Below are 115,343 nucleotides of genomic sequence, written 5' to 3' on the forward strand. Positions count from 1 at the left end.
GCGATCCTTCCATCGTTTGAGCAGTGTGGGCAACGCGATGGCCGCAAGCATGGAGCCGCCGCCAAAAGCGGCAAACGCCATGGCGGTGTGCTGCTCCGTCAGGCCGAAGCTGCCACGCACAATCACGACAGTGTTCACAATCACCATCGAGCCAGCCATGCTGACCACGACGTTCAATGCCATCAGGCCTCTAAGACGTGGCGTAGCAAAGAAGATGCGGAACCCCCGGCGCGCCCGCTCAAAAACCCCACGACGTTTTTGGGGTGCAGAACCGGATGGCAAAACCACAGACACCACCAGTAATGCAGACGCAATGAAACCCACGACCGTGCCGGAGAGCAGCGCCTGCCAACTGGTCGCCAGCAGGATTAACCCAGCCAAAGCCGGGCTCACCAGATTCTCAAGATCATAGGCGAGACGAGAAAGAGACAAGGCTTTGGTGTAGTCGTCCTCGTTCGGGAGCGTGTCCGGAATGGTGGACTGAAATGTAGGGGTGAACGCGGCAGACGCGGACTGAAGTACCGCAATTAGGACATACACCTCCCAGATTTCCGAAACGAACGGTAACGCCAGGGCGGTAGCCGCTCGCACCAGATCCAGCGACACCAGCATCATCCGGCGGGGCATTCTCTCGGCAAGCGCTGAGGCCAGCGGTGCGATCAGCACATAGGCCACCATTTTTATGGCCATCGCGGTGCCCAACACCTGGCCTGCGTCCTTCCCTGCCAAATCAAACGCCAGCAGGCTCAAGGCCACCGTCGCCAATCCAGTTCCCAGAAGGGCCACCACCTGAGCGAAAAACAGATGGCGATAGATTCGGTGCTGGAGAATCCCTAACATTGGTCAGCCTAGCTCAGAGATAACGTGCAATCGCCTTGAATTCATCAACCCGCCTTTGCTGCTCAGGCTCCAGCGCTCCAATCGCGTCGTCCAGGCAATGCTCGATATGATCCTGTACCAGCACACGTTTGGCCTGCTGGATGGCTCTCTCTACCGCATGAAGCTGTTGCGCAAGCTCCAGGCAGGGCTTTTCCTGTTCGATCATGTTGATCACGCTCTGAAGGTGCCCGTTGGCCCGCTTAAGGCGTTTCACGATCTCTGGATGCGACTGATGTTTGTATTCATTAGCCATTCTTCATTCCTATCCCCCCTAGGGGGATGCTATCCTTAACCAGTCTTCGAATCCAATTGCCAGTGGACATCGCCACACTTATGGTCACAGCGATCCAGGGTAAAAATCTGCTTCAAATGCTCGTCATGCTGTTCGCATTGATAGGCATGTCGTTGTCGGTTATCGGCGAAGCCTCTTCACATGGTGTTGCTGAACTCGCTGCCCCGACCACACTGGATCAAGAAAGCCACCCACACAGCCATGACAGTGGTGGTGAAGACTCTGAGAATCACATTCACCATGACACTGGCAACCATACCCATGAAACCATGGGTCACCTGACCAACCGACTGCTCGCCAGCCAGTCGATGTCACTCCGGCAGATTATTCCATTTGCCGCAGACTCCCCTCGCAGTTTTCGTTACCGGCTCGATCGCCCCCCGAAAGACTCCATGACGTTCTGATATTCGCTGCGAAGCAGCTTTTGTAATCAAATCTATTGGAGTCACTATGTTGTCAAATCTCTTTGACGGCCATTGGCGCGCGCATGTCGGCGCCGGCGGACACCGTCTGTTATGGATGATCCTGACCATTGGCCTGTTGGGCATGAGTACTGACGTGCTCGCCCACGCGGTTGCCCAGGGAGACAAGGGGTACATTCAGGAAATCACCGGTATAAACCTCATTGCGTTCACTTACCTCGGGGCCAAACACATGGTCACCGGTTATGACCACCTGCTGTTCCTGCTAGGCGTCATCTTTTTCCTCTATCGCATGCAGCACATCGCGATCTACGTGAGCCTGTTCGCTCTGGGACATTCCACAACGATGCTGTTAGGTGTCTACTTCAACGTCGGCATCAACAGCTACCTCATTGACGCGATTATTGGCCTGTCCATTGTGTACAAGGCATTGGACAACATTGGCGCCTACCAACGCTGGTTCGGATTCCAGCCCAACACCAAGGCCGCAACTCTGATATTCGGGTTCTTCCACGGCTTTGGGCTCTCCACCAAGATCATTGAATACGACATCTCGCCGGACGGGCTGATACCCAACCTTCTTGCATTCAACGTGGGCGTCGAAATCGGTCAGCTCGTTGCGCTGGCCATGATCCTGATCTTTATGAGCTTCTGGCGCAAAACGGATGGCTTTTTCCGACACGCCTACACCGCCAACGTGGCCATGATGAGCGCGGGCTTCCTGCTCATGGGCTACCAGCTCACCGGTTATTTTGTCGCTTAATTCTGGAGACGATTTATGTACAACACAGATATGCCTTCACGCAGTGATCTGCCCAGCACCGCAAAACTGATTCGTTCCACTATCATGGCCGCGATAGTGGCATTGGTGCTGCTAGTGACCGTGGTTATGCCGGCCGAATATGCGCTGGACCCCACCGGCGCAGGCCGCCTTTTGGGCCTGACGGAAATGGGTGAAATCAAAGGCCAACTCGCGAACGAAGCCGCGGCTGACGAGACAGCGCAAATGGTCGGCGTTCAATCAGCCAGCGCGACAAAAACGCAGGAGCCAGACGCCTCCACTACGGAAGCAACCGCTGCGCCAGAACCAGACGCCGGGCAGACAATCAAGGAAGAGCCTATTCCTGAACCCGCCCAAGAACCGCAATGGCAGGACGAAGTCCGCGTTGTCCTGGCGCCAGGTGAGGGTACCGAGTTCAAACTCACCATGAAAGAAGACGCCGTAGCGCGATTCTCATGGACCTCTGAGGGCGGCCCGATCAACTTCGATACCCACGGTGATGGCAGCGGTCAATCCATTTCCTATGAGAAAGGCCGTGGCGTTCCAGAAGATAAGGGAGAATTGGTGGCGGCATTCACGGGCAACCACGGCTGGTTTTTCCGCAACCGTAACGATAACGACATCACGCTGGTGCTCCGTACCGGGGGTGACTATGGTGAGCTGAAGAAGGCAATGTAAGGGAGTGCCCCTGATCATTCATCGCATGCACCAAGTCTGTCGAAAACAGACAAACTCGGTGCATCGATTACGATCAGCGATGGAAGACCAACTTGCCTCGGCCCATGCTTCGTGGATTGCCACGCCTGTCCGAAAAGTAACGTGTTTTTCAAGCTGAATTCAGGTTCGTCTGTTTTTATAGTGGGCTGCTTGAAATCCACTTTCTGAGCTATTTTGATTTGCGCACGAGATAGGTGGCGACCAAAATCACCCAACATCCACAAACGGCGTTCATAGATGAAAGTTCTAATTGTCGAGGATAACGCGATACTCGCAGAAAAAATTTCTGGCTGGCTTGCGAAGGAACACTTTACTGTTGATGTAGCCAAAAACGGCTCAGAGGCCAATTCGTTCGTAGAAGCAAGCAGTTACCAAGCGATCGTACTCGATATCGGACTGCCCGACCAGAACGGACTTTCCTTGTTGCAGAATTGGAGAAGCAGCGGCAAAGATGAAGCTATTCTTATTTTAACTGCCCGCTCCAACTGGACAGAGAGAGTTGAGGGCTTAAATGCCGGGGCAGACGATTATCTTCCAAAACCCTTCGAATTCGATGAACTAAAAGCTCGACTTAGCGCCATAATAAGAAGAAAAGACGGGCGAGCAACTGATAAGATCATCGTGGATGGCTTTCTACTTAATGCAACCTATAGAACCCTAACAACTCCCGATCACAAAGAGTTCAGACTAACCGCAACGGAGTACCGCCTTTTACAATGCTTTCTTCGCTCTCCTGACAGAGTCTTCTCGCAGGACGAACTTGTTGAAGCACTCTATAATATCGAAAGGTGCCCAACCAGAAATGTCGTTCAAGTCTACATAGCTAGGCTCAGAAAAATACTCGGGAAAAAACGAATAAAAACATTGAGAGGGCAAGGATATTTTTTTGCAAGAGATCCTCTTCAGAAAAATGCTCAAGCTTGACTTCTTTTACTGTGATTTAACTATTCTTCTTCAAGTAACAGGGTTCGCCAGATAAACGCGCTGGCCCATAAACTGGGCCAGCTTTATCAACAATTAATCATTTCGGTGAAAAATACCAAATGGATTAAAAAGATTTCGTCCAGCCGAGCCAAAACTTCGGGTCGTCCGAATTGACCGAACCAAGTGCGTTACTTGAATCGATATCAGCGTATTCCAGATTAACACTGAAAGCTCCAAAGTTCCCCGCATCTTTGGTGACATTAACAGCTGCATGCCCATAACTCGCATCACCAACAGACGCCTTGCTGTCATCAGTGAAATCATAATAACCAATCAAAACACCTGTGCTGAAATCGTCTTCCAGCGGCACATCAACAGATGCGTAATAATAGATATCGCCTTGAACGAACAGCCCCTCGCCGCTTACGTCGCTGTTTGCTGTGTAAGCCACACCAATAGATGCAATGCTGTAACTCAACTCTCCGTATATTTCGCCAAAGTCAATAGATTCAGGAGCGTCAGGGTAAGAGTAATAAATGTATCCAACATCGTAACCGATATCCTCGATTGCACCGGAGAAGCCAGCATAGAGATCAAGCTCGTAGCTCGTCCCATCGCCGAAATCCACATTGGAGCCCCAGCCGCCAACATAAAGCCCCGATGCATGCTCGTAGTCAAACCCACCTTGGGTCGCTGTTGAGCCATCTGTTTGTGTCACACCGCGAAATAAGTAATTGCTTGTTATGCCTAAATTGGCACTAACATCTGCGCTGGCAATTAACGGGACCGCTTGGAGGGTTACGAGCAAACCAACACTTAGCAAACAATCTTTAGTCGAGATACGTCTTTTCATCGTGTTTACCTTCAATTTTGACAGCTTAGTTATTTGCGTAATGAATAACGCACCTAGGAATATGCACCTTTGGTGCCAACTTTTAAATACACTTCACTATGCACGAATATTACTACATGAGGGCCCTGATAAAACAATTTCGTTAATATTTGACTATTTCATACGATAAAATGTAAAAACCCAATTTTTACATTGCACAACGATAGTGCAATTGCAAATAAATGCACCAAGTAGAAGCGAAGCTTTGAAAAAACAGGGATTAAAATAAAATTATTTATAACGTTAACATTGGAGATTAGAGATTGGAGATTGAGTATGATTATCTGAGAATCATATAGAGGATGGTGTTATTTGGTCATAAAAACTACTGTAAAGAAAAACTCTCTTGGTTGTAGTAGAAAATGCTAATCGCTAACTTTTTGCCTTTTGCATTCTGCACTGCTTTTGAGTTTTATTGACTTAAAGCGCCCCTTACTCCGGTTTTGGAGTAAAACGTATTATTAAATGAATACTGGAGCCCCGCAATTTCCAGCTTGGCCCCAGATAAATAATGATAAAAGTTAATGTTTTTTCAAGAGGTCTCCAATCAACTCTTTCATCACTCTATGTTCTTCCTTCAGTTTTTTGACGGTCTCGCTCTCTTCCACACGATACTGGGAGGAACGTTCATCTATGCTCTTATTAGGATAGCTTCTTGCCTCGTTGTATCTGTCCGCTTGCCCTCCTGCGAGGGCTATTGAAGCACCACTTGCCAGGAAAGAAGCTACTAGAATCATGGATACTTTCTTCATAAAACGGCTCCGATAGTTATTTCAATTAGACCAGCGAAATTCAATGGCCTCAGATTCTTATTAGAACATCGAAACTTTAAACACACTTGAAAATCTGTGCTGATGAAACGTTTTTTTCAGCGTTTACCTCTAGCTCAAAAACCATTCAGGTCGGCTTTGATGACACTAAACCGAGTTATTCAAATGCCTAAGAAGATAAGACCAGGCCAGACCTATCTGTAGACCAGAGCCGCCCTCTCTCAGGCTCGCATCCGTTGCGGCACGCTTCGATTCCAATTATGCTTTTGGATAAGGACACCTCTATGTGCCTTCAACTGAAGCCTTCCGCTCAATCGACAAAAGCACTTTCATGACATCGCAGAAAAGTATCCGAAAAACTGCTTTCCAATATGGCATCTTTTTTAGCCTCTTGTATTTTCTACTGATTTTTTTCTCACACACCTATGTGATGGAGCAGCTCTCAAACGAGTCCAGAAAACATCGCCTTGAAAAGGAGGTGGAGAGTTTTCAAACCATCATTGCAAACGAAATGCCGACGGTTGACGAGATCGGCGGCATGGTCGATCGATTCCAATTGCTACTGGAACACGCCCTCATCGTTGAAATGAAAGATGGAAGCGTCATTGCCAGTAACAACGTAAATCAAACGAAGTTGCGTATGGTTTTAGAAAAGCCGGCGGGCTTTGTCGAAATATCCCACGGTGCAGATGGCCTTCTCGGATTAAAACGTGGTGTCGGAATTGACAGTTCGCTTTCGTCAATCACCATCCTGGAAATGGAGAGTGGACTCGCTGAGCGATCCATTGGAGCTCACATGACCTTGCTTGCCGCCTCCGCTTTGTTGCTCGTTGTTCTCTTGGCCCTGGTAGGCATCACTACTTACCTGGCCTTGAAACCGATCGAACACATCAAGGACGACATGAGACGGCTGCAATCTGGCAAACAACCTCGGTTGAATCCTGACGCACCGAAGGAATTCAGTCCGTTGATCAAACAGTTCAATAACCTACTTGAACTAGCAAGTCGCCGCCTTGACCGCCATCGCCGCCTCAATTCTGATCTTTCTCACATGGTCAAGACCTCAATCTCTGCCAATCTCGCAATCCTGTCCGACACTGGTTCGTTACCTCCCTCCCGCGAGGACATAGAGTTCATGACCTCCAACCTAAAGGATCTAAGCCGGTCCTTGAACTACCGCATGAGCAAGGCAGATATATCCGGCAGGCAGATGGGGCAAACATGTTTGCCGGTTGAAATCGCGAAGAACGTCATTTCTGTCATGGAAAAAATCTTTCCCGACAAGAGATTTCGTATCAATACATCCTTGCCGAATAACTTCAGTTGGCCCATGGAGCGTCAGGACCTATCAGAGTTATTCGGTAACCTGCTCGAAAACGGCGGGAAGTGGAGTCAGGCGGAGGTTGACGTTTCAATTAGCCAGACCGATTCCGGGCTAACGATAGAAGTTGCAGACGACGGCCCTGGGATTGATCCAGAAGCGGCCTCAAAAGTGATGGATAGAGGTTCCCGGCTTGACGAAACCGTTTCTGGGTTTGGACTGGGGCTGTCCATCGTGTCCGAAATACTAGAAGACAATTTCGGACAGATGAACATTGGATCCTCAGACACAGGGGGCGCCAGAATCACAGTTATGCTTCCTTTCCCAGAGTAGAGCAACAACCATAAATCCCCCTCCCCGCTACGACGGCGAGAATACCCTTCCCTGCTCGCGACAACAATTTTGTAATTCCAGCTTCCTTCTACCGTTGTATATCCTCGAGTTTAGCCTTTGAGAAGTGCTTGAATAGAGCCGGTAAAACAAAAAGGGTTAGGAAAGTTGCCGTCACGAGACCACCAACAATCACGCTGGCCAGCGGCTTCTGGATTTCCGCCCCCACACCCGTCGACAATAGCATCGGTATCAAACCGAGCGCCGAGGTTATTGCTGTCATCAAAACAGGACGTAAACGGGAGACGGCACCTTCAAACACCGCGGTATCCACATTCAACCCGTCCTGTATTCGCTGATTGATGCTTTCGACCATAACGACCCCGTTAAGCACCGCCACACCAAACAGTGTGATGAATCCAACGGAACTGGGCACTGAAAGATACTGGCCGGAGATCCAGAGTGAAAAGACGCCACCAATAACGGCAAGCGGCACGTTGACCAGAATCAACAGCGCCTGACCAACCGAACTGAAAGCAAAGTAGAGCAACAGCGCAATCAGCCCCAGAGATACAGGTACCACAATGGTCAATCGCTTCTGAGCTCGCTGCTGGTTTTCAAACTGACCACCGATATCCACCGAATAGCCGGGGGGAAGGTTTACTTCTGACGCGATGGTATCCTGAATATCGGCAACCACGCTGCCCATATCACGACCCTGCACATTGGACTGAATGACCACACGGCGCTGGACGTCGTCGCGGCGGACCTGAGGCGGGCCGGACTCAATAGACACATCAGCCACATCACCGAGTCTCACCCAGGCCCCGGACGGCGCCTGTAACCTGAGATCGGCAATGGCATCCCGGTCTTCCCGGAAACGTTTTGCCAGGCGCACATAGATATCGTACCGCTCATTGCCGTTGATGATCTGGCCCGCAGCGGCACCACCCAGCCCATCCCGGACGACACTCATCACATCAGACACGGCAAGTCCGTATCGGGAAAGTGCCTGACGGTTAGGCTGAACCACCAACTGCGCTTCACCGGCAATCTGCTCCATGGCCACGTCCCGTGTTCCCTGAACTGTTCGGACCGCTGCTTCGATCTGTTGGCCTTTCTCCGCCAATACATCGAGATCCGGGCCAAAGAGTTTGATGGCCAACTGCGCACGAACACCTGACAACAATTCATCAACCCGAGTCGCGATAGGCTGAGAAAAGTTAAACAGTAGCCCCGGGTGCTGTTCGAGCTTCTCCTCAAACAGGGCCTGCAATTCATAGCGATTACTGGCGCTGGTCCATTCCGAAGTTGGTTTTAAGCCGATATAGATCTCTATGTTGTTTACGGGCTCCGGATCGCCGCCTATTTCTGCTCGACCAGCCCGGGACAGAGCGTAAGTCACTTCTGGAAATTCCATCAACATGGCTTCCAGTTTTGGCGCAACTTCAATCGCCGTATCAAGGCTTGATGAAGGGGCCAGCGTCACCCGGAGGTTGATCGTCCCTTCTTCCAGTTCAGGGACAAACTCAGTGCCGAGTCGAGGCACGACCAGGGCCGCCAGCACCACAAGAACAGCGGCAGCACCGACAACAGATCGGGTGTGTTTCAGCGACCAGTCAAGGCCCTGGCGATAAAGCTTCTCGAGAGGTTTTAAAACGAAGCTTTCCCGCTCCCGGATACCCTTGCGAAACACAAACGAAGCCAACGCAGGCACAACGATCAGAGCGACGATCACAGCGGAAACGATGGCCAGCATGATGCTGATTGCCATTGGCTGGAAAAGCTTGGCTTCCACACCTTCAAAACTGAACAGAGGCATAAAAACAACCAGGATAATCGCCGTCGCGAAAAAGATGGGCCGGGCCACTTCCCGACCGGCTTCCTGGAGACGAAGCGCAATGCCATGATCATCGTGTGACGCGTCCAATGGATCAGGGTCGTTTTCGACCAACTCGTCCCGTTGGGCGTCATGCTCAGCATCGGGATGGGTCAGATGCTTGAACATGTTCTCAACCATAACAACAGAGCCATCCACCAGCATGCCGATTGCCACAGCAATACCGCCCAGAGACATCAGGTTGGCCGAGAGGCCGAACCAGGCCATGATCATCAGCGCAATACCGATGGAAATCGGTATTGAAAGCAGCACGAGCGTTGTTGCCCGCAAATTCATCAGGAACAGTGCAAGCACGATTGCAATAAACACAAAAGCCAACAGAAGCGCATTGGTCACCGTTTCTACCGCTTTGGTCACCAGATCCGCCTGGTTGTAATAGGGCTCAAAACGAACCCCACTCGGAAGCGCCTGGTTTATGCGATCAATGCGGGCCTCGATGCCGTCGATGGTGGCTTTGGTGTTGGCCCCCATTCGTTTGAGTACAATGCCAGAAACCACTTCACCCAGTTGTTCAACTTGACCGTCTTCGTCCTTCCGGGTCATGGTCACCGCACCCTGGCGAATTTCAGTGCCAAGTCCCACCTGAGCGACATCGCCCACGGTTACTGTGATGCCGTCACTGGTTTTAACGGGCACCTGACGGATCTGCTCCAAACCCTGCTCGCCATTGCCCAGCCAGCCCATACCCCGAATAACCAACTGTTCCTGTCCGCGGCCCATGTACCAACCACCGACATTGGAGTTGTTGTTCTCCAGGGCTTCCATGACGTCGTTCTGTGATAAGTCATAGGACAGCATTCGAGCCGGATTCAGGTTCACCTGGTACTGGCGGACCTCTCCGCCAAACGACAGGATTTCTGTAACCCCTTCTGCCGGTATCAGCAACAGTTTGACCAGCCAGTCGTGCAGGCTGCGCAATTCCATTGCGTCGTACCCCGAATCCGGGTCCGCTATCAGCAAGTACTGGTAGACCTGGCCAAGACCGGACGTATTCGGGCCCATTTCAGGCACCCCGACACCGTCCGGAATCAGCTCCCGCGCGGCCTGCAAACGTTCGAACACCAACTGGCGCGCGAAATAGATATCCGTGCCCTCTTTAAAAACCACCGTGACACCGGACAACCCGGTTTTGGAGATGGACCGAACCTCCTCAACATCCGGCAAAGCATACATCACCGCTTCAATGGGATAGGTGATCAGTTGCTCTACTTCCTCAGCCGCAAGTCCGGGCGCCTCTGTATTAACAGCGACCTGGACGTTTGTAACGTCAGGAAAGGCATCAAGATTCAGTTTTGGGATCTGAAACGCGGCCGTGGCGATAAGCACTGCAAGCGCAATAAGAACCAACAGGCGGTTCTGAACCGCCCAGTCGACAACTCGGTTGAACATAATGGCTCCCGGAATCAGTGGTTGTGTGGGTCAAAGCCGCCTTTGGCAATTTCAGAGGCCACAAAAAATGCGCCCCGAGAAACAATCCGTTGGCCTGCAGTCAGGCCGGAAATTTCACGGAGTCCGCCAATTGAGCGGCCCAGTTCCACTTCCACAGGCTCATACTCCCCTTCAGCCTCTTCCACATAGACCGTCCAGTCGCCATCGGCGCCTCGCATTAACGCACTCTCCGGCACCGCAAGCACCGGCTCCGTGGTTTTAAAAAGGAAATACACATCTGCAAACATTCCGGGATGGAAACGATCTTCAGGATTGTCCAGCTCCAACCGAACAATCCGCGTGCGGGTCACAGCGTCAATGGTATGAGCTTCCTGTGATACCGTTGCCACAGCGACACGGCCTGCAATTCTTACTTCCGCTTCTGCTCCTTGCTTAAGGACAATATCGGAGTTTGCCGGCAGGTGAGCCTCTACCCAAAGTTCGCTTTCATTAGCCAGAGTCACCAGCGGTTGGCCTGCCTCAACTCTTTGTCCTTGCTCAAACTCATCGGTCAGCACTGCACCGTCCACGCGAGCCCTGAGCGTGTATTCACCGAGACTACCCATGCCGCTGGCCTTCAACGCACCAATGTCATCATCGTTTAGCCCATAAGCAAGCAGAGTCGCCCTCGCCGCTTCAATATTGGCTTTCGCGGTATTAAACCGTTGATCACCAACCACGGAACGACCCAGCCCGCTGATTCGCTCCCATTCAGGAAAAGCTTTCCTGTAATCAGCCTGCGCCTGTGCCACCGTCTCACTGAACAGGGTTACCAGCGGCTGGCCTTTGGTTATGTGCTCACCCAGCTCCACGTGACGTCTCAACACCACCGAGGCAACCCGGGGGGACACGTGATAACTGGTATAGCCGTTGGTCAGCAGCTCACCGGGAGCGTAGATTTCATAGTCAACGCGCTTGCTCTTGAGGGTTGCTACTTCAATGCCGGCGAGCTCTTTCTGTTTGGTATTGATGCTTGCGGTGGTTGCTTCTTCATGACCACCATCGCTCTCCTCTTCGTGGCCATGACCTTCTTCCTCTTCATGCTCACGTTCTTCAGCATGCCCGCCCTCATGCTCACCCTCGTCACCGGTGTCTTCTCGATGATCGTCGCCACCGGCGGCATGATCATGGCCCGCCTCCTTATGAGCATCTTCCTCGGCCTGTACCAGTGAAGGGGGGACTATAAACAGCGTCAACACAAATACTGAAATTAGAGCTTTTTTCATGATGAATATCCAGTTTCCAGAATATTATTGGAAGGGGGTGATCAGTTCGCCAGACTGGCTCAAGAGCTCAATCAGGCCCAGCTGTGCCAGCTTTTCCAGTTCAATACCGGTTTTCAGGCTCTCCGCGCGCTGGCCCAGCGCCTGGAGATACTCAGAGGTGGAGAGGTCGCCGACCTGCCACTGCTTCTCAAGCAAATCGGCACTTCGCTGTACACGCCCCTGGGATAGTTCTTTCCATCGACGGAGTTGCTTGTCGTATCGCTTCCAAGAAGCGCGAGCGCCTGCCAGGTCATATTGTTGTTTCCGGTAGAGCGCCTGAAACCGCGCTTCGGCCTGCAGAGCCCGTCGATTCGCAGCCCGGATTTCAGCGCTGTAGTTATTACGGACGTTCAGAGGGATCGAGAATGTCAGGCCAACCACGTTCTCGCCACCGTCACGCCCTCCGCTCAGCCCTACTGTCGGCGATGCTGTAGCTTTGCGTCTGGCAACCTCTGCCTCACTTTTCAGCACCTGCCACTCGGCTCGAGCGGCTGCAACTGACGGGTGTGCCAGCAGTTCAGCATCACCAATCTGGGACTCCAGCGCTGGCCAGATATACTCGGGGATTCCCCCATTCTGAGGACTCCAGTCCGGCAGACGTTCTCTAACCTGAGTTTCTGCACGATCAACTGCGGCCTTTGCCTGGGCGACTTCGCTCAACTGACGGGATAGGTTTAAAAACAGAAGCTCTGCGTCGGCACGCCCCAGATCGCCTGCCTGCTGGCGCTGTTCAACCTGGTCCAGCAAGGCATCCAGGCGCTGCTGTTGAGATTCAGCAATTTCTTCAAACAGCTTAGTGGCGCGCCACTCGACAAGCGCAGACAATGATTTGGACGTTTGTGTCAGAACTGCGTCGCTCAAGCCAGCTTGCGCAGAAAGCCTGATCAGCTTTGCCTTCTCCTTTAATGCACCCTGCTGATCAGACCAGTCGATCGTTTGTGACAGCCCTGCCTCAAAGTTATTCTCACTGCCCGTTCTGTCTGCTCCCACGGACAACTCCGGGTTATACAGCGGTTGTTCGCTTGCCTCAGCGTCCTCTTTCCGCGCTGCCGCCCGCTCCGTCGCAGCCAGCACCTCTGGGTGCTTGCTTATCTGGCCAGTGAGCCAACTCGCCCAACTAACAGTCTCCGCTTGACCTAACAGAGGAATGGCCAATAGTACTGAACACAGCAACGCCCGAGGCGAGTGCTTGCTTGCCTTCATCATCGTTCTCCCGAAGCGATTAGTAGCCAAAAAATCATGGGCGTAAAAAGCCCGTGGCGAGGTAGGAAGTGATCGAAATAGTAAGCGCAAACTTTGAAATGAGTTTGAATTTGCAGCTTATTTTAGAAAAATCGCCTAGGGTCTGCGCGATAGAAGCTTTTGACCTGCCGTGTTTTGAACCGGGGGCCAGCATGGCTTACGGCATCACCCTCAAACCGAGTAATCAGGAAGAGGTTGTTAACCGTTTTCAGCCTGGTGACACCCTCCCGCACCATGAGCATTGACTATTGACTCGATAGTTACAGAGCCGTAAAGTTGCGGCACCTGAATCAGAATGATTTTTATTTACATTAAACCCGCAAAGGATACGGAGAATAACCACATGTTTAAACCTTCCCGACTATCACTGGCCGTGGCAATTAGCCTTGCCCCAGGTCTGAACTGGGCCGCCGGGGATGAGCAGCCCGAGATGCTTGAACCCATGGAAATCATTGGCGATGCTTCTGCCGCCCAGACCTTGCCAGGGTCAGGCTACGTTGTTGGTGAGCAGCAGATGAAAACCGAAGTTGAGACCGACATCAACCAGGTACTGAAAACCGTTCCGGGTGTCTATGTGCGGGAAGAGGAAGGTCTTGGTCTGCGCCCTAACATCGGCATCCGCGGCGCCACGGCCGAGCGCAGCAGCAATGTCACCCTGATGGAAGATGGCATTCTTATCGCACCGGCGCCCTACTCCAATCCGGCCGCCTATTATTTCCCGACGCTGAAGCGGATGTCCTCGCTGGAAGTGCTCAAGGGTGCCCCGCTGCTGCGCTATGGCCCGCAAACCACCGGTGGTGTCGTCAACCTGATTTCCACACCCATTCCCGATCAGCGGCAGGGCTATATTGAGTCCGTCACCAACGACCGCGGCTCCACCGACGTTCATGTAACCTATGGTGACACGGTCGGCGACTGGGGCTACCTGCTTGAGACCGTCCAGCGCTCCGCGAAAGGCTTCAAGGAGATTGACCGCAGTAACCGCGATACCGGCTTTGATATCGAAGACTATGTCGGCAAGCTGCGCTGGCAGGGAGAGCGCCAGAGCGTGACCGCCAAGCTGCAATACTCCGAAGAAACCTCCAACTCCAGTTACCTCGGCCTGACCGATGCGGACTTCAGCCAGGATCCGAACCGGCGTTACGGGTTGTCCAGCATCGACCAGATGAACAATACCCACTCCGGTATCAGCCTGACCCATCAGTTCGACTGGAGTAATACCGTAAGCAGCACGGCCACCCTCTATCGCAACGACTTCAAGCGGAACTGGTTCAAGCTCAGCGGCGGCGGAAGCATCATCGACTCGGCAAACGGCGGCGACGCCAATGCCCAGGGTATTCTGGACGGCACAGTTGACGCCAACGGCCTGGATTACAAAAACAACGCCAGGGACTACCTGTCCGAGGGCGTGCAGGTAAACTTTGATGTCGACATGGGCAGCCACCAGTTTGATTTCGGCGCCCGCTACCACGAAGATGAAATGGATCGTTTCCAGCCGGTCGATGTTTATGACCAGGTCAACGGCTCTCTGGTGTTCCAGAACACTGTCGCCCCCACGGGCAGCAATAATCGCTTTGAGACCGGCGAAGCCCTGAGCTTCTGGGCGCTCGACACCTGGCAGGCGACGGACAAGCTCAGCGTTAACCTCGCCCTGCGCTACGAGGATGTGAAAACCGGTCGCACCCAATACGCGGATCCCGACCGCACAACCGTCGACAGCACCCGCGCCAATGACAGCGCTGAACTCCTGCCCGGCGCTTCCTTTACCTATGACCTGTCCCAAAGCTGGCAGGTTCTAGGGGGTGTGCACCGGGGTTTCTCCCCTCTCGGGGGTGGTGCCACGGCAAACGAAGAGCCGGAAACCAGCAAGAACTGGGAGGCCGGCCTCCGGTACTTTGGCAATGCGTTCTTCGCGGAAATGATCGGCTTCTACAGCGACTTCTCCAACAAGGCCGAAAACTGTTCCGTGGGCTCGCCGTGCAGCAATGGCGCCACCTCCGGCAGTTTCGTAACCGGCGAGGCCGAAATTGCCGGTGTTGAGTTTCAGCTCCAGACCGGCACCCGGGCGGGCGAGTTCTACCTTCCGGTCAGCCTTACCTACACCTTTACCCAGGCGGAAATCAGCAAGGACAATGCCGCCTCGGGCCTGAAAAAAGGTGAGCAGCTCAAGGACGTACCTGAAAACCAGATGAGCTTCCGAACAGGCATGGAACATCCGAGTGGCTGGGACAACTACCTTGTGGCCACCTACACCGATGAGATGTGTGTCAGCGCGGGATGCAACAACACCGCCACGAAACTGGACGAGACCGAGTCCCTGTTCCTGGTCGATTTCATCAGCCGCTACGCACTGACCGCCAGTGCCGATGTCTTCCTGAAAGTGGACAACCTGTTCGATGAGCAGCAAATTGTCTCACGTTTGCCCGATGGCGCCATGGCAAACCTGCCACGTACCGCCTCATTGGGGGTAAGCGTCAATTTCTGACGAATAACCGGATGGCGCCTGATTTCCGGGTAACTTCGCGGTTGCGTCACGACAGTAAAGAGCCCGGGGCTGGGGCTCAGATCGCTGACAAACCCTCGCCATTTCGGCGGGGGTTTGTTGTAATTGGGGCCTCGACTTTTTAGAGACTGACCCATTCTCAAAGCGCCGCTTCCGCAGCAATACGAACATGAGGTGGCCGGCCGGCGCAACTCGCCGTTCAACCCACGGACGATGCTAAAGTTGTTGATTTATGCCTACGCGACCGCTGTCTTCTCATCGCGCAAGATCAAACAAGCAACTTGAGCCCTTTGACTCGTTGCGGGCGACCTAGGCGAGGTCTGAAATCTTTCAGCCGGGAATGGAGCTGTGATGGCGGCTCGCGCGACCAGCACAGCCGCGATGCCACCATCCAGCTTAAAGAGAACTAGTTTGAAGTGGGTTGGAGTGCGCTTTCGTTGGCCGCACCATCCTCGATGCGAACAGCCCGGACCAGGCGGGATACAAGTACCTTGCCATCCCCCGGGTGTCCATCCCGGGTCCTGCTCGTTCGCACAATGATGTCCACAACTTCATCGGCAACAGTTTCGGTCGCTACATCTACTTCCAGCTTGACCATCTTCACTTTCTCCAGAGGCGACTCATCGCCGACCAGATGACCAAATTCGTTGAGAGACACGACGGCAATGCTTGCCACTCCCTTGACTTTGGCCAGAGCATCAACCACATGCTCCGCCATAACCTCTCTGACATAAGCCTTTATTTCATACATAAACCTTCTCCTGACTATCAGACTTCAACGTCACGACGTTCGGATGCAAACCACTGATACACACTGGGCAATACCACCAACGTCAGCAGCGTTGAGGTGATCAGACCGCCAACCACAACCGTTGCCAGTGGCCGCTGGACATTGGAACCAATACCGTCGGCCAGCAACAGGGGAATCAGCCCCAGAATAGCCACCGAGGCTGTCATCAGAACCGGCCGCAAGCGACGTTGGGCACCCAGTTTGACCGCCTCAATGACGTCGTAGCCTTCGTCCCGCAACTGATTGATGTAGCTCACCATCACCACACCATTAAGTACGGCTACGCCAAACACCGCGATGAATCCCACGGCAGCCGGCACTGAGAGGTAAAGCCCCGTCACAAACAGCGCGACAATGCCACCGGTAACCGCAAAGGGCACATTCATGAAGATCAGCGCTGCATAGCGCAGACTGCTGAATGCCGAAAAGAGAAGCAGGAAAATAAGCGCCAGGGTAATAGGCACAACAATCGCCAGCCGAGCCATGGCCCTTTCCTGGTTCTCAAACTGACCGCCAAACTCCACGAAATACCCCGGCGGCATATCTACTTGCTCCTCGATCCGCTTGCGCAAATCCTGAACAACGCCGCCCATATCGCGACCACGTACGTTCATTTGCACATACTGACGGCGACTGGCATTGGAGCGTGAAATTTTCTTGGGACCCGAGTACATATCAACATCGGCCACCCGTGAAAGCGGGATAAGCTCGCCACTGTTGCCCCTGAGGGGAAGCTTCCTGATTTCATCGATGGACCCGCGATAGGACTCTTGCAACCGGGCGAAGATCTCAAATCGCCGGACACCGTCAAAGACAAGTCCAGCCCCTTTACCACCAATACCGGTTTCAACCGTACTCATCAGGTTATCGATGCTGATGCCGAACTGCGCCAGCACTTCACGGTCGGGGCGAATAACGATCTGTTTTTTACCCGCACTCTGCTGAGCGCGCACATCCGTTGCACCAGGCACCTCTTGCGCCAGTGCCGCCACTTCCCTGCCGATCCGGCCCAACTCGTTCAGGTCGTCGCCGAAAATGCTGGCAACCAGTTGTGCCTGAACGCCTGACAGGAGTTCGTCGGTTCGCAGCTGAATCGGTTGGGACAGATTGTTGGCAAGCCCGGGAACCCGCTCATCCAAAGCCTCTGCAATCCTGCTTTGGAGGTCCTCATAGCTCACGTCCTCTCGCCACTGATCCAGGGGCTTCAGATTGACGAGCGTCGCCACAACGTTCACAGGCTCAGGGTCGCCACCCACTTCGGCACGACCGATGCGGGCATAGGCGCCGGTGACCTCCGGAAATTCCTCGACAACGGACTGGACCCGTTTGCCATATTTGATGGCGGATTCCAGGCTGGCCCCCGGCGGCAGTGTTGAGCGAATCTGGAACGTGCCTTCCCGTAGCGTGGGCACGAATTCGCTCCCGAGATAGGGAAACAGCAGGAGACTACCTGCAAAGGCAATGACGGCCACGCCCATCACAATTTTAGGGGCTTTGACGACAGTATTCACCACCGGCTTGTATAGCCGGTTTAGGAACAGAACCAGCTTCGGCTCCTTGTGATGCCCGCCCATTTTGAACGACAGCGAGGCCAGAACCGGCACCAACGTCAGCGCGAGTACCAGCGCACCGATCAACGCAAAGCTGATGGTGTAGGCCATGGGCGAAAACAGCTTGCCCTCAACGCCCTGCAGCGTAAACAGCGGCAGAAAAACGATAATAATGATGCCGATGGCAAACACGATCGGACGGGCCACTTCCCGGGCTGACTCACCTACAAGCCTCAGAACACTGACCTTTTCCTCTGATCGCTCCTCAAGGTGTCGGAAGATGTTCTCTATCATCACGACAGCGCCGTCCACCATCATGCCGATACCGATAGCCAGCCCCCCCAGACTCATCAGGTTGGCCGACAGGCCCGACATGCGCATAGCAATGAACGCAAAGAGTACAGACAACGGCAACGTCGCCACCACGATCAGTGTGGAACGGATATTCCCCAGGAACAGATAGAGGAAAATCAGCACCAGAACCGAGCCTTCAAGCAGCGCTTTCTCGACAGTGCCGATGGCCTTGCCCACCAACTCCGCCTGGGAGTAATACGCTTCGATCTTCAACCCCTCGGGAAGTGACTTGTTCAGGTCGTCGATTTTTGCGTTGACGTCCTCAAGCACCTGACTGGTGTTGGTGCCGATCAATTTCATCACGTAACCGCCCACAGACTCCTCACCCGAGGACACCTCTGCGCCACGGCGAATCGCTGGCCCAAGCCCAACCTCCGCCACATCCTTGACGTAAATAGGGGACTCACCCTCACTCTTGGACACAATGATGTTCTGGATGTCTTCGATGCCTTCGGAACCAGAGTTGACCCAGCCGTAACCGCGAACAATGTATTCTTCACCGCCTCGCGTAATGAAAGAGGCGCCGACGTTACGATTATTCTGGGCGAGGGCGCCGCGAATATCAGACACCGTCAGGTTCCGTGCCTGAAGCTTCTGCGCATCGATATTGACCTGGTACTGTTTTACCTCGCCGCCGATGGACAGCACACCGGTTACGCCCGGCACGGTCCTGAGCTGCGGTTTAACAATCCAGTCCTGAATCGTGCGGATTTCCTGCAGGCTGTATTGCTCTTTATCCTCAGCTTCCAGGGAATACATCAGGATGCGCCCAAGACCGCTCGCTATGGGCCCGAGTTCCGGCTGCCCCATCCCTTCGGGAATCTGGCGCTTGGCCTCCGATAGCCGCTCGTTAACAAGCCGCCTGGCGAAGTAGATATCGGTGCCATCTTCGAAATAGATGGTCACCCGCGAGAGCCCGAAAATCGACGTGCTCTGCACTTTTTCTAACTTGGGAATTCCATACATGCTGATCTCAACGGGATAGGAAATCAGCGTTTCAATATCAACCGGCGACAAACCAGGACTGGTAGTGAACACCTGAACCATGGTCGGTGTCGCGTCCGGAAACGCATCCACCGGCAGTTTTTGAAATGAAAATATGCCGGCAACGATCACGGCGATAGCAAAAACAAGCGTCATCAGACGATTGTTCAGCGCATAATTCACAATTGCGTTGATCATGCTCCCCCCGAGTTTTAGTGTCCGTGAGCGGCGCTGCGGCCACTGGCGGTAATGGCCGACATCAGATCAAAAGCGCCCACTGAAACCACTTCCGTGTTTGCGCTGATGCCGGACTTAATCTCTATCCAGTCGTTTGCCTCCTTGCCAAGTGTGACGGGAACCGCCTTGTAGGCTCCCCCTTCACCACCCGGAACAAATACAACGGTCTCATCGCCGATGGTTTGCACGGCATCGTCTGGAACTAGCGGTAGTGATGCCCCCGATTGAGTCATGACTCTCGCTTTGGCATAGGTATTTGGACGAAGGTCGCCGTTGGGGGATTCGAGCACGACTCGAACGGGAATGGTGCGGGTTTCCTCATCAAGCTCATTTGAGACCCAGGAAACTTCCCCGGTATGAAAGCGGTCCGCGACAGACTTGGAGAAGACCTGAACTTCATCTCCGACGGATACCCTGCCAATATCAGTTTCCGCAACTTGCAACATCACCCACACCACAGAGGTATCGGCCACAGTAAAAGGCGTATCTGAAGCGCTTAAGGTTTGACCCAACCGGGCATCCATGCGTTCAATGCGCCCCTGGATAGGAGAACGGAGCGCGTACTGTGCGAGACTGCTATCTGCGCCTGACGAATCACTGCCAAAAACCTCCAGTTGCTCACGAATCGAATCGTACTCCGCTGTAATCTCAAGATAAGCGGCCTTGGCGTCCAGGAACTCTTCTTCGCTGGTGAAGCTTTCACTCCGCAATTGCTTTTCTCGCTGATACTCCGCAGTCGCGGCTTCTTTCCGAGCTTTCAACGAGTTCAGACGGGAACGAATGCGTGCCAACTCAACGCTGTTCAATGTGGCCAACAACTGGCCTTTTTCAACCTGGTCCCCCAGATCCACAGCCAGTCGCGTAAGCTTTCCCTGCAATAACGGCCCTACCTCAGCGACGCGATCCGGAACATAGTGAACTTCAGCTGGCGCAGTGACGATATTGTCAGCACGGCCTCGGGGCACCGTCACAGTCTGCACGGAGAGTAACTCCCGCTGCTCTGGAGTCAGGTGAACCTCGCGAGCCTCACTGCCTTCAGCCGCGTGCCCAGCCTCATCCTCTTGGTGCTGCCCTCCTTCGGCGTTTTCGGCGCCAGACACCAGTGGCTGATAGACCAGAAAACTGATCGCGACAAACAATATCTGCATATTTCGAATCATCTAAACACCTTCGATGTAAGAGAATGTTCAACCATTAATTTTTTTCATCAGGACCCGGATGACATTGAAAGGGCACCACCGGTGCTCACTTCCAATGCCCGGACGGCGTCGATATAGTCGTGTTGCACTTGGACGTATTCCTGCCTCACCGACAAAAGATTGTCCTGGGCGGCCAGGACATCGGAAGCATCGACTTTTCCCGCCTGAAGGGCTTTCTGCATCAGTTGCAGCGTTTCCTCCGAACGTTCGAGAATCGACTCGTTCATCTGGCGCAATCTGCGTGCGGCGGATTCGTATTGGGCCACAGCGGATACGACCTGGCGCTCAGTAGCCAAACGTAACGCCTCGGCCTCAAGCTCGGAGATTTTCAACTGAGCCGAGGCCTTCCTTTTTTCACCGGAATAATCATGAAACACGGTCAGAGGCATCGACACACCTGCACCAAAAAGGTTGGATCTTTCCTCCCGCTCGTAGAATCCGAATACTTTCAGGTTCGGAATCGTCAGGCTCTTGGCCAGTTCCAGGCTGGACTCATTCGCAGCAATTCTCTCGGCCGCCGCCTTCAGATCCCCTCTCTGGCGCTGAGCCATCGCGACAAGCCGATTAGTTGGTGGCAAGTTGGCACGAACTACATTGAGTTCTCCCGTCACCCCAACCGCATCGGAGGGGGACACTCCAAGAACTTCCGTCAGGTCAATTTTTGACTGCCTAAGCTTTTGCGCCGCTTCAGCCTTTTGATTTTTAGCTCTTGCCAAGCCAATGACGGCGGTATTGAGCTCAATTCGAGTCTGCTTACCCCGCTCAACGGACACCTCAACCAGCTCTTTGGTTCGACGCATCAGCTCAACGGTGCGGGTTGCAGTTTCCAGCTCTTTCTGAGCAAGCAGTATCTTGAAGTAAGCTGACCGCACTCGCGCCTTGGTGGCCACTTTCAGGTATTCGAGTTCCTGCTGTTGAGAAGTGAGAGCGCTCTGAGCACGCGACTGACCGAGATCGCCCCGATTGCCCATCCAGACTTCCTGAGTAACCCGAACCTCGTAGTTCAGTGACTGATCCGCCTGATCTGGATTGTCACGGCCACTCAGCTCAAGCTCTGGGTTGCTTGGCGCCCAGCGGCTGGCATGGTCGAGCTCGGCTTCTTGCATGGACACTGCAGCCCGTCTCAAAGCCAACACCGGGCTATTCTCAAATGCCATTGCCATTGCCTCATTCAAGGAGACAGCCTGGCTGGCCTTGGCTCGCTGGAACTCCTTGAGTGAAATGCTCTCCCCGGCCGTGGCAGCCGCCGAAGGTATGACGTTCAAGACTCCGGGTACTATCAGCACCCACAACAACAGTCGTTTGTTCATTCAATATCATCCTGGCTATTTGACTGAGATACATGAATCAGCGTTTTCGCCGTAACTACCAGGACAACCCTACAGACAGACCTTTAAATCAGTCTGAATTCGGTGTCATCAAACCTAAACTCGTGCGGAGCTCGATGAAACTATGGCGGGGTATATTCAAAAAGTGGTGAAAGAAAGGGACAAAAGAGGAGGGCATCCAGCGCATAGGAGGGAGCGGAGACAAAAAACGACGGGCCTATTTAAGCCCGTCGTTGGGTCCAACTGCGTGAAGCAACACTATGAACGATTAAAAACCGAACTGCGCAGCCAGTTGCAGACGAGTGTTGTCAGCAGACTCACCGTTGGCCAGCTCTTTGTCCGCGAAGGAAAGCTCCAACCCCAGCGTTACCGGGTCAGCAACTTTGTAGAAGTTGCTAAAGTGAACGCTTTGCAGGGTTTCAAAGGAGTTCGGGAACAGATCTGCTGGCTGATCACCCTCTACGCGCCCATAGGACAGACCTGAGGAGAACTTTGGCGTCCACTGCTGAGTGATAGCAACGTTGGCACCGTATGCCTCAATGGTTTCAAGATCGCCGTTGGCATCAATGTATGCCTCGCCAATGCCAGAGCGGCTAGCGCTGCTGTCATTATTGCTGAAGGAACTGTAGATGTAGCGTCCCACGCCGTCACCAAAGATCGCCCCTGCCATGACCGTGGTGGCGTCGGTGAGGTTTAGTCGGCCAGCAACCAAAACGCCATAACCAAAGGCGTTATCATCGCCCGTAGCAGTTGCAGAGTCAGTCTGCAGCGAACGTGCCAGACCGGCAACTTCAATGCCACCAGCACTACCGGCCCACTTGTACTTGGCGGTCAGATCCGGAGCATTATCGCGAGAGTCTTCAAATCCGGTACTTTCCGGATTTTCAGCGGACACTGAGAAGTGGGCGCCACCGCCAAGAGGCATCGTGTAGCGCAGCTGTGCCTGACGAATAAAACCAACACCTACAGGGCCATCAAAATCGACAGTAGACGGGTATGCGGTAAAATGCATGAAGTTACTCCATGTCTGACCCGCAAGCAGACCGTTCAATTCGCCATAGGCGCTGCGTATACGCAGGCCTCTAGAGTTGGAGAAGGTCTCGTTACCGCCACCACCAAAGAAGTCCGCTTCAACGGTGGTCTTTACCTCGCCCGCGTCGGTTGGAGTGGTTGTCTTGATGCGGACACGTGACTGCCGGGCATGGGCGCGAAAAGAAGGATCGCTTTCATCGTTAGCCGTGTCGAGGCCAGCTACGAAAAGACTGTCACCCATGTCCTGATCAAAATCGTAAATCATGTCCAGCTTGACATAACCACCGATTGTTACGGCGGTATTGGTGCCGGGCACCATCCAACCTTCCGAACCCTTGCTTTCCGCCATGCCATCCAGTTGACGCTGCAAATCATTTATTTGTGTCTGAAGTTCAGTTGCAGATTGCGCACTAACAGATGGGGCCAGCAGACCCGTTACCGCAAGCGCCAGTGTCGTTCTCATCGCTAACCTGAGTTTATTAGTTTGCATTGTAATCAGTCTCCATGAGCCTTCGTTGTATTTTATCTGACCGATAATTGGCGTCGAACAAACCGACCGCTAGCGCGGCCCAGTTGAAGGGCCAATTCCGGAAAGTGGGTCATTGTTCTCACAGTTTTCACCAGAACAACAACTTGCCATTGATAGCAGATGAACTTGAAATGAAATTGAAAAAAATGCCCCTTAACACCTTTTTACTAGCGATCCCGTCGCACCCGCTCTTCTAACCGTGTTCTCTTTTCACTATCTAATTTCATTTTTTCAAGCTGAGTTAAAGTTCATCTGTTTCTATAAGGGTGCAGATCATTCAATTTAAAGGTGACTCTATGAGAAAACATCTCTTGCTCGCATCTCTAGCATTAACTGTGGCTGCAGGAAGTCTCCATGCCACTGAGGCCAATAGTGGTAAGCTGGCACAAAACATGCTCTCCGAAAGCGGCGTTCAGGACATGAAGAGGCAGCATAGGGTAATGACACAGGCAGCCGCATCTGAAGTCGGCATGGAGGCTCGCCGAAAATTGATGTTATCGAATAAGGACGATATCTATCACGATATGATTAAATCGGGAGATATCAATTTATCTGAATTGGATCAATTTTCAAAAGATCAGTTTATTCATTAGAACAAGTTTGGCGCTAAAAGCCTGTTGATTTAAGAGGAAATTTTTCCAATAAATAGCGTTTCAAAACCAGCTGCATCGTGAATGGTCTCCACCATTCCGTCTTGCCGCACTACTTTTGTAGTGCGGCTTTTTTAGTCCTAGATTTAATCGATAAAAATTTCTAACTAACTGCTTGGCAGACAACATGCCCAGAAAAAAACGAAGCCCTTCAATAAAACGGAAACTGCTTACTTTTCTGACACTAACGGGTTTCGCGTGTACCGGGCTAATATTCTTCTCACACACCCTTTTAATCGACTATATCCATGACGAGCTTCACAGACAGCAGTTACAGGCTGCAGCTAACCAGCTCTCAAAGATACTAACCAATGATAAAGAAGTAATTACAAAATCCTCTCTCAGAAATTTTTCATTGTCTCAATATTCTGTTCACATCGAAGACAGTCAAGGCCGGAGTTTTACAAGCGAGAACATTAAACCGAAATTACAGGTGGTAGAATCGTTCAGAAAGCCTGGAATTTTTCACATATCGGATGATGATCGATCAATCCTTGGCTACTACAAAATATTTAATAAAAGGCAAGATAAACTAAGCGTTACTATAATTGAAAGAAGCTCCTACTCCCCAAACACACTTGACAAAATCCATGTTATTATATGGATCATATCGTTTACAATTCTCGTTACGATATCAATGATCATATTTATTGGGGTAACTATCGCACTAAAACCTTTAAAAATGATGAGCGCCCAATTAACTTCGCTTAAAAAGGGTGAGCGTAATAGACTGGATGAGAGCGTACCTGAAGAATTCGATGAACTTGTCAAACATCTTAATCGTCTATTAGAGTCGTACGACAAAAAACTTGCCCGTTCACGCCACCTAGCCGCAGATATTTCTCATAGCTTAAAAACCCCCCTTGCCGTCATAAACTCCATGATCAATGACGAAGCCATTCCCACCACAATCGCGAGTCAAATTAAGTCTCAACTGTCTGAAATGCACGAGCTGATCGACACTCAAATGAGAAAAACCGAAATGTCCGGTCAGTACATTGGAAAGGCGACACCAATCATTGAGAGAACTCTGGCACTGGTGGACGTCGTCAGCCGAATCTATCCTTACAAACAGATCCATCTTCAAGAAACATTACCCAGAGAGCTTGTCTGGCCAATTGATGAGCGTGATTTTAATGAGATCTTGGGCAATGTTCTTGATAACGCTAGCAAATGGTGCTCCCAGGAAGCTCATCTACACTTGAAACTTCACGATGACATTTTGACTATTCTTGTTGAAGATGACGGCCCAGGAGTGGCTTCACACCAACTTTCCGATCTTACCAGGCGCCAGAAAAGATTGGATGAAACAACTCCTGGCTATGGTCTTGGACTTTCAATCGTTCAGGAAATCATAAACGACTACGGTGGCGCCATGCACTTTTCAACATCACCTAAAGGCGGTCTTCGGGTTCTAATCGAGCTTCCCAGAAGCATTTGACGACTACAAGGGCAACTTATCCAGCTTTAGTCAGCGACCAGCAGGAATAGCACCCCGATACACCAACGTCTCAACGTCAAAACTGTCGCTTTGAACTGAGTTTTCATCAGGCGACATAAAGAATAACCCTGTATTGCCTGATACGGGGGACACCGGAGCCGGCGTTAGAAGACTTTTTGACTGCGTTTTGGGGGATTGCCCGGATCTCAGTGTCAACCAATCAACTCGCGTCTCATAAACACCTATCCTATCTTCGGCTGCACTGGATTCCTGTGGAATCCCGATATTTACTGCGTCCTCACCGGAGCGTACGAGGAGGTTCGGCAAGAACAGTGTTTGCCTCCGACTAAACACCGCCTCAGGCGACACGTCGTAAGTCATATTCCTGCCCGCAATCCGGTTTCCAATCTTGTAGCCCAGACGGGGTCCCTCTGTGCCAGCAGGGAAAAATGAAACCTCCCCTTGAGAGACGGTCACCATATTCAAAGGTCCCGATTTGCTCTGAACAACGGCATCGATTACCCGAAACACTGGCGTGTATCGGCTTAATTTTTCATGATCGGCCTTATCAAGATCAGGCCCGTTTGGTGAGATTGATATTTGATAAACCTCTGAACCAAACCCCTGATCTGAGTAGAAAGACTGCCCGAGAATAGTTTCCCGGCGGCCGTCAGCATCCAAATCCTGCAATCCCAATATTAAGGGAATGAAACCAATGGCTTCGGCCTTCCCCTCGGCCAACTGGATCAAAGAACTTGAAACGCGACGGCCATTCCACTGATTCAAAATGAGGTTGTATGAGTTTTCTGAAACGTACCAGTCCATTCGGATGACTTTCTCCCGACGGGGCACCTCAATGGACGTCAGGCTCTGAACAGCCCCACCGGAATCAACATGAAAAAAGCTGAGTTTGTTTCCATGCTCCGCCGCAAAATAGTAATCGCTGCCAGAACGAAACGCGGACAACGACTTTGCGTTGATGGGCAGTCTGGCAAATGGAGACGCTAAAGCTTCCTCCTCCTCAACCGAACCTACCCGACCTTCTTCAGCATCGGTCTGTACAATGCCGACCAACCAGGTGTTATTGTAGGTCGCGACGGCTTGACCTCTACCAGTAACCTGAAAACGCACCAATGGCAGATCACTTGACGCCTCTGGCTCCTCCCGCCACAGGAGATCAGGAAACCTGGATTTCAACGCCGGCGTTACCGGCCTGGGATCGCCGGCTCTGTCAGTAAACACCGCCGGAATACCGTAGAAGCGCTTCGATACAGCTCCAACGGAGGGCATCGTTCCAAACAGCACTTTCCCTACCGCCCGATCCTTTCCGATACTCTCGATACCGATGACTGAAAGGTTTTTTTCCGGGATGCCCGCATCGCCAGGTTCCCGCAACACAACAAATAAATCACCCACCTCAACACTGGTATCGCCAACTGTGAGGGAAAGGACTTTTTGATCACGATCTACCTGAGTGACTTCTGCCTTTGCTGGATGCTCGCGCTCAACCGCCTGTACCGCGCCAGCTAGTAGTAGCATCAGGAACACAAATACTGGAGAACGAGTCATCATAGGAAAAAGTCACTCAATGCGGATTCATTTCGTATAACGAAAACGGGGTGGCGCTCCCACCACCCCGTTTTTGTTAGAACTTGTACCTTACCCGACCGGCGACATGAACAATGTCCTGATCACCTTTGCCGTCCTGCAAGGCAGTTTCTTCCAGCGCATCCATGGCATCGCCTGATGCCAGGTATGCAGCTTCTGCCGCGAGCTCCAGCGAAGGGTATGGGAAATAGGAGATCTTGGAACCAAATTCCAGTCCGAGATCTTTTGAGGACGATCCATCTGCAAGTGCAATATTCTCAGCCAAGCGGTTGTAGACCATCATTCCGCTGACCGTAATATTGGCCGCTAGTTTATGATCGAGCTGAAGCTTGTTCATGAAATACCCTTTGTCGAGGATATAGGGCGTTTCGGCGAAGTAGTCATCGCTCGTCATGTTTTCCTGAAAAATCATACTGTCGCTGAAGTCGACATCCGTGGCGATGAAGGCGTCGAAGTCCGCATCTTGCTCATTGCCATCGCCCGATGCGTAGAGCACGGTGTACGTCAGTTGGTTTGGTCCAAATTGCAGCCCGAGCTCGCCGCGTCCCAGAAAGGTGGAAAGGTCGTAGTTCGTATTGGGATTCGTAGCACCATTCAAAGGAACGAAATTGACCCCCTCTATTGTGCCGCTTTGGCCAATCACCGTACCCTTCACGAACATGCGGCCTAGCGACGTCTCCTGATCATAATCCATCTCCACCCCAAAGCTTGAAACGGAATATTTGGAGTTATCAGCGATGCTCTTCAGTTCATATTCCCTGCTATTTACCGTACCTACTCCCTCAGCAATTTGATCATTCATCTGATAGAGGTAGAAAAGGCCTGCGCTCAGGTTCGGTGAGTAACGCTTGTTCAGGTTGATCGCGAAGTTGTCCGCGCCATCCCAGCCTTCGTCCTGTTCTGAGTCGACGCCGCTCTCATTGGAAGAGTCACCCCGCCCCCATAACAACTGATAGTCAAATCCAGAGCCCAGTGAGCCTTTCCAAACAGCGGCTGTGGCAGTTTCATTCCAGACATGTCGGTTTACTGACACTGGCTGCAAGCCTAGCGATACGCGCTGATCTAGCGTGTTGGGCACCAAAAAATCCACATAAGCCCACCGTGTTTCGATGTTGACACCATCACCGGAATAGTCGCCACCCGAGCCCTCACCGTAGCGGATGCCACCAATCTCCGTCGCAAAAACACCGGTAACTTTTTTGTCATCGGAAGTTGCTTTCGCCCAGAAGCGATATTTGACCTCGCCGAAGCTCTCGGTCGGCTCGTCATCTTTCAGCGTACCGCCGCCAGAGTTACCACCAGAAAACCAGTCTCTTTGATTGGTGTAGGCCTGAAAACGGTTATCCATATCACCGTGGAATTCAATCTCCGCTGCCGTCGCGGCCCAACTTCCCGACAATGTTGTCATCCCTGCAATCGCAGTGGCCAGAATGTTGCGTTTCAACGTAATCCCCTCCAGTTTCTTTCTTGATTGTTTGTGATATCCGATTCGTACGGATCGTGGCGTAAATCTTAAAACCGGCTAGAACACCGGACTAAAGGCCAAAAAAAAGGCGGGAATGAAGCATTCCCGCCATTAAATAACCTTAGTTAACTCGCAATTAGGATCTCACACGAACCTTAAATGAACTTGAAATCCGGAAAAGATTTCAGATACGTCGGTCTCCCTGTATTCAGCGACCGCGCTCGACCCTACATGGAAAACTTATGCTCGAAGCCCACACCAAATGTGGAGTCCTCAGAGTCAGCCAAGTCCGCCTCCACCTGAGACACGTAAGCATAAACCTTACTCTTGCTAGCCAGTTTATAATCGAGCCCCAAGGCCAGCAGGGTTAGCTCCTCGTTTGTTGTCTCAGCTTCTGTCAGTCCGTACTGCGCCTTGATCTTCCAACGCTCAAGGTTAACGGCACCGCCAACCAGATAAGACGTATCTTCTCCAGGGCCATCGCTTTCTTCTGCTAACTGGTAAACTGCACCGACCTCAAAGTTACTCAATCGGACCTTCCCTACGGTTCGCAGGATATTGAGACGACTATCGCCACTGGAATCGGCTTCCAGTGAATCTTCGATATCAGAATCGTAGGCAATACTGCCGTAGAAATGTTCGTTCTCAAACGTAAAAGAGCTGGAAACTGCATCCGCAGGTCCGTCGTTCTCTGCCCCAGCTGACTGCTCTTCACCCGGGATGACGGCAACACTAACGCCCACAGCATCAAACAGACGTGGGGAACTGTATTGAACAATGTTGCTGGTCCGATTTTCACCAGCCATGATATTTTTTATATCCGCCTGTAGGTCGTTGAACTGGTCAACCTTGCCCTGCGCTGACTTTAAAGGTGTGTCAAATTTTCCCGCAATCAGTGCACCAAGGTTCGCCTGCTTGAAGCCACCGTAAATATTACGCTGAGAGAAGGTTTGGCCATCTTTATCTCCATCATCAATCGATATTTCAAATTCTGCTTTGTAGATCGCCTCCAAGCCTTCGAGGTCGGTATTGAGCGCCCCTTTTACCCCCAGACGGGACGCATTACTCTGGAGCTTCCAGGTATCGCTATTACCGTCGTCCTGGTTTTCATACGAAACATTGGCTTTGCCGTACAGGACAGGACCGTCCGCCGCGAGTGCATTCATTGAAGTTACTGCAACCCCACCAAACACCAACATTGATAGACACTTATTCATGGACACCTCTTCAGATTAGATAGATTCAAAATGACACTTGAAGTCTTTCAAATGCTGAGTAGATGGTGCCTTGTACCTATTGCAAAACTGTTACATTTAAATATTTTTTCGATTTATTTCAATAACCTAAGTTAAAAACTCTCTATTATATCCTTTGACACTGAATTGAACTTGAATATAAGCGGCCGTCTTCATACATTGCGTCGTGGGCACGGAAGCGCTTTCCGTCTGACTCCAGATTCATCCATCAGATTTTTCTGTTCACTTCCCGTACTACTCACCAAATCGATACCAGAACCCCTCTTCCTGAAGCTTATCGGGAAACCTCTTGTCTTTACTGGCCCACTCACCCAGATATCCATAGCCCGGGCGCATGCCTGCAGCCTCCATAAGAGACGTGCAAAGGATCGCGGCAGGGATTGCGGTTGCGCGATACAGATCAGAATGGCCAATTGATATTCGGCGCGATGCGCCATCAGCTCGGCTCTCTGCGGTCAATACCAGGCCGAAGGGCTTTTTGGTAAAGCGCTGAAGAGCTGAATAGAATGCGCGTTGACGCGATTCGAATGAGAAGCATCCGAGTATGCCGGTTCTCTCGAACGTCATCAGCGCATCGGTTACCGGGTTGAGACCAGCGTGGTAAAAGCTGAAGCGCTCAAGGGAGAGCTCCTGCGGTAAGGCTTGAAGTTCATCCAGAAAAACCGGAACACAGATGCTGCTTCCCAACCCGCCTTCAAACCTTCTATATCGAACGTCCCAAACACGGGAGTGTGTCCATCCACCATTATATTTCCAACCCTGGCTTTCAGCGGCAGTCAGGATGTCGGCAACACCGCCCCAGCCTATGTCGGCGGATCGATAACGCCCATACATCTTAATGTCCGTCACTGTCCCCGTAGAGGCCTGGCAAAGCCATCGAGCCAGCCACCCAGGCAGCCCCGGATCAGCACCTGCATCCAGTACGAATCGGCTGTCGCTCGCCTCAATGCGTGTCCGCATGAGGGTCGGCAACGATTCTGACGAAATCCTCCAAAAAGCGCATTAACCATCTGTTTTACAAGCCTTAAATTAACTATTTCATCACGTGCAGACGATGCGTTACCTGCTGTATTCCCACACCCAGTAGCCAAAAGCCGTGGCACATAAAAGCCATGTGCCAATAACGACTGCGGCCGCAACGTGGCTGATCGGCTTGATTGCCACTTTAGCTGCTTTCGAGCGACTCGCTTCTATCACATTCGATGGCGTCAGCTTGATGACAAGGACGATGCCCAGCGGGACCAAGATAATGTCGTCAAGATAGCCCAGGATCGGCATGAAGTCCGGAATGAGATCAATTGGACTGATGGCGTACGCTGCGATTGCGAGCGCAAGCAGCCGAACGACTGGGGGTATTCGGGTCTCGCGCCACAAAATAAACCGTCAGCGCATCATGCTGAATGCGTTTTGCCGCAGCTCGCAGCCTGCCAAAGATCACGGTAGACATCTAACTACTTCTTGCGCGATTGGCATCACTCGCAACTCTCAGGGATGATCAGGCCGAGACAATAGCGGGCTATTTAGCCAGGCTTGTTTGTAGTTGTTTCAACTGACCCTGGAGGACAGCTTTTTCCTGCAGTAATTCGCGATTCTGATCGTTGAGAAACTGGTTTCGGTCGTCAGCCGCTGCCACGCGCTCTCTGAGGTCGGAGATCCGCTGCTGGCAGGCCGCGAGATGTTTTTCAGAATCCGTTAGGGCCGCACCAAGCTTCTCCCTGTGTTCGGCGTCGCTATCTCGCTCCAGCTGGAGGCGGTCGACTGTCGCTTCCAGCGTTTCTGTTCGCGTTGCCCATTGTGTTATGACGGCCTGGCTCGCGTGCAATTTTTCTTTCAAGTTTTCAGCGTGATCCTGACTGGCCTCATAGCGCTGGTTTATTTGGTCGCGATGTTGTCTCAGCGTGTCGCGGTCCTGTTCGCTGGAACGGAGCTGCTGCGTCAGCTGATCCACCTGACCCTCCAGCCCTGACTGGGTCCTGTGGAACTGGTCCCGTTCATGACGGCGATCCTCGGCAATCTCCTGCTGGTAGTGCTCGAAATGGCTGCGGATATCGCGGTTTTCCTGCTTCATCTCTTGGACGGTTGCAGTGGTCTCACTGAGTTTCTCCTGACTTGCCTCCAGTTTGGACGTGAGTGAGGCCGCCCGGAGCTGTTCCTGTTGAAGAGCGTGGGCCTGGGCATCGCTTTCGTTGCGAAGCGCTTCATTGGCCTTCTCCAGCCCGCAGCGTTGCTCTTCCAGTGACTCGCACCGCTGCCGCACCTCTTCCAGCTCGGTGCGCCATTGCTGTTCCAGCGTCTGGTGCGCTTCGCGCTCCTGCGTAATACGTTCATCGGCCGCGTATTGAGCTCGCTCATGCAGGGCTTTCACGGCGGCCACCAAGTCAGCCGGGAGTCCGTTCAGATCCGCTGCGGCTTCGCTGCCTGATTTCCAACGTTTCAGCATTGGCCCGAGAGTGCTGCGACTGCCGGTACCGAGTTCCGATCGCACCCGGTCGACAGTGGGCTCGTCACCGCGTTGGCGGACGCGTTGCGCAGCGTTGGCGACATCCTGGTAAGTAATTCCGGCGCGGGCCATGACATGCCTCATTTTTATCATATAACGTGATATGTAATATTACATTATTTATTCGATAATTAACAAAATTTATTTAAGATTCCTAACGCACGTTAAAGCGCGTTAACGTGCGTTAGTGTGTGGTCTGTTCTATCCTGCTCCTGTAACGCCGGTACATCAGCGGCTCTTGAAAGCACGCCTCGAATTGGAGCGGTCATGGATCCAAAACCCACCGTCAAGTCCACATTACGTAACGCGGAAAAGACCGTATTAGCCGATACGGCTAATCGGTACATCCACATGGCCACCACCGACAACACGCGGCGGACCTACCGTGCGGCCATTCGCAGCTTTGAGCGCTGGGGTGGACGTCTCCCGACACAGCCGGCGACCCTTGCGGCCTATCTGTCCGATCAGGCAGACGCGCTTAATCCTCGCACGCTGGATGTTTACCTGACGGCCCTGGGGCGCTGGCACCAGACTCAGGGATTGCGTGATCCCGCTCGAGACCCCGGCGTGCGCAAAACGTTGGAAGGGATTCGTCGCGCCCATGGTCGGCCGAAACGGCAAGCCCGGGCGCTGCGCCTCGAACACATTGCGGCCTTCCTGGAAACACTCCAGCAACAGCCTGACTCGCTCAAGAAGCATCGTGACTGGGCCCTGCTGCAGGTCGGTTTTTTTGGGGCGTTTCGCCGCAGTGAATTGGTAGCGATTGAGGTGAAGCACTTGTCGTGGGAGCCGGAAGGGCTGGTGGTGACCCTGCCGCGCTCTAAAACAGACCCTCACGGTGAAGGCCTGAAGCGGGCCCTGCCTCGGGGCAACGAGCTGGTCTGCCCGGTCAGCGCCCTCGAAACCTGGCTAGAGCATGCCGGCATTCACGAAGGCCCCGTCTTCCGCGCCGTCAACCGCTGGGATCGGTTGCAATCCCAGGCCCTTTCAGGCGGGTCGGTGAACCGAATCCTGAAAGCGCTTGGGGAAACCTGCGGCCTGGACTTCGTGCCGACCCTGAGCAGTCACAGCTTCCGGCGCGGTCTATCCACCGCCGCCGCGCGGGAAAAGGTCGACTTTGCGCAGATCAAGCGCCAGGGTGGCTGGAAGCATGACGGGACGGTGCGGGGCTACATCGAGGAAGGACAGCAATTTACGGACAACGCCGCAAACACCTTACTGACCAAAGTCGCCAGGTTGATCCGGGACACCGACTAATGGTGAGTGTGGTCGCGGCTGGCTACGCTGCCCGGAAGCACTCAGAATACGATGAACAGGTATCTGTAGTGGCTCACAAAGCTAATCTGTTGGGCCCGCAATTATCCTGAGCAGTGGGACCACATTGGGTGAGAAAGGGCGCCCGGTTGGGCCCAGATTAGCTACGAACCGACCAACCCCTGACCGTCATACTCGACGGTTCCGCAAGGCAGCTGTTCCCGCACCTGCACCACCTGGTCCGTCGTCCAGTTGAGCGACGCTGCAAGCCGCTTAAGAGTGACAGGACGACCCTGGACCAGCTCACGCAATAGCGCCACATGAAGCGTGGCCTCCGCTTCTCCGGTCAGGCCCAGCCGATTCACGATTTCTCGCATATCATTCACGGGGCCTTGCCTTATCCCGCGCAGCAGGATAGTTGTTTGACATCCTTGGTAAACGTTTGAGCGCACAGCTTCAAACCTTCTACCATCGTCAGGTACGGGAACAGCTCATCGGCAATCTCGTTGACGGTCATGCGGGCGCGTAGCGCCATCACCGCGGTCTGGATCAGTTCGCCGGCCTCACCCGCCACGGATTGCACACCCAGTAACCGCCCGCTTTCACGTTCCGCGACCATTTTAATGAAGCCTCCGGTATCAAAGTTGACCAGGGCCCGTGGCACATTGTCGAGGGTCAGGGTACGGCTGTCGGTGACGTAGCCACTTGCATCGGCGTCGGCCTCGGATAAACCGACGGTTGCAATCTGTGGCTCGGTAAAGACCACCTCCGGCATGGCGCTGAGATCCAGGCGGGCATCGCCGCCGGTCATATTGATCGCGGCCCGGCTACCACCCGCTGCCGCCACATAAACAAACTGGGGCTGATTGGTACAGTCGCCGGAAGCGTAAATGCCCGGCACCCGGGTCTCGAGTTGCTCATTGACGATAACGGACCCGCGATCAGTCTCGACGCCGATAGACTCCAGGTTCAGCCTGTCTGTGTTCGGTGTGCGTCCCACGGCCACCAGCAGCTGATCGGCCCGCAGTTCCCCGGCGTTCGTGTCGAGCACGAATTCCTCGTTGGTATAACTGATCTGGCTCGCCTGGGTGTCATTCAGAACCTTGACACCCTCGGCTTTGAACGCGGTTTGAATGGCCTCGTCAACAGCCGGGTCCTGCCGGGATAACAGTCGACTGCGCGCCAGGATGGTCACCTCGCTGCCCAGTCGGGCAAACGCCTGTGCCAGCTCCACTGCCACGACGGATGCCCCAATGACAATTAGTCGATCCGGAATGGTGTCACTGGCCAGTGCCGTGGCGGACGTCCAGTACGGCGTATCGGACAGGCCCGGAACCGGGGGGATGGTAGGCCGCGCACCGGTACCAATGAACGCTCTGTCAAAGCGTACCTCGCGTTCCGTACCATCAGGTGTAGTAACCTGCACTGTATTGGCATCGATAAAACGGGCCTCACCCCGCAGGACAGTAATCGCCGAATTGTCGTCGAGAATGCCCTCATACTTGTCGCGACGAAGCTCATCGACCCGGGCCTGTTGCTGGGCCAGCAACCGGGGCCGGTCAATGGTCGGCTCGACTGCCGCAATGCCCTCGTCGAACGGACTGCGGCGGCGCAGATGGGCCACGTGAGCGGCGCGGATCATGATCTTCGAGGGCACGCAGCCGACATTGACGCAAGTGCCACCGATGGTACCACGCTCGATCAGCGTCACTCGGGCTCCGCGTTCCGCCGACTTCAAAGCGGCGGCCATGGCACTGCCACCACTGCCAATCACGGCAATGTGCAGATCGTTATCACTCATAAACACTACTCCTGTTTCGCCCCGGACTGTATCAGTGTGGACGGGTAGCCCGCGTTGGTCGTGGCTTGAGTTATTGCGTCGACAGAGGTTTTGTCATCGTAGAAAGTAACCGTCGCATCACGTTCCTCATAGCGGACCTGGACAGAACTCACCCCATCAACTCTCTTGAGAGCGGCTTTGACGGTAATCGGGCAAGCCGAACAGGTCATTCCGGGAACAGACAGGGTCACCGTCTTTTGCTCCGCCAAGGCAGGCATGCTGAACAGCGTAAACAGTACGGCAGTGATCAGGGACTTTCTCATGGTGTATGGCCTCTCAGTAAAATAACGGTAAGACGAAAGGGAATGCCAACGCGATCAGTACGAGCAACGCGACGATCCAGAAAGTGATCTTGTAAGCGGTGCGCACTTGCGGTACTGCGCAGACCTCGCCCGGCTCGCAATCCTGTGCAGGCCGGTATATCCGACGCCAGGCAAAGACCATCGCCACCAGAGCAGCACCAATAAACCACGGCCGGTAAGGCTCCAGAGCGGCAAGATTGCCGATCCAGGCACCGGAAACACCAAGGGCGATCAGGACCAGGGGGCCAAGACAGCAGGCCGATGCGAGCAATGCTGCGACCCCGCCTGCAATTAATGACCCGCGACCGGATTTGGACTCTGATTTCAACTCTGACATTGCGACGGTTCCTTTCATGACTTTGCTGGCTATCTTCAAAATACTTCCGTAGTCGGCTACGGAGTCAAGCCCCACACTCCTATAAAATGTTCAGCACTCTTGACCCCGTACCGTGGTACGGGCACTAATCTTATTATTCGGATCTACTGGGTGGGAGTTCTGCCATGACAGACATGACCATTGGCAAAGTGGCTGACGTGGTGGGTGTTGGTGTCGAGACGATTCGTTTTTACGAACGCCGCAAGCTCATTGAACAGCCGCCACGTCCCAGGGAAGGTGGCTATCGGATTTACTCGGACGCCACGGTAAGGCGACTGCATTTTATTCGTCGAGCGCAAGAGCTGGGCTTCTCACTGCGTGAGATCGCTGAGCTGCTCGCGTTGCGTGATGCCGAAAGCAACCAGGCAGACGCAAGTGATGTACGCCAGCGGGCGATGGCAAAGCTGCACGACGTAGACCAGAAAATTGAACAGTTACGGCGAATCCGCCAGGGGCTGGCGGCACTTGTGGACTGTTGTCCCGGACAGGGGCCGTTGCAGTGTTGTTCCATATTTGACGCCCTGGAGCAGAATGCGGGGCCTACAGGCGAGCCGATCATAAGTGAGGAGACAGACATGCAGACAATCAGGCTTTCAATCGGCGGCATGCACTGCGGTGGGTGCGAGGAAATTGTTCGTCATGTTCTCGAACAGCAAACCGGCGTCAAGGGGTGTTCCGTCTCCCATGAAAGCGGTGAAGCCCGGGTGGCAGTTGACGAATCAAGGATTTCGGACGAACAACTTGCGGAGGCTGTGCGTGGTGCGGGGTACTCCGCAAACATCATGAACACGACAGAATAACCCCTTGGAATTCTCGGCGGCCTTGCCCTTGGCCGCGAGCCTCGGGTTACTGGCCTTCGTTGAGCCTTGGTCCGCGGGTAGGGGGCCGGGCCGAAAGTTTCGGGAATAAATCCCGGCCCGGTGACGCCTTTGGCTTCACAGATCGTTTTCGACCGGTGCTTTGCTGGCAAGAGGTCTTGCCAGCACATGAGTCCGGCCGAACTTCTTTTAGCCTTTGGAGTTTGTAATATGCGTCCACCGATCCCCCATGCCATCACATCATTCGTCGCCGCAACCCTGCTCAGTGTCAGTGTGCCCGTGAGCGCGGCGGAAAACACCCGCTTTGAGCGCGGCAGCGAGGTGTACAACCAGCAGTGCGCTGCCTGCCATCAGGCTCAGGGTCAAGGCATACCGGGGTCGTTTCCCCCGCAAAAAAACCACACCGCTCAAATGTACAATGCCACTGACGGTATCGGTGGCCGCCGCTATCTGGGGCATGTGCTGCAGTTCGGCCTGACCGGCCCCATCAAAGTCGACGGCACAAGCTACAACGGCAACATGCCGGCCTGGGGCGGTGCGCTCACTAACCAGCAAATGGCGGATGTGCTGAATTACGTGCTGACGGCGTTCGGCAATGAAAAGCGGGTTGCTGGTGAGTTTCAGCCCTACACCCCTGAAGAAATCGAAGCGATTGCGGGTAAGGACCTGTCCGGCAAGGATGTTTACCAGCTGCGGCAGACCCTGCTGGGCCAATCGCCTGAGCAGTCGCGGACCAAAGCCACTCCCGTGCGGTCGGCGCCCGAACTAAGCCTGGAAAAGTCCATTCGCGACCCTCTGTATGTGGCGGTCCAGAACAGCGGCATCGTGAAAGTCCTACCCTCAAAGCAGGCCTGGCCCGGCGTCGCGGGCGCTCACTACAATGCCCTGAGTCCTGATGGTTCCCGGCTGATGGTGTCCGGCTTCAAAACCGGCAATGTCTACGTTTTGAATACCGCCAGCGGTGAGGTGATGGCCAGCGTACCGATCGGTGAGGTGGCCCAGGGCGTAAAAATCTCACCGGATGGCCGTTACGGCCTCGCCGTGGCGCCGACCCAAGGCGACGTTGCGGTGATCGATATGAATACCCTTGAACTGGTCAGGAAAATTCCAGTGGGCAAGGTACCCCACAACCTCGTTTACAGCGCCGACGGCACACTCGCCTACGTCACGCTGCAGGGCGAAGGCGCGCTGGCGGTAGTGGATATGCGGGCCCTGGAAAAACAGCGTCAGATCCCCACTCCGGGTCTCAAGACGCCTCACAACATTGACATCAGCGCCAACGGTCAACGGCTATGGCTGCGCGACTTTACCGGCAACGTGGGGGTACTGGACCTGGCTAGCGAAACCATGCTGAAAACTTTTAAAGTGGGTAGTGGCCATGGCGGCATCGACGTGGTGCCTGGCGAGCAATACGTCGCAACCGGTGCGATTTCTGCGTCCGTGGTCACTATAATCGACTCCGAGAGCCTTAAAATTGTCAAAAATGTCGACGTGGGCGTTGGCCCCCACGGCGTTCGGGCAAGCCGCGATGGCCAGTTCATTTACGCGTCGGTCACGGCGGATAACCACATTGCCGTTATTGATACCCAGTCCCTCGAGGTGGTCCGCCGGGAGCCGGTTGGAGGCCAGTTCCCCTTCTGGCTCGCGGTACCGGGCAATCCATAAAAAAGTCGGGAATAAAAGGCGACCCGGTGACGTCCTCCAGTGAAGTGACCATAAATAGGTAGCGGGCAGCCCCATGCGCAGCACCGGAAGCAGGCAGCAATTCGACACACTGGTACGGCCCTGGCGCTACCGCCTGTACGGTGTTGCGCAACGCCAGGCCCCCTCACAGGAAATGGCGGAGGACTGGACCCAGGAGACCTTGCTCCGGGCCTGGCGGGACTTTGACCAACTGGACGATCACGTGGCGGCCTACGCCTGGCTGCTAAGGATTCTCAACCGGGTGGTTGCCGATGACTATCGGCGGGATGGGCGCCGGCAGCAACTGGCTCCGGTGCTGACCACCGGTGACGCGGTGTTGAATGAGTATCCCTGCAGTGCCCCGGGCCCCTTCGATCAGCTCCTGAAAAACCAGAGCGATGCGCAGGTCATGGCTGCGGTTCACGCCCTGCCGGACAGCTTTCAGCAGGTCATTCTGTTGCGGGACTTTGAGGAGCTGAGCTATCAGGATATCGCACAAATTCTGGACCTGGCACCGGGGACGGTCATGAGTCGCCTGTCACGCGCGCGGCGCCTGCTCGCTAAGCGACTGATCAAGGCAAGCCCGAGGTCCCTGGCTGCCAGCCACACAAAATACACATCGGTGAATTCCCATGAGTGATCTCAAAAACACAGACGCCCACGAATGGTCCGACCTGCACGCCGAAATCCAGGATTGGCTGGCGGGCTATGCCGATGGTGAGTTGGATGAGCATCACACCGCCCTGGTCGAGGCCCATCTTGCTGGATGCGAGACCTGCCAACACGATGTTGAACGTCAGCGAATTCTTTCCGAACGACTGCAGATGATACCCACTCCGGGACTGTCCGCCGATTTTGACGGGCGGCTCGATATCGCCCTTGCGAACGCCCCCGCCGGTGGCAAGCGCCCATCCGGTCGTCGCCGCATGACGAATCTGAAACGCTGGCTGAGCAGCCTTCGCCCGTCGGTTGTGATTGGCAGCGGCGGTTGGGCCGTTGCCCTGGTACTGGCAGCGGTACTGCTGATGCCCAGCCTGACGCCGGATAATATCAACAGGATTCCCATGGTCAGTGACGTGCTGAGCGATTATCAGCGTGTCGCCCTTGAGGAACTGCCTCGCCAGGCCGGCGGCTCGGAAGTGTCTCCGCCATTGCCGTGGGCAAACAGCCGGGTGCTGGCAACCTGGATGACCCGAGTGGGGGGCGAGCCTGCCCAGGCGTACGCCATGCGCCAGGGTAACAGCCTAGTCATCCAGTATCGTATCTCGGAGCGCGTATTCTTCCGGGATCCGGATGTGCGACAGGCGGTGGCCCGAGCCGGCGACTTTCGTACCCGGGCCGATCAGTTGGAGGTGCTCGGGCTACCCATGGAGGACTCGGGATTGCTGGTGGTTGCGCCAGCCGGGAATATGCCGGCGGTAAGCGAAGCCACGACGGGGGCCTCCTGACACGCTGTCAACGGTGATTATTTGACCATGACCTACTACACTGAATCAAAATCAGGTTTGTCACGAATTCATGGCACCGATGACCACCGTCGGCAAGTGTTCTGAACAAACATCAACGAGGGAAAACCATGTCTGTTTTCGATGCGTCTTCAACGTCCCGCCGTGCACCCGAAAGTTCTTTACCGATAAGTCGCCGGCGCCTGCTGCTGGGCTCTGCCGGCGCCATGGCCTCCGTCAGTCTGCTGGGGCTGAGCCCCCTTGCCAGGTCGGAGGAACCCAAAACGCTGCCCGATTACGTGCGCTGGAAAAACGCCAATGACGTGATCGTGCACAGCGCCAACACCATCGAAACCGAGCGCGGCGCCATTGGCAGTGGTGTGGTGACGAACAGTGACAAACTGTATGTCCGTAACAACCTGCCAGCCCCCAATGCTGATGTTGTGGCGGACCGGAACGCTTGGAAAATCACGTTGGAAGGCGTCAATTCGCCCCAGACCCTGACCCTGGGTGAGCTGAAAAAAATGGGTGTTGAGACGGTAACCACCGTTCTGCAATGCTCGGGCAACGGGCGAGCCTACTTTGAGCACGGCCCGGGCGGAACCCAATGGGGCACCGGCGCGGCAGGCTGCCTGGTGTGGACCGGCGTACCGCTGCGTGACGTTGTGGCCCGGCTCGGCGGAGTAAAGCCGGACATGAACTACATCACCAGCACCGGCGGCGAAACCTTGCCTGCAGGGTTGGACCCGAAAACCATTATGGTGGAGCGCTCCGTTCCGGTGAGGGCACTGGATCAGGCGCTGCTGGCCTGGCAAATGAATGATGAGCCCGTGCCGCTGGCTCATGGCGGCCCACTGCGCATGGTCATTCCGGGTTATTTCGGGGTCAATAACGTGAAATACGTGGAGCGAGTCGCGTTTACCGAGGGGCAGTCGGACGCCAAGATCCAGGCCTCAGGCTATCGCATTCGTCCCATTGGCGAAAAAGGCGCGCCCGGTCAGCCGTCGATGTGGGAGATGCCGGTCAAATCCTGGGTCACCGCCCCGCTGACAACGGCCAGCAAGGGCAGGAATCTGATTTACGGCGTCGCATTCGGCGGCATCAATGCCGTTAACCAGGTGGAGGTGTCGGCCGACGGTGGCGAGACCTGGAAGAGTGCCCGTTTCCTGGGTCCGGACATGGGGCGCTACGCCTGGCGACCGTTTGTGGTGGCGATGGATCTGAGCGCCGGCGACCATCGAATCGTTAGCCGCGCGACGGACACCGAGGGCAACACCCAGCCGCCCACACGCACCGAGAATGAGCGCGGTTACGGCAACGCCAGTTGGAAAGACCATGGCGTGACCGTCACCGTTTCCTGAGTGTATTAACCCTGTGGTGGTCCGTTGGTCGGGCCGCCTGTTCCCTTGATTGAATCAGGATTTTCCATGTCATTACGCACACTGTTGTTGACGATCTTTGCCCTCGCCACTGGCCCTGTATTGGCGGATGAGCAGCTCGAACTGGGTAAGAAAGTGTTCCTGGAGCAGGCACAACCATCCTGCACGGTTTGCCATACGCTGAACGATGCCGGTTCCGCCGGTGAGATCGGCCCCAATCTTGACCAGCTCAAGCCCTCGGCGGAGCAGGTCAGCAACGCGGTGAAGAGTGGCGTTGGCATCATGCCGGCCTTCGGTGACTCACTGTCAGAGCAGCAGATCAGTGCCGTGGCGAAGTACATTGAATCGGTCACCCGAAAATAGTCCTCACGCATGCCGGATGACTCACCGCTATGGGTCAGGGTTCATTCTGTGCCACTCAGCTGAGAACCCTTGACCCTGTATCGGGGTACGGGTGTTAATCTGCGGCTTAATTCACGGACGACAGAGTAGTTCCTTGGAATTTTCAGTTGCTTTGCCTCTGGCCGTCGGCCTCGGGCTACTGGCCTTTATTGAGCCCTGTTCCGTGGGCAGTCACTTATTGTTCATCCGTTACCTCAAGGGGTTATCACAGCGGATGAAGATTGCTCACACACTGCTTTTTGCCCTGACGCGGGCCTCTTTGATGGCCGTGCTTGGCGTGATTGCCGTCTTCGTTGGAACCGCCTTCACCGGGCTGCAGCAAGGCCTGTGGGCTGTGCTCGGGAGTCTTTATGTGGTGGTTGGGCTGCTGTACCTGGGCGGTGGTACATCCTGGTTTATTGCGCTGGTGAACCGTTTTTTGCCACGCATCACCCGCATCCCTGGCGGTCCCGCGTTAGGCGTGGTGTTTGGCTTGAACGTGCCGGCCTGCGCGGCCCCCTTGCTTGCGGTGCTGCTCGGCGACGCCGCTGCCCGGGGTGCAACGGATGGCGCTGTTATCTTCGGCGCTTCGACCCTGATGGTGTTTGGACTGGCGTTTTCCGCCCCACTGCTATTCATTGTTTTTACCGCCCGCGGCCGTCGCTGGCTTGAACACCTCACGCGGCTTGTGGGACGCATGCTACGATGGACCGGTGCCATAATGGTCGTACTGGGCCTCTGGACCTTTTGGCTGGCGCTGGCTTAGGCCTTAAGACCAAGTACATCCTCCCTGTTTTGACAGCTTTCCCTGTTTAACCTGTTTGATATTCCTCGATCACTTGACTCCGTATCTTGGTACGGGGCCTACCCTTGAAACATGACCTCATTTCATCAAGGGGATGCATCATGAATACGGCAGTGACAACCGCTGACGACGATACCCGGCCCTGGAGTCTGGAATCAACGGCGGACCCCGACATTCAACGGGTCAAGGCTCATATCGGTGGACTGCACTGCTCGCTGTGCACGGGCACGATTGAAAGCGCGCTGGGCAAGAAATCCGGCGTGCGTCGGGTTGCGGTGAGTCTGACTCACGAGCAGGCGCTGGTGGAGTTCGACTCTCGGGAGAACACCGCCGAGGCTCTGATGGGTACCTTGCAGCAGATCGGCTACACCCTGAGCGACCCGCGCAAGGTGGAACCGTTCGAACGCCAGGAGCAGGCGCTGGCGATTGAGCGCAATCGGTTTGTCGTCGCCCTGGCCATGAGCCTGGCAGCGGTCGGACTGATCGTTGATTTTACCTCGGCCTGGACCTTCGGGCTTTCCGCGCTGGTTTACGTCAGCCTGGTTCTGTTCGGCTTTGCGGTGTTACGCGGCCAGGGTAGGTCAGCCGCGCTCACGGGCACGGCCCTGTTGGCGGCTGGCGGATTGGCCTTCCTTGCGCTACGCACCGCCGGCGTTTTGGGCGGCTATGAGCCGTTGGCCGTCGGTGCGCTGGCACTGGGTATGGTGTTTGGCGTGGCACGGCAAATGTTGAACATGGCCTTTCAGGCGTTACGCCGTGGCATCCTCAACCAGCACGTACTGGTGGAAATCGGTGCCTTCGCAGGGCTGACCGGGGGCGCCATCGGCCTGATCGCATCGCCCGAAGGTTATCCCACGGCGGCGTTTTTCGCCGTCTCCGTCATGGTACTGACCTATCATCTGTTCTCCGAATGGCTGTCGCTGATCGTCAAGACCCGAAGCTCGCAATCGGTCAAGCGGTTGCTGGACCTGCAGCCGGAGACGGCGCGCGTCGTCACCGAGGACGGTGAGCGTGACATGCTCGCAGACCAGGTTGAGATTGGTATGCGGGTACGTATTAGGCCTGGAGAACGCGTTCCCCTGGACGGCGAGGTGGTTGAAGGCGGTTCGGCCGTGGACGAGTCCCTGATCACGGGCGAGCCGCTACCGGTGGAGAAAACCACTGGCGATACCGTCGTGGGCGGCGCCATCAACGGCTCCGGCACCCTTCTTCTGCAGGTAACGGCCATCGGCAGCGAAAGCTTTCTCCAGCAAGTGATCAGCAGCATTGAGGATGCGCGTGCACTCAAGCCGGGATTGCTACACCTGGTGGATCGCGTACTGCGGATCTATACGCCGGCCGTGCTGATCATATCGGCCCTCGCCTTTGGCTTCTGGTCGGTCGGTCCCGTACTGATTGGCGGCGAGCCGGCCCTCGAACGAGCCGTTTTTGCCGCCCTGACCGTGCTGGTCATGGGTTACCCTTGCGCCGTGGGCATCTCAGCACCCCTATCCATCGTACGTGGCGCAGGAGAAGCCGCGGACAAGGGCGTACTGATGCGCACCGGCGAGGCTTTTCAGGCCCTGCGTAAAGTGAACAAGGTGGTGTTCGACAAGACCGGCACTCTCACCGAGGGTCGCCCCGCCGTACGCTCTCTGTACAGCGTGGATGGCGACGACAATGCGCTGCTAGCGCTGGCTGCAGCCGTGGAAGCGGCCTCGGAGCACCCATTGGGGCGGGCCGTGGTTGAAGCCGCACTCGAAAGGAATGTGGATTTCCCCGAGATCGCCGATTTTCAGGCCCAGTCCGGCCGTGGTGTCACCGCGCACGTGGATGGCACGCAGGTGCTGGTGGGCAGCCCGCGGTTCGCCGAAGCGTCCGGCGTGGAGATGACATCCGTTGCCGATGCCGTGGAAGCGGACGAGGCGCAGGGCCATACGGTAATCGTGGTGGCCCGCGACGGCACTTTGTTGGGCACCATCGCACTCGGTGACGCTCTGCGACCCGATGCCGCCGACACCATAGCCAGCTTGCAGTCGATGGGCATCCGCACCGCCCTGTTGACGGGCGATAACGAACGCACCGCCCGCCACATCGCGCAACAGGCCGGTATCGATGAAGTGCATGCCGGCGTGCTGCCCGAACAGAAGGCAGACCAACTGCGAACGATGCAGCAAAGCCAGCGAGTTGCCATGGTCGGCGACGGCATCAACGACGCCCCCGCCCTGATGCAGGCGGACGTGGGTATTGCCATGGGTGGCGGCACGGACATCGCCATTGACGCCGCCGACATTATCATCCTAAACAGCCGGGTGGACGCCGTGGTGACGGCAATACACATCAGCCGCTGGGGTTATCGCAAAATGCTCCAGAACGTCAGCCTGGCATTTCTGTTCAACGGTATCGGCATTCCGCTGGCCAGCACGGGGCTGATTTACCCGGTCTGGGCGATGGTGGCTATGGCAGCCAGCGTGACAGCCATTTTCATTAATTCACTGTGGCAACGCCCGGCCCTGTTTTTCGACACGGTCGCGAGTGTGAATAATTGACCAACTCGTTTGTAAGCTGCCCCCTGAAAAGAGGATTCGTCATGTTTAAAAAAGGGTTCCTGATGTTAGCGGCGTTGGCATTCAGCGTTGCCGCGCTGGCCGCCGACAAACACTACGTATTGGGCGTGGACGGCCTGGCCTGTCCCTTCTGTGCCTATGGCATTGAGAAACGTCTGAATAAAGTGGATGGCGTCACCGGCGTGGAGGTGGACGTCGGAAAAAGTACGGTGCGTGTCACCCTTCAGGAAGGCAGGACTTTCTCTGAGGAGCGGGCACGTCAGGCTGTCGAGGAGGCCGGCTTCACGCTGCGCTCCTACTCAGAGGCCGAAGGTGAAACGGGAGGCAGCGATGCGAAATAACAACCAGTCAATCGGCTTGCCCCTGCTGGTCGGTGCCCTGGTACTGACCGGTGTGCCTTCGGCACAAGCCGCACCCAACACCTTTAACACGGCTCTGCCCGTGCCCCAGGGTGAAACCATCTGGCGGGAGCAACTGGTCTCGCGGGAGCGTTCCGACGGTGGCCCCTTGGATCGTGAGGTCTCGGTCCAGGCTCCGGGCAGCGTACTCGGTTATGGCATTACCTCGAAGCTCGCGGTGTTCGGCGTTGTCCCTTACTTTTTCAACAAGGAACTGGACGTCACCACGCCCATGGGCCGGATTGAGCGCGATACCGGCGGCATCGGCGACGTCTCGCTGTTCGGGCGTTACAGGAGTTTGAAGTCCAACGGAACGAAAACGTACGGTAAGGACGCTCTCATAGCGGTGTAGGAATGGCCGCCGAGACTGTCAATGTATTCGGTGAGTATTACTCTGGGTGACAATGGCCAGCGATCTTGTTCGAGATGACTACCTCCGATAAGATAACGCATATCAGGAGATGGCATGCCTCCTTAAACCGCCACTGCACGTTCGCAGTGGCTGATGATGCCTACGCAGGGTCCCGGTTCGGGCGCGTAGGTTATTGCCGTTTCGCCTGTCCGGGTATTGTTTCATGTAATGCTTCAGGACAGGATCTTTACTGATGTACTCTATTCTCGCAATCTGCGCTGGTGCCTCGGGCGGGGCCTTATCCCGCTGGCTACTCGGCCTGCAACTCAACGCCCTGTTTCCCACCATCCCTCCCGGCACGCTGGCCGCAAATCTGTTAGGCGGTCTCTTTATCGGCGTGGCTTTGAGCTTTTTCAGTGCACAGGGCTCGGTGGCACCGGAGTGGCGACTGTTCATTATCACCGGGTTTCTTGGTGGGTTTACCACCTTTTCAACGTTTTCCGCTGAAATTATTACCTTGTTACAACAGGGGCGGTTTGCCTGGGCAGCCGGCGCGGTGTCCATTCATGTGCTGGGGTCATTACTCATGACGATTCTGGGTATGTTTACGTTCGGTTGGATTCGTAGTCTGTAATAGTCTCTGTCGGACGGCGGTTCCTTATTCAAGCAGAAAAGTTCATAGACATTTCCTTTTTTAGGAGAACTAGGATGAAAGGTTATCAACTGACGTTCTTTACCCAGCAAAACCGCCATCACCGTGGCAAGCACGTTTGTGATTGGCTGATCGACTCTGCCCGGGAGCTGGGTGTGCGCGGCGGGACCGTGCTCGCCGCAACTGAGGGTTTTGGTCATAACGGCAAAATGCACTCCAGCCATTTTTTTGAGCTTGCCGATCAGCCAGAAGAAATCACGATGGTAGTGACTGAGGACGAGGCAGAGCGGCTGCTCAAACGTTTGCTCGCGGACCAGTTGCACATCTTCTATGTGAAGATTCCGGTCGAATTCGGCACCCTTGGAGAGTCGGACTGAATGACTAACGACATCAACGAGGCCGGTGCAGCTGAAAAAGCCACCAGGCCGAAAGGCTGGCTGAATCGAACTGTCGTCGGTGCCGGGATCACCAGCGCACTGGGCGACTTCTGCTACGAGACGACGACCGTCTTGTTGCCCGGCTTTCTTGCCGTACTGGGCCTGCCGGCCAGCGTGCTCGGCATCATCGAAGGTATTGCCGATGCAGTGGCCAGTCTCACCAAGATGGTGTCGGGTTATGTAGCGGACAAGCTGGGCCATCGTAAGTTACTGGTCCTCGTGGGGTATGGACTGACGCCGCTAGGACAGGTCATGATTGCTTTGGCAGTTGGATGGCCGTTGATCCTGCTTGGCCGCGTCGTATCCTGGTTCGGCAAGGGGCTGCGCGGGCCGTTGCGAGATGCGATTGTGATTCAGGCGGTGACACCGAAAACCAAGGGCCGGGCCTTTGGGTTCCACCGGGCAGCCGACACCATTGGTGCGGTCCTTGGGCCGCTATTGGGTGTTGTGCTACTGGAATGGGCGCAGGGGTGGCATTGGGATGGTCCAGACGGCCCGTTCCGGTTGGTGCTGTGGTTGTCGGTAATTCCGGGCATCCTGGCCGTGCTGGCCTTCCTGACGCTGGTTCAAGACCCGCAGCATTCGCCGAACCCTGGGCTGAGATTCTTCCACTCGTTGCGCAATCTGCCAGCGCGCTTCAAACGCTACCTCGGCGCGGTCGGTCTGTTCGGTATCGGCGATTTCTCGCACACGCTACTGATCCTGGCCGCGACCACACTGCTCACGCCCTCAATGGGCGTGGTGAAGGCCGCCCAGGTCGGCGGTCTCCTGTATGTCTGGCGCAATGTAGTGCAGGTCGCGATGTCCTACCCGGTCGGCGCTATGGCGGATCGCCTCGGCCATCTCCCCATGCTGGTCGGCGGGTATGTTCTGGGAACGCTCACGGCCGTTTTGACAGCACTGGCCTTCTGGCTTTCGGTAGACAGCGTGCCGCTGCTCGCCGTCATCTTCTTCGTCGCTGGCTTGTACGTCACTGTCGAGGAAGCGTTGGAGTCCACGGTGACAGCCGAAATGGTGCAGGCCGACACCCTGATGATCAGCTATGGTGCGCTGGGGACGGTCAACGGGACGGCCAAGTTCGTCTCCAGCGCCACGGTCGGTTTGGTGTGGACCGCAGTCTCGCCGACTCTCGGCTTTGGCTTGGCGGCCCTGCTGATGGCGGCCGGGACATTGGCTATGCTCCGCGTCCGTAATGCGTAGCGTACAGAGACACTTACTATGACAATAAAACTGGTTTCGAACGCCAAGCAATGGGCACGAACCATCAAGCGTGACGTACACGCGGTCTGGCTTTCCGCTCGTGATCCCTGCACCCCGTGGTTCGCAAAGGCGCTTGCGGTGGTTGTCGCGGCCTATGCTGTCTCGCCCATCGACTTGATCCCCGACTTCATTCCCGTGCTCGGCTACGTGGATGACATCATCATCGTGCCGCTCGGAATCATGCTGGTCGTGAGGCTTATCCCGCCAGAGGTAATAAGCGAGCACCGAGAAACCGCCGCCAAAGCCACCGAGCGTCCGGTAAGCCGGGGGTATTTATCACCCTATGGATCGTCTGTGCAGCCCTTCTAAGCGCCATCTACTTGTGATTAATTATAAACACCGGGAGGGCGAGTTGTACTTGGCGGATGACGCTGGCCACTGCCCAATTCTGGGGGCCGCGCACGCTCTCCAAGAATTTACCCCGGAGAACATCATCCAGGCCAGCACATACAATGGTGACCGCATAATTGTTGCTCACCTTCGTCCTCCGTTACCCAGCATTGAAGTGTGAGCCATGATAAATTATCCGAGTGTCATACATGACGCTATTGCGCATCTCATTTGAGATACGGTCAAGCTGTGGCCATTAGAAAATGGGTATCCGGATTAATTGGTTGACGATCCCTGTAGGCCCACCGATATCTTAATTTTCCCAGAAGGTTGATAGATCGACACCGAAGTTCTTCTCGGGCTCGGGTAGACCCATGCCGTAGGTCATGGTGGCCTTGCCCAGGAAGGGGGATTCCTTGGTCTGCGGCACCTTCTTCTTGTGCTTGGTGGTGTAGAGCATCCGGGCCCGCATCACCTCGAATGAGTAGCCCCGGCCATCGCGGTTCTTGTCCTTGGCCAGCCGGTTGATCGACTCCGTGAAGGCATTGGTGACTGGGATGTCGTCAATCCAGGCAGCCAGCGCCTGCTCAGCATCTCGCCGGCTGGCACAGTCCCAGATGTGGTAGAACCGCTCCTTGTGCTCGTAGGCTGCCAGGAGCTGGGGGAAGGCCCCCATTCAGGTTTCCATGATGAGACGTTCGCGGTCGGAGACGTCGTGAGCCCGCTTCAGCAAGGTCTTCCGGTCACCCTTGAGGGTTCGGCGTTGGTTGGCCTTCAGCTCCTTCCTGAGCCCCTTGCGGACCTTCTCCAGGGCTTCGTTGGCCATACGCACAACATGGAACTTATCGACCACGATGCGGGCCTGTGGCAGCGCCGCCTGGACGGCACGGCGATATGGCTTCCACATGTCCATGCTGACGATCTCGATCTTGTCGCGCTCGGTCATGCTCATGAGCCGCTTCGTCACTGCCTCCTGCTGACGACCGGGCAGCAGGTCTAACAAGGTACGCTCCTCCAGGTTGGTCAGGATGCAGAGGTAGCGGCGGTTCAGGTACAGCTCGTCGATACCTAGGTAGCGGGGTGTCTCGAAGCGGTGCGCACTTGCGGTACCTCGCAGACTTCGCCAGGTTGCCGATCCAGGCACCGGAACCCCCCAGGGCGATCAGGGCCAAGGTGCCCAGACAACAGGCCGACGCGAGCAGGCTGCAACCCCGCCTGCGATTAACGACTCGCGACCGGATTGTGACTCGGAATTCAACTCTGATATTGCAATTACACCTTCTACGGCCTTGTTCGATAGGTTAAGCTTGAAGCCGTAGTCAACTACGGAGTCAAGGCAAATGCCGGATGAAATGAACTCATTGACCATCGGGGGGCTGGCTAAGGCGGCGAACGTCTCAGTTGAGACCATCCGCTACTACCAGCGACGTGGGTTAATACCTGAGCCCCAGCGTCCTCTCGGGGGTATTCGACGCTACGGTCCCAGCGATATCGGCAGGTTGAGCTTTGTGAAAACATCGCAGCAGTTAGGCTTCAATCTCGATGAGGTCAGCGACCTGCTCCGACTCGAAGACGGCACCCACTGCCAGGAAGCCAGCACTCTCGCGGAGCGCAAGTTGCACGACGTACGTGGGAAGATCGAAAAGCTACAGCAAATTGAGGCTTTACTGAGCGCCATGGTTGATCGGTGCTGCGCCCAAGAGGGCAATATCTCGTGCCCCTTAATTGCGTCATTACATGAAGGGGTTGGGCGAAAATTTTGTACCTACCCTAGCCAGAGTGGGCCCCCTGCCAAACCTCAGTGACAAAGGGCAACCCTGCAGGCCCTCAGAATGTCCAGTGTGACCAGCAGAGTACGGCGGGGAAGTTTTTGGGCAACAGCCCCAAACAGAGGTGCTATTAGGGCGTAGGCAATCATCTTCAGGGCCAGCGCAATGCCGAGCACCTGGCCCGCACTGCCGCCCGTCAGTCATGGGCCAGCGGCGCCAGCGCCACCGTCGTTAGCCCGGTCCCTGCCAGAGCGATTAGCTGGGCACTAGAAAGGCGTTGGTAGGTGTGAATGCTCAGTGGGGGGGGGGAGATGCTCAATGGCCATAGCTCGAATCAGTCTGCGGTGTGGTGTAACGATTCAATAAATCGGGGAACCGGCGATCGATGACCGAATAATCCCGTAACGTAAAGCGAGCGTGGCGTTCACAAAATAACGGGCGGTTCCTTTGGTCTTGACGAATTGCTGCCTACTATAAGCAATGCCCCCCTCAAGAGCGAAAGTACTGTGGGCTAATGCCTTTCACTGGAACCCCATAGCGAAGGACTGCGTATGAGTAGCCTCCATGAAACCGCCTATCCGCGATTGAAGGCGGTGGTCTCGGATCAAGAACTGGCAGAAATTTATACACCCTCTACCCAGGAACGATCCTTTGCCCGAAAGCACGGTCGAACTCCGGCTGCTCGTGGCGCCCTACTCATTCTCCTGAAAACAGTGCAGCGTCTGGGCTACTTTGTCCATCTCAAAGCCGTTCCCCAATCCATTACAACGCACATTCTGGCGTGCGACGACCTTTCACATCTCGCATTGAGCCAGCTCAGGGTCTACGACCGCAATGGCGGCGCCCGTCAGCGGATGCTGGAGACGGTTCGTCAACAGGTGGGCATCAAGGCGTTCACCGTTGAAGGCAAGGCAATTGTACGGGAACTAGCGCGTGAAGCGGCCACCACCAAGCAGGACCTGGCGGACATCATCAATGTGGTGATTGAAGAGCTGGTGCGCCAGCGTTTTGAGTTACCGGGTTTTTCAACGTTGCAACGGACCGCGCGTCAGGCTCGCAGCACGGTTAATACCGGTTACTTCCGGACGCTCAATGCGGGTTTGACAGCGCATCAAAAAAACGAATTTGACCAGTTGCTGCAAGTGCCGGACGATTCCCCTCATACCAGTTGGCACAAGTTGAAACAGGAACCCAAAAAGCCAACCAACACGGAAGTGAAGAAGTATCTCCAGCATCTGGAATGGCTTCAGGGCTGGTGTCAACGATTGCCCGCTGTTGATCACATTCCCGCCGCCAAATATCACCACTTCATACTGGAAGCACGAGCGCTGGGCGCGGCCAACATCAAGGCGATGCAGAGCACCAAGCGCTATGCCTTAATGGTTCTGCTGGTCCATGCCCAATTGCGTCGCGCGATGGACGATGCGGTCGACATCTTTGTCCGCAAGATGCGCAACATCAAGACCAAGGCAGAAGCCAACCTGAACCAGTATCACCTGGATCATATGAAGCGCATGGACAAGCTGGTGGCTCAACTGCGTGACGTACTGACCGCCGTCCAGGAAGCGCCAACGGACTCCGAGCGAGGTGCCCGAGTGGCGGCTGCCATCCAGAGCGATCCTGATGAATTACTGGCAGAGTGTGAGGAACACATGGCCTACGCTGGCAATAACTTCATCCCGTTCATGCTGCAACCCTACCGCCCGTTACGCCCCCTGTTATTCAATTGCCTTGAACTGCTGGATCTGGCGGCAACCAGCCACGATCAATCCTTGATTGAGGCGATTGCGATTCTGAAAAAGCACCGGCACAGCCGAAAGGAATGCCTTGTGCTCAGCACTCAACCCCTCGACGTGTCCTGGCTACCGGAGCGTTGGCGCCGTTTGGTATTGGGGGCCGGGCCAAGCCAGCTACCGCCCGGCATGGTCTACCGGAAGTATTTCGAGCTGGGCGTACTGACACAGGTGAAGCGTGAACTGATTTCCGGCGATCTCGCGGTCGCGAACAGCGACCAGTATAGTGACTACCGCGATCAGCTGGTGGATTGGAAAGTCTATGATGCCCAGATAGCGGACTACAGTGCGATGACTGATATCGAATCCGATCCAGCCGCTTTTGTGGCACAAGCCCACTCTCGGTTGAGCGAAACGGCCGACCGCATTGACCGTGGCTTCCCGGAGAATGAATACGCCGTCTTCCATGGTGAAGAGCTGGTGATCCGGAAGCACCGTCGTACGGCGCCTCCGGATGGGTTAGCTGAGATCGACAAGCAGTTATCCCAGAATTTGCCCGAAAAGAATATCCTCGACATCCTGGTGGAAGCCGAAAAATGGCTGGGCCTCCACAAACGCTTTGGACCACTTTCCGGGTTGGAGAGCAAGCTGGAAGACCCCCGTACCCGCTTTGTTTCGACCTTGTTTTGCTATGGCTGCAATCTCGGGCCAACTCAGACCGCCCGATCCATCACGACACTTAATCGCCGGCAGGTGTCCTGGCTCAACCTGCGGCATGTCACCGAAGAGCGCTTGGAGCAGACCATTGTGCAGGTTATCAATGCCTACAACCGCTACCGGCTGCCGCGACACTGGGGAACTGGCCAGCGGGCTGCCGCCGATGGCACAAAATGGAACCTGTACGAACAGAATCTGCTATCGGAATACCACATACGGTACGGTGGCTACGGCGGGGTGGGCTACTACCACGTCTCCGACAAATACATCGCGCTGTTCAGCCACTTCATCCCTTGCGGCGTTTATGAGGCCATTTACATCCTTGACGGGCTAATCAAAAACGATTCCGATATCCAGCCTGACACCTTGCATGGCGATACTCAGGCGCAAAGTGCGCCCGTCTTCGGGTTGGCTTACCTGCTGGGTATCAACCTGATGCCCCGCATCCGGAATCTGAAGCAGCTGGTGTTCTACAAGTCTGACAAACGCCAACGGTATGAGCACATCAATGCTTTGTTCAGCGAGACTATCAACTGGAAACTGATTGAAACCCATGTGCCGGACATGCTCCGGGTGGCGCTATCGATTAAGGCTGGAAAAATCGCACCGTCCACGGTACTGCGACGTTTAGGTACCGCAAGCCTCAAGAACAAACTCTACTTTGCTTTCCGGGAACTGGGGAGGGTCGTTCGGACAACCTTTCTTCTGGACTACATTGGCAGCGTGGAGTTGCGGCGAACCATTCATGCGGAGACGAACAAAACGGAAGAGTTCAACCAGTTCGTGAAATGGCTGTTCTTCGGCGGCGAGGGGGTGATCGCCGAGAATATCCGTCACGAGCAACGGAAGGTGATCAAATATAACCACTTGGTGGCCAACCTGGTCATTCTTCACAATGTGGAGTCGATGACGTTAACCCTTAAAGATCTCAAAGAGCGCGGTCATCATATTGATCACGATATTCTCAAAGGGCTGGCCCCATACCGCACGGACCATATCAACCGATTTGGCGATTATACGCTTGATTTTGATCGGCAGGTTTCACCCATGAGCTACAATACTAAAATAATTTAAATTCAATAGGTTAGTTAACTTTTTGGAGGATTTCGTCAGAATCTTTGCCGACCCTCGCATGCTCTGAAATATTTCAAGCTTGCGCGGATTCGGCGTGATATCGATGTAGTCGGCTCGATTCGCGATACAGCCTTGAACCAGGCTCTCAATTGCAGACACCGAAAGACCACACGCGACAATAACGACATTCTGCCCATGCGGGCATTGCCTCGTTTGTTCAGCGTCGGCCACATCAACTGACCTGGCGCTGAAACGCCCTGTGGCACCGGCTTCGCGATCTAACTGTTCCGCCCGTTTGCGCCCTTTTTCCAGCGACCGGCCTGCCAAGACAATCTTGCCTTCGATCCGTTGCCCCAAAAGAGTTGCAATGGCCGTTCCTGCAGCTCCGTAACCGCCAAGGATAAGTACGCTCTTGCTGCCCTGCCTCATCGTTGTTCAAGCTTCTTTTTGACGTACTCCAGCTCAACCCTGGTATGTCGCGCTGCGTCTGACTCGATATCCATAAAGGCGGACATGAACCAACTCAAGGCTCTGCCTTTGAAAGAATCGGGAAAGACTCCGTATACCCGATGAGAGAGACGCCATCCTTTCTCGGAGCCCGTCTTTTCAATTCGTAAATCTCCTCCCTCGAACACGTCAACGATGTCGAGCCCCCAAAGGCTATAGGTGGTTTCGGCTGACCATCTGTAACGTGTTGGCGGAAAGACGTCGTACACGCGCCCGTCCAGAACCCCTTTTATTCCACCAACCGTTTCGACCTGGAAAAACCTAAGCCCATCAACAAAACCCGTACCTTGTCGGCTCGTTACCTCAGTCAAAATGTGAGCATCGTTCGATCGGTGAAAGGTGCCTTCGAAATCGGTCACTGCTTGCCAAATATCTGCACGAGGCGCATTCACAACGACACTCTCAGTGACGTCCACTTTACGGGGATTGAAACCCGCAAAGATCATGAGAAAAGCGACGATAAAAAGCATGGTAACCGCTATCTTTCGTCCCATGGCACGCCCCCTTTTTTTGTCAGACCTATTAACCGTCAACCCTTTAGTTACTACAGGGTCAAGCCGCAAGCCGTCGAATCGCGGCGGATTCACCAGTGTCGTCAAAAACTAACGACTAGCATTGACCCTGTAGTAGCTACAAGGTTTAAAGTAACGGAACCTTTGGGAGAATCGGAACCGCTGAAATGAGTAGCGACTGTAATGGACAGTGTGGCAGTGAAGTATCTGTCGTCGACAATAGCTTTAAGGGACCCACCACCGCTTCTGACGCCCAAGTCAGCATTTATAAAGTGCCCAAGATGGATTGCCCCTCGGAAGAACGAATGATTCGAATGGCGCTCACGGGTTTTGACAACATTCAGTCACTCTCATTCGACCTATCGAATCGAAAGCTGGAAATTATCCATCAAGGCGAAACCGGACCTATTACCAGCAAACTGGAAACCCTGGGTCTGGGCGCTTCCTTGCAGAAGACGGAAGACGCCAGCCCTGAGTCCCTCAGGGCGGCTGAATTGTCTCATGCCAACGAGACTGAGGAATCCGGCACTTTATGGATACTGCTGGCAATCAACGGCCTGATGTTTCTGGTCGAGATGACGATGGGCCTGATCGCGCAGTCTGCTGGCCTAATTGCAGACTCGCTAGACATGCTTGCCGACGCTGCCGTCTACGGTCTTGCGCTTTACGCCGTTGGGCACGGCATCAAAATGCAGGTCAGAGCGGCGCATGTTGCCGGTATTCTCCAGCTTATCCTTGCCGCTGGGGTATTGGTTGAAGTTGGCAGGCGCTTTCTGTTTGGCAGTGATCCGCAGTCGCTGATGATGATGGCCGTCGCATCTGTCGCCCTTATCGCCAACATCAGCTGTCTGCTCCTAATCGCCAAACACCGCGAGGGCGGCGCCCATATGAAAGCCAGTTGGATCTTTTCAGCCAATGATGTGGTTATCAATCTGGGAGTTGTCCTTGCGGGACTTCTTGTTGCCTGGACCGGCTCCAACTACCCAGACCTAATTATTGGCGGCGTTGTGGGTGGCGTTGTACTCATTGGTGCCAAGCGCATCCTTGCACTAAAAGGATAATTCGATGTCTGAACATCGTGCTAGATTTTCAACGCTTATCTTTCTCGGCTTTTCCGCACTGATAGCGCTTGCCGACCAAATGATTAAATGGCTCGTACAGCAATCCATGGCTTACGGCCAATCGGTTGAGATCACTCCTTTCTTTAATTGGGTGCACGTTTGGAATAAAGGCGCAGCCTTCAGTCTCTTTGCCGATGGCGGGGGCTGGCAGCGATATTTTTTTATTGCGATAGCCGTTGTCGTCTCAGCTGTTCTGGTCAAATTGATTCGGGACAGCCATCAGCGAACAGAATCCTTGGCCTTAGCGATGGTACTTGGCGGCGCATTCGGAAATGTCATCGATCGGGTTTTTCGAGGTTATGTTGTCGATTACCTGGATTTTCATTGGCAATCCTGGCATTGGCCGGCGTTCAATCTTGCCGACGTCTTTATAGTCCTGGGCGTGGCCATGATTTTCGCCACGAGCTTCAGGGGTGAAACCAGTGGCGGAAACAAGGCTAAAAACTACCAAAATGAATAGAATCCATGAAGTCACCAACGCACGAAGCACCAAGCTTAGCATTACTGAGCATTGCGCAGACACTTTCTCCACAAACTACTGAACAAGGATTCTCCCATGGGCCACGAACATGTTCACATGTCCCCCGAAACCAAGGATAAAAGGGTTGCAGTAGCCATCTGGGCGAACGGCATCCTGACTCTCGCCCAGATCGCGGGAGGGATCTTTGCCGGCAGCTTGGCGCTGATTGCCGATGCTATACATAACTTCTCGGACATGGCATCGCTGATTATCGCGTTCGCGGCCCGTAAGATTGCGCGTCGCCCGGCTGACTCAAAGATGACCTTCGGCTACGGGCGAATAGAGGTAGTTGCAGCCCTCATAAATTACACCACTTTGATCATGATAGGGCTCTACCTGATATATGAGGGTGGCATGCGGTTCCTTGATCCGGTGGAAATCAAGGGATGGTGGATAGTCTGGCTTGGCATTGTCGCACTGGTAGTGGACGCGTTGACCGCGCTGCTGACCTACTCAATGCAGAAGGGCAGCGTTAATATTCGTGCGTTGTTTCTACACAACTTGTCTGATGCGTTTGCGTCGATAGCAGTTGTTGTAGGCGGAGCCCTTATTCTACTCTACGACATGCGCTGGGTTGATCCCGCGATCACCATTGGCATCGCCAGCTATATTCTCTATCTGGGCCTGACAGAAATTGGCGGGACCATCAGAACACTCATGCTGGGGAGTCCTGTGGATATCGACACAGATTCCGTCATTGAGGTCGTATCAAACGTAGACGGCGTTATCGACCTTCACCACGTACATTTTTGGCAGATGGGTGAGCATGATGCCTCGCTCGACGCCCATGTGGTTGTCGAGATGAGTGCGTGGAATGAACTTGAGCCAATCAAGGACAGGATAAAACAGGCTCTGGAAAAAGACTTCAACATAACTCACTCAACACTGGAATTTGAACACCCTGACTACAAGCATGAGGGGGCTCATACCTATGGGCATGGCTAACAGAACTGCAGAAAAAGGTGTAGGGGGCATGCCTCGCCATGAAGGCTGCGCATAGCCAATGAACCCCAAAGGCGCGAAACCCCATGCGAGACATAATTGAACGCAATCAGGTCTGGGCCTACCTCATCGCTGTTGTCCTCGGCCTTTTCGTAGGTTGGAAGACTTCTCCCGGCGAGGTTGTGCCGGACTACCTGATCTGGACACTACTCGGGGTTCTGCTCTACGCCACATTTACCCAAACTCCGTTGACTCATCTGTCAGGTGTATTCCGGGATCGTCGGTTCATGGGTGCCTTGCTGACCGGCAATTTCTTGGTGATGCCAGCGATAACCGCCTTGTTGGTATTGGCACTGCCAAACAATGATGCGCTGAAGCTGGGCGTGCTTCTGGTATTGCTGATGCCCTGTACCGACTGGTTTGTCACCTTTACTCATCTGGGGAAGGGGGACAGCACCCGAGCCATTGCGGCAACGCCGGTTCTGCTGATTGCTCAATTGGTTCTTCTGCCACTGTACTTGTGGCTCTTCCTAGGCAACCAGTTTGGGGTGAATCTTGAGCTTGAGCGGCACCTCCTACCTGCCTTTATCGGGCTGATTGTCGTTCCACTTATCCTGGCATTTCTGACGCAAACATGGGCCGAAAACTCCAGAAATGCCACCGGGTTCATTCGCTTCATGGGTCTGATGCCGGTCCCTCTGCTTACAGTCGTACTGTTCATCATCTCGATGGCACAGGTCAGCCAGATCGCCAGTACCAGTGGCATTGTCTGGATCTTGATGGTTCTTTTTCCGACTTATCTACTAGCAGCGGCATTGGTTGGGAAAGTCCTGCGCCAGGTCTTCCAGTTGCCGCCCGAGACCGGACGAACGATTGTCTTCAGCCTTGGCACGCGCAACTCCTTTGTGGTTTTACCTTTGGCACTGTCAATGCCAGAAGCCTGGGCGGCGGCCGTTGTGGTAATTGTCGTCCAGTCGTTAGTGGAACTGTTTGGAATGATGTTCTATCTGAGGTGGGTGCCCAACCGGCTGCTACCAAACACTTAAAAGTCTGACACCAATAAAACTAATCAAAAAATATATGGAGATCTAACGTGCGAACCCGAACTTTGGTCGTGAGCCTCATCCTTTTCTGCCTAGCGGTATTCACTGCCGCTTTTGTTGTATATGACCGCTCTCAGGTTACTAGCGAAACTGCCACTGTCGACAAAACTCCCTTGGTAAGGGACTATTCTCCTATCATAGGCCCCGAAGACGCACCGGTAACCATTGTTGAGTTCTTCGATCCCTCCTGCGAAGGGTGTCGGGCTATGCATCCCTATGTGAAACAGATTCAGGCTGCGTACCCGGAAAAAGTGCGCCTGGTCCTGCGCTACGTTTTGTTTCACAAAGGCTCGGAGGAGGCCGTCAGAATCCTGGAGACGGCTCGCGAACAGAAGGTCTATAAGCCGGTGCTTGACGCTGTCATGGAGGCACAGCCCCAATGGCATGATGACCCCGATATCAAGGCAGCATGGGATGCAGCAAAGTCAGCGGGACTCGATGTTGAGGCCGCCCGTGCCAGTATGAACTCTCCCGAAATTGACGGCATTATTCAACAAGATGCTGCGGACGTTAAAGGGGTCGGAATTTCTGGTACGCCGACATTCTACGTTAACGGAGAAAAGTTGAGTCGGCTGGGGCCTCAGGAACTGTACGACCTTGTGACGTCCAAGGTAGAGTCATCGAAATAACAACACCAGAACCGGCAACGCTATGTCACTGCTAGACTACCTTCTACCCTACGATTTCTCGCCGCTAACCGTGCTGAGCTACATGCTCGTGCTGGGGTTCTATGGCATCGGACTGCTTCGGATGCCGGATCAGGATCGGCCCGGCGCGCTGCGAATCTTTGCTTTCACATTGGGGGTAATAATCTGTTATGCGGTGATGCAGACCCGCTTTGATTACTACGCGCAGTACATGTTCTTCGTTCATCGGGGCCAGCACCTGATTCTTCATCACATCGGACCTATCCTGATCGCACTGTCCAACCCCTTGCCGGTCATGCGGTTCTGGTTTGAAAAAATAAGCCCGGGCTGGAAACGCAAACTCCGGCCTCTGGGTTGGATTTATCAGGTTCTGCAGCAGCCCTTCATCGCCCTTTTCCTTTTTGTTGGGCTCATTTATTTCTGGCTGTGGCCATCGATCCATTTCGACGCCATGCTCAGCCGGGATCTGTACTGGGTCATGAACTGGAGCATGTTGCTGGATGGTCTGCTGTTCTGGTGGTTGATCTTTGATCCAAGACCGCCGGCGATCACCTCATCACTTGGGTATGGCAGACGCATGTTGGTTCTGGCTGCCGCAGGTGTGCTTCAGATGTTTCTTGGGGCGTGGATCGTGTTCTCACGTGACATGGTCTACGACGTTTACGAAGTCTGTGGCAGAGCCTGGCCGCTGGACCCGGAAGTCGACCAGCTTCTGGGCGGCATGCTGACCTATATCCCTCCAGCCATGATGAGCATCCTTGGCATTCTTCTGATGCTCCGGCGAGCCATGCATCAGGACGGAAAATATACCAATCATCCCAAAAAACTGAAGGAAACAACCTCATGAGGACCGGTTTCTGGCGACAGCCCACCAAAATCGTACCGGCCATTTCAATGATGGTTTTGGCCATGTTGCTTACGGGTTGCCTCGGCAACGACGAAGACTGGCATGGGAAAAACATCAGTGGCCTGATGCCTGAGCTTGAGTTCGACCTGATCAACAGCCAGGGCGACCCTGTATCTGGCAGCAATTACAGTGGCCGCGTAAGAATGCTGTTTTTCGGGTTTACCTCATGCCCCGATGTGTGCCCGACTGCCCTGCAAAAACTTAATCAGGCAACCAGTGGCTTGTCTCCAGAGCTTCAGGACGAAGTGCTCACTTTATTCGTGAGTGTCGACCCCAAACGTGACAAGCCTGAGCGCCTCGCAGAATACGTCGATTTTTTCGGTGATAATATTGTCGGTCTCACCGGAAAAGAGCAGCAACTTCGGGAACTGGCTAAACGCTATCGGACAACCTTCGGTTATGACGAACCTGGCCCAGACGGCAACTATGCGGTTTCCCACAGTAGCGCGATTTATGTATTTGATCGCGAAGGCAACCCTCGCTTGTTAATGCGGCCAGACCTGAGCAAAGAAGAAATCAGACACGATCTCGTTGCTCTTATTCAGGAAGACTCTTGAGCACAGTAAAAGTAGATTTCCCTGTTCAAATCTCCTTGCCCAGGGCCTTCCGCATTGACAAGCGAGGGTTGCCTTTTGTCAATACTGCCGACGGATCTGGGGGGCGACCATAAAGCTTTCTTGAGTTGCGTTATTAACTGGGGAAGTCCATACGGAGACCATTGCAAAGTTCTTGATCGGCTACCCGAATGTCTGCTTTGCGACCTTGGCGTCTTCAAATCCAGCCAAGCCTACGAATCATGGTGCCAGAACCACACGTTCTCAAAATTCAATGCCAGTCAAAATATTTTTTAGACATTTTCATATAGTGCTATATAATCTGGATTAGATCCGTCGCGGCACGCCATGGACAGTGCCTAACAACTCACCAGGAAGCGACATCATTGGACACGCAAGAAACTCTCAAGCAGTTAAAGCTGGGTGAAGAAACACGGTCTGCATTGAAATCGTATGCTGCCCGTGAAGGAATCTTTCTTAAACAGCTATACCGCGATGCAGTGAGCTGGTTTCTTGCGTCAAATGATCCCGAGTACCTAGCCTCCCCCCGCGACGGTGTCTACATCAGCATCTGGCTTCCGGATCCCATCGTGATGGAAGTGAAATCACGCGCCGAGGAAGATAGCCAACCCCAAAATAGGGTCATCTACACCTCGCTCGTGAAGTACCTCGCAAAGCAATCCGAAAAGTTCATATAACCTTATATACATCCGTATAACGCTGCCCTATAATTCATCTGTGTAAGTCACCGCCTTTAGGTTGCACAGATTATATGAAAACGCCTAACACTATATTTGTCGCTGCTGTGCTGTTGAGTGCGATCACCACTCCCGCTCTGGCCAGCAAACCAACAAGCGAAGTGGTTTTCGCAGATGGCAGCTGGGTCATTCTGGACCATGCCCGTCTGCCTAAACCGAAACTGGAAAAGATCGCACGCGGTGTTCACATCGATCCTCGGCTCTTGCAGGAGCTGAACAAATCCCAACCACGGAAGTCCTCTCAATGAAATTTTCTCGCATCGTTTTGGCAATCGTGTCGATTGCGCTCGCGCTAACAGCCAATGCAACAACCCTTGAAGCGGTTAAGAAAACGCTGTCCGCGAAATTTTCAAATTCCAAAATCCACGATGTGAGGCCGGCGCCAGTCGATGGGCTGTATGAGGTGACGTTAAGCGGGGCTCAGGTAATTTATTTCTCTCCTGCCAATAACGCCCTCTTATTTGGCGAGATTTATGACCTCGAAGGCCAGTCGCTCACCGCTGAAGCGATAGCCAGGGCCAACCGCCTTCGACTTGAAGACCTTCCCTACGACCAAGCGCTCGTTCTCGGTCCTGAAAACGGCATACCCATTATCGAATTTACCGACCCTGATTGCCCGTATTGCCTGCGCTACGACGAATTCATTCGTGATTCGAAGGTCCCGGTAAAGCGCGTGATCTTTTTCATGACATCAATCCACCCCCAAACCGCGCCGGCAAAAGCCCAGCACATTCTGTGTTCGGAGGATAAAGCTGCCGCTTTTGATGACATCTATTTGCGTCGATCCCAACCAACTGCGACCTGCGAAACCGGCGCAGCTCAGCTTGAGGTTCACGCCAACGTATCGAGCCAGTGGAGAGTTCAAGGAACGCCAACACTGATTCTCGATGGAAGCCCAGTAACGGGCTTTCGGAAAGAGGTGATTTCCAACTACCTCGCTACCAAAACCAAGGAGAGTTAATAATGAAAGTGTCTGCTTCTCAAACTGCTCACAACGAAATGCTTCGTCTGAGCGCCATTGCCAAAGCCCGCTTTGGTTCCTTCAAGTCCGCCGCACCTGTAGCCGCCGTTCCTTTGCTGGTTCTGGGCTCTATGAGTGCGAGCGCGATCACTGCACCTGCGGCCGGTACATTCGCTTTTGACCTGTACGACGTTGCTGTGAACGACATGCTGAAAGGCCCTGTCGGCTTCGTTGGTGGCATGGCTGCGATCCTGATTTCGGCAGTTCAGATCACCAAAAACTGGATGCTTGCAGCCGGTGGTGTTCTTGGTGGTACCGCCATGATCAAGGCTGACAGCATCACCACATCGCTGGGCATGATCGTCTAAGCGAAAGGGTATTCAGGAGGCCGACCATGAACGAATCACGACTACCGATTTACCTTCATCAACCGCTTCAAGTTCTGTGGTTTGACGCGCATGAAATGGCGATCATCGTGATCTTCTATCTTGGCGCTGCCATTTTCGGTGGCATTGCCTGGTTGGCGCTGTTCATCGGTCCGGCCCTCCTCATTCCTATGAAGCGAAAGCGAGCCCGAGGTTGGTTTAGCCACCTGGCTTATGCCAACGGCTTTTTTGAGCTCAAAGGCTATCCCTTTCCCACCGCCACCCAATTCCATGAGTGATTTATGAAAAGTCTCTTTTCCAGTCTTTTTGTCCAGGATTCAAGCAACGTCTTCGCTGAGAACCGATTGCTCAAGTTTGGGTTTGTTGCCGTGGTCATCTTTGCCGGTTTTCAAACCGCCACGATTTCCTCGAAGCTTGACGAACAGCGCGTCCAAATTATCCCGATTGGCGGTCAAGGTGACATCTGGCTTACCGGAAACGAGGCCTCCAACGATTACCTTCGTTCCATGAGCCGTTACATCGTTCACATGGCCGGAGATCTTTCGGCGGCGACGGCACGACGCCAGTTGAATGAGCTGCTACCCCTGATTCACCCCGACCAATACAGCCGTTATCGCGACCTCTTTACCAAGCTCGCCGACGGTATCGAACGCTACCCCACCGTGTCCTATGTGGTGCAGTGGCGTGGAAACCGCGACATCAAAAAAGTGGGCGACAACAAAATCCACGTCGAAGGCGTTAAAAAGCGGATCGTAGGCGATTCCGTGACCAGCACTGAAAACGTGACCTACCAGATTTCCTATGCCTTGGATCAAGGTCGTTTCTGGCTCACCGGCATCAAGGAGGTATCAAACGATGCGTAAATACACCTTAACCAATGCGGCACTGGCAATAATGCTGATTAGCTTGTCCGCATTCGGACACACACAAACCGTGAAGCCTGATGTTGTCACGCCCGTTGAGATGTCCAACCGCGACATTAACCGAGTTACCTGTATAGACGGTGCGATCAACGACGCGTTTTTCTCCCAGGAAAAAGGGATTGTTGTTGAGAACAATGGAAGCAACAGCTTCATCAAGTTCCTAATTCAAGACGATGGGCTGAACCAGGAATACGTTTCAGCGCGATCCGAGTTCTACCTTGTCTGTGCTGGCGAGATCTACACCTTGATGGTGTCTCCGAAAAACATACCGGGGCAGACCATTCGTCTGTCCACGGGCGCAAAGAACCGCATTAAAGAAAATCAGGAACTGCTCTCTCCCCTGCCGGATGAAGAGCGGGCCATCTATCTGACCATGGCCGCTCTGCAGGACGACATTCCGGACAGCTTCACGGTGACCCGCAGTGAGGCTGATCAATGGCATGGCCGCAAAGCGCCTTCAAAGCCAAACACACAATTGGCGTTACGCCGCACCATCCGTGTGGATGGTCTGGGCCTGTCATTGAAGGAGTTCCTGGTGCGCTCCAACACTGGCACCACTTACAGTGAAACCGACTTCCTGAGCACTGCTATCGGCGAATCCATTTTCGCAGTAACGATCGACCCAATTCGCCTTGAACCCGGTCAAATCGGCCGTCTGTTTGTGGTTTCCAAGGAGGGCTTCTAATGACTGCCTGGTGGTCCGGCCTAAGCGCCGAAGACAAGCTGAAATGCCGAAAATACGGCATAGCAGGCGGATTGATCATGATGCTGCTGTTCGTTTACTACGCATCAGGCCAAGAAGTTGAGGTTGTTAAAGAGACCAAAACGACAGATCTATCTCTCGGCTCTGATCTGCTTGAGGACGACATCCGCGCCAAGGTGGACCGTGACCTGAAACAGGTCGGGGAGACTCAGCGCGAAATGGACAGCCGGTTGCGTCAATACGAATCCGTATTGGCTGCCCTTGAAAGCTCTCAGAACACGCTAAGGGAACAAGGCGATCGTGCTCGGGAGGATGAATTGATCAATCCTCTAGCCGATCTCGAAGCGCCCGCTGCGGGTGAAGTCTCTTACCCCGAGCCACCTAGCTATGTACCCGGCTACACAGGCACGGACCAGTCCCTCAACAACATACCGGTTGAGCCCCGTGTTATTGGCGGCATTGGACGGGCTCCTGGTGCGGAATTTCAGGCTCAGACTCGCGCAAAAAAAAAGAACTCGATCTACATGCCGCCGAGTCACATGCCAGCAATTCTGCTGACTGGTATTCGAGCCCTTACCTCAGAACTCGGTGACGCCAATCCGGAGCCGGTGATGCTCAGAGTACAGGCTCCTGCCGTGCTTCCTAACAGCGTCAAGGCCAATTTGAAGGGCTGCTTTGTCATCGCGAACGCAACGGCAAATCTCGCGCAAGAGCGGGTGAACCTCCAGCTCGTTAGCCTCTCGTGCATGAGCCTGGATGGCACGGCCGTCATTGATCAGCCTGTAAAAGGATTCGTTGCGGACAGTGACGGGGTGCGAGGCCTGACCGGACCCGTGGTCTCCAAAATGGGCGCTCACTTAATGCGAACCATCGTTGCCGGGCTTTTTGAGGGCGCCGGGGCCGGTATCAGTAGCGCAGCCGCCACTACCTCAACATCCGCCCTTGGTACCACTCAAATTGTCGATACCGACTCCATCGTTCAGTCCGCCGGTGGCCAGGCTCTCAAGTCCGGATCTCAGGCTGTCCAGAAGCTATTCCTGGACCTCGCAAAACAAACAGTTCCGATCATTGAAGTGGGCGCCGCAAAAAGGCTCACCGTTGTGATTCAGAAGGGAACAGACCTCGACATCATGGAGAAAGGATAATGAAAACATTGACCGTGTGCCTGGCTCTCAGCGTCCTCGGTGGGTGCTCGCTGGTGCCCTATGAAAACGAGTTCTCCTGCAATCTCGAAGATAATTTCGGGAAATGCATCAGTGTAGAGGATGCTTATGAAGAGGCTGTTACGGGCGTAGAAAAGTACCCCCATATGGTTCGGGCCTCGGAGCAGAACCGGCAGGCACGATCCGAGCGCCAAACCCAGAGGTCCGGCTCACAACGGGTCAAAGAACAGCCTATCGGCGCATCAGCGAGAAGCGTCGAGCGTTTACCGGCCACTGCCGCTGGTGTTGCAATTCCGCCGCCCGCGTTAGCCTACAGCGGTTACCGCGATCAGGTCTATGACCAGCTTGGAACGATGGTGCAGGCTCCCAAAACGCCGATGATCAAGCCGCCTCGCGCGGTCCGCACCATGATCTTGCCCTACTCTAGTGAGCTCCAGCGCAACCGGCTATATATGCCGCGCTACATCTACTCCATCGTCGATGAGCCGCGCTTTGTAATGGGTCAGTATCTTTATAAGAAGCCAGAGCTCACCGATTCTTTACTTGATCAATATCAGGGAGGTGCCGAATGACCGCTCAGGAAAAGCACAGCCCTTTTTCGAAAATCTGGTCGTTGATTGTTGGCGATCACGGCGGAGTTACACATAAGGAGCTCGAAAAAGAGCTTTCTCGCGACAAATTCTCGGACTTTTTACCCTGGGTAAGTTTTGATGATGAATTGGGGGCGTTCCGGACTCTGGACAATCGGTGTGGGTATTTATTTGAGATTTGCCCTCTGACGTTTCTCGGCGGCCGGGATCTCAAGCAGCTGGAAACCTTCCTTTCGGTCAACTTTCCGAAGCGCACCCAGATTCAGATCCTGCTCGCGCCAGACCATAACGTGAACGGCATTCTTGAAGCGTATTCGAGAAATAAGCAGCGCAAAACGCCGTTGCTTCAAAAGTCCATCGAGGAGTACACACAATTTCTGAGGGCCGGTACCAAGGGGATGCGTTGTTATCACGGCATCCCGGTTCGAAACTGGCGCTCATTTGTGTGTATCAAAACCGTTAAACCGCTGTCCAGCGAAGTGCTATCAATCGCCGAAGAGACGCTGCAAGCCGCTCATCTGGCACCCCGACGAATGCAGCCGGAAGACCTCGTGGCCTGGGCGCGACAGTTTTTCAACGACCCACAGTCTGACCCCAACGGGAATTTCGATGATCGCTTGCCGATCCGAAAGCAGATCATCAGCTCTGACACCAAAATCGAGTTTTATGGGGGAGAACAGCCTTTCCGTCTTGGAAAGCGTTTTGGGCGAATTATCACGCCGAAAGTGAACGCCAAATCCATCGACACCTTTACGACGAATACGCTTACCGGCGGTGTGATGGGCGCGGCCGACGATCCCGACCAAATCACCACCCCGTTTATTTTTAGCTTAAACATCGTCTTTGAAGACATCAAAACGAGTCTTCACCAAAAGGCCAGCGCCACCATGGCCCAAAAGGGCACCGGATCCTTCGCAAAGGCAATTCAGAAACGAACAGAAGAATTTTCCTGGGCCTTGGACAAACTCGAATCCGAGCGCTTTATGACCATCATTCCATCCCTGGTCATTCTGGGCGACACGGCTGCCGAGTGCATCGATTCAGTGTCCCGAGCTCGCCGGCTGTGGGAGTCGAAAGACTTCGTAATGCAGGAAGAATCAGTGCTCGAAAAACCGATGCTGATTGCCTCCTTGCCGTTTGGCTTATATGACATCGATAAGAACATCAGTCTCTTGGACCGCCACTTTTACGCACCCCTGAGCGCGGTCGCCCGCTTCATGCCAATTCAGGGAGATTTCAGGGGCTCCAGTGATCCTGCCCTGCTCTACGTGGGTCGCAAGGGGCAGTTAGTGGGAATGGATGTTTTCGACAAACGCGCACCCAACCATAACTTCCTGATCGCCGCTGGCTCCGGTGCGGGCAAGTCATACACCCTCAACGACCTGTGCAAAAACTACTATGCTTCCGGGTCTCTCGTTCGGGTGACGGACATCGGCTATTCGCTGCAAAAGCAGTGCGATATGGTCGGCGGTCGATTTATGGACTTTGGCAAAGAACGGATCACCATCAACCCCTTCAACTCCAATTCCAAAGATGAAGATGATCGCAACGCGGATCTCATGACAACCGCGAACATACTCGCGGAAATGGCGTACTCGGCGTCTCGTCAGCCTCTCCATGAAACCGAATGGACGCTGATCAAAGAGGCCGTTCGCTGGACCTCCGATCGAGGCGACATTGTAAATGGCATTGACGCGGTTCAGCATTACCTCAAGACCTATCCCAAAAACGCCAAAGAACAGGGCGAGCCGCTGGCGAGTGCCGTTGCCAAGGCACACGAGCTGGCTTTCAACCTCCACGACTTCACCACAGCAGGCGTCTACGGGCGCTTCTTCAACGGTGCCGGTGGCTTCGATATTTCCAATGACGGTTTTGTGGTCCTGGAGCTTGAAAAGCTCTCCGGACAGGCAGAATTGTTCAATGTAGTGATCATGCAAGTGATGAACTCTGTCACTCAGGATCTCTACCTGTCAGACCGCTCAGAACAGCGCTTCGTCCTGTTCGAGGAAGCCTGGCGCTACTTCTCCGATTCACGGGGCGAAGAGAACAATCGCCTTGGCAACCTGATCGAAGAGGGATACAGAAGGGCAAGAAAATATTCCGGGGCCTTCGGTATCGTGACCCAGAGCCCGTTGGATCTGCGGAAATTCGGGCCGGTTGGGCAGGTCATCAAGAACAACGCGGCCTTTAAGTTCTATCTGGAGTGCGAAGACTACGCAAAAGCCGTTGATGAGGGGGTTCTGGACTATGAAGGGTTGGCCGTCGATCTTCTCACCTCAGTGAAGGCCAACAAGCCTAAATACTCTGAGATCTTCTTTGATACACCTTTTGGCCGCGGCATCGGCCGACTCTCTGTGGATCCATGGAACCACTGGATTGCGACGTCAGACGGCAAGGAAGTTGCGAAGTACAACGCGCTGATAGCTCAGGGAATGACCCCGGCCCAAGCTGTCTCCAAGCTCTCGGGAGTGCCATTGTAATGAAGCGCTGGCTCCTGGTTGGTTTGATCACGCTGGCGCCTTCGATCGCACCGGCCGATCCTGCATCCGTGACCACGGCCGAAGATACGGTCAACAACGCCCGGAGTAGCTACGGGAGCGCCGAATCGATCCAACAAAACTTCACAACGCCCCTGATGTCTGCCGACTCCATGAAAACCTTTGACGGCAGCAGCTTCACTTCTCAAATCGGTTGCTCCGGGTCCCAGAAGTTCCTAGAAATTTTCGTTGCGCCTGCTACTGGAGGAGATATCGGCACACTTACCGTCTCCCAGGATGTCGATCTTGATGGCACTACCGACAACATTTTTGCGCCATCCGTCCCTATTTCCGGAGTCTGTGCCAACGGCGCGCTGTCCTGCGACCCGGGAACCTGGGATAACTGCAACGCCCTTGCCTGGAACGTAAACGGCTCGGGAGAAATTGGCATGGTGCCAACGGCGCTTGAAAACCTGGGCGGGTGTTATTGCGTTAACGATAGCTGCGGCACCGGTCTGGTAATGAGTAATCTGGATAAAGTGCTTAACGACTTAGGAGGCGGTGCCACCGGAGCACTGACCTCCCAGCTTGATTATCTGACCGTATCCGAAGTCGGTGTTACAGGACCAATGATCAAGTTTTACGCTCAGAAAGCGGGTGGCTGCGCCGCTGGATCTCCGATGCTAAAAGCCTACAACAGCAGCCCGGGCAGCATCGCCAGTGACGCCTTTGCGGCGTCTAGCACTGATTCTAACTTCACAATGATCACCACATCAGCAGCAGCCACAGCGAATACATCTTCGCTCGCAACCTGCAACATCGAGCGGTCCATGACGCTCACCGAAACAGTTTCCGATAGTTATTTTGACGTGAAAATTGCGTCTCAAGGCAGGAACTATGTGACCATTGAGTTCGATCTCAAAACAGGCACCTGGAGCAAATCCAGTCCCAGCGACGGCACCAACCTCCAAGCAATCGTTCCAACACTCGACTACGACGATCTGTGCGTGACCAAAGGAGTCTCAATCAGTGCCGCCGGCTACTCACTCTGGAGCGGCGCGACAGGCATGTGGGGAAATTTCGACACCACAGTTAGCTTTAGTATTCTTCAAGCACCCACCTGCCTTAATGACATGGTAGGTCGAGTTAAAATCCAGGACACGGCATGGAGCAGCAGCGCCAAATATTGGCTTGGCGGAAATTTCCGCTTCAAAACTCTCGATGTCCAATGTGATATCTCACCGGACAGCATTAGCGATGGATGCGTCGTGTATCGCGACGATCCTGCTTGTGATCTGAAAAATGAAGATGCTGATTCGGTAAACACGATTAACGAATTTGTGAGCACTGGCCTCTCTCCGTTGCCATCGACGCGAACGTTCACAGCCAGCTACTGCAACGTACCTGTGACCCGCGATTGGTGGGAGAAGAGCCGTACCTACGAATGCAGCACTCCAGCGTCATACAATTTTGACGATGCTTTAGAGAGAGTCGATAACGTCCAGACAACCACCAGTTCGACAGGCTACCAGGATTACCTAAAACAGCCGGGCGGCTCGGTTCTTACGCCGTCGGGCTCACTCTCCACGCTTGAAGAGGTAGCGGTGGACTCCTGCACTCAAGCGTGTAAAACCCGCAAACCCAGGCTTGCCAACGACGCGGTTCAGGATGGTGTTGTTCGAGAGAACCGCACCAGCCCGACCACATTTGATTACTTCTATCACGAATGTTCGAGCGGCACCTGCCCTGCCGGCCCCGGTGAAACCGTGGTCCAGGCCTGCGGGTGTCTCAACGAGTTTAATGAAGCGGCCGCCACAATTCAGGCTGTTCGCATGGCCGGAAGAGACACCATATGCACAACTGGTATTCCAAGCTCACCCTAATTGCGGTGCTCCTGATCGTTAGACCCGCGAGCCTTCAAGCCGCCAATTGGGCGTGCGGCCAGGACCTCAATATGGATGGGGAACTAAACACTGCCGGCGAAACAGCGTCGTGTTTTAGCTCACCTGGTGGCGAGCTGTGTCCGATCTCGGCAGTTGATTGTTCCTCAAGCAATACGATGGTCTGTAACAGTCCTGTTCCGATGACATTTGATGTTAAAGCCGCCAAACAAACTGGCACATTCATTCTGAACTTCGATTTAGTTGCAGGCACCTTCTCCAGCGCTCCAGGCGTTACAGCAGAAATCCCAACAATCGATTTCGACAGCGTTTGCACGAACAGCAACCCTGTTAATTTTACCGGTGCCACCGTCTGGAATTCTCCCAGCCTGGCAGGCACGAACTTTCCGGGCGCTACAGCTCTTACCGTTCTCACGGCACCGAATTGCGGCAACGGCCTCCAAGGTTCCGTGCAGATCACGGACACTTATGCCGGAGCAATGACCACTCAAACCGGCGGCCAATTTTCCTTTTCAACGACCTCAGAAACCTGTGCTCTTGAGACTGCCTACGCTTGCCCATTGGGTAACACCTATTCCTGCATGGCTAATTCATCTGGCACGCAACAGTGCAGCCCTAATGCTTGCGTCGATCTCGATACTAGCCCACCGCTGGCCGACGATATCGACACTGGCGTTTACTCAAACGATGGCAACGTGGCGGCTGACGGGACTTGCCTAAGCCAGGTGATGATTTTTGCAGGAAGATCGATGCGCTGTGACAAGGCGGGAGTTAGCACGGCGTTCCAAAATTGCTGCAAAGCTACGGACAAGATTTTATCCGACGACACGGGGGGTTCCGGCTCCCCCACTCAAGCCATTACGCAGCTTTTCGATGCTGTCACACAGGGCAAATCCGAATATGAGGCAGCCCTAGCCATTGGAGCGCCAACGCTGGTTGCGGGCAATGCCGCAGCCGAGAAAGTCAGTGACGTAATGGGCGATTACGGGGCTCTGATCGATCCAATGGCAATGGCCGGTGCAGTGATGGACTACTTCACGCAGTCTTGTGACCAAACCAGCACCGAGACTGGAATGCTAAACGGATCAGGGTTCTGCTACGAGGTTGGTGAGTTCTGCCGGGAGGAATGGGCTTTAGTCGGCTGCGTTCAAAAGTCAAAAAGCTATTGCTGCTTCAACAGCAAGATGGGTCGCATCATTCACCAGCAAGGCCGAGCCCAACTCAGCACAATTTCAGGATTCGGCACCTCTGAAAATCCAAACTGTCGGGGCCTCACGCCTGAAGAATTCCAATCCATTGATTTTTCCAAGATCGATTTCAGCGATTACTACGGCGATTTGGTACCAGACACAATGACTCAAATAGAAGGAAAGGTTTCCGATGGCATTACGGACTTTTACGATAATAATAAGTAGCCTTCTCGCTGGTCTTGTGGGTGCAACGGAGACACAGGTTCTCGGACGAACCTATGAAATCGTTGAGCCGGATGCACTCGTTGAAATCGAGAACAAGGTTGCAGCGGTAGATTGGCAAGCTGTTATGAGCGATGGGGTAGCTCGAAATGCCGCTGCAAAAGCGGTTTCACTGCCTCGAGCGCAAGAGGATCGAGCCCGGTACCACATTCCGTATTACGTGGCTGAGTTTGATGTTAAAGACCAGAACGGCCGCGTCATTTATCCCAAGGGATTCCAGTTCAATCCGTTGGAGCACGTTCGCTTGCCTCAACGCCTGGTGTTTATTTCAGATAAGGATTTGGAGTGGGCTCAAGGCAATCTCAAAGCAACAGATATGGTCATGATCACATCAGGCGACTACCGCGATATAGCGGTGGCGCTCCAGCGTCCCGTTTTTATCCTGACGCCTCCGGTTCGTGACCGACTGGCTCTACAATACGTCCCATCAATCGTGACCCAGGAGGGCAGTACCCTCCGAATCGAAGAGCATTCGATTAACCTCTAAATTCATATAGTGCTATATACGTGCATATACTTTTAGGCTAGACTGACGGAAAGTTTCCGGACGTCTTTTGCCATGATGATCTCTCGTATAGTTGCGCTGTGTTCTCTCCTGTTTCTGGGCACATTATTGCCCCAGGCCGCACTTGCATCGAAATGCCCGTCCAGCATGTTGAACCCGATATCGGATGTTTCCTGGCAGTGCATCTTTCCGATTCGGATCGGCGGACTCAGCATTGGCAAAGGCGATTCCGGTATGCCGGATCCCGGCTCAGACACGCCCTCCCCGCTTTGCACTTGCACCACAGGTGCTATCAATCGTTATGGCATAGGGATTTCTATGTGGGAGCCTGCCCGTCTGATCGATACGGTTTCCGATCCCTACTGCATGATGCCTTTGGGATTCAAACTGATGAACACCGGCGGCAAGCTGGGCGGCGCTCACATGCAGGAAGATGGGCAGTCGAAGACGTTCCAACAGATGCACTATTACTTCTTCCCGGCGTTCAGCATTTTAGGCCTCTTCTACGACATACCCTGCATTGCCGAAAGAGAATTTGATGTGGCGATGATGACTGAGCTCGTCCCCACCTGGAACAACGAAATTCTCTCTCTGATGATTCATCCCGAATCCTTGTTGTTTGCAAACCCTGTCGCACAAATGGCTTGTGCGGCCGATTCGGCAGGGGCTCTGGTTGGAAGGCCCGTTAACTCCCTTTTCTGGTGCATGGGCTCTTGGTCAGGGGCTTACCCACTGGCCGGATCCATCACCGGCACGGATTATGTCACGGCCAATGCCGGGATTGCTGCGCGAGGGATTTACTTCATGGCCCGCATGGGCCTGCTCAAAGAATCGTCATCCGACGGCTGCTACACAGCTCCCGTACCCATCTGGTCCAAAGACAAATACAAGCTTCAGCTGATGAAGCCCGTTCGGGACGATAGCTGTCGGCCCATCGGGCAGACCGGCCTGTTGTGGAGTCATTACAAGCATCCGCCTGCCGGCGGCGACAACTTTTCATGGATGGTGTTCAGGAGGCTCAACTGCTGTGTTTCGTACTAACGCTGATCGTTGCCTAGTGCTGGCCTTGAGCCTGACCGCATCGATGGTCATGGCCAACGAGAAAGAAATCCCAACGTTGCCAGACCAGATCGATATTCCAGAAGAGTACCTGGCGGCCGCCAAACGCGCGAAAGACCAAGCAATGAACTCCGAGGTTATGCGGTCTCGGGTGTCTGATGTGATGGAAGAGGTAAAAAGTGAACAGTGGCAAGCCCGCAAAAACGAATTTCTGAGTCTTTTGAGGGCCGATGCCGGACTGGATCCTGTCGAGTCTGACGACCCAGATAGCGAAGGACCAAGCTCTCGCCCACTGCTCTTTATTTCGAGCTCAATGCCCGAAATCACTCTCCGCAATTACGCCCGCGATCTTGAGAAGGTCGGCGGCGTGATGGTTATGCGGGGCATGATCGGGGGGCTTGAAAGAACACAACCCACGATGGAATTTATCTCCAAGGTGCTTCGCAGAAACCCCGCCTGTGAAGGCCCTCAATGCGTGATGCGCTCTCTCGATGTGGTGGTCGATCCCATCCAATTCAAAAACCACGGCATTACGAAAGTGCCAGCACTGCTTGTTGAACCCGAATTCGATTTTCAAAGCTACTGCGAGAAAGGGGCGACCCCTCCAGGCATGGGCGTTCCTGTGGTTTACGGCGACGCCAGTCTTCGAAGTCTGTTGGAGCATCTGACCATGATGGACGGTGGCACACCAGCCAAGCCACTGCTGGCCCGAATGGAGAATCAAAATGCTCAATGAAAAAGCGAAAAACGTCATTCTGACAGTAGTGGTCGGTATTCCACTCGCTATAGGCGTTTCCTACGCCTGGGATCACATCAACGTCACCACATCAGAATCCCTCGATCATCGCGTGTTCTGGCGCACTTCGGAGCGTCCAGGCCCCGGTGACTATGCGTCTTTCCTGCTGACCCACGAACTGGCCGGACCAGAGCCGGTTTTGATCAGTAAGAAATTGGCCTGCTGGGCTGGTCAGGAGATCTCTCAACAAGGCCGCGAATTCTTTTGCGACGGCGAGCCGTTGGGGCGAGCAAAAACAAAGACGCTCACGGGTAAGGCGCTGCCCCTATTTGCTTTTTCTGGACCAATTCCAGCCGGGAAAGCCTGGGCCTACGGCTCTCATCCGGACTCTTTCGACAGCCGTTATTGGGGCTTGGTGGACGTGTCTGCCGCGAAGCGCCTGAAAGCCATTTTCTGAGGAACCAATCATGAAACGTAATTTGGCGCTTTTGGCTCTCTGTCTAATCGGTTTCTCCGCAATGGCGGTTCAGCAACCGGACCAAGATACCCAGATCAAGGGGTACCACTGGTATGAAGAGCCGGTTAAGCCCTCTGAGTCTGAGGATCCAGAGAAAGCGGAGCGACAGCCGCTCCCACCGCCGCCATCGGCCTCGGAAATGATGGATATGCACCCCGATGATCTCAAAGCCATGCTTGAAAACTACTTGAAAGAAGCGGTCTGGCTCAGGACACCTGAAAGTGTGTTGTCCTATTACCGAATTCAGGACGTTGTTCGCCGCAAAGCAGCCGGTTTCACGGCCGTCTCGAACATGGTCATGTTGCAAAACCCGCAGCTCAATGGCGCATCGCAGTATCCAATCACCGCACCAGGTCGCAAAGCAGAACTGCAACAACGTGCGAGTAATCAATCGAAGTACCTCGGGAATTATCGAGGACAGTATGCGTTGGCACTGTTCTCAACCGAAGAGTGCCCTTATTGCTCTCCGCAACGGAACATTCTCAAACTTGTCTCTGACCGCACGGGCATTGAAACGACTGAGGTGAACATCAACAGGAACCCGTCCGCTCAAGCACGCTTTGACGTTCAAGTAACGCCGATGGTGATCCTAATTGAGAGGAACAGCGAGAGATGGATGCCAGTGGCTGTGGGTGTCGAGTCGGCGGCAAAAATTACTGCCAACGCCTATCGTGCGATCCGTTATTTACGCGGTGAGACGACGCCAGAACAGTTCCTGACGCCCGAATATCGTCAGGGTGGATTCTTTGACCCAGGCGCGCCAAAAGAAGGGGCATTATAATGAAAAAGCTTATTCTCCCAGGCCTTGTTTTGGCGCTTTGCGCGCCGCCCACAGCGATTGCTGATTGGACTGATGACTGGTTTGCATCGTCCACGTCCAGTGGCGCATCGAGCTACAAGAACCAGCAACGAGGCTTCTACTCTGCAGGGTCCTACTCTGCCCGATTCAACGTTTCAACGGACCCTCTTCTCACGATCTCTCCCCCCAGGGTCTCTGCAGGCTGCGGTGGTGTGGACGTGTTCCTTGGCGGGATGACGATGCTGGACCCGGATTACCTCGTCGATAAGCTCCAGAACATGATTGCGGCCGCTCCCGCAATAGCCTTCGACACTGCCATGAAGGTGATGAGCAAAGAGCTTTCCGAAACCATGAAGAGCTTCGAAAAAATCATCAACGATCTAAACGGCATTCAAATCAATGACTGTCAGTTTGCCAAAAAACTAGGTGAGCCAGTTGGTGATTTTATTGGCAATGCTGCCAGCAACAGACTACGAACACTGGATGCGAAGGTGGGAACCGCACTGGGCTCGGTAACAAGCTGGTACGAGACCACAGAAAATCAAACCGCTTCCAACCAGGAACCGACCGAAGATATAAAGCAGCTTACTGCAGACTGCCCAACCCAGTTTAAAAACATCTTCACAACCGGCTCACTACTACAGAACGCAGCCGACGAATTCGGGTTCGCCTATGTCGATACCATGCGTGGATTCGTGGGCGATGTAATGATTAACGCAACAGCCGCCGTCAAAGCACCGGTTATAGAGCCAATTAGCTCTTGCCCGAACAATGACGAATCCAGTGTCGATGATTTTGTAATTGGTAATGCAGAAAAGAAGGTGCAAACCGCCGGCGGACCTGTTTGCGAGAAAGATTCTGCTACACCGGGCGGTCTTCTCGCCCTGGTAAGCAACCAGATGAATGCCATTGCCACCAAAATCGAAACTAAAACGGCTTTGACGCCCGCCGAGCAAGCATTCCTGACCTCATCCCCCATTCCCATTCTGCCCATCATCGTTGATTCCATCGCCTTGGGCGATAAGGCCATGGCGATCGCTCTCACCGAGGAAGTCGTGGCCTACGCCTATGCCTTCTACATGGTTGACGATTTGTACAACACCATCGACAACATGATGCGGGAAATAGATGCGGTTATGAATAATACCGGCGCTACCGGACCGCAATGCGATCGAACGGTCTATGCCGAGGTATCCGATCATCTTACGGGTATCAAGAAGGACGCCTACCAATTCCGCATGGCGGCTCGAAATAGCTACCTGAAAAAGACCGAAGAACAGATGGCACACATTGCCTTTACAGCGGCTCAAGCAAAACGCCAGGAAGAAGTCCTGCGCCGGAACGCTGAGGACATTACCCAATGAAACGCATTCTCCCGCTTCTGGCTTTAATGTTCGCCGTTGCGTTGCCCAGCACAGCACTTGCGCTCGATATGGATTTCTACACCTACGATGGGTTCACTGAGACGGTAAACGCATTCAAGCGAATATCTTTGGTTTTCGCCAATAACCAGTACACCACCTTGTTTGCTGTTGCAGTGGTCCTGGGCTTGCTTCTTGGAGGCTTGTTCACGGTTGGTAAAGGAATCATTAACTTCCAGCAGTCGGCAACTGGCCTCAGCCTGGCATGGCTCATGACTACTCTGATCGGCGTCGCTGTCTTCAAGGCCTTGATCACACCAACCGGCACTGTCCACGTGTATGACCCTGTTCGCAACGCTTACGAGGCCGTTCCAGATGTTCCAGATCTGATCGTTCTGGTGGCCGGAATGACCAACAAAGCAGAGCGGGCCGTTCAGGAAATAGTCGATGCTTCCGCTGCGCATCCTTATGGTACAGAAGGGATGGGGGTAGGTTTCGAGCTCCTTCTCAACGCCACCACCGACAAAACGTTTTCGTCGGACTATTACCTTCAAAAGTCCATTCGTCAGTATTTCAAAGATTGCTCGAAGCTGGCGTTAGTTCTTCCCAGTTATGCCGTTGATCTGGCCGAAATCAAAAGCGGCACCGACAATCTTTTGAATCAGCTAGAAGATATGAAGTCCCCCGCCATGTTCACAACCATGTACGCCGCTGGCGCATACAAAGCCGGCACCGTCATGAGCTGTACCGATGCCTTTGACAACGTGTTACAACCAGCCCTAAATGCTGCTCCTACTTTCGATGAGCATCTTAATTCGGTCTGTACCAAAAGCGGCTTTGACGTTGCTGTTCCCGCCCAGAAAACCGCTTGTGAGACCAAGATTCAGAACATGAATCTTAATGTCTTCGGGGCGGCTGCAGCACCACCTACCCAGCTGCTACGCAACGTTGTGATAAGCAATGCGATCGCCAGCGTTATGCTCGATGAAAACCCCGATGCGGGGATCCGGGCACTTACGAATCGCTCGATGATGAACAACGGCCTGGGTATTGCGGTGAGCGCCAACGAATGGATGCCGAAAATTCGAGCCTCAGTGACAGCAATCGTATTGGGTCTGATTCCAATTCTGGCTTTGTTCATCGTCACCCCACTTTTCCCAATGGCCCTGAAACTGATCGTGGCACTGCTCGGATGGATCATGCTGTGGGGCGTTATGGATGTGATTCTTGCGCAGATCGCTGTGGACCAGGCTTACGATGCGGTAGACGAAATAAAACGCCACAACATGGGTCTTTCCGCGATATTTCTCGCACCAGAGAGCGCGACACAAGCCCTATCTCTGTTTGGGAAGGCCCGCGGCATGGGCATCACCATTTCCGCCTTTATTGCAGCAATGCTCTTCAAGATGTCGCCCTACGGACTTACCTCGCTGGCTGGCAATTGGTCCGGCCATGCCGATTCGGCTGGCGCTGATGCCGCCGCCAAAGGCCAATCGCCTGTCGAGAGCATGAACCATCTGAATGCCCTGGCTAGTGCTCGCGGATCTGCGAATCTGATGGCTGAAGCTGGATGGGACAATGTTTCTTCTGTCCGAGAACTAGATCAATCTCACCAACACTATCGAAGCGCTGAAGTAATGTCTCAGCTTCGAAGCATGGGTTACAACACCCCCACTGATGGCGGTAAAGGTTGGGGCGCCATAGATGGTGGAAAGATCTCCGGTGAGCTTGAAGGCACGGCAGAAGTTGCAGGCGGAAGCTCGCCGGGACAGTTAGCTCAACGTTCCTCAGACACAGCTAGACTCGGCACCCTCAACACGACAGGTTCTGCAGATGGAAGAGACGAAGCCGCTCAAAAGCGCGGGATGACAACGTACTCACAAGCTGTGATGGATACCACATACGGTGTGATGAATACAGGTTCGGAGCTTTCCACAATGGCAAGCATGGCCGACCGCATTCAGCAAAATCACGAAGGAATGAGCGATGGACAGGCGTGGATGGCTCTTTCCATAGCTAAGAACGCGGGGCTTTTAGGCCAACTTGGTGCTACCGATTGGCATCCAGTCCAAGTCGAAAAAATGGCGGAAATCACATCCTCCATGAATTACGCCCAGACAACCGGCGTCATGGAGTACATGAGGGATAACAACCTGTCAGTGGATGAAGTCTACGAATCTCTTGGCGCTATGCGCGCCGCAACCGCTCACGGCGATCATGCAGCTCTTCAACATATTACTCCCGAACAATTTGCTACCGCTCGTGGATTTGAAAACGCGAAACATATGGCGAATACCTCGGCTGAAATGGGCGCAAGAGCCGAAGTTGCTTCGGCAACAGGGCTTGATCTCAACGAACAAGTATCCCGCGAACGCTTGGCCAATCTTGGAACCTACTCTTTTACGCAAGATGAGATGCAGGAACTAGTGCAGAAAGGATGGTTTACTCAGGAGCAAGTAGACGCAAGCCCGAATGGAACCAGAGTGCAAATGTCTCTGGACTCCAACGGAAATGTCGTCCATAGCGGAGCACTTTCCGGCCACAGCGCGACTAGCAACAATTCAATTACCGAGGACAGCCGACAAACCAAAACAGATGCTAAAACCATTGATGTCGGCGAGAGAGTGGTGATCCCGAGCATTGGCAAACTGGCAATGAGCAAAGATCCCGAAGACACCAGACATCTGGCAGATGTCCTCAAAGAACTGAAGGGTGATGGTCAAGAAGGCGACCGATTTAATGTAATTGGCCAGTTAGCCCAAATGTTGAGCTCCGTGAATTCTAGTTCGATAAGTGGAGATTTTGGAATTGGAACCCGCGGAGAAGCAGGTGTATCAACCGGCGTGCTGGAAAACGTTGGCTTAACAGGCTCGCTTGTTGGGTATACCAATAAAGGTGTCCAAGAATCTGAAAGTGCAGACATGCAACGAGAGCGAATTTCTCGGATGGCCGAACAAACCTTTGACATTCTCAACGGAAAGGAAGTTCCGCCCGGCGAAGACACTTATATGGCCGCTGCAAAGCACGTCCAAAGCGAATTCCAGACATACTATGGCGAGGAAAAAGCTGAGGCCGATACTGCATTCAAGTTCCTCTCGGAACTTGATAACCCCGAGTCGCCATACCCCGAAAAGGATAACGGCGTTGATAGGCGGGGAAGAAAGCGATGAACCTGCTTCGCGTATCGCCTCTTCTGATTCTTGCGATGACAGCATCTACAGGCTTTGCTTCGCCAAACATCGAGCAATGTTTTTCGGAGGCGGCGGGACGCTATCAGGTCCCAACTCGTCTTTTAAAGGCAATCGCTCTGGTTGAAAGTAACAACCAGACCGACGCTATTAACGGCAACAATAGCGACGGTTCCAGAGATTATGGGTTGATGCAGATCAACTCCCAGCATTTAGAGCGGTTGCGCCCCTACCGCATAACCGCACCCGTTCTGGTTCGCGATCCTTGCGCCAATATTCATGTTGGCGCCTGGATCCTTGCCGAAAACCTCGTCACCACAAAAGGCAACCTGTGGGCCGCTGTCGGAGCCTACAACGCCGGATTCTCAACCAAACCAAAAGTACAGCGAGCTCGCCTGAATTATGTGGCGAAAGTCCGTAATGCACTTCAACGTATCGGAGAATAGAAAATGGAACCGGAAAAAAGCACGGAGCAGACCTTGATTGAGGCCTTTACGCAGCAGCAGCGGGCGTTCGCGGACGCAATAATGACCGAGACGCGAAAGACTCGCCGAAGTGCAAACTGGCGAACTTTCGCGTTCGTTCTAGTGGTTGTGTCTATCTTTGCCACCAATATGCTTTACAGCACCGGGATCGTTGGTGGTACCACCATCCCCAAAGACGGCAAATATGTTTCCCTCGTGCGCCTCGATGGACCTATCGAAGCAGGACAGGCCAATTCATTCCAACAAATCGAAAACCATCTCTACCAGGCATTTCACGACAAAGAGGCTAAAGGCGTTCTTCTGGTCATCAACTCACCCGGCGGTACGCCTGTCCAATCCCACAAACTCTACAAGTACCTGCTCGATCTAAAGGAAGAGACCGGTAAACATTTGGTAGTCCTGGGGGATGACATGCTGACTTCAGGCGCATACATGGTCGCAGTCGCAGCCGACAAGATCTTTGTGAATCCTTCCACACTCACCGGATCAATTGGTGTATTCCAGCAATCATTTGGCTTCAAAGATCTCGCCGACAAAGTAGGCGTTCATGCACGGACTATCGTTGCCGGAGAAAATAAACGCAGACTGGACCCTTTCCTTGACACCGATCCAGAAGATCTACAAAAGGTTCAATCGGTACTCAACGACATTCATCAACAGTTCATTGCTGTGGTGAAGGATTCTCGTGCAGACAAGCTAACCAGCGATCAAAATTTGTTTACAGGAGATTATTGGACGGGACACGAAGCTGTCGAGCTAGGATTAGTAGATGGTATCGAAACCTATCACGGAGTTCTTGAAAGCGAGTTCGGTGCTCAACATGCGTTGGACTACACCCAAAAACCGGGACTTTTTTCGAGGCTGCCAAGGGTTGCTGAGGCATGGCTGGAAGATGCCACGCTGAACATTCTCAACAGCGCTACTAACTCAATACCACGCCTTTAATCACCCTTGCCAGTTGCAGGCCTCACACAAGTGCGGCCTGACACGTCCGATTGCGTCACTATCGGTTCAATGTTTTTCCCATCGCCAGTGACCGAAAAGGGAATTATCGAATGGTCGTGACACCATAAATTGGCCGCTCGGGTCGCAAAGCGGACATTCAGATCAAAGGCCGAAGGGCTCGCTTTGAGTTATGTTGATTTGGAAGCCAACACACCAGCTGCGCCCAAGTAGAACGACGCGACGATCTTATTGGCCCATTTGCTCCCCCGCAAATGCTTGCCCAGCTTGGATGCTCCCACTATGTAGGTCGCGTATATGGAAAAAGAAATCGCCATTGCGACTGCCACCAATGCTACCGCTTGAGAGATATAAGTGCCGGAAGACTTGATGAATAGCGGGTAGATCATCAGACTCGCCAGCAGTGCTTTAGGATTTGTCAGTGAGACTGCCATTGCGCTTAGCATCATTTTGCTTACGGTCATTGTCTGAGAGGAAACGGTTACAATATTTACCCCGGACCTGAACGCCTTTATGGCGAGATACGTCAGATAAGCAACCCCACACCACTTCAGCAGTACCAGTGCGCTTGCATGGCGTTGTATCAGTACGCCCAATCCGGATAACACAAGTATCCCGTGGACGCAGGTTGCCAGCATAAAACCCACTGCGACTGCCAGCGACTTCCGTGCGCCATACTTAAGGGACTGTCCTACGGCAAATGCAGCGTTCGGCCCAGGCAGAGCCAGGATTGACGCGAAGGTTGTAGCGAAAGTGATTAAAAGTCCCCAATCCACTCAAAACCCTCCGCTTTTAACCCGTTGTATTGACCGTCGTGGAGCGACATTTGCGTCACGATAAATCCAGCTCATCAATCAAGTTCGCCAGTCGTCGACGCCCCTCTTTATCAAGGGTTTTGAGCGGCAGCGGTAAACACGGAGACTCGGCAATTCCCTGCAATTCCGCAGCAGCTGCGACAACCCGCAGGCTTCCTCCAGATTCGTTGAACAATTCCCATAAGGGCTGTAATCGTTTCGATAAACGTGTCGCTTCCTGCGCGTTCCCGGCCTGAGCTGCGCGGGTAATCGCAAGTGCTGCAGCGGGAAACACACCCCCGATTACTGAGTACCAGGCGTCACATCCGGCATTCAGACCAGTCGCGGCGAAGGCATCTCCGCTTACACCCAAAGTGACATTTGATGGAATGCGTGCTCGAAGCGCTTCAACCCGCGACCTTGCTTCAGTCGGGTCCTCAGGCACTCCGGGAATCTTAATTGACGCCACGTTCGGAAGAAGCGCGATTTGTCCGTGGAGCTCGTCGCTGAAATGAAACTGCGTAGTGCCCGGATTGTCGTAAACACAAAGCGGCACCGACAGCGCCTGCGTTACCGTTTCATAGAGGCCAAAAACTTCGTCAGGAAGCAGTTTCTGATAGGACATAGGCGCTAGCAGTACGCCGTTGACGCCAGCAACGTCTGCATCTTCAGCCAGTGTAAGTACATCGCGCGTACGCAGTGCACCAATACCGGCCATCACCGGAACATTCCCTGCGTGCTCTACAGCGAGCCTTACTACACGCGCACGCTCAGCCATGGTCAGATAGGCATAGTTCCCGGTGGAGCCCAACACGCCTATCGAATCGACGTTGGCAGTAACGAGCCGTTCGATTAATCGAACAAATGCCACCTCGTCCAAACCGCGCTCATTCATAGGGGTTAAAGGAAATGCGCTGAGGCCCGAAAACACAATGAATCCTCCGAAGTCGTGGAAAAGGCGGATGCCTTCCTCTTTGAATCAGCCTAGCAGAATGGAGGTCAATTAGTGCACATCCGCTAGTTCAAATGCGGCCTGCTGGAATGAACCCTACAAACCGGTGCTTTCTCTGATCCTGAAAAGAGGCGTTTGGTCCCCATCCGTTATGAACGTACGATCAAACGCCATCAAGCACTAAATGCACAATAAGCATCAGAATTCCAACAAAAGAAGCGGTGAACAGAAGCCCTCCCAGAATAAAGGGAAGCGGGCTACCGCTGTTGAAATCTTCCTGATAACGGTGACTTGATTGGACACCGATCGCCGCTCCAAGGATACTTTGTAGAAGCTTTAAAGGCCTGACGCCATTTCTTCGCTCATGATCTCTGCCAGTCATTGTATTGCCCCCGTAAATTTACTGTTTTCGACGAGTTTCAGTGCCGGATCTTCCACTGATTGGAGATGGAAACGGATAGTATTGGCCTCAGTCTTCAGGGACTCAGGGGCAACTGATACAGAAACCGGTAACTCGACCCTTTCTCCCGAACCCACGGATCCTGTGGCGGTGGAGCTCAGTTGCAATCCATCCAGACCTGACACACTCACGTTGTAGCTCTGGCTTTGTTGGCTTTTGTTGAGAACTTTCAGGACGTAACTGTTCTCAATCTGACCTTCCGCGTTGTATCGAAACAGACCACGATCCTTCGCAATATCGAGGGTGACCAGAGGTCTGGATAGAATGGTCAGGGATAATGCCGCGACCATGGTGAGCAGAGCGACGCCGTAACCGATCATTCTTGGCCTGAGGATACGCCGGCCACCACCCTCCAACTCTCTTTCACTGGTGTAACGAATCAGACCCAGGTCGTACCCCATCCGGTCCATGACAGAGTCGCAGGCATCGATACAGGCCGCACACCCTATGCACTCCATCTGCAGGCCATCGCGGATGTCGATACCGGTAGGGCACACCTGAACGCACATCTGGCAGTCGATACAGTCACCCAGCCCCTCCGACCGATGATCCGCCCCCCTCTTCCGGGCGCCTCTGGACTCGCCGCGGGCCGCGTCGTAAGTGATAACCAATGAGTCCCGGTCCAGCATTGATGACTGGAAACGTCCATAAGGACACATATGCAGGCACACTTTCTCCCGGAGCCAGCCCGCGTTTATGTATGTCGCAGCCGTGAAGAAAAAGACCCAGAAAAGAGCCATACTTCCTATGTCCATGGTAACCAGGTTGGGTACCAGTTCCCGAATGGGTGTGAAGTAACCAACGAACGTCACAGCTGTTACAAGGCTGATCATTAGCCAGAGGCTATGCTTCTGCACGCGTTTGAGAAACTTGGCGGAGCTCATGGGTGCCTGGTCAAGCTTGATGCGCTGGTTTCGGTCGCCCTCGGAGACTTTTTCTGCCCACATGAAAATCCACATCCATACACTCTGAGGACAGGTGTATCCGCACCAGACCCGTCCTGCCAACACGGTCAAAAAGAACAGCCCGAATGCGCATATGATCAGGATTGGGGACAGGACAACCAGATCCTGAGGCCAGAAGGTACTGCCAAATATGTGGAACTGTTTATCAGAAAGGTCCCATAACACGGCTTGGCGATCGCCCCAGCTCAGCCATGCCGTTCCGAAATACAGCGTAAAGAGAATTACTCCGCCAAGGATTCTTAGTTGCCTGAACGATCCCTTAAAACTACGAGTATGAATTTTATCCATTATCTGGGAGCGGCCAGAGCCGGTATCGATATTGCGAAGCGGTATATTCTGGCTCATCACTCACCTCCTCTGCGGCGAAAATGCGGCTCTGGCGTTGCTATGGAGCGCGCATAAATCATGTCGAAACCGGCCAGCCCTTTCAGGGCATCTTTCGCCGACTTGTCCTGACGAACCGCGAAGGAGGTAAATCCGCACTGGCGCATGGCGGCCAACTGGTCTCGAAGTACCTCCCCCACCGCACGCAAATCACCGCTAAAACCCATCCGCTCACGAAGCAGGAAGGCTTGCGAATAAGCGCGGCCATCACGAAAACTGTGAAACTGAAGGGCAATGAGCGGCAACGTCTCTATCCATTCCGCCAGTACTTCCGGATTATCCTCGGGATCAAGCAAGACAGCGGTTTGTACTTGCTGGCAATCGGCTGTTTTGCTTCGCTGAGGGTTCTCCAGCCAGGCTGCCAGTGGCAGTATCCGGTGGAGCTTCGTCTGGCTGCCTGATAAGTGTTTGCAGTTCTCCACGATTTCCCAAGGGTCGTCGTCGATTAACGTCGCCTGTCCATCAATGAGGCCAATCAGATTGATCATGAGCGGGCCTCCGGTTTTTTTGCGGAAGTGCCGTAGACACTTTCTTTGAATGGGGCGATGCCCAGCCTCTGCACCGCTTCGTTGAAGGGCTCGTCAACCTCGCGATAATCGAGATAGGTGGTCAGCAGGCGCTCGACAACACCAACCACCTCTTCACTGCGGAAGGAAGGGCCAATAATCTTACCAAGTGCGCTGCTGTTCCCTTTGGAGCCTCCGATGGTGACCTGGAAATACTCCTCCCCATTCCGGTCCACACCCAAAATGCCTATGTTTCCAATGTGATGATGCCCACACGCGTTCATACAGCCGGATATGTTGAGGCTGAGATCACCGAGGTCGTGTAGGTAGTCCAGATCGTTGAAGCGCTCCTGGAGTGCAGAAGCCAGAGGAATGGAGCGTGTGTTCGCCAGACTGCAATAGTCGCCACCCGGGCAGGCTATGATGTCTGTCAGAAGGCCGATGTTGGGCGTCGCCAGGTTCTGTTCTGTCAGAGCCTTCCAAAGCCGGTACAGATCCTTTTTCCGGATATCCGGTAACACCAGATTCTGCTCATGTGCAACTCGAAGCTCCCCAAAACCGAATGTCTCCGCTAGCCCCGCGGCTGCTCGCATCTGCTCCGCGGTAATGTCACCGGGCGCTGTGGTACCGCCGGACTTAGTGGACAGCACGACGCACATGTAACCCGCCACCTGGTGAGGTCTGGTGTTGTTTTCAAGCCAGCGGGCGAAGTCTTTATCACGGGCAAGCCACGCCCCCATGTCGGGGTCCAGTGCGTCCAGCCTTTCATAATATGGTGCAGAAAACGCACCGGCGACTCGCTGGTATTCCTTCTCCGTAAGCTGAGCACTGCTGTGGCGGACTTTTTCCCATTCTCTATCCACTTCATCCCTGAAGGCCTCCAGTCCCAGGGAACGGACCAGAATCTTGATGCGGGCTTTGTACTTGTTGTCTCTACGGCCATGCCGGTTATAGACCCTCAGAACAGCTTCGACGTAACTGAGCAAGTCCTTCCAGCACAGATCCTCACGGACAACCTGCCCAAGAATAGGGGTGCGACCCAGTCCGCCCCCAACAATCACTCTTAACCGCTGGCTACCCTGGGCGTCCAGATACAGATGCAACCCAATGTCGTGGGCCTTCGTTGCCGCCCGGTCCTGCTCGGCCGAAGCAATTGCAATCTTGAACTTACGGGGTAGAAACAGAAACTCCGGGTTGATGGTTGACCATTGCCTTAGTATTTCTGCCAGCGGACGAGGGTCCATCACTTCATCCCGCGCAACCCCGGCAAACGCGTCAGTGGAGATATTGCGCACACAGTTGCCGGATGTCTGGATCGCATGCATCTCATGGCTGGCCAACCATTCCAGGATATCCGGCACCCGTTCGAGTTCTACCCAGTTGAACTGGATATTCTGCCGCGTTGTAAGGTGCCCGTAGCCGCGGTCATAGCGTTCAGCGACGGTAGCAAGTGCCCGGAGTTGCTTGGAAGATAGGGTGCCGTAGGGAATTGCCACCCGGAGCATATAGGCGTGGCGTTGCAAATACACACCATTCTGAAGCCGCAGCGGCAGGAACTCTTCTTCTGTCAGCTCGCCGTTGAGCCGTCGTTTAACCTGGTCCCTGAATTGATCAACCCGAGCCTTAACCAGCTCACGGTCGTAATCATCATACTTGTACACTGTCTCTCACCCACAATGGTTCTATTTGGGGAAGAGGTTATCCAGTTCCTCTGGATCGGTGCAGGCTCAATTTTTTTAATTTTGATAGGGACAGATGGGTAATCAGGTTAGATTCAGTAACTCTGGCAGCTGATTCAGGGCGCGAATCCTTCGATCGTCCCATGGGTGGGAATAGCTTATCCTAAGGCAATTGGCGAATTCGCCAGATGCGGAAAAAAGCGGACCAGGCGTTATTACAACGCCGGCCTCAAGTGCCTTGCGGTAACACGCCAGCGTGTCAACGGTTGACGGCAGCTCCAGCCAGACCGCCAAGCCGCCCTGGGGCGCCGTCACTCTTACTGGCACCGGCCAGGCATGCAAGGAGGCCAGCAATCGATCGCGCTGTACTCTCAACAATTTCCGTTGCCGGCGCAGATGTGCAGACAGCTCCCCTTCTTTCATATACTCGGCCACGCCTTGCTGTAAATAACGGCTGCTCGCCAGCTGAGTCACCATCTTCAGATGCAGTATCCGTTGGTGCCAGCGCGCCCCCGAAATCCAGCCCAGGCGCAGGTCCCTGGACAACACTTTGGAAAACGAACTGCAGTGGATCACCCGGTCTGTCTCATCCAGGGCCTTGAGCGTGTCGGGTACCTGGTAAAATCCTGACTCGGCGTATATATCGTCTTCGATAACCGCCAGGTCGTGCTTTTCGGCCAATGCCATCAGGCGTTGGCAAGAGGCATTAGACATCAAGGCCCCGCCGGGCGTGGCGAACGCCGGTGATACGATGCAAGCCTGAATGTCCCAGCGCCCCAGCGCTTCTTCCAGGGCGTCAAGGTCCATTCCGGTTGACGTGGAGGTTGGTATTTCCAGGACCTGCAAATCAAGCTGTTCCAACAACTGCAATACGCCATAGAACCCGGGCGATTCCACCGCGACAATATCTCCAGGCCGGCAGCAGGCCATAAGCGCCAGAAACAGGGCATGTTGACAACCAGACGTTATGCACAACTCGTCCGGGCTAACCAGCCATCCTCTTTTGGCCAGCAGAAGCCCAAGCTGCTCCCGTAACGCAAGGTCGCCGGCAGGCTTATCGTAATATTGAAAGTCTGCACCACGCTGCCGCCGGAGTGCCCGCCCAATCGATCGGTTAAGGCTAACGATGCCAGGTGGTAAATCGCCGGCATGCAGTTCTGGTAAAAGGTCGAACGCGGCACTTCGGCCCATGATATCCAACAATAGATCACTGACGTTGACGGGACGTGGCGCCTCGATACGGGAGGTCATCCTGGGCGGTTCAGTGGTTTTAGGTACCAGGGTAACGAAATGGCCTGCCTTTGGCCGGACTTCCAGCAGTCCCTGTGCCTCCAGTCGCTGCAGGGCATGCTGAACAGTCGCCTTGGACAGCCCCTGCTGCGTGCAGATCTCACGGATGGATGGCAAGCGATCACCGAGCTTCCAGCGCCCATCAATGATGCCCTGCAGCAACCATTGTTCCAGTTGCTGGTAGCGGTAAGTTTCTTCGCCCAACAAAACTCTCCCACAGCACTCGGTTCGTGTCTGTTGCAAACAACTTCAAGGCATAGTGTCGCAATGCCACTCGTCTGGTTGAAGTCAGGGAAAACTTAGATCACGGTTTAGCTTTCACCAGATGATCTACTAAGTGACGAGCTACCACAGGAAGATCCTCGTAACTGCGCATACCAATGACAAGCTCGCGATGTGCCCATTCGTCCGCCAATGGGATCAAGTGCAGGCGGAGGCCACGTAAATCCCGATAGAGGGTTCGTTCTGGGAGAATTCCGATACCCATACCATAGTGAATCATCCGGCATATCGCATCGAAACTACGGACTTGGATGCGCATTCTCAGAGGTCTACCGGTTTGATTAGCTTGAATATGAATCAGTGAATGAAGAGATGTATCCTGCTGGAGACCAATGAAATCATATTCAATAGCTTCGTGAAGAAACACCTGATCTTGACCTGACAACGGATGATTTTCGGGAGTGACTAACATCAACTGGTCACGCTTATAGGGAATTATCTCCAGGTCGCTTGAATCCACGTGCTTAGCGAAAATTCCGATATCGGTGAGGCCATCTCGAACGGCTGTAACAGCTTCTGTACTCGTTCGTTCCTGTAGATCGATTTTTGTCTGCGAATACTCACGAGTAAAGGTGCTCAAATCTTCGGGTAAATATGCAATGACGGCAGAAGTGTTTGAGTGGATACGTACGTGCCCACGAACACCTTCTTCATATTCATTGAGTTCAGCGTCCAGACGAGCAACATTTTCGAGAATGCACCGAGCGTGATGAAGCAGTGAGTGGCCCTCAGGAGTGAGTTCAACACCTCGCGACTTTCGGTAGAGTAGTTTTGCACCAACCAATGACTCTAAGTCACTGACTCGCTTGCTTACAGCGGCCAGCGCTAAATGCTCTCTGTCGGCAGGTGCAGTCAGTCTCCCTTCTTCAGCAATAGTGACAAAAAGCCTCAAAGTGACGAAATCAAAACGTCGCATATTTTCGTGGCTCCGTAGCAACAACGATATATGCATTCTATAACGCGCTGGCTATAACATAGTAGCGGTAAAGTGGAAGGCCAGATTTTCACGGATGTATTGCTAAAGGCAAATGTTCGCTTTTGTTTAGCTGAGGCCCTTGGGTAGCCTTGGTCGCAAAGCGAACGTTCAGATTTTGGGATAACGCCCTGGTTTAGCAACATCTATGGAGCGCAGTGAAATGGGAATCCGGTGAAGATGCTAGCGTCCTACAACAATTTGTTTAATTTCCAACCTAGCGAGCCTGTGAGTTTTGCTTGATGAATAGTGCGAAAGCTTCCACTGCTGCATTAGTGTATGGCTCAATTTTAAACATCTGAATCAGAGAACCAGACTGCATGCGTTGAACCGATGTTTCCGTTATCCGAACCATCAAGCAATCACAAACTGCGGCAAGCGAGCCATTGGCAATAACCTGTGAGGCGTCATTTTCAGCGAGAGCCAACTGAAAGGAAGGGACGGATTGCTCTGAAAAAATCATCATTGACCCTCTAATTTCCTGCAACTTCCCCTCAATGTTTCGTGTTGGCATCACCAGTGTGTCGACCTCATCATGAGAGATTCGGCCGTTTTGCAAATCAGTCAGAACGTCGGAGATACCTCCCGTGAATAGCTGATAACCATCGCTTTCAAGACTGTTCAAGACTGCGCCGAGAAGCTCTGAATGCCTCTCTTCCATAGCACCTTGACGCTCGATTACCTTTCGTTTTTCTTCAACTAATGACTTTAACTCATTTGATTTATTTTGGTAGTACGTTAGGTAACTGCCACTATCCTGATCCAAGGCACCAAGAAGACGTTTAAAATCGACTGTTGAATAACCTTTATATTTATCTCCAGAGGCTTTCTGAGATAAGTCGTCATAATCCTTAGTGATATCAAACAGCGAGCTTCTGTCAATATCAATAGTGCCGTCACTAGCGATTCCCCTACTTTGGATGCTGTTTTTTATTAAGTTGAAATAGCTCGGTAAAAACGACGCGCCATCACAAATGGTCTCATCAACCAACGCGGACGATTTTTCACATTTCTCGTGAACAGAGTTACTTTTCAATATATTGAGCGCCTTCTGAGCGGTCGATAGATTCAAGGCATTTAAGGCAGATTTCGCAGCATCACTCAGCGGAGGGGCAAATGTTGACAATCTTGAATTCAACTGTTGTATCTCCATTACTGGTTCGTAGCAAGACCAGCTCCTGCCAACAGTAAACTGGTTCTGATTCGAGCGATTGGTCAGAGAGCAATCGGAACGAACAAGTTCAAGTAACTCCATGTACTCCTTAACGGCAGTCGAACATGCATCTGTGGAGCAGCTTCTCTGAAGATAAACTGCCTGGTTTGAGGGCTCATAAGGATTTAACTTGCCGCTTTCCAGACCCTCTTTCATCTCCTTCAGTTCCGTGAGTTTTGGTAGATAAGACTCAAAGCTCTCTAGAAACTTAACGCCTTCTTTTTTTCCTGACTGGCGAAGTGCATCTTTGCATGCATCGAGAGTATGTTTGCCGTAACAGGTCATATGGATAGCGCCCAAATTCATTGCACCTTGACGCAATTCCGAAGGCGCACTTGGTCCTTGCATATAAGCCATGTATTCGTTCAAAGTACGCATGGAAATAGGTTCTGCAATAACGCTTGACGTAAAAAAGTAAAATAATGCGATAAAGATAAATTTTTTAATAAACATTTAAAACCTACACGCCATGTGACTAGTTAAATTATAGATCATCGTTACTTCGATTCAGGCTGATCGTGAGGTTTTCGCAGTGTCTGTTTTAGCAACTGTTGTTGTAGTAGTAAGTTTGACGCTTCAGTATTGAAGTTTATTCTATGAAGATAAGACATGGCCACTGTCACGGAGAAGAAGAAAAGATTTGTTAATACGGCAGCTGCCAAAATAATTGAGGTCATTTCCGTTGATAGATATCGATAATCAATGCTCACTAAATTAATCAAAGTGCCTAGTGCAACAAAGCCGGAAAACCATCCCAGCACGGTAACCACTAAAGGTGTTTCATAAGTGGGAAGAGAAAATCCTAATCCAGACTGGGAATTTTTTATTTCCCTTTGTTCTGGGGATTTACCTAATGAAGTAACCGCTTCACTCGAGGTGTATGATGTACTTAGCTGAACCGGAGGTTTTAATATCTGGCCTTCGTAGGAAGGAGCCGCATCGCCACCGACATCGATAGATAGTTCAGACTGTCCAGGATGTGCGTTAATATCATCGTCTGACACTGGTTCTCCTTCAACAATCACCCAATTATTACCAGTCAAAACATTCGTGGAAACGAGGCGCTCCTGAGACTCTATGATACCGCTCGCTATTTCCCTGGCAGTAGGTAAAGACTTTGCTTTGACGCCCAAGGCATATAGCTGAGGCCTATCTGGCGATGACAAGACGAATCGGTAAGTCGCCATAGAAACTCCACGTTGCAAATGTAAAATGAATGTTGATTATGAGAGACTTTAGTCGTTTATTGGCGAGAATGCCGCTTTCGTGATGCGAGCCAGCTCCAGGTGCTTCTGGAACCCCAATGAGTGGTTCAGTGATTGGGGGGGGGCAGGTCACTAGATACCCGGTCAATTTTCCGAAACGATAGTAATCTCAATCTTGCAGTCTACCGAGCACGAACGCCTCTAAAATTTTTCGAGCTTGAGCTTCCATCTGAAAAAATCTGGCGAATAATCAGCTCGCCTCGGTTTGGCTGGTAAGACCACAAAATCTCAGCGTCTCCGTTTCTTGTCCGCCACGGCCCATCCTTCGTCGCCCAAACAACCGAATCTCCTGATATTTTGCAGCGAAACTCCCAAAGGGTATTGTCTGACGGCCTAACATATGAAAGCTCAGTGATACCAAAGCTATTAGTGCCTCCACTACTGATGCTCGAATGGTATGGTTTCCCCATAACTGCTGCGATTGTGCCTTTACAAATATTAGCATCAGATATGATAGAGCGCCGCTCATTCTCGATGATGCCGCTGACAACAAAATAAAACGCACCAATGATCATAGCGCATACGATAATGGTCAGACCAAAGAACTTGGGCCATGACAACTCTCCAAGTGCGTCGACGATACCGCGCTTATCTCCCGTTTCTTCTTCCGACATCAAAGCTTCCTTCTAACTATCAAATTTCCCCGACCTCAATCAGCACGATGATGGCCTTGACTCAAGAGTTCCAAGAAAGCCTAACACTTAAGCATTTAATGGTCGTGCGCAGCATGACCTTTAAACGTCTGTTGGACTAAACCCAGTCGGTGGTTTCAATCTAGACCTGAATCACAGTGCGAACCCTTTTGGCCTTTTAACTCGCTGAGGGCTGGCATTCTTCAGGCTCCTTAATAAAGCCCGCATTTGCGACTGGTTTGGAGCGTAGTGGGAAATCGATCCTATAACATTCGCTTGTTAGCAGCCATGATAGGCGACCCCCCAGAGCTTTTCTTGAAACTCTGTATTTGGTGTGCTGAGAATGAGATTTTCTATCATGGCCTCTACAGTGGTAAAGGCCCATAGGGCTACGCTTTTCCTTAATAGTAAATCGATCGAATTGCAGTTGAAATCGTTTGTTTTGATTACCTTGGCAGCGACGAGATGTTGAACAAATTTAGGATGTTCATCTTTTCCCCTACTCTTAGGAGAATACTTTATTTGGTGTTGTGTGACGTAGGTATCCGGCTTATTATGCAAAACGAAGTTTCGAATGCTAACCAAGACTTTAAAGTTTTGATATGGCTGTTTGCCTTTATGCTCCGAAGATCCAGTTAGATGCAGTAGGGCGCTATGATATTTGCATTCGATTGACTTTCTATTTTTTACCATTCTTTTCATCATCTCCGCATATTTTATGAGATCTTCGTGGTTTCCTTTTAGGTAATGAACTATTTCATAGGACTCATTTATAAAAACCTCAAGTGCCGCACTGCTGAACATTATAGTAATCAAAGAATCATGAGGACTATTTTCTGAGTTTTCGAGTGATGACTTGGCAATATCAATGAGAATATTGGTATTTGGATTAAACGATCTTGTTATTGCCATAATAATAACCACTCTAATATTTGCAACTGGTAATAGTAATTGCGCAGCGTGCTTTATCATTGCAGAAATTTAATTGAGTCATTATCACTGAGGCTGATTCATCAATCGCGTTGCACACAAATTTATAAAACAAGAGCTTAGTCGAGCATGGCCATCTCTGCCACGTAATCATTCCGCGCCTGCAATTCGCTTCGCCATCCAATGTGGATGGAATGGCTGTACTTGGCCTGAGGCCCTGGCGGAAAGCCCTGACTCGAATGCTCGCTTTTGTTTAGCTGGGCCCGGAGTATGCCCTGGTTGCAAAGCGACGTTCAGGTTGGAGGGTACCGCCTTGTTAGGCGCCTGCTCGGACCAGAAAGTCGGGAGGCCGCTCTAACCCTCGCCCTTTTGCACCGCCTGTTCGGCTGCTTTTTTTTTGTGCCAATCAGTAATTAGGTGCTCAGGCTCATCTGATAGGCCAAGGTTTTTCATAATTTTCTGGTAAATTTCATCATCACTTTCATTTTTACAAGAGAACTTATCTTTTTTATCCTTCAGAATTCTCGCGGTATTTTTTAATATGCAAATACTCTTAAGCAACCCCAAGTAATCTCCAGGGTTTTCATTGGTTTCAATTCCGTGTCTTTGTCTAAGCATGTTTATTTTCTGATTTATAAATTGAACGGAAACCAAAATGTACTTTAATGCTTTTCGCTCTTGACTACTTACTTTTGGAAATATTTCGACGTAGTGTTTTTCGAGAACATAGAATTCTATTGGCCTAACGATTTCAACCGGAGATATATCGTTAACAGTCGCCAATTTTGCATGGCACGAAACGTAAATTTTCTGATAGCCTTCATATGTTTTTGAAATGTAATAGCTTGACTCATTGATAAAGTCGTCGAGCTCAAGATACACATTTTCAACCATTATTCTGACTCTCGCGGTATCTTTTCGATTCTCAATCCACGGGGCTAAGTAAGCTCCAATTAATACTCCGAGAATTCCAACGCCGTACTTTAGTAGTATTTCCAACTCCATACTCCAAATGTCTGTGCTACACATGCGCCTAACCGCAATTCGGCAGCGCGTTTTATCATTGCAGAAATATGGCTGCATCATGATTACTGACTTTTAACTATCAGTCGCACTGCGCATAAATCAATAAAACAATAAAACAATAAAACAATAGCTTAGCTGATCATAGCCATCTCTGCTATGTAATCATTTAGTGTCTGCAATTTGCTCCGCCAATCATACTGGATGAAATGGCTGTGATTAGCTTGGAGACTCTGGATGAAAGCCCTGACTCGAATGTTCGCTCTTGTTTAGCAGAGTTCAGAGGATGCCTTGGTCGCAAAGCGGACATTCAGATTGGAAAATCATCCTCGATGCTCAGCGGCCGGTTTGGAGGCGCTCTACGCCGGAAGACCGGTCCCGTGGAGGTCCGTTAGGGGCAGAGCCGAAATTTTCCAATTCTGGACGGATCTGAAACGGGGTCAGGGTCAGAATTTAAAAGTTGGCGGGCCAAAAATCTCGACGAGTGGCCTATTGCTTGTGTCTAGATTGTGTCTACGATGTATCTCTCTCAAATCATGCTAAACGATAATCCCAAAGAAACATCACGAATTCACCGCGAGAAATCAAATAAACTCACGACTGGAAAAGACACGGACACCCCTCCAGAATGCCGCCCAGGCCATTCGAGCGATACAGAAAAAAACGCGATTTCACAATGCCTTACAAACCTGTATGAGATAGTTGTGTAGCCTTAATAGCTACATGGTGGCCACAAGCTTTTAAACATGAAAACAGGCCCGTGAGAGTCCAGAACATCTCACGCTGCCCCCGAACAAAGGGCGATCATGCTGTGGCCAACAAAACAACGCGAGGGAACGGTAAAAGAACATGTGGCAGACCAAAGAGAACACGTACAGAGGTGCTGCATGCGCGCTCTCGCTACTGGCAACTCTGACGCTATCTGTAACGGGATGCGGTGGTGGGGGTGGTAGCTCGCCAGAGGCCAGCCAAAACAGCTCGCCAGTCGTCCAACCATCACTCGACAAAAACTACCTCTCGATTGGTGAAGGTGTCACAACATTACTTTCGGGAAGCCTGGAAGAAGCAACTCTTGAGAGCTATGACGCAGGCTCGGACCTTGAGCTCAACGTTGCTTTAGTGCCTGAGAGAAACGGACTTAGCATCGAGGCTCCTCATGTTGATTCGCCCAGGGTGGTAACCCTTTTGCTGGTTTTTGCGAATGGCGACTCCACATTCCATGAGGAAGTGTCCGTTCATATCCGCAACACTTCGGCTCAACAGCTTGAGCAGCAAGTCCGAAACATTATTAATGACAGTTTATCGCTTCTTGGTCTTGAGCAGGACCTCGCGCTTTACCAGTTCTCAATCGATTTCGCGTATCTTAACGGCTTGATTCCGAACTCAGAAAAGACCCAGCTGCTGAATGCGTTCACGCCAGAGCGCTCACCTGCGCATCTCTTATTGAAATCAGAGCTTTCCAAACTCGCAACAAGCTACTCGGATTACTCACAGGGACTGCTGAAAGACTCTGAACTTGAACAGACAGTAGAATCAATCAATGAACTCGCCAGGCAGCATGGCCGTTACGGCATCGACCAGCTCGCCAGGGTATCGCACTTCAGCGAGGTCATAGTCCCGACCCTGACCTCCGGCTCCATGGTCTTATCTGACGAAGCCGGTTTTTTCTCTCGCTTTGTCGGCAACCCTGAGTACGGGACATGGCAGGACGACCGTTTCGAGCTCACCCCTCCCTACGACAAAGTTTCCAGTCTGATAAGAAGCAAACTTTCACAGGACATTCGCTGCGATGCCATTTAACTCCCTATTGCGGTCACTGGGTTTACTGTTTTTTTCACTCACCGTCAGTGCCAGTGACGCACCTCGTCAGGTACATAAAGATTCTCAAGTCCAACAACAGACCGACGAAAAAATCTCATTTGTTGTTCGTTATGCTGAGGGCGAACTTTCAGCCCAGAGCGTTGGAAAAAAGAAGCGAACCAACGTGGTGTCCGTTTCCCCCGAAGATGCTGATGGGTATGCCGCCTACCTTGAGCAGCAACCCGGCGTGCTTTCTGTCGAAAGGGATCTGCCCGCCTCAAATCCCCGAATGCCCAAAGCACCGATAACGCTCCCGCCTGGCGTGATGAGCGCGCAATCAATAACAGATTCACCTAATGACCCGGGATTCTCAGATCAATATGCCTGGCAAGCACCGACAGATGCTTACCCTGGGACGCACGACATCCTTGCCGCCACGCAGAAGTCCATTCAGACCCGAAAGGTTCGCATTGGGGTAGCAGATTCCGGTTTTCACCAGGTCTCTGACCTGATCTACGCCGGAGGATACAATTTTTCAGAAATTGACGGTCCCGGAGCGGACTTTTACACCCCACAAATTGACCCGTCCTGCACTAACAGCCACGGAACAGCCGTGGCGGGAATTATTGCTGCAACGACCAATAATTTTAATGGCGTTGCTGGCATTGTAGATACCGAGCTTTATGCCGCTCGGGTGATGAGCTGCGGAAGCGGCTATCTGAGCGATCTCGCTTCCGGTATCTATTGGCTTGCAGGTCAGCCTACTGGCTCCGCTCCCACGCTTGCCGAACCGGTTGATATTATCAATGCTTCCATGGGTTCTCAGAGCTCAACCTGTCCTGCCTACCTTCAGGATGCTATCGATTTCGCAGTGTCCAGAAACATTCTGGTTGTTGTGGCCGCGGGCAATGAATCGATGGATGCAAGCAATTACACACCAGCAAATTGCAGAAACGTCGTTAGCGTTGGCTCCATCGACCGTAGAGGCAACCAGTCCGATTTCTCAAACTACGGAGCTGAAGTCGACGTTGCAGCGCTGGGTGAATTAGTTCGCACGTTGAATGGTGAAGGGAAGATCAGCCTCTGGTTTGGAACATCATTTGCGACTCCAAACGCTGCCGGCATTGCAGGCTTGTTGAAACAGCAGTCACCAACCCTGTCTCCCGATAGACTCGCCCTTCGTCTCAAAGAGGCTACCCGCTACCCCGAAGTCTTGAGCAGCAGCTCCTTCAAAGGCGGAATAATCGATGCAAATTTAATGATTACACAGTTCCAGCGAGAACTTTCCGAGACAATGCCCGATTTCAAACCTGCTCTGGCAAAGGCAGAGCGGTGCCATCGGTCAGCCTACCTTGATACTTCACCCGACCCAACGAAGCTTGAAGCCCTTTACGAACTAACCGCCGACAATCTGACACTGAATAATGATGACGAGTACTTTACGGTTTTTCAGTATTCCAAAAACCAACTGATCGAAGATGCAAAGGTTGTTAATTCGTCACGGGAATCAAAATTCCTGGTTCAAAACGTAAATCCTGGCGAAAACCGCTATCTGTTTGATATCTGCCAAAAGGATGGCACTGGCTGCGTATTCGGGCGTTCACTTGAGCTCATTACCGATGGAACAACGACTATGGCCTCGGCATGCGGCTCATGACAAATCTTCCGGGCTTTAAATGTTTAAGGCCGCAATTTCGAGTTAAATTTTCCAAGCGCGAGCGGCGATGTTCGGCCACATCCAGACTTTATGCAACGGAGTGAATGTCCAAAATCAGACACGGAGGACTTAGCATTGCTGCACCCCCTCTTGATTTTAAACGTTATTAATCAGCCAACTCCTTACTCAGGCCGCGTATAATAGCCTCTAGATCAGAGACGAAGCTGCCAAGTGTTTCAGGCTGCAAAGTCTTTCCGGAACCCGCAGCATTTTCAATATCATCTGCCATTCGTGCAACTTCGTGACTTCCAAGCGCCTTTAGCGCTGATTTGAGGCGATGTGCAATTTCACTTATTCGATACTTATCAGACTGTTCAATTGCTGCGTCAAGCGCATCAATATCTTGCCTCGTGGAATCGATAAATCCGCTAACCATGGGATAGACCGACTCTCTGTCACCAAATAAATCAATCATCTCCGAAAGATCATAAAGTCGGCCGTCTTCATGATGTTCGCTCCCGGCTTCTGTCATTCCCCCTGTGTCTTGTGAGATATGTTCGGTTCGATCGAATTTCCTGCTTTCAGGCAGGTACCGCGTGATCATGCCTTTCATCGTTTGCAGTTCCACGGGCTTCGACAGGTAGTCATCCATTCCAGCTTCTTTGCATTTTAGGGCTTCACCAGAGAGCGCATTGGCTGTTAGTGCGATAATGGGGGTGCGATCCATATCTTCCTCTTTTTCCTGTTTCCTGATCGCACTCACCAGCTCATAGCCATCCATTATTGGCATATGGATATCCGTAAAAACGAGCACATAATCGCCGGTCTGCCAAGCAGTGAGACCTTCTCTACCGTTCTCAGCAATTTCACAGAAATAGCCAAGAAGCATCATCTGCTGTTTGATAACTTGCTGGTTCACCGGATGGTCTTCGACGACAAGGATCAGTTGCTCGCACTTAATAGCTTCAGCCCGGTTCGCAGGAACAAGAGCACCCTCGGAGGCAACTTTGACTTCAGTGTCTTCAGATACCGCCCAGCCTGCCACGTCCTGGAGCGCACGAACGACATCGCTGGGGAGAAGTGGATTCCCGGAGAGGTTGAAAACGTCCCTACTGGGTGCCTCTCCACCCCATTCTGGGAGATCTTGCAAGAGCAGTGTTTTCCCATTGCGATTCTCACTGATCCAATCGGCCGCAGAACCCTGAACTTCGTAACGTGTTTTGAGAAGATGTTCCGAGATGAGGATGACATCAGAAGAGTCAGTCTGAAAAATCCCAAGCAATGCCTGCCTATCTTCGGCTTCTGCTGTCTTGTTGACACATTGCACACCCCACCTCTGGAAGTAAGCCGTTATAACTTTGCAGGTGAAGGGACTATCGGCGATGAGCGTTACCATCATGAGTTCGGGAAGCCTGGGGGCGGAAGCTTCTTCCACAACATCTACCACATGCCTGAAGGTCACCGTCGTACCCTTCCCTTCAACACTGGTCATACTGATTTTCGCGTTCATTAGCTCTGCAAGACGTTGACAGATAACCAGCCCCAACCCGGTGCCGCCAAATCTCCGCGTTGTTGACTCTTCAGCCTGGACAAAGGGCTGGAAAAGCTTCTTCTGGTTGGCCTCGGAAATACCAATACCTGTGTCGCTTACCCGGAGTTTTATAATCTGCTGTCCGCTGGCGTCTATAGGACCGGCCTCAGCAAACACTGAAACGTGCCCGGACTCGGTATATTTTATGGCATTGCTGATCAGGTTTGACAGGATTTGTCTGAGTCGAACCTGATCTGTCTTGGCAATGCGGGCAAGGCCCGGATCGATCCAGACCCTGAAGCCGAGCCCTTTGTTGTGAGCCGCTATCGCCTGGGAGCTAATGGCGGATTCGACAATACTGGCGATATCCGTGTTTGAGTATTCAATGTCGAGTTTGCCAGCCTCAATCTTCGAGAAGTCCAGTATGTCGTTTATGATCTGAAGCAGAGATTTAGCGGATCCCTCGATGACGTTGATGATTCGCCGCTGTTCTTTTTTAAGCTCTGAATGGGTCAGTAGTTCAAGCATGCCAAGAACGCCATTCATTGGCGTCCGAATTTCATGAGACATGGCGGCAAGAAACTGGGATTTTGATTGGGTAGCTCTTTCCGCATCATTTTTTGCTTTCTCAAGATCCAGAGTTCGTTTTTTCACCTCAAGCGCCAGGCCCTCACGCCTCCTTTGCTCCGAGATCCTGAGCCTCTTTTCCTGCTCGCGAGCGTACTTCTCATTCTCCGTGGACAGCCTTTCTGCTTTCAGGCGCTGCGTTCGTTCCTGATTTATCCGGTCAGCCAGACCTGCTGAGAACAGCAGCAGTTCCAATATGGTCCCGACTTTCATGATGTTCGGAGCCATTGAGTAGTCCACCAGAATGTCACGAGCACCCAGGGACGTCGCAAGCACTCCCATTAATAGGGTACCCATACCTGTCACGAAAAATATGGCGGGCCGATACCCTTGCCGCCACCTATACAAACCGACCAGAAGGACACCGAAAGCAGCAATTCCGCTGCCAGTCGTAAAAATTCGCGTAACCATCTTTATGTCCATAAACAAAAAGGCGACAGACAGCACTGCGAATGAATAGAACATCAGGTCAAGCAGCCGGGACAGGCGGGGATTTGTTTTCCTGACCTCCAGGTAGTGCACACTGAAGTGAGTCAGAAACGCGGCCATGATAAAGCCGAAAACGTATATCCGTTTGTTCTGCCACTCGAGACCTGCTGAAAACAAAGGACTCAGAAGCCCATCCAGAGAGGCCATAAACAAACAGTTGAACAGCACATAAGCAAGATACTTAATGTAGATGGCATCTTTGATAAAAAAGTACAAAAACAAGTTATAGAGAAACAGACCGAGAGCGATGCCGTAATAAAGGCCCATCCATAACTGCGACATGCTCGTCTGCTCAATAAATTCAGACGTTGAGTAGACGTACATGGGTATAAGCAGCGAGCTTGTTGACCTGACCTTCATCAGGACTTCAACCTGCTCTCCCTGATCTATCAAAATCTCGAAGACATGGTTTCTTGTGCGGAGCGAGCGGTCATCGTATGGATACCTGTCGCCGCTTGCCAAGGTTTGCCTGACGGTATCACCAGAAATCACGAACACGTCAAGATAATCTAAGGGCGGATAGGGCACTTCCAATATTATTCGATCGGAATTTGATCTGTTGAAGACTGGAAAATAAATCCAGTACTCACTGTCTGAATATCCAAATTGAAATCGCGTACCTGTGGATTTCTTAAAGCCGTCACGCCGCTTAATTGCGAGAGCATCCTCCGGCGTGAGTGATGAAGAGCTGTTTTCATAATAAAAAGCATCGACGGCGACATTCTGCCTTTCGCCGTCAATTTCGACGGCCTCTACCTCCAAACTAAACGGGAGAGACAGAACCACCAAAATCCAGAGACAATGCGCAGACAATCTGTTCCGCATGAGTGACCCTCAAACTGGTAACGGTAGCGTTATCGGTTGAGATACCACTCGATCGAATCCTTTCCCTTCATCGGCCTGCCGGTGTAGAAACCCTGGCAAATATCAACGCCCATACTCTTCATCAAGTCCCACTGTTCCTTTGTTTCAACGCCCTCGGCAACAGTCTTCATTTTAAACTGGCGAGCAAGACTTATATTGGATTCAACAATTGCTCGGGCATTGGGATTGCTCACGCTATCCTGAACGAAGCTCAGATCAATCTTCAGTTCGTTAAAGGGAATTTTGCTTAACTGCTGGATCGACGAAAAACCGGTACCAAAGTCATCAATTGAAACATTCACGCCGTTCATCCGGAGACGAGCTAAACATTCAGTCACCTTCTTTGTGTCGCTGGATACTGCGCTTTCCGTAACCTCTACAGTTATCAGTTCCGGTGGAACGCCATACCAATCAAGAAGTCCCATGATGCGCTTAGGGAGGTCAATGTCCGTCAGGTTACGCACAGAGAAATTGACTGCGACATTCACTCTTTTACCGATGTTCAACCAGGCCTTGCACTGGCGCACCGACTTTTCAAAAATGGCCGCCATCAGAAGATCAATTTCGGAAACGGTTTCCAGCAGGGGTATAAACGAGGCTGGGTTGATCATTCCGTGGGTGGGCGAATCCCAGCGGGCCAAGGCTTCTGACCCCACCCAGTCCCCGTCATCAAATCCTACCTTGGGTTGAAACCAGGGGGTAATTTCATCGTTCTCTAAAGCGGAAATTATCTGGTCAAACGTAAAGATCTCTGCATCTTCAAGTACTGCCGTACGGGCTTGGTCTTCACTAGCTGCAAGTATTTTTTTAAGGGCTTCCAGTTCAACTGGTTTCTCCAGCTTTCCCAGGACAGTAAAGCCGTAGGATCTGGCCATGCTCTCAACAGAGCTAACTATTCCCGCATCAAGTGCACTGGTAAATACAAGACTGGAAAAGATGCCTTGTTGGCTGGCATGTCTGATGAATTCAACGCCATCCATGCCTTCCATTTTCAAGTCACAGAATATAATGTCAGGCTCCACCTCTTTCAACAGATCCAAAGCCTGCCTCCCATCAGCTGCTTCCCAGACCTGCTCGATGCCAACTTTTTCCAACGCTTTCCTGAAATACTTCACCTGAAACTGATCGTCTTCAAGTATCAGCACCTTGGAATCCTGCATCATAATTTTCGTCCTTTTACGTCGGCCTCAATTGTGGCAATTTTTGTCGTGATCCTGTGAGTGGCCTAACTATTGCAGCGTCGCTGCTAAGATCATACTTTTTGCAATGCAAACATTTGAGGATATGACCTTTTTAGGTACTCGTAGCTTTTCGATGTTCAATTTAGCGATACCGGAAGAGCCTAGTGGAGCCGAGTGGCCCTGTCACCACGACATTGCATCGTTTTATGTAGCTTTTTTGTATCGAAGGCTTCGGAGCAATTTTACTTTTGACGCACAAATGTTTGGAAAGTAGACGCTGTAAACGCGATAGATCGTTGGGCCTCCCTACCGTTAACACGAAAACACAGCGGCTACCTTCGAGTGGTTACGAAGCGGCCGCGCAAAGAACGTCCGGCGGCCACCGGCCGCGAACTGCTGCGTTTCGTCAAAACACGATTCCTCGGCTTGAGAAAAATCCTATCTTGATCCGTCGGTTATCTCTTACCAGTTCAAGACGAGTTTTTCGTCCAAAACGCGGCTAGGTATGTCCGGCGGTATCGCCGGTCTGCCGGTCCTACACGAGACCTTGTAGCTTTCACATTTCGACATCTTTGTCTTCACCAACTGCCGAGCAACCATTTCACAAACCGGAAATCGACCTCGCCCTATTTAAGAGCCAACGATGTGATGTTTTGCCAAAGCTCACGTGGATTTGGCACCCGCTCACTCACACACTTAATTGACCCAAGCTCATTCTCATTCGTTTGAAACTAACAGATATCTTCAACATTCGGGGCTGTCGATCCGAGAGCTGAGGCAGGAGGCAGGAGGCAGGAGGCAGGGAAAGCTTACACATAGGAGGATGAAGGGTGGTCATTACTAGAAAAATATGGTTACAGAATAATTCCTCGTCTTTACAGATGGTTGGCGATTGATCTGCTCTAATTCAAGAACAGAAAAACAAACGCTTTGTTGGGATAGCAAAGAAACTGGCGCTGGAGCTTTTATGCCGAAATTAAAGTACTCAATCAAATTGATGCCATTCTTGATGGTACCCTTTCTCGTAGCCTGCGGCGGAGGAAGTTCAAGTACAGCGACAGATGATCCGACTTCGGATGCTGTCACCATTTCAGGCCAAGTCATGGATGGATATCTTCAAGATGCCAGGGTTTTCCTCGATTTGAATAACAATGGACTGCGTGACGCCTCAGAACCCGAGACTCGCTCAGGGGAGAATGGCGAATTCAGCTTTTCAACGACAGAAACCATTCCAGACGATGCTACTTTGATTGCAGAAGCAATTGCTGGTGTTACGATTGACCGGGATGACGATCAGGCGGTTCCCCTCGGTTACACTTTGCGATCGCCACTGGTCACAAATCCGGATGTGGTCTCCGCCCAAAATGCGAATGATGCCCAAGACATAGATTCCTATACCTCAATCATTTCTCCTCTGACCACCCTGATTAGTAGAGAAATGATCGCCAATGGCAGAACCTTCGAGGCGGCTGCTGATAAGGTCTCTGCCGATCTTGGGCTCAGCATCGCGCCAGAAAAAAATTACATGGAGCTGAAAGCCAGCGACGATCCTGAAATTGCAGGCAATGCCGAGCGCGCTCACCGCATTTCCCAGGTATTAGCACGCATTCAGGCAAAGCAAGAGGCCCAGTTTTCCGGATTTGATTTCACCATTGGCGGAGCGGACAAACTCTCTTTCCTCAATACGCTCACCGAAAACATACAGGCCGTTATTTCTTCGGTAGTCGCTGATGTAAACCTCTCGCTTCAGTCAGAAGATCCTTTCGATCCGGATTCTTTAGCAGAGCAATCAGGTAGTCAGCTGGTCACCACCATCGTTGCCGGTCCCGATACCTCATCGAATATATACAGCGGTGAGGTGACGTATGTCGGCTTCGTTAAAGGCGCTACAGTCTTTGTCGACCGCAATTTAAACGGTGAACGTGATGCCGGCGAGCAGTTCACGGTGACAGATGAAGACGGCAAATTCGCCTTCACGACCGGACTTGTACTCGCGGGAACTGAGATCGTTGCCAGGATCTCCCCGGAGACCAGCATCGATTCGACCGGAGCGCCCATCCCTGGCGAATTCACGCTCTACAACCCCATAGGGCTTTATCTGGATAATGACGCGTTCGAGTCTGGTTTAGGGATGCTCATTAATACCCAGCTCAGCCCGGCTTTAAACCTTGTTCCTCGCAACCCGGACCTGGAGGCTTCTGAATCTCAGTTTGCGGAGGCTGTTGGCACCGATCGGCAGAGTCTTCTCTTTTATGCTCGGCAGGCCCTTAGCCCTGATCGAGAAATTGCTGATGAAGGTTGGAAAGTGAGCCGAATCAATGCCGAAATCGCCGAGCTTTTTGTTCGTCTTGATGACGTGTACGGCGAAATCGATCTTGAAGCCAATAACCTGACGGACAATCAATACAGACTTACCCTTCGCTCTTATGTCACGGAAAACCTGCCTGAAATAGTGTCGTTTATCGAAACTTCATCGGTTGAACAGGTTGTGCCGGGCGAAGTTCTGGATTCGATAAACCTCGACCTGATTATTCCGGGTCTCTATGAACTCATTAATCCAGAAGATCCAGGAACTGAAGATCCCGTAGACGAAGAACCGGGCAATGAAGACCCAGGCAACGATATCGTACGTCCGGATTACACTCCCGGGCTCCGCTTATTTGCCTTGAGTACTGATTTCACGCAATCGTGCGCTGTATCTGGCGAGCGTGTTGACATCCATGATGGCGAAATGAACCTGGTAGAAACGCGCAGGACGGACAGCTCCGGAGCCGTTGATTTAAGTGATGTTCCGCAAAGTCAGTACGTAACGGTGTACGGTGCATCTGTTGGAACCGACAACGTACTTGTAACTTACAGCTCCAGCTATGAAATGAGCTTTATCGACGCCCCCCATACCCTCCAGCTTCAAGCTGAGCGTTTGTATGATGGTTCGCTGACAAACTGCGAGCCACTGCTCCTCGCACCGCCTGAAAATCCTGACAACTTCGAATTTGATATCAGTGTTTCCAACGGTGGAAGCTTTGACTTCATCGAAGGGTCATCCTCTCCTAATGGTTACGTGGGCTTTTCACAACAACCGACAGATGGCGTTCTTCTGGCATCGGCCGCTCAAAGCAGCGTTGCAACCATCCTGCTCTTGGGCAAAGAAGTCACAGACGGCAGCTTTAACAGCCTGCCAACTTCCTATTTCTTTCAGGAGGATGTGGATATCAGTGACGGACTGGTTCAGGCGACGATTGCTAACCCGGTTGAGAGCATCACCAAGCCTATCGAGCCGACCCTTACTCAGATTTCTTCTATGTTGAAGCCTCTTGATTCCAGGCCACTTCTTAGCTCACTTTTTACTTTTACGGGGGCTGAGGAGGCCAGCACAAGGATCTCCATACCCACGGTCATTCAGGGTCAGGGTATACTCCAGATTACGCGCCGCTACCGAGAGGATTCATTTCCCAGCACTTGGGTAAATCAGGTGTATGAGCCTCTCCTTAACGATGGAAGATCACTGACTGCTAGTGCCTACGCTGGTCTGAGTCCATTCTCACAGGTCGGCTCAGACTCCGATGCCAATGCCATGAGTTACAGCATAGGAGATGTTCCGTTCGATGCCTTTGCTCTTCGGTTAAACAGATCAGATGACGTTTACCCGTCAGCCGACTCAGATTTGGCGAACCGTAGCGAGCGATTTGAGCGGTCGGTTGTCACGAGCAACATGAGTGGCACGATCAACTTCCCCGACATCGTTACGGATGATGTTTATCTGGGAACGAGTATGGTTTTAAGCGTATTTTCAGCCGAGAATGCCAACAGTCTTCCCTACCCACTGGCTGAGCAATACGGCATAACATCAGGCGTCATGCCTGTGCTCGGCCTGGATCTGGAATACGCAGAGCAGCCAGAGTACCGAGGTCAGTCCGACTACAATGACTTGACCCAGGCCTTTTTAGAACGCCGATTCATCGAGTCATCGTTCCAGAAACTTAATTACAACGATCCGCTCGTATTTAATGCTCAATAATGAAAGTTGAAGGGCCAGCCTTCCGGGGCGGCTCTTTTTCCTTGATACAACATATATCTTGCACGGTGTGCACCTGGAGAAAAAATGACCTCCGAATCAATTGACAAACTCGAAGTAAAAGCCGACTCGCCTGACTTCTTCGACAAAATCAATCAATCTGCCAACCCTCGGAAATTTTTATTAACCTTTATATCTGCCACGCTTTCAACATTTATTCTTACAGGCGGATTAATCTACTTAGCCTTCACTTATAATTAATAAATATAAGGAAATAAGATGTCATTTATTCCGAGACTAGAAGACTACAAAAATATTGATGAAGTGACGGTTAAGTCAGGCTCCTATTCGAAAACCTATTACGGGCTGGATGCACAATACGCTGCCCTTGGAGATGCTCAGAGAACTACAGGGAAGCTCCTTGTCATAGTTATCGGATTCTGTCTTTATCTAATTTACGAATACATCCTCAAACCTATCCAGTCAGGCCTTGGTTACCTAGCACAGTTCAACGTTGAAACGCTGAGTGATGGCGCCTCATTTCCGACTATTCCTGCATTTATCAACCTAGTTTTCATCTCGGCCCTCGCTTACTTTTTTATATGGGCTCTGTCTTTCTTCAATAAGTTCCCGAACTACGCATCAAGAAGCATCTTGGCGCTCTCAATCAGTTTCATTATAGCTCTGAAAGATTATTCATTTTCTCTTTCGATATTGGGACCTCTTGCATCAGGCTATGAAAATCCTGGACAGATCTTTGTGCTAATGGGATGGTTTGGAATTTTAAGCTGGACAGTATTCATTATCGTTCGATTTTTCCGTTTCCGCTCATCTACAACAAGAAATCAGTCGAATAAAGAACAGTCAGATGACCTTACCAGCCCGGCAGATAAAGCCCGCAAACGGATCGCCATATCAGCGTTCTTAAATCGACGAATAACCCTATTCTTTATTTACTTTTTATTACTAATAGCTATATTTGAACCTAACTTCTGGCCACACATCCCTTTCGAATCCATGTTTTGGTCGGGCACTGCGTATAATCCGGATTACAACTCAACAAAAGATCTGTACTATGCAAATCTAGACGCTACGCCAAGCATTATATTGCGAACCGTTGCATCTTATCTTTTCTTGCTGTTTCTGGTGATCACGCTTCAAATAAGGTCTGCACGCCCCATGCATTGGACCGCGGGCTATACTGGATATATACCCCCAAAATACATTTATGGTGTTGCTCTGATCGGTGGCTTTTGCGCGGCGGTTTTTGCATTTACTCCGTACAATTACCCGGGTGAACAGAGCCAGATATTCCAAGCAGTTCCACCTATTTTATTTATTGGATTTTCTCTCTTCCGAACCGGCAGACAGTATTATCGCTTCATGAAGTTGGCCAGGGCGCATCATGGTCATTAAGGAATGCCGGTGGAGCAAGCATGTTGGTGCGCTATTTTCGTTGCGACTTGGCGTTCTATCTTTTCTGCAATCCTATGCAGCTGTCTCTAGCTCTGATATCGAGCCCTCAAGCCCGATACGCATTTCCAACGGGCCACTGTAGGTTTTATTCAGTTAGTTTCTCAGCGGCCTCTATGTCTTCTCGAGTCAAATCCAGCGCGTCTCCAAGATCGTTAAGGTGATGATTGCAAATGAGCTTTTCTGCCTCTGGCAAAAGAAGTTTTGCTGCTGGGAGGTCACCGGCCTCAACCAGGGTTGTTGCCCGAACGATGAGCAACCAAGCTCGGCGAGAATACCTTGCAGGGTGTTCTGCCTTATCCATTTCGATAAGTACCAACTCACCGTCATCCAACTCTATGCGTGCTTCCGGGTAACGCTCTAAAATCCTGAGCAAACGCGCGGACATGATCAGTGATTCGATTCGCAAGTCTAGCCGAGTTTCAGCCGGGAGTAGTGAAGGGTCAGCGGTAAGCTCTTTTGCTTCTCGCCAAAGCACAAGAGAATTCGAAAGGTCTTCAGCTTCCTCCAGGGTCTTAGCCAGATTACCAAGACTAATCGCGTAATCTTTTGCCCAACGCTCCGGGTCCAACTCATAGCCTTTGCGGCGGATCGACAGGGCTTGCTCGTAAAGCAGCAATGCCTCCGCTGCGAAACCTTGCTCGTCATACATAAACGCCAGGTTGTTCAGACTTGTTGCATAAGCTTTCGCCCAGCGCTCCGGATCTGCCTCGTAGCGCTCACGGCGGATTGACAAGGTCTCCTGGTGAAGAAGTAAGGCCTCTGTTTGATTGCCCAATTGCTCCTGGATATTCGCTAAATTGTTCAGGCTGTTAGCATAATCCTCCGCCCAGCGCAGCGGATTTGACTCGTAGCCCTCTTGGTAGATCGACCTGGCTTGCTCTTTCAGCGGCATTCCCTCCGCTGCGCGGCCTTGTTCATCATACGTAATCGCCAGATTGTCCAAGCTGCCAGCAAAAGCCTCGGCCCAACGGTCTGGATCCGATTCATAGCCCTCCCGGCGGATCGCCAGGGCTTCCTCATGCAGAGGCAGCGCCTCCGCGGCGCGGCCTTGTTGATTATACATAATCGCCAGGTTGCCCAGGCTGTTAGCGTAAACCTCCGCCCAGCGCTCTGGATCCAACTCATAGCCCTCTCGGCGGATCGAGAATGCTTGCTCATACAGCGGTAGCGCCTCCGACAGGCGCCCCAGCCTGTCATAGACAACGGCCAAATTATTCAGGCTGGTCGTGTAAGCCTCGTGCCAACGCTCTCGATCCGACTTATAGCCCGCACTGAAGATCAACAGGGCTTTCGAGTACAACGGTAGCGCCTCCAACGGGCTACCAAGACTGTCAAGGGTAGAAGCCAGATTGTTCAGGCTGCTCGCATAAGCCTCCTCCCAGCGCTGAGGGTCCGAATCATAGCCCTCGCGGCGAATCGACAGGGATTGCTCATAAAGCGGCAGCGCCTCCGCCGTGCGCCCCAGCCTGTCATAAACAAAAGCCAGATTGCTCAAGCTGGTTGCGTAAGCCTCTGCCCAGCGTTCTGGATCTGCTTCATAGCGCTCACAGCGGATTGATAGGGATTCCTTGTGCAAGGGAAGCGCCTCCGACGAGCGACCTAGAGCATCAAGGGTAGAAGCCATATTGTTCAGGCCCCGTGCATAGGCCTCCGTCCAGCGATCCGGATCCGACTCATAGCCTTCACGAAAGATAGACAGGGTTCGTTCTTCCAGGGGTAGCGCCTTCGACGGGCGACCTAGCTTACTATGAGTAAAAGCTTGATTGTTTAGGTTCGTTGCATACCACTTCGCCCAGCGCTCCGGAGCTAACTCATAGACTTCGCTGAGGATCGACCCAGCTTCCTCATAAAGCGCCAGGGCATCCGACAGGCGACCCAAGCTGCTATAAACAGACGCTAAATTGTTTAGACTGCCAGCATAATCCTCCGCCCAGCACTCCGGATCCAATTGATAGCCCTCGCGGCAAACCGACTGAGCTTGCACGAGCAGCGGCTGCGCCTCCGACGGGCGACCAAGCCTTTCATATGTAAAAGCAACACTGTTAAGACTGCCTGCATAATCCGCGGACCAACGCTTTGGGTCCGCCTCATACCCTTCAAGGCGTATCGACCAGGCCTGCTTAGCCAGCGGCAGCGCCTCATAAGGGCGACCCATCATGTTAAGGGTATAGGTCAGATTATTCAGCCTGATCGCATATTGCATCGCCCAATCACCAAGCTTCGAAGTCCTCCCACGCATCAGCTGGTACCAGTAACGACCAAGAGCCACCAGAAACTTCCATCGCTCAATTTCCAGCGCACCTTTATCCGTATCACTGCAGACGCCAAGTTTGGACTGAGCAGAAAACCAGACGTTGCCGCTGGCTTCGATTCGTTTAACCAGTTCACCAATCCCCTTTTCCAACTCCTCCGACGTCGGCCAGGCCTTGGTGACCAGCTGGGTAAACCGCTCCAGCAAAAACTGCTGCAGCAGGCTGTGTTGATGCACGTACCGGCTGGTGTTTTCCTCCAGCCGACGAATGATTTCATAGCCCCGTTCCAGCAGTTCATACTGAGCAGGCGTGAGACTGCCCTGCGCCTGCGCCTGAAGCTCTTGGAGGAAGGGTGCCAGATCCGGATGTTCCTGCATCGACATCTGCTGCAGGCTCTTGAGTACGTGCCCGACCAGGCCGGTCTGAAAAGGGCTACCTAGCAGGGGCGAGAAGAGCAGGCTGTAACGAGCGGTGCCGCCGAACTCCCCAAAGTATTGTTCAATCAGGTGCAGACGTTCTTCCAGGACCGCATAAGAGGCCAGATTGAACCGGGCGCCGCCAGCGTCCTGCCCGCTCTCAACCAGGTAGCTGGCCTGATAGGTGTCTGTGAGTTTTCTAAAGACCGTATCCAGAGACTCATTAAGGCCGGCGCTCTCTGGTGCTTTGAATTGATAACGATGGTTGCCCAGAGGTTCGATCAGCCTGGGCAGCTCGGGGTTACGCTTGTAGAACTGCGAATCGCTGATCACGTTCAGGGTTTCAATGGCGAACAAAGTGATAACGTCCGGGGCACTGTTTTCACCAGCCAGATTCCGGATGACGCCACGCGCGAACTGATCGGCCTGCTCTCTGGTCATGCCAACGTAAGTAAGCTTTATGAGGTTGGCGAGCATGGGCTGGTCCATGCCTTTCAGATTGAGGTGGCTGGCCAGTAAGAGAACTTCTTGCGGATCTGTACTGAATGGAGCGGTATCGATCAGCCCCAGTTCTGCAAACAGCTGATTCCGATGGCGATTCATCGCCGCGTGAGCTCCCGACTCCATCGCGGCGCTAAAGCTATCCGAGCCACGGGCAGTGGTAATGACGTACACCGGCAAGTCGGCCGGCCATTCGTTCATCAGGAACTCGGCGGTGAAGTCATCCATCCACTGCAGGTCGTCAATTAACAGGATCAGAGGGCGTGGATGGCTCACCGGCTGGCCTTCCACTACTGGTGTGCACTTGAGCGCCAATTGGCATATTTCGTTAAGGGCCAGCCGCAGCAGTTCATACTGCTCTTCCTTGTGATTGGCCTGGGAAGATTGGCCAAAATCCTCCAGACGCAGGCTGAGCGTGTCGTCCTGCTCGCTCCAGGATTTGGCGCTGCGCGCGACTTCAATGGCCGAATCAACGCCCACCAGTCTGGAAATCATCCTCCCTAGCTTTGCCCGTACCCGCTTCTTGGCTTCCGGATCGTCCGACCGGGCATCATTTGCAAGGGCCTTGGTCCCTTCCTTTACCTCTCGGCCAGTTCTGGCAAACCAGCCAACGCTTTCCTCATAAATCAGGTTAAGCCGGCGAAGCTCATCCACAATTGAGTTCTTGAGCGAGGCCAGGCCTGTGGCCTGGGTACTGTGCCCTGTCTGGTTGAGCATTCTGAGGGTGGCAATGCTCAACCTGGCTGGATTACTGGTGTCGGAACGAACCTGCTGGATGAAGCGGTTGGCGAGGGCGGTTTTGCCGGTGCCAGGTTCGCCCTTGATCAGGGCCCAGGTCTGTGTCCCTAAGCTGTCTGGTTCCTTACATATCGCATTCCAGTCCTGCCACAGGCTATTGAGCTCGGCCTCCCGGCCCACGAATGTGCTGGCGCGGACGGCCGGTACGGGAATGTCGGAGTCCAGGCGTTCCAGAAGGCTATAACGGGAGGCCATCATGCGCAGTCTTGAAATAGCTCGCAGTTTTTCTTCGGTGGCGTTGTCTTCCACTGTGTCGTGGGGCTGTGGGCCGGTAAAGGTGAGCACCACGCTGATGCCAGCGGTCTGAACCCTGCTCTGTTCCAGATCATCCGTGTGGTTCACCTGACGCAGGTCTTTTTCCAGCGAGACGAGCATAGCCAGCAGAGCCAGGGAAGCGTCATCCAGTTGCAAGGGATCTTTAACCACAATGACTTTGGGCGCGCCATCGGTGGTCACCATAAACATTTGAAGTGCTAATTGCAGGACCTCGTGGCTGGTGACCTTTTCACTCAGGCGGGGTGCCAGCTCTTTCAGTCGCTTGCGGGCGGGCCGGGAGAGATACATCTCGTTATCCGAAGAGAAATGCCCAGTAACTGCTTCCGCGCCTGTTTCACCCACGGTTTCCAGAAGATCGCCACTCTGCTCGGCCACCGTTTCTATCCCCGTCTCAAAGGCGGAAGCCATGAAATCTGACGCACTGCCTGTCCACTCGGCCAGGTAATCCATCATTTTCTCGGCACCCACATTCAGGCTCTCGCCAACCGTATCTCCTAGTCCACCCCCCAGAGCCTGGCTCAGGCCAAAGCCGGTCAGTTTTTCCAGTATTTCCCGTTTGTGGATGTCATCGAATTCCTCATCCAGGCTGTCAAGCAACGCGCTAAAAATGGATATGGGGCCCTGGCTTTCCGTTTCACCTACCACCAGAACGTTGGTTTTGCCGTCTTTCGCCCCGACATCAAAAACCTTGGCACTGGCATCACAAACCGTTCTGAACGCATTGGAGCCCTGATTCGACCAGGTAGCCAGATCACTTTGCAGAACTTCGATCAGCAGCGCCTGCTGCTTGGCCTTTGTGAGGTCTTTAACCAGGTTGGACAGACGGTTTTCAGGCATGGGTGCGCTCCGGCGTCTATTACCTATTAATCGATCGAGGCGGTTTGGAAGTCATCATAATCAAGGCTCTTGACGGCGGCGTTCACACTATCGTCAAGCTCTGGAATTTGAGGAAAAAGAGCCTCAACAAGCTCGAACATCGCAACTCTTTCGAGCTGATTGACCATAAAACCGCGGGCGAGTGATTTGAGATCAGCACCATTGAGTTGCTTTGGTCCCTGGATCTGCTGCGCCAACTGGAACGCTGGCGTTGAAATGCCGGAACGCATAATGCCCTCTGCACTAAACATCCAGTCTGCAGAGCCCAGAAAGGACTCTGGAACAAAGCCCCACTCCGAGTCAGGTTCCGGTATAGCAAATAGCGTACAATTGGAAGTTCGCTTAACTCTCAAGGCCTCTGATGCGAGCGCAAGGGCTTGCTGGTCAAATTTCATTTCGCCTTTATCCGTTCTCATGCTTGTCGTCCCAGCCGTAGCTCATGATTTTTGGATGATTTTTAATAAACTCCAAAGTTTCTGCGTCATTATTAAAGCGTCCAGTTTCATAGATAAGGTCCAGAGCTCTCGATATTCTCAGAAAGTTAAAATCATCATGGAAGTCTTTAATTTCTGGATGAGCTTCGACCCATTGCTCCTGGGTTATAGCTAGCAGCCAAAACAGCGGACGCCACCAAGCATAGAAGAAATCACAGTTTTTGATAATATCCTTGCTATTTACTTTGAACGTGAGAATTGAGAAAAAGTTGACAAGTTCATCCAGTTTAAACCTGGCTTTCTGCTCTTCTTTTTTAAAATCTTCCATCGATTCACATTGAAATATGTCATTTAGCGAATCGTAAAATTTTTCATCAAAAGGAATTTGACCAACAACGAAGAGCCTGCTTACAACGAAGTCGCAGTAGCGTTTATCTCGAACACACCCTATCAAGACCTTCATTGAGTAGCTTTTGATCGTTTGAAAATATTCACTGCAGAATGTCTGATACAGGTCGAGGACGGCTTTCTCTTTGGAATCTGCAGCCATCATCTGGTTTGCTTCTGAGGTTCGACTCAGCTCTTCCCTTGTGTCTTTAAGCTCCTCGATCTGAAGGTAGACAGTGATAATCACGCCACCAAAAGCCAGGCCGGCAAAAAGAGCGTTCAGGCTATTAAATACATCGTTGACAGGCTGATTTGTGAATTGACTGATCTCCGGTGTAAGTGAAAAAAACCACCCACCAATCCATATCCCCAGAATTATGAAGATGACTGGAAAAGCAATTTTGTACCCTGTCTTTTTATCCATTTCTTAAACCAATCCCTTAGTTCTTTGCAATTTAATAAAATTGAGTCAAGAGTCTCTGACTTGCTGCCTCCCAATCAGTAAGCCAACCACT

99 protein-coding genes, 5 pseudogenes and 1 riboswitch (1 of these 105 cut by a window edge) are annotated in these 115,343 nt (G+C 52.8%); of the genes and pseudogenes, 59 read left to right on the forward strand and 45 right to left on the reverse strand.

Annotation, left to right across the window (positions count from 1 at the left end):
• Window positions 1–840, reverse strand: partial view of an MFS transporter gene (locus tag QPL94_RS19755; RefSeq protein WP_285359630.1) — the 5' portion only. The gene continues 468 nt to the left of window position 1, outside the view; only the first 840 of its 1,308 coding nucleotides appear in the window; the start codon lies at window positions 838–840; the stop codon falls past the left edge of the window.
• Window positions 841–853: 13 nt separating this feature from the next.
• On the reverse strand, window positions 854–1,132 hold the full coding sequence (locus QPL94_RS19760; RefSeq protein ID WP_061331746.1) for a metal-sensing transcriptional repressor: 279 nt from the start codon (window positions 1,130–1,132) through the stop codon (window positions 854–856).
• An 80-nt stretch (window positions 1,133–1,212) separates the two neighbouring features.
• Between QPL94_RS19760 and QPL94_RS19765 the strand changes: the two genes are divergently transcribed.
• The 4 genes from QPL94_RS19765 to QPL94_RS19780 all read left to right on the forward strand — a co-directional run bounded on the left by QPL94_RS19765 (window position 1,213) and on the right by QPL94_RS19780 (window position 4,015).
• The gene (locus QPL94_RS19765) at window positions 1,213–1,575 is read left to right on the forward strand and encodes a hypothetical protein (RefSeq protein ID WP_061331745.1); all 363 of its coding nucleotides are present in this window, start codon (window positions 1,213–1,215) and stop codon (window positions 1,573–1,575) included.
• A 46-nt stretch (window positions 1,576–1,621) separates the two neighbouring features.
• Window positions 1,622–2,356, forward strand: coding sequence for a HupE/UreJ family protein (locus tag QPL94_RS19770; protein ID WP_285359631.1), 735 nt, complete (start codon window positions 1,622–1,624; stop codon window positions 2,354–2,356).
• A gap of 15 nt (window positions 2,357–2,371) precedes the next feature.
• Window positions 2,372–3,052: a hypothetical protein gene (locus tag QPL94_RS19775; protein WP_285359632.1), complete on the forward strand. Its 681-nt coding sequence runs from the start codon at window positions 2,372–2,374 to the stop codon at window positions 3,050–3,052.
• A gap of 276 nt (window positions 3,053–3,328) precedes the next feature.
• On the forward strand, window positions 3,329–4,015 hold the full coding sequence (locus QPL94_RS19780; protein ID WP_285359633.1) for a response regulator transcription factor: 687 nt from the start codon (window positions 3,329–3,331) through the stop codon (window positions 4,013–4,015).
• Window positions 4,016–4,139: 124 nt separating this feature from the next.
• On the opposite strand, the gene QPL94_RS19785 is transcribed toward QPL94_RS19780, so the two are convergent.
• Window positions 4,140–4,868, reverse strand: a complete 729-nt coding sequence (locus tag QPL94_RS19785; protein ID WP_061331742.1) for a TorF family putative porin — start codon at window positions 4,866–4,868, stop codon at window positions 4,140–4,142.
• A 560-nt stretch (window positions 4,869–5,428) separates the two neighbouring features.
• A complete protein-coding gene (locus QPL94_RS19790; RefSeq protein WP_285359634.1) occupies window positions 5,429–5,659 on the reverse strand; it encodes a hypothetical protein in 231 nt (76 codons plus the stop codon).
• A gap of 304 nt (window positions 5,660–5,963) precedes the next feature.
• Between QPL94_RS19790 and QPL94_RS19795 the strand changes: the two genes are divergently transcribed.
• Entirely contained in the window at window positions 5,964–7,331 is a 1,368-nt protein-coding gene (locus tag QPL94_RS19795; protein ID WP_285359635.1) for a sensor histidine kinase, read from the forward strand.
• An 88-nt stretch (window positions 7,332–7,419) separates the two neighbouring features.
• Here QPL94_RS19795 and QPL94_RS19800 read toward each other — a convergent pair whose 3' ends face one another.
• Genes QPL94_RS19800 through QPL94_RS19810 form a run of 3 tightly spaced genes read right to left on the reverse strand, consistent with a single transcriptional unit; the run spans window position 7,420 to window position 12,911 of the window.
• On the reverse strand, window positions 7,420–10,617 hold the full coding sequence (locus QPL94_RS19800; protein WP_061331740.1) for an efflux RND transporter permease subunit: 3,198 nt from the start codon (window positions 10,615–10,617) through the stop codon (window positions 7,420–7,422).
• A 14-nt stretch (window positions 10,618–10,631) separates the two neighbouring features.
• Window positions 10,632–11,882, reverse strand: coding sequence for an efflux RND transporter periplasmic adaptor subunit (locus QPL94_RS19805; protein WP_285359636.1), 1,251 nt, complete (start codon window positions 11,880–11,882; stop codon window positions 10,632–10,634).
• Between the two features lie 24 nt (window positions 11,883–11,906).
• Window positions 11,907–12,911 carry a TolC family protein gene (locus QPL94_RS19810; RefSeq protein WP_502881565.1) on the reverse strand — a complete coding sequence of 335 codons (1,005 nt, stop codon included), beginning with the start codon at window positions 12,909–12,911 and terminating at the stop codon, window positions 11,907–11,909.
• A gap of 281 nt (window positions 12,912–13,192) precedes the next feature.
• On the opposite strand from QPL94_RS19810, the gene QPL94_RS19815 reads away from it, so the two are divergent.
• From QPL94_RS19815 to QPL94_RS21495, 3 genes and pseudogenes are all read left to right on the forward strand, one after another.
• Window positions 13,193–13,408, forward strand: coding sequence for a hypothetical protein (locus QPL94_RS19815; RefSeq protein ID WP_232903141.1), 216 nt, complete (start codon window positions 13,193–13,195; stop codon window positions 13,406–13,408).
• A gap of 98 nt (window positions 13,409–13,506) precedes the next feature.
• A complete protein-coding gene (locus tag QPL94_RS19820; protein WP_232903140.1) occupies window positions 13,507–15,648 on the forward strand; it encodes a TonB-dependent receptor family protein in 2,142 nt (713 codons plus the stop codon).
• Between the two features lie 186 nt (window positions 15,649–15,834).
• Window positions 15,835–15,936: pseudogene (locus QPL94_RS21495) on the forward strand (hypothetical protein); the annotation flags it as partial.
• A gap of 136 nt (window positions 15,937–16,072) precedes the next feature.
• Here the strand turns inward: QPL94_RS21495 and QPL94_RS19825 are convergent.
• From QPL94_RS19825 to QPL94_RS19845, 5 genes are all read right to left on the reverse strand, one after another.
• The gene (locus tag QPL94_RS19825; RefSeq protein ID WP_285359637.1) at window positions 16,073–16,417 is read right to left on the reverse strand and encodes a P-II family nitrogen regulator; all 345 of its coding nucleotides are present in this window, start codon (window positions 16,415–16,417) and stop codon (window positions 16,073–16,075) included.
• Window positions 16,418–16,434: 17 nt separating this feature from the next.
• Window positions 16,435–19,542, reverse strand: coding sequence for an efflux RND transporter permease subunit (locus tag QPL94_RS19830; protein WP_285359638.1), 3,108 nt, complete (start codon window positions 19,540–19,542; stop codon window positions 16,435–16,437).
• A 14-nt stretch (window positions 19,543–19,556) separates the two neighbouring features.
• Complete coding sequence (locus tag QPL94_RS19835; RefSeq protein ID WP_108019722.1) at window positions 19,557–20,741, reverse strand: efflux RND transporter periplasmic adaptor subunit; 1,185 nt, start codon at window positions 20,739–20,741, stop codon at window positions 19,557–19,559.
• 47 nt (window positions 20,742–20,788) lie between these two features.
• Window positions 20,789–22,090 (reverse strand): TolC family protein, encoded by a 1,302-nt coding sequence (locus QPL94_RS19840; RefSeq protein WP_285359639.1) that lies wholly within the window; start codon window positions 22,088–22,090, stop codon window positions 20,789–20,791.
• A gap of 286 nt (window positions 22,091–22,376) precedes the next feature.
• On the reverse strand, window positions 22,377–23,630 hold the full coding sequence (locus QPL94_RS19845) for a DcaP family trimeric outer membrane transporter (protein WP_285359640.1): 1,254 nt from the start codon (window positions 23,628–23,630) through the stop codon (window positions 22,377–22,379).
• A 335-nt stretch (window positions 23,631–23,965) separates the two neighbouring features.
• Here QPL94_RS19845 and QPL94_RS19850 point away from each other — a divergent pair, with 335 nt between their 5' ends.
• Complete coding sequence (locus QPL94_RS19850; RefSeq protein ID WP_285359641.1) at window positions 23,966–24,262, forward strand: hypothetical protein; 297 nt, start codon at window positions 23,966–23,968, stop codon at window positions 24,260–24,262.
• 184 nt (window positions 24,263–24,446) lie between these two features.
• A complete protein-coding gene (locus tag QPL94_RS19855) occupies window positions 24,447–25,760 on the forward strand; it encodes an ATP-binding protein (RefSeq protein ID WP_285359642.1) in 1,314 nt (437 codons plus the stop codon).
• 30 nt (window positions 25,761–25,790) lie between these two features.
• Here QPL94_RS19855 and QPL94_RS19860 read toward each other — a convergent pair whose 3' ends face one another.
• The 7 genes and pseudogenes from QPL94_RS19860 to QPL94_RS19885 form a co-directional block, all read right to left on the reverse strand.
• On the reverse strand, window positions 25,791–27,332 hold the full coding sequence (locus QPL94_RS19860) for a hypothetical protein (RefSeq protein ID WP_285359643.1): 1,542 nt from the start codon (window positions 27,330–27,332) through the stop codon (window positions 25,791–25,793).
• A gap of 73 nt (window positions 27,333–27,405) precedes the next feature.
• On the reverse strand, window positions 27,406–28,812 hold the full coding sequence (locus QPL94_RS19865; RefSeq protein ID WP_285359644.1) for a hypothetical protein: 1,407 nt from the start codon (window positions 28,810–28,812) through the stop codon (window positions 27,406–27,408).
• Between the two features lie 248 nt (window positions 28,813–29,060).
• Entirely contained in the window at window positions 29,061–30,050 is a 990-nt protein-coding gene (locus QPL94_RS19870; RefSeq protein ID WP_285359645.1) for a porin, read from the reverse strand.
• 273 nt (window positions 30,051–30,323) lie between these two features.
• Window positions 30,324–30,923 (reverse strand): hypothetical protein, encoded by a 600-nt coding sequence (locus QPL94_RS19875; RefSeq protein ID WP_285359646.1) that lies wholly within the window; start codon window positions 30,921–30,923, stop codon window positions 30,324–30,326.
• A gap of 225 nt (window positions 30,924–31,148) precedes the next feature.
• Window positions 31,149–31,367, reverse strand: a complete 219-nt coding sequence (locus QPL94_RS19880) for a YkvA family protein (protein ID WP_285359647.1) — start codon at window positions 31,365–31,367, stop codon at window positions 31,149–31,151.
• 6 nt (window positions 31,368–31,373) lie between these two features.
• Window positions 31,374–31,463 (reverse strand): annotated as a pseudogene (locus QPL94_RS21450) (DUF1232 domain-containing protein); the annotation flags it as partial.
• Window positions 31,464–31,605: 142 nt separating this feature from the next.
• Window positions 31,606–32,661 (reverse strand): DNA-binding protein, encoded by a 1,056-nt coding sequence (locus QPL94_RS19885; RefSeq protein WP_023007038.1) that lies wholly within the window; start codon window positions 32,659–32,661, stop codon window positions 31,606–31,608.
• Window positions 32,662–32,856: 195 nt separating this feature from the next.
• Between QPL94_RS19885 and QPL94_RS19890 the strand changes: the two genes are divergently transcribed.
• A complete protein-coding gene (locus tag QPL94_RS19890; RefSeq protein WP_063091982.1) occupies window positions 32,857–33,846 on the forward strand; it encodes a site-specific integrase in 990 nt (329 codons plus the stop codon).
• A gap of 161 nt (window positions 33,847–34,007) precedes the next feature.
• Here the strand turns inward: QPL94_RS19890 and QPL94_RS19895 are convergent, their stop codons facing one another.
• The 4 genes from QPL94_RS19895 to merT are packed head-to-tail and all read right to left on the reverse strand — an operon-like array spanning window position 34,008 to window position 36,322.
• Window positions 34,008–34,220, reverse strand: coding sequence for a hypothetical protein (locus QPL94_RS19895; RefSeq protein ID WP_223305241.1), 213 nt, complete (start codon window positions 34,218–34,220; stop codon window positions 34,008–34,010).
• A gap of 20 nt (window positions 34,221–34,240) precedes the next feature.
• On the reverse strand, window positions 34,241–35,644 hold the full coding sequence (gene merA, locus QPL94_RS19900; protein ID WP_123891169.1) for a mercury(II) reductase: 1,404 nt from the start codon (window positions 35,642–35,644) through the stop codon (window positions 34,241–34,243).
• Between the two features lie 5 nt (window positions 35,645–35,649).
• Window positions 35,650–35,901 carry a mercury resistance system periplasmic binding protein MerP gene (merP, locus tag QPL94_RS19905; protein ID WP_232774847.1) on the reverse strand — a complete coding sequence of 84 codons (252 nt, stop codon included), beginning with the start codon at window positions 35,899–35,901 and terminating at the stop codon, window positions 35,650–35,652.
• A 58-nt stretch (window positions 35,902–35,959) separates the two neighbouring features.
• Window positions 35,960–36,322, reverse strand: coding sequence for a mercuric ion transporter MerT (merT, locus tag QPL94_RS19910; protein WP_085682208.1), 363 nt, complete (start codon window positions 36,320–36,322; stop codon window positions 35,960–35,962).
• Window positions 36,323–36,486: 164 nt separating this feature from the next.
• Here merT and QPL94_RS19915 point away from each other — a divergent pair, with 164 nt between their 5' ends.
• The 14 genes and pseudogenes from QPL94_RS19915 to QPL94_RS19980 form a co-directional block, all read left to right on the forward strand.
• The gene (locus QPL94_RS19915) at window positions 36,487–37,161 is read left to right on the forward strand and encodes a MerR family transcriptional regulator (protein ID WP_198556035.1); all 675 of its coding nucleotides are present in this window, start codon (window positions 36,487–36,489) and stop codon (window positions 37,159–37,161) included.
• Between the two features lie 228 nt (window positions 37,162–37,389).
• Complete coding sequence (locus QPL94_RS19920) at window positions 37,390–38,844, forward strand: cytochrome D1 domain-containing protein (RefSeq protein ID WP_285359648.1); 1,455 nt, start codon at window positions 37,390–37,392, stop codon at window positions 38,842–38,844.
• 73 nt (window positions 38,845–38,917) lie between these two features.
• Window positions 38,918–39,502, forward strand: coding sequence for an RNA polymerase sigma factor (locus QPL94_RS19925; RefSeq protein WP_083024703.1), 585 nt, complete (start codon window positions 38,918–38,920; stop codon window positions 39,500–39,502).
• Complete coding sequence (locus tag QPL94_RS19930; protein WP_113270578.1) at window positions 39,495–40,310, forward strand: anti-sigma factor family protein; 816 nt, start codon at window positions 39,495–39,497, stop codon at window positions 40,308–40,310. Before QPL94_RS19925 ends, QPL94_RS19930 begins: the two co-directional genes overlap by 8 nt.
• A gap of 128 nt (window positions 40,311–40,438) precedes the next feature.
• On the forward strand, window positions 40,439–41,668 hold the full coding sequence (gene sorT, locus QPL94_RS19935) for a SorT family sulfite dehydrogenase catalytic subunit (RefSeq protein ID WP_278366842.1): 1,230 nt from the start codon (window positions 40,439–40,441) through the stop codon (window positions 41,666–41,668).
• Window positions 41,669–41,734: 66 nt separating this feature from the next.
• Window positions 41,735–42,049, forward strand: a complete 315-nt coding sequence (gene sorU, locus QPL94_RS19940; RefSeq protein WP_085682203.1) for a SorU family sulfite dehydrogenase c-type cytochrome subunit — start codon at window positions 41,735–41,737, stop codon at window positions 42,047–42,049.
• Window positions 42,050–42,182: 133 nt separating this feature from the next.
• Entirely contained in the window at window positions 42,183–42,833 is a 651-nt protein-coding gene (locus QPL94_RS19945; protein WP_123891164.1) for a cytochrome c biogenesis CcdA family protein, read from the forward strand.
• 140 nt (window positions 42,834–42,973) lie between these two features.
• Window positions 42,974–45,400, forward strand: a complete 2,427-nt coding sequence (locus QPL94_RS19950; protein ID WP_123891163.1) for a heavy metal translocating P-type ATPase — start codon at window positions 42,974–42,976, stop codon at window positions 45,398–45,400.
• 41 nt (window positions 45,401–45,441) lie between these two features.
• A complete protein-coding gene (locus QPL94_RS19955) occupies window positions 45,442–45,759 on the forward strand; it encodes a heavy-metal-associated domain-containing protein (protein WP_085682200.1) in 318 nt (105 codons plus the stop codon).
• Window positions 45,749–46,168, forward strand: coding sequence for a hypothetical protein (locus tag QPL94_RS19960; protein ID WP_218565795.1), 420 nt, complete (start codon window positions 45,749–45,751; stop codon window positions 46,166–46,168). Before QPL94_RS19955 ends, QPL94_RS19960 begins: the two co-directional genes overlap by 11 nt.
• Window positions 46,169–46,264: 96 nt before the next feature.
• Window positions 46,265–46,338: riboswitch (Fluoride riboswitch) on the forward strand.
• A gap of 83 nt (window positions 46,339–46,421) precedes the next feature.
• Window positions 46,422–46,802 (forward strand): fluoride efflux transporter CrcB, encoded by a 381-nt coding sequence (crcB, locus tag QPL94_RS19965; protein ID WP_491270507.1) that lies wholly within the window; start codon window positions 46,422–46,424, stop codon window positions 46,800–46,802.
• 74 nt (window positions 46,803–46,876) lie between these two features.
• Entirely contained in the window at window positions 46,877–47,197 is a 321-nt protein-coding gene (locus QPL94_RS19970) for a DUF190 domain-containing protein (protein WP_085682198.1), read from the forward strand.
• Window positions 47,198–48,457, forward strand: coding sequence for an MFS transporter (locus QPL94_RS19975; RefSeq protein WP_085682197.1), 1,260 nt, complete (start codon window positions 47,198–47,200; stop codon window positions 48,455–48,457).
• Window positions 48,458–48,505: 48 nt separating this feature from the next.
• Window positions 48,506–48,784, forward strand: a pseudogene (locus QPL94_RS19980) (YkvA family protein); the annotation flags it as partial.
• Window positions 48,785–49,160: 376 nt separating this feature from the next.
• Here the strand turns inward: QPL94_RS19980 and QPL94_RS19985 are convergent.
• Together QPL94_RS19985 and QPL94_RS19990 are read right to left on the reverse strand one after the other, a co-directional pair.
• Window positions 49,161–49,943: pseudogene (locus QPL94_RS19985) on the reverse strand (ISL3 family transposase); the annotation flags it as partial.
• A gap of 7 nt (window positions 49,944–49,950) precedes the next feature.
• Window positions 49,951–50,114, reverse strand: a pseudogene (locus tag QPL94_RS19990) (mercuric transporter MerT family protein); the annotation flags it as partial.
• Between the two features lie 73 nt (window positions 50,115–50,187).
• Between QPL94_RS19990 and merR the strand changes: the two are divergent.
• Both merR and QPL94_RS20005 read left to right on the forward strand, forming a co-directional pair.
• Entirely contained in the window at window positions 50,188–50,652 is a 465-nt protein-coding gene (merR, locus tag QPL94_RS19995) for a mercury resistance transcriptional regulator MerR (RefSeq protein ID WP_285359649.1), read from the forward strand.
• 515 nt (window positions 50,653–51,167) lie between these two features.
• On the forward strand, window positions 51,168–54,140 hold the full coding sequence (locus QPL94_RS20005; protein WP_285359650.1) for a Tn3 family transposase: 2,973 nt from the start codon (window positions 51,168–51,170) through the stop codon (window positions 54,138–54,140).
• Here QPL94_RS20005 and QPL94_RS20010 read toward each other — a convergent pair.
• Complete coding sequence (locus tag QPL94_RS20010; protein ID WP_285359651.1) at window positions 54,108–54,569, reverse strand: saccharopine dehydrogenase NADP-binding domain-containing protein; 462 nt, start codon at window positions 54,567–54,569, stop codon at window positions 54,108–54,110. The two genes, QPL94_RS20005 and QPL94_RS20010, sit on opposite strands and share 33 nt — an antisense overlap.
• Window positions 54,566–55,141 carry an SRPBCC family protein gene (locus tag QPL94_RS20015; protein ID WP_108019738.1) on the reverse strand — a complete coding sequence of 192 codons (576 nt, stop codon included), beginning with the start codon at window positions 55,139–55,141 and terminating at the stop codon, window positions 54,566–54,568. The genes QPL94_RS20010 and QPL94_RS20015 overlap by 4 nt, the downstream gene beginning before the upstream one ends.
• 185 nt (window positions 55,142–55,326) lie before the next feature.
• Here QPL94_RS20015 and QPL94_RS20020 point away from each other — a divergent pair, with 185 nt between their 5' ends.
• The 28 genes from QPL94_RS20020 to QPL94_RS20155 all read left to right on the forward strand — a co-directional run bounded on the left by QPL94_RS20020 (window position 55,327) and on the right by QPL94_RS20155 (window position 81,882).
• Complete coding sequence (locus QPL94_RS20020) at window positions 55,327–56,220, forward strand: cation efflux transmembrane domain-containing protein (protein ID WP_285359652.1); 894 nt, start codon at window positions 55,327–55,329, stop codon at window positions 56,218–56,220.
• Window positions 56,221–56,224: 4 nt separating this feature from the next.
• Window positions 56,225–56,740 (forward strand): signal peptidase II, encoded by a 516-nt coding sequence (lspA, locus tag QPL94_RS20025; RefSeq protein ID WP_285359653.1) that lies wholly within the window; start codon window positions 56,225–56,227, stop codon window positions 56,738–56,740.
• Window positions 56,741–56,836: 96 nt separating this feature from the next.
• On the forward strand, window positions 56,837–57,745 hold the full coding sequence (locus QPL94_RS20030) for a cation diffusion facilitator family transporter (protein WP_285359654.1): 909 nt from the start codon (window positions 56,837–56,839) through the stop codon (window positions 57,743–57,745).
• Between the two features lie 83 nt (window positions 57,746–57,828).
• Window positions 57,829–58,788: an arsenic resistance protein gene (locus QPL94_RS20035; protein ID WP_285359655.1), complete on the forward strand. Its 960-nt coding sequence runs from the start codon at window positions 57,829–57,831 to the stop codon at window positions 58,786–58,788.
• 47 nt (window positions 58,789–58,835) lie between these two features.
• Complete coding sequence (locus tag QPL94_RS20040; protein ID WP_108019749.1) at window positions 58,836–59,474, forward strand: DsbA family protein; 639 nt, start codon at window positions 58,836–58,838, stop codon at window positions 59,472–59,474.
• 22 nt (window positions 59,475–59,496) lie between these two features.
• Window positions 59,497–60,339: a cytochrome c oxidase assembly protein gene (locus tag QPL94_RS20045; RefSeq protein WP_285359656.1), complete on the forward strand. Its 843-nt coding sequence runs from the start codon at window positions 59,497–59,499 to the stop codon at window positions 60,337–60,339.
• On the forward strand, window positions 60,336–60,956 hold the full coding sequence (locus QPL94_RS20050) for an SCO family protein (protein ID WP_285359657.1): 621 nt from the start codon (window positions 60,336–60,338) through the stop codon (window positions 60,954–60,956). Before QPL94_RS20045 ends, QPL94_RS20050 begins: the two co-directional genes overlap by 4 nt.
• 383 nt (window positions 60,957–61,339) lie before the next feature.
• Entirely contained in the window at window positions 61,340–61,651 is a 312-nt protein-coding gene (locus QPL94_RS20055; protein WP_285359658.1) for a hypothetical protein, read from the forward strand.
• Window positions 61,652–61,725: 74 nt separating this feature from the next.
• Window positions 61,726–61,959 carry a hypothetical protein gene (locus QPL94_RS20060; protein WP_285359659.1) on the forward strand — a complete coding sequence of 78 codons (234 nt, stop codon included), beginning with the start codon at window positions 61,726–61,728 and terminating at the stop codon, window positions 61,957–61,959.
• Window positions 61,956–62,672: a DsbC family protein gene (locus QPL94_RS20065; protein ID WP_285359660.1), complete on the forward strand. Its 717-nt coding sequence runs from the start codon at window positions 61,956–61,958 to the stop codon at window positions 62,670–62,672. Before QPL94_RS20060 ends, QPL94_RS20065 begins: the two co-directional genes overlap by 4 nt.
• Window positions 62,673–62,674: 2 nt before the next feature.
• Entirely contained in the window at window positions 62,675–63,040 is a 366-nt protein-coding gene (locus QPL94_RS20070) for a hypothetical protein (RefSeq protein ID WP_285359661.1), read from the forward strand.
• 26 nt (window positions 63,041–63,066) lie between these two features.
• Window positions 63,067–63,336 carry a type IV conjugative transfer system protein TraL gene (locus tag QPL94_RS20075; RefSeq protein WP_285359662.1) on the forward strand — a complete coding sequence of 90 codons (270 nt, stop codon included), beginning with the start codon at window positions 63,067–63,069 and terminating at the stop codon, window positions 63,334–63,336.
• Between the two features lie 3 nt (window positions 63,337–63,339).
• A complete protein-coding gene (locus QPL94_RS20080; protein ID WP_285359663.1) occupies window positions 63,340–63,921 on the forward strand; it encodes a TraE/TraK family type IV conjugative transfer system protein in 582 nt (193 codons plus the stop codon).
• Window positions 63,914–64,666: a TraK domain-containing protein gene (locus QPL94_RS20085; RefSeq protein ID WP_285359664.1), complete on the forward strand. Its 753-nt coding sequence runs from the start codon at window positions 63,914–63,916 to the stop codon at window positions 64,664–64,666. The genes QPL94_RS20080 and QPL94_RS20085 overlap by 8 nt, the downstream gene beginning before the upstream one ends.
• Window positions 64,666–65,829 carry a TraB/VirB10 family protein gene (locus QPL94_RS20090; RefSeq protein ID WP_285359665.1) on the forward strand — a complete coding sequence of 388 codons (1,164 nt, stop codon included), beginning with the start codon at window positions 64,666–64,668 and terminating at the stop codon, window positions 65,827–65,829. The genes QPL94_RS20085 and QPL94_RS20090 overlap by 1 nt, the downstream gene beginning before the upstream one ends.
• Window positions 65,829–66,419, forward strand: a complete 591-nt coding sequence (locus QPL94_RS20095; protein ID WP_285359666.1) for a TraV family lipoprotein — start codon at window positions 65,829–65,831, stop codon at window positions 66,417–66,419. The genes QPL94_RS20090 and QPL94_RS20095 overlap by 1 nt, the downstream gene beginning before the upstream one ends.
• On the forward strand, window positions 66,416–68,917 hold the full coding sequence (locus QPL94_RS20100; protein WP_285359667.1) for a TraC family protein: 2,502 nt from the start codon (window positions 66,416–66,418) through the stop codon (window positions 68,915–68,917). Before QPL94_RS20095 ends, QPL94_RS20100 begins: the two co-directional genes overlap by 4 nt.
• On the forward strand, window positions 68,917–70,797 hold the full coding sequence (locus tag QPL94_RS20105; protein WP_285359668.1) for a hypothetical protein: 1,881 nt from the start codon (window positions 68,917–68,919) through the stop codon (window positions 70,795–70,797). The genes QPL94_RS20100 and QPL94_RS20105 overlap by 1 nt, the downstream gene beginning before the upstream one ends.
• The gene (gene traN, locus QPL94_RS20110; RefSeq protein ID WP_285359669.1) at window positions 70,767–72,230 is read left to right on the forward strand and encodes a conjugal transfer protein TraN; all 1,464 of its coding nucleotides are present in this window, start codon (window positions 70,767–70,769) and stop codon (window positions 72,228–72,230) included. The genes QPL94_RS20105 and traN overlap by 31 nt, the downstream gene beginning before the upstream one ends.
• On the forward strand, window positions 72,196–72,774 hold the full coding sequence (locus QPL94_RS20115) for a hypothetical protein (protein WP_285359670.1): 579 nt from the start codon (window positions 72,196–72,198) through the stop codon (window positions 72,772–72,774). Before traN ends, QPL94_RS20115 begins: the two co-directional genes overlap by 35 nt.
• Window positions 72,775–72,846: 72 nt before the next feature.
• Window positions 72,847–73,833: a TraU family protein gene (locus QPL94_RS20120; protein WP_285359671.1), complete on the forward strand. Its 987-nt coding sequence runs from the start codon at window positions 72,847–72,849 to the stop codon at window positions 73,831–73,833.
• Between the two features lie 25 nt (window positions 73,834–73,858).
• Complete coding sequence (locus tag QPL94_RS20125; RefSeq protein ID WP_285359672.1) at window positions 73,859–74,587, forward strand: type-F conjugative transfer system pilin assembly protein TrbC; 729 nt, start codon at window positions 73,859–73,861, stop codon at window positions 74,585–74,587.
• Complete coding sequence (locus QPL94_RS20130; protein WP_285359673.1) at window positions 74,577–75,044, forward strand: S26 family signal peptidase; 468 nt, start codon at window positions 74,577–74,579, stop codon at window positions 75,042–75,044. Before QPL94_RS20125 ends, QPL94_RS20130 begins: the two co-directional genes overlap by 11 nt.
• Window positions 75,045–75,054: 10 nt before the next feature.
• A complete protein-coding gene (locus tag QPL94_RS20135; RefSeq protein ID WP_285359674.1) occupies window positions 75,055–75,885 on the forward strand; it encodes a conjugal transfer protein TraF in 831 nt (276 codons plus the stop codon).
• Window positions 75,885–77,267, forward strand: coding sequence for a conjugal transfer protein TraH (locus QPL94_RS20140; RefSeq protein WP_285359675.1), 1,383 nt, complete (start codon window positions 75,885–75,887; stop codon window positions 77,265–77,267). Before QPL94_RS20135 ends, QPL94_RS20140 begins: the two co-directional genes overlap by 1 nt.
• A complete protein-coding gene (locus QPL94_RS20145; protein WP_285359676.1) occupies window positions 77,264–80,434 on the forward strand; it encodes a conjugal transfer protein TraG N-terminal domain-containing protein in 3,171 nt (1,056 codons plus the stop codon). The genes QPL94_RS20140 and QPL94_RS20145 overlap by 4 nt, the downstream gene beginning before the upstream one ends.
• Window positions 80,431–80,898 carry a lytic transglycosylase domain-containing protein gene (locus QPL94_RS20150; protein ID WP_285359677.1) on the forward strand — a complete coding sequence of 156 codons (468 nt, stop codon included), beginning with the start codon at window positions 80,431–80,433 and terminating at the stop codon, window positions 80,896–80,898. Before QPL94_RS20145 ends, QPL94_RS20150 begins: the two co-directional genes overlap by 4 nt.
• 3 nt (window positions 80,899–80,901) lie before the next feature.
• The gene (locus tag QPL94_RS20155; RefSeq protein ID WP_285359678.1) at window positions 80,902–81,882 is read left to right on the forward strand and encodes a S49 family peptidase; all 981 of its coding nucleotides are present in this window, start codon (window positions 80,902–80,904) and stop codon (window positions 81,880–81,882) included.
• A 188-nt stretch (window positions 81,883–82,070) separates the two neighbouring features.
• On the opposite strand, the gene QPL94_RS20160 is transcribed toward QPL94_RS20155, so the two are convergent.
• From QPL94_RS20160 to QPL94_RS20220, 13 genes are all read right to left on the reverse strand, one after another.
• Window positions 82,071–82,676: a LysE family translocator gene (locus tag QPL94_RS20160; RefSeq protein ID WP_285359679.1), complete on the reverse strand. Its 606-nt coding sequence runs from the start codon at window positions 82,674–82,676 to the stop codon at window positions 82,071–82,073.
• A gap of 55 nt (window positions 82,677–82,731) precedes the next feature.
• Window positions 82,732–83,625, reverse strand: a complete 894-nt coding sequence (locus tag QPL94_RS20165; RefSeq protein WP_285359680.1) for a dihydrodipicolinate synthase family protein — start codon at window positions 83,623–83,625, stop codon at window positions 82,732–82,734.
• A gap of 184 nt (window positions 83,626–83,809) precedes the next feature.
• Complete coding sequence (locus tag QPL94_RS20170) at window positions 83,810–84,028, reverse strand: DUF2970 domain-containing protein (RefSeq protein ID WP_285359681.1); 219 nt, start codon at window positions 84,026–84,028, stop codon at window positions 83,810–83,812.
• Window positions 84,025–85,416, reverse strand: coding sequence for a cytochrome c oxidase accessory protein CcoG (ccoG, locus tag QPL94_RS20175; protein WP_285359682.1), 1,392 nt, complete (start codon window positions 85,414–85,416; stop codon window positions 84,025–84,027). Before ccoG ends, QPL94_RS20170 begins: the two co-directional genes overlap by 4 nt.
• Complete coding sequence (locus QPL94_RS20180) at window positions 85,416–85,943, reverse strand: DUF934 domain-containing protein (protein WP_285359683.1); 528 nt, start codon at window positions 85,941–85,943, stop codon at window positions 85,416–85,418. Before QPL94_RS20180 ends, ccoG begins: the two co-directional genes overlap by 1 nt.
• Entirely contained in the window at window positions 85,940–87,622 is a 1,683-nt protein-coding gene (locus QPL94_RS20185) for a nitrite/sulfite reductase (RefSeq protein WP_285359684.1), read from the reverse strand. Before QPL94_RS20185 ends, QPL94_RS20180 begins: the two co-directional genes overlap by 4 nt.
• Window positions 87,623–87,724: 102 nt before the next feature.
• Window positions 87,725–89,134 carry an aminotransferase-like domain-containing protein gene (locus QPL94_RS20190; RefSeq protein ID WP_285359685.1) on the reverse strand — a complete coding sequence of 470 codons (1,410 nt, stop codon included), beginning with the start codon at window positions 89,132–89,134 and terminating at the stop codon, window positions 87,725–87,727.
• 100 nt (window positions 89,135–89,234) lie between these two features.
• Entirely contained in the window at window positions 89,235–90,128 is an 894-nt protein-coding gene (locus QPL94_RS20195; RefSeq protein ID WP_285359686.1) for a LysR family transcriptional regulator, read from the reverse strand.
• Window positions 90,129–90,402: 274 nt separating this feature from the next.
• Window positions 90,403–91,851 carry a hypothetical protein gene (locus tag QPL94_RS20200; protein WP_285359687.1) on the reverse strand — a complete coding sequence of 483 codons (1,449 nt, stop codon included), beginning with the start codon at window positions 91,849–91,851 and terminating at the stop codon, window positions 90,403–90,405.
• Window positions 91,852–91,895: 44 nt separating this feature from the next.
• Entirely contained in the window at window positions 91,896–92,585 is a 690-nt protein-coding gene (locus QPL94_RS20205) for a hypothetical protein (RefSeq protein ID WP_285359688.1), read from the reverse strand.
• A 200-nt stretch (window positions 92,586–92,785) separates the two neighbouring features.
• A complete protein-coding gene (locus QPL94_RS20210) occupies window positions 92,786–93,277 on the reverse strand; it encodes a hypothetical protein (RefSeq protein WP_285359689.1) in 492 nt (163 codons plus the stop codon).
• A 297-nt stretch (window positions 93,278–93,574) separates the two neighbouring features.
• On the reverse strand, window positions 93,575–94,207 hold the full coding sequence (locus QPL94_RS20215; RefSeq protein WP_285359690.1) for a hypothetical protein: 633 nt from the start codon (window positions 94,205–94,207) through the stop codon (window positions 93,575–93,577).
• A 372-nt stretch (window positions 94,208–94,579) separates the two neighbouring features.
• Window positions 94,580–95,224: a hypothetical protein gene (locus QPL94_RS20220; protein WP_285359691.1), complete on the reverse strand. Its 645-nt coding sequence runs from the start codon at window positions 95,222–95,224 to the stop codon at window positions 94,580–94,582.
• 873 nt (window positions 95,225–96,097) lie between these two features.
• Between QPL94_RS20220 and QPL94_RS20225 the strand changes: the two genes are divergently transcribed.
• Window positions 96,098–97,048 (forward strand): hypothetical protein, encoded by a 951-nt coding sequence (locus tag QPL94_RS20225; protein WP_285359692.1) that lies wholly within the window; start codon window positions 96,098–96,100, stop codon window positions 97,046–97,048.
• Window positions 97,038–98,705 carry a S8 family peptidase gene (locus tag QPL94_RS20230; RefSeq protein ID WP_285359693.1) on the forward strand — a complete coding sequence of 556 codons (1,668 nt, stop codon included), beginning with the start codon at window positions 97,038–97,040 and terminating at the stop codon, window positions 98,703–98,705. Before QPL94_RS20225 ends, QPL94_RS20230 begins: the two co-directional genes overlap by 11 nt.
• 166 nt (window positions 98,706–98,871) lie before the next feature.
• Here QPL94_RS20230 and QPL94_RS20235 read toward each other — a convergent pair whose 3' ends face one another.
• Window positions 98,872–102,177 carry a 7TM diverse intracellular signaling domain-containing protein gene (locus QPL94_RS20235; protein WP_285359694.1) on the reverse strand — a complete coding sequence of 1,102 codons (3,306 nt, stop codon included), beginning with the start codon at window positions 102,175–102,177 and terminating at the stop codon, window positions 98,872–98,874.
• Window positions 102,178–102,206: 29 nt separating this feature from the next.
• Window positions 102,207–103,379 carry an EAL domain-containing response regulator gene (locus tag QPL94_RS20240; protein ID WP_285359695.1) on the reverse strand — a complete coding sequence of 391 codons (1,173 nt, stop codon included), beginning with the start codon at window positions 103,377–103,379 and terminating at the stop codon, window positions 102,207–102,209.
• Window positions 103,380–104,364: 985 nt separating this feature from the next.
• Between QPL94_RS20240 and QPL94_RS20245 the strand changes: the two genes are divergently transcribed.
• Window positions 104,365–107,415 carry a hypothetical protein gene (locus tag QPL94_RS20245; protein ID WP_285359696.1) on the forward strand — a complete coding sequence of 1,017 codons (3,051 nt, stop codon included), beginning with the start codon at window positions 104,365–104,367 and terminating at the stop codon, window positions 107,413–107,415.
• A 276-nt stretch (window positions 107,416–107,691) separates the two neighbouring features.
• Window positions 107,692–108,828 carry a hypothetical protein gene (locus tag QPL94_RS20250; protein WP_285359697.1) on the forward strand — a complete coding sequence of 379 codons (1,137 nt, stop codon included), beginning with the start codon at window positions 107,692–107,694 and terminating at the stop codon, window positions 108,826–108,828.
• A gap of 145 nt (window positions 108,829–108,973) precedes the next feature.
• Here QPL94_RS20250 and QPL94_RS20255 read toward each other — a convergent pair whose 3' ends face one another.
• The 3 genes from QPL94_RS20255 to QPL94_RS20265 are packed head-to-tail and all read right to left on the reverse strand — an operon-like array spanning window position 108,974 to window position 115,252.
• On the reverse strand, window positions 108,974–113,968 hold the full coding sequence (locus tag QPL94_RS20255; protein WP_285359698.1) for a tetratricopeptide repeat protein: 4,995 nt from the start codon (window positions 113,966–113,968) through the stop codon (window positions 108,974–108,976).
• Between the two features lie 26 nt (window positions 113,969–113,994).
• Window positions 113,995–114,423 (reverse strand): hypothetical protein, encoded by a 429-nt coding sequence (locus QPL94_RS20260; protein WP_285359699.1) that lies wholly within the window; start codon window positions 114,421–114,423, stop codon window positions 113,995–113,997.
• Window positions 114,410–115,252 (reverse strand): hypothetical protein, encoded by an 843-nt coding sequence (locus QPL94_RS20265; RefSeq protein ID WP_285359700.1) that lies wholly within the window; start codon window positions 115,250–115,252, stop codon window positions 114,410–114,412. Before QPL94_RS20265 ends, QPL94_RS20260 begins: the two co-directional genes overlap by 14 nt.
• Between the last annotated feature and the right edge of the window lie 91 nt (window positions 115,253–115,343).

It is taken from the genome of Marinobacter sp. SS13-12 (assembly GCF_030227115.1).
Taxonomy (GTDB): Bacteria; Pseudomonadota; Gammaproteobacteria; order Pseudomonadales; family Oleiphilaceae; genus Marinobacter.

Excerpts from the sequence above, each read along its gene's own strand:
- QPL94_RS19760 (WP_061331746.1), bottom strand. The coding sequence starts at position 1,132 with ATGGCTAATGAATACAAACATCAGTCGCATCCAGAGATCGTGAAACGC.
- QPL94_RS19765 (WP_061331745.1), top strand. The coding sequence starts at position 1,213 with ATGGTCACAGCGATCCAGGGTAAAAATCTGCTTCAAATGCTCGTCATG.
- QPL94_RS19770 (WP_285359631.1), top strand. The coding sequence starts at position 1,622 with ATGTTGTCAAATCTCTTTGACGGCCATTGGCGCGCGCATGTCGGCGCC.
- QPL94_RS19775 (WP_285359632.1), top strand. The coding sequence starts at position 2,372 with ATGTACAACACAGATATGCCTTCACGCAGTGATCTGCCCAGCACCGCA.
- QPL94_RS19780 (WP_285359633.1), top strand. The coding sequence starts at position 3,329 with ATGAAAGTTCTAATTGTCGAGGATAACGCGATACTCGCAGAAAAAATT.
- QPL94_RS19785 (WP_061331742.1), bottom strand. The coding sequence starts at position 4,868 with ATGAAAAGACGTATCTCGACTAAAGATTGTTTGCTAAGTGTTGGTTTG.
- QPL94_RS19790 (WP_285359634.1), bottom strand. The coding sequence starts at position 5,659 with ATGAAGAAAGTATCCATGATTCTAGTAGCTTCTTTCCTGGCAAGTGGT.
- QPL94_RS19800 (WP_061331740.1), bottom strand. The coding sequence starts at position 10,617 with ATGTTCAACCGAGTTGTCGACTGGGCGGTTCAGAACCGCCTGTTGGTT.
- QPL94_RS19805 (WP_285359636.1), bottom strand. The coding sequence starts at position 11,882 with ATGAAAAAAGCTCTAATTTCAGTATTTGTGTTGACGCTGTTTATAGTC.
- QPL94_RS19820 (WP_232903140.1), top strand. The coding sequence starts at position 13,507 with ATGTTTAAACCTTCCCGACTATCACTGGCCGTGGCAATTAGCCTTGCC.
- QPL94_RS19825 (WP_285359637.1), bottom strand. The coding sequence starts at position 16,417 with ATGTATGAAATAAAGGCTTATGTCAGAGAGGTTATGGCGGAGCATGTG.
- QPL94_RS19830 (WP_285359638.1), bottom strand. The coding sequence starts at position 19,542 with ATGATCAACGCAATTGTGAATTATGCGCTGAACAATCGTCTGATGACG.
- QPL94_RS19835 (WP_108019722.1), bottom strand. The coding sequence starts at position 20,741 with ATGATTCGAAATATGCAGATATTGTTTGTCGCGATCAGTTTTCTGGTC.
- QPL94_RS19840 (WP_285359639.1), bottom strand. The coding sequence starts at position 22,090 with ATGAACAAACGACTGTTGTTGTGGGTGCTGATAGTACCCGGAGTCTTG.
- QPL94_RS19845 (WP_285359640.1), bottom strand. The coding sequence starts at position 23,630 with ATGCAAACTAATAAACTCAGGTTAGCGATGAGAACGACACTGGCGCTT.
- QPL94_RS19850 (WP_285359641.1), top strand. The coding sequence starts at position 23,966 with ATGAGAAAACATCTCTTGCTCGCATCTCTAGCATTAACTGTGGCTGCA.
- QPL94_RS19855 (WP_285359642.1), top strand. The coding sequence starts at position 24,447 with ATGCCCAGAAAAAAACGAAGCCCTTCAATAAAACGGAAACTGCTTACT.
- QPL94_RS19860 (WP_285359643.1), bottom strand. The coding sequence starts at position 27,332 with ATGATGACTCGTTCTCCAGTATTTGTGTTCCTGATGCTACTACTAGCT.
- QPL94_RS19870 (WP_285359645.1), bottom strand. The coding sequence starts at position 30,050 with ATGAATAAGTGTCTATCAATGTTGGTGTTTGGTGGGGTTGCAGTAACT.
- QPL94_RS19875 (WP_285359646.1), bottom strand. The coding sequence starts at position 30,923 with ATGTATGGGCGTTATCGATCCGCCGACATAGGCTGGGGCGGTGTTGCC.
- QPL94_RS19880 (WP_285359647.1), bottom strand. The coding sequence starts at position 31,367 with ATGCCGATCCTGGGCTATCTTGACGACATTATCTTGGTCCCGCTGGGC.
- QPL94_RS19885 (WP_023007038.1), bottom strand. The coding sequence starts at position 32,661 with ATGGCCCGCGCCGGAATTACTTACCAGGATGTCGCCAACGCTGCGCAA.
- QPL94_RS19890 (WP_063091982.1), top strand. The coding sequence starts at position 32,857 with ATGGATCCAAAACCCACCGTCAAGTCCACATTACGTAACGCGGAAAAG.
- QPL94_RS19895 (WP_223305241.1), bottom strand. The coding sequence starts at position 34,220 with ATGCGAGAAATCGTGAATCGGCTGGGCCTGACCGGAGAAGCGGAGGCC.
- merA (WP_123891169.1), bottom strand. The coding sequence starts at position 35,644 with ATGAGTGATAACGATCTGCACATTGCCGTGATTGGCAGTGGTGGCAGT.
- merP (WP_232774847.1), bottom strand. The coding sequence starts at position 35,901 with ATGCCTGCCTTGGCGGAGCAAAAGACGGTGACCCTGTCTGTTCCCGGA.
- merT (WP_085682208.1), bottom strand. The coding sequence starts at position 36,322 with ATGTCAGAGTTGAAATCAGAGTCCAAATCCGGTCGCGGGTCATTAATT.
- QPL94_RS19915 (WP_198556035.1), top strand. The coding sequence starts at position 36,487 with ATGACAGACATGACCATTGGCAAAGTGGCTGACGTGGTGGGTGTTGGT.
- QPL94_RS19920 (WP_285359648.1), top strand. The coding sequence starts at position 37,390 with ATGCGTCCACCGATCCCCCATGCCATCACATCATTCGTCGCCGCAACC.
- QPL94_RS19925 (WP_083024703.1), top strand. The coding sequence starts at position 38,918 with ATGCGCAGCACCGGAAGCAGGCAGCAATTCGACACACTGGTACGGCCC.
- QPL94_RS19930 (WP_113270578.1), top strand. The coding sequence starts at position 39,495 with ATGAGTGATCTCAAAAACACAGACGCCCACGAATGGTCCGACCTGCAC.
- sorT (WP_278366842.1), top strand. The coding sequence starts at position 40,439 with ATGTCTGTTTTCGATGCGTCTTCAACGTCCCGCCGTGCACCCGAAAGT.
- sorU (WP_085682203.1), top strand. The coding sequence starts at position 41,735 with ATGTCATTACGCACACTGTTGTTGACGATCTTTGCCCTCGCCACTGGC.
- QPL94_RS19950 (WP_123891163.1), top strand. The coding sequence starts at position 42,974 with ATGAATACGGCAGTGACAACCGCTGACGACGATACCCGGCCCTGGAGT.
- QPL94_RS19955 (WP_085682200.1), top strand. The coding sequence starts at position 45,442 with ATGTTTAAAAAAGGGTTCCTGATGTTAGCGGCGTTGGCATTCAGCGTT.
- QPL94_RS19960 (WP_218565795.1), top strand. The coding sequence starts at position 45,749 with ATGCGAAATAACAACCAGTCAATCGGCTTGCCCCTGCTGGTCGGTGCC.
- crcB (WP_491270507.1), top strand. The coding sequence starts at position 46,422 with ATGTACTCTATTCTCGCAATCTGCGCTGGTGCCTCGGGCGGGGCCTTA.
- QPL94_RS19970 (WP_085682198.1), top strand. The coding sequence starts at position 46,877 with ATGAAAGGTTATCAACTGACGTTCTTTACCCAGCAAAACCGCCATCAC.
- QPL94_RS19975 (WP_085682197.1), top strand. The coding sequence starts at position 47,198 with ATGACTAACGACATCAACGAGGCCGGTGCAGCTGAAAAAGCCACCAGG.
- merR (WP_285359649.1), top strand. The coding sequence starts at position 50,188 with ATGCCGGATGAAATGAACTCATTGACCATCGGGGGGCTGGCTAAGGCG.
- QPL94_RS20005 (WP_285359650.1), top strand. The coding sequence starts at position 51,168 with ATGAGTAGCCTCCATGAAACCGCCTATCCGCGATTGAAGGCGGTGGTC.
- QPL94_RS20010 (WP_285359651.1), bottom strand. The coding sequence starts at position 54,569 with ATGAGGCAGGGCAGCAAGAGCGTACTTATCCTTGGCGGTTACGGAGCT.
- QPL94_RS20015 (WP_108019738.1), bottom strand. The coding sequence starts at position 55,141 with ATGGGACGAAAGATAGCGGTTACCATGCTTTTTATCGTCGCTTTTCTC.
- QPL94_RS20020 (WP_285359652.1), top strand. The coding sequence starts at position 55,327 with ATGAGTAGCGACTGTAATGGACAGTGTGGCAGTGAAGTATCTGTCGTC.
- lspA (WP_285359653.1), top strand. The coding sequence starts at position 56,225 with ATGTCTGAACATCGTGCTAGATTTTCAACGCTTATCTTTCTCGGCTTT.
- QPL94_RS20030 (WP_285359654.1), top strand. The coding sequence starts at position 56,837 with ATGGGCCACGAACATGTTCACATGTCCCCCGAAACCAAGGATAAAAGG.
- QPL94_RS20035 (WP_285359655.1), top strand. The coding sequence starts at position 57,829 with ATGCGAGACATAATTGAACGCAATCAGGTCTGGGCCTACCTCATCGCT.
- QPL94_RS20045 (WP_285359656.1), top strand. The coding sequence starts at position 59,497 with ATGTCACTGCTAGACTACCTTCTACCCTACGATTTCTCGCCGCTAACC.
- QPL94_RS20050 (WP_285359657.1), top strand. The coding sequence starts at position 60,336 with ATGAGGACCGGTTTCTGGCGACAGCCCACCAAAATCGTACCGGCCATT.
- QPL94_RS20060 (WP_285359659.1), top strand. The coding sequence starts at position 61,726 with ATGAAAACGCCTAACACTATATTTGTCGCTGCTGTGCTGTTGAGTGCG.
- QPL94_RS20065 (WP_285359660.1), top strand. The coding sequence starts at position 61,956 with ATGAAATTTTCTCGCATCGTTTTGGCAATCGTGTCGATTGCGCTCGCG.
- QPL94_RS20070 (WP_285359661.1), top strand. The coding sequence starts at position 62,675 with ATGAAAGTGTCTGCTTCTCAAACTGCTCACAACGAAATGCTTCGTCTG.
- QPL94_RS20075 (WP_285359662.1), top strand. The coding sequence starts at position 63,067 with ATGAACGAATCACGACTACCGATTTACCTTCATCAACCGCTTCAAGTT.
- QPL94_RS20080 (WP_285359663.1), top strand. The coding sequence starts at position 63,340 with ATGAAAAGTCTCTTTTCCAGTCTTTTTGTCCAGGATTCAAGCAACGTC.
- QPL94_RS20085 (WP_285359664.1), top strand. The coding sequence starts at position 63,914 with ATGCGTAAATACACCTTAACCAATGCGGCACTGGCAATAATGCTGATT.
- QPL94_RS20090 (WP_285359665.1), top strand. The coding sequence starts at position 64,666 with ATGACTGCCTGGTGGTCCGGCCTAAGCGCCGAAGACAAGCTGAAATGC.
- QPL94_RS20095 (WP_285359666.1), top strand. The coding sequence starts at position 65,829 with ATGAAAACATTGACCGTGTGCCTGGCTCTCAGCGTCCTCGGTGGGTGC.
- QPL94_RS20100 (WP_285359667.1), top strand. The coding sequence starts at position 66,416 with ATGACCGCTCAGGAAAAGCACAGCCCTTTTTCGAAAATCTGGTCGTTG.
- QPL94_RS20105 (WP_285359668.1), top strand. The coding sequence starts at position 68,917 with ATGAAGCGCTGGCTCCTGGTTGGTTTGATCACGCTGGCGCCTTCGATC.
- traN (WP_285359669.1), top strand. The coding sequence starts at position 70,767 with ATGCACAACTGGTATTCCAAGCTCACCCTAATTGCGGTGCTCCTGATC.
- QPL94_RS20115 (WP_285359670.1), top strand. The coding sequence starts at position 72,196 with ATGGCATTACGGACTTTTACGATAATAATAAGTAGCCTTCTCGCTGGT.
- QPL94_RS20120 (WP_285359671.1), top strand. The coding sequence starts at position 72,847 with ATGATGATCTCTCGTATAGTTGCGCTGTGTTCTCTCCTGTTTCTGGGC.
- QPL94_RS20130 (WP_285359673.1), top strand. The coding sequence starts at position 74,577 with ATGCTCAATGAAAAAGCGAAAAACGTCATTCTGACAGTAGTGGTCGGT.
- QPL94_RS20135 (WP_285359674.1), top strand. The coding sequence starts at position 75,055 with ATGAAACGTAATTTGGCGCTTTTGGCTCTCTGTCTAATCGGTTTCTCC.
- QPL94_RS20140 (WP_285359675.1), top strand. The coding sequence starts at position 75,885 with ATGAAAAAGCTTATTCTCCCAGGCCTTGTTTTGGCGCTTTGCGCGCCG.
- QPL94_RS20145 (WP_285359676.1), top strand. The coding sequence starts at position 77,264 with ATGAAACGCATTCTCCCGCTTCTGGCTTTAATGTTCGCCGTTGCGTTG.
- QPL94_RS20150 (WP_285359677.1), top strand. The coding sequence starts at position 80,431 with ATGAACCTGCTTCGCGTATCGCCTCTTCTGATTCTTGCGATGACAGCA.
- QPL94_RS20155 (WP_285359678.1), top strand. The coding sequence starts at position 80,902 with ATGGAACCGGAAAAAAGCACGGAGCAGACCTTGATTGAGGCCTTTACG.
- QPL94_RS20170 (WP_285359681.1), bottom strand. The coding sequence starts at position 84,028 with ATGACTGGCAGAGATCATGAGCGAAGAAATGGCGTCAGGCCTTTAAAG.
- ccoG (WP_285359682.1), bottom strand. The coding sequence starts at position 85,416 with ATGAGCCAGAATATACCGCTTCGCAATATCGATACCGGCTCTGGCCGC.
- QPL94_RS20180 (WP_285359683.1), bottom strand. The coding sequence starts at position 85,943 with ATGATCAATCTGATTGGCCTCATTGATGGACAGGCGACGTTAATCGAC.
- QPL94_RS20195 (WP_285359686.1), bottom strand. The coding sequence starts at position 90,128 with ATGCGACGTTTTGATTTCGTCACTTTGAGGCTTTTTGTCACTATTGCT.
- QPL94_RS20200 (WP_285359687.1), bottom strand. The coding sequence starts at position 91,851 with ATGTTTATTAAAAAATTTATCTTTATCGCATTATTTTACTTTTTTACG.
- QPL94_RS20205 (WP_285359688.1), bottom strand. The coding sequence starts at position 92,585 with ATGGCGACTTACCGATTCGTCTTGTCATCGCCAGATAGGCCTCAGCTA.
- QPL94_RS20210 (WP_285359689.1), bottom strand. The coding sequence starts at position 93,277 with ATGTCGGAAGAAGAAACGGGAGATAAGCGCGGTATCGTCGACGCACTT.
- QPL94_RS20215 (WP_285359690.1), bottom strand. The coding sequence starts at position 94,207 with ATGGCAATAACAAGATCGTTTAATCCAAATACCAATATTCTCATTGAT.
- QPL94_RS20225 (WP_285359692.1), top strand. The coding sequence starts at position 96,098 with ATGTGGCAGACCAAAGAGAACACGTACAGAGGTGCTGCATGCGCGCTC.
- QPL94_RS20230 (WP_285359693.1), top strand. The coding sequence starts at position 97,038 with ATGCCATTTAACTCCCTATTGCGGTCACTGGGTTTACTGTTTTTTTCA.
- QPL94_RS20235 (WP_285359694.1), bottom strand. The coding sequence starts at position 102,177 with ATGCGGAACAGATTGTCTGCGCATTGTCTCTGGATTTTGGTGGTTCTG.
- QPL94_RS20240 (WP_285359695.1), bottom strand. The coding sequence starts at position 103,379 with ATGATGCAGGATTCCAAGGTGCTGATACTTGAAGACGATCAGTTTCAG.
- QPL94_RS20245 (WP_285359696.1), top strand. The coding sequence starts at position 104,365 with ATGCCGAAATTAAAGTACTCAATCAAATTGATGCCATTCTTGATGGTA.
- QPL94_RS20250 (WP_285359697.1), top strand. The coding sequence starts at position 107,692 with ATGTCATTTATTCCGAGACTAGAAGACTACAAAAATATTGATGAAGTG.
- QPL94_RS20255 (WP_285359698.1), bottom strand. The coding sequence starts at position 113,968 with ATGCCTGAAAACCGTCTGTCCAACCTGGTTAAAGACCTCACAAAGGCC.
- QPL94_RS20260 (WP_285359699.1), bottom strand. The coding sequence starts at position 114,423 with ATGAGAACGGATAAAGGCGAAATGAAATTTGACCAGCAAGCCCTTGCG.
- QPL94_RS20265 (WP_285359700.1), bottom strand. The coding sequence starts at position 115,252 with ATGGATAAAAAGACAGGGTACAAAATTGCTTTTCCAGTCATCTTCATA.